This is a genomic window from Mesorhizobium sp. CCNWLY176 (assembly GCF_037153935.1).
Lineage (GTDB): Bacteria > Pseudomonadota > Alphaproteobacteria > Rhizobiales > Rhizobiaceae > Mesorhizobium_M > Mesorhizobium_M zhangyense.
The window spans coordinates 169368-283957 of sequence record NZ_JBBBDZ010000006.1 but is presented as its reverse complement, the minus strand read 5'-3'; the positions used below and the strand labels follow the sequence as shown (position 1 = coordinate 283957).

At 61.0% G+C, this 114590-nt stretch carries 106 protein-coding genes (2 of these 106 cut by a window edge); 58 read left to right on the top strand and 48 right to left on the bottom strand.

The window, feature by feature from the left end:
• Window positions 1–3659: the 5' portion of a DUF4082 domain-containing protein gene (locus tag WBQ96_RS13050; protein WP_336550636.1), read on the bottom strand. The gene continues 1237 nt to the left of window position 1, outside the view; only the first 3659 of its 4896 coding nucleotides appear in the window; the start codon lies at window positions 3657–3659; its stop codon lies beyond the left edge, outside the window.
• Window positions 3660–3735: 76 nt separating this feature from the next.
• On the opposite strand from WBQ96_RS13050, the gene WBQ96_RS13045 reads away from it, so the two are divergent.
• The gene (locus tag WBQ96_RS13045; RefSeq protein ID WP_336550350.1) at window positions 3736–3984 is read left to right on the top strand and encodes a hypothetical protein; all 249 of its coding nucleotides are present in this window, start codon (window positions 3736–3738) and stop codon (window positions 3982–3984) included.
• 592 nt (window positions 3985–4576) lie between these two features.
• On the opposite strand, the gene WBQ96_RS13040 is transcribed toward WBQ96_RS13045, so the two are convergent.
• Window positions 4577–5464 (bottom strand): DMT family transporter, encoded by an 888-nt coding sequence (locus tag WBQ96_RS13040; protein WP_336550352.1) that lies wholly within the window; start codon window positions 5462–5464, stop codon window positions 4577–4579.
• Window positions 5465–5546: 82 nt separating this feature from the next.
• On the opposite strand from WBQ96_RS13040, the gene WBQ96_RS13035 reads away from it, so the two are divergent.
• Complete coding sequence (locus tag WBQ96_RS13035) at window positions 5547–6473, top strand: LysR substrate-binding domain-containing protein (protein ID WP_205826811.1); 927 nt, start codon at window positions 5547–5549, stop codon at window positions 6471–6473.
• 111 nt (window positions 6474–6584) lie between these two features.
• On the opposite strand, the gene WBQ96_RS13030 is transcribed toward WBQ96_RS13035, so the two are convergent.
• The 4 genes from WBQ96_RS13030 to WBQ96_RS13015 all read right to left on the bottom strand — a co-directional run bounded on the left by WBQ96_RS13030 (window position 6585) and on the right by WBQ96_RS13015 (window position 11026).
• Window positions 6585–7307 (bottom strand): response regulator transcription factor, encoded by a 723-nt coding sequence (locus WBQ96_RS13030; RefSeq protein ID WP_336550637.1) that lies wholly within the window; start codon window positions 7305–7307, stop codon window positions 6585–6587.
• Window positions 7308–7844: 537 nt separating this feature from the next.
• A complete protein-coding gene (locus tag WBQ96_RS13025) occupies window positions 7845–8573 on the bottom strand; it encodes a Crp/Fnr family transcriptional regulator (RefSeq protein WP_165120249.1) in 729 nt (242 codons plus the stop codon).
• Window positions 8574–8973: 400 nt separating this feature from the next.
• Window positions 8974–9657, bottom strand: a complete 684-nt coding sequence (locus tag WBQ96_RS13020; protein ID WP_336550355.1) for a sugar transferase — start codon at window positions 9655–9657, stop codon at window positions 8974–8976.
• Window positions 9658–10102: 445 nt separating this feature from the next.
• Window positions 10103–11026: a glycosyltransferase gene (locus tag WBQ96_RS13015; RefSeq protein ID WP_336550357.1), complete on the bottom strand. Its 924-nt coding sequence runs from the start codon at window positions 11024–11026 to the stop codon at window positions 10103–10105.
• 147 nt (window positions 11027–11173) lie between these two features.
• Between WBQ96_RS13015 and WBQ96_RS13010 the strand changes: the two genes are divergently transcribed.
• The 5 genes from WBQ96_RS13010 (at window position 11174) to wecB (ending at window position 17901) form a co-directional block, all read left to right on the top strand.
• On the top strand, window positions 11174–12907 hold the full coding sequence (locus WBQ96_RS13010) for a GMC family oxidoreductase (RefSeq protein ID WP_336550359.1): 1734 nt from the start codon (window positions 11174–11176) through the stop codon (window positions 12905–12907).
• A 405-nt stretch (window positions 12908–13312) separates the two neighbouring features.
• A complete protein-coding gene (locus WBQ96_RS13005; RefSeq protein WP_336550362.1) occupies window positions 13313–14878 on the top strand; it encodes a GumC family protein in 1566 nt (521 codons plus the stop codon).
• 58 nt (window positions 14879–14936) lie between these two features.
• Complete coding sequence (locus WBQ96_RS13000) at window positions 14937–15737, top strand: CpsD/CapB family tyrosine-protein kinase (RefSeq protein ID WP_165120244.1); 801 nt, start codon at window positions 14937–14939, stop codon at window positions 15735–15737.
• A gap of 25 nt (window positions 15738–15762) precedes the next feature.
• Window positions 15763–16647, top strand: coding sequence for an ExeA family protein (locus WBQ96_RS12995; RefSeq protein ID WP_336550364.1), 885 nt, complete (start codon window positions 15763–15765; stop codon window positions 16645–16647).
• Window positions 16648–16698: 51 nt separating this feature from the next.
• On the top strand, window positions 16699–17901 hold the full coding sequence (gene wecB, locus WBQ96_RS12990) for a non-hydrolyzing UDP-N-acetylglucosamine 2-epimerase (protein WP_336550367.1): 1203 nt from the start codon (window positions 16699–16701) through the stop codon (window positions 17899–17901).
• Between the two features lie 190 nt (window positions 17902–18091).
• Here the strand turns inward: wecB and wecC are convergent, their stop codons facing one another.
• The 3 genes from wecC to WBQ96_RS12975 are packed head-to-tail and all read right to left on the bottom strand — an operon-like array spanning window position 18092 to window position 21414.
• A complete protein-coding gene (wecC, locus tag WBQ96_RS12985) occupies window positions 18092–19348 on the bottom strand; it encodes a UDP-N-acetyl-D-mannosamine dehydrogenase (RefSeq protein ID WP_336550369.1) in 1257 nt (418 codons plus the stop codon).
• A gap of 24 nt (window positions 19349–19372) precedes the next feature.
• On the bottom strand, window positions 19373–20182 hold the full coding sequence (locus WBQ96_RS12980; RefSeq protein WP_336550371.1) for a WecB/TagA/CpsF family glycosyltransferase: 810 nt from the start codon (window positions 20180–20182) through the stop codon (window positions 19373–19375).
• A 20-nt stretch (window positions 20183–20202) separates the two neighbouring features.
• The gene (locus WBQ96_RS12975; RefSeq protein WP_336550373.1) at window positions 20203–21414 is read right to left on the bottom strand and encodes a hypothetical protein; all 1212 of its coding nucleotides are present in this window, start codon (window positions 21412–21414) and stop codon (window positions 20203–20205) included.
• Between the two features lie 418 nt (window positions 21415–21832).
• Here WBQ96_RS12975 and WBQ96_RS12970 point away from each other — a divergent pair, with 418 nt between their 5' ends.
• Window positions 21833–22756 (top strand): glycosyltransferase family 2 protein, encoded by a 924-nt coding sequence (locus tag WBQ96_RS12970; RefSeq protein WP_336550375.1) that lies wholly within the window; start codon window positions 21833–21835, stop codon window positions 22754–22756.
• Window positions 22757–22779: 23 nt separating this feature from the next.
• Here the strand turns inward: WBQ96_RS12970 and WBQ96_RS12965 are convergent, their stop codons facing one another.
• From WBQ96_RS12965 to WBQ96_RS12955, 3 genes are all read right to left on the bottom strand, one after another.
• Entirely contained in the window at window positions 22780–24051 is a 1272-nt protein-coding gene (locus WBQ96_RS12965) for a glycosyltransferase family 4 protein (RefSeq protein WP_337035896.1), read from the bottom strand.
• Window positions 24000–25205 carry a GNAT family N-acetyltransferase gene (locus WBQ96_RS12960; protein WP_336550379.1) on the bottom strand — a complete coding sequence of 402 codons (1206 nt, stop codon included), beginning with the start codon at window positions 25203–25205 and terminating at the stop codon, window positions 24000–24002. Before WBQ96_RS12960 ends, WBQ96_RS12965 begins: the two co-directional genes overlap by 52 nt.
• A 130-nt stretch (window positions 25206–25335) precedes the next feature.
• Window positions 25336–26784, bottom strand: a complete 1449-nt coding sequence (locus WBQ96_RS12955) for an O-antigen ligase family protein (protein ID WP_336550381.1) — start codon at window positions 26782–26784, stop codon at window positions 25336–25338.
• A 262-nt stretch (window positions 26785–27046) separates the two neighbouring features.
• Here WBQ96_RS12955 and WBQ96_RS12950 point away from each other — a divergent pair, with 262 nt between their 5' ends.
• Window positions 27047–28132 carry a glycosyltransferase gene (locus WBQ96_RS12950; RefSeq protein ID WP_336550382.1) on the top strand — a complete coding sequence of 362 codons (1086 nt, stop codon included), beginning with the start codon at window positions 27047–27049 and terminating at the stop codon, window positions 28130–28132.
• 50 nt (window positions 28133–28182) lie between these two features.
• On the opposite strand, the gene WBQ96_RS12945 is transcribed toward WBQ96_RS12950, so the two are convergent.
• Window positions 28183–29220, bottom strand: coding sequence for a glycosyltransferase family 2 protein (locus WBQ96_RS12945; RefSeq protein WP_336550383.1), 1038 nt, complete (start codon window positions 29218–29220; stop codon window positions 28183–28185).
• The gene (locus WBQ96_RS12940; protein WP_336550385.1) at window positions 29217–30434 is read right to left on the bottom strand and encodes a glycosyltransferase family 4 protein; all 1218 of its coding nucleotides are present in this window, start codon (window positions 30432–30434) and stop codon (window positions 29217–29219) included. The genes WBQ96_RS12945 and WBQ96_RS12940 overlap by 4 nt, the downstream gene beginning before the upstream one ends.
• A gap of 556 nt (window positions 30435–30990) precedes the next feature.
• On the opposite strand from WBQ96_RS12940, the gene WBQ96_RS12935 reads away from it, so the two are divergent.
• The 6 genes from WBQ96_RS12935 to WBQ96_RS12910 are packed head-to-tail and all read left to right on the top strand — an operon-like array spanning window position 30991 to window position 36484.
• A complete protein-coding gene (locus tag WBQ96_RS12935) occupies window positions 30991–31491 on the top strand; it encodes an acyltransferase (RefSeq protein ID WP_336550387.1) in 501 nt (166 codons plus the stop codon).
• 1 nt (window position 31492) lies between these two features.
• Window positions 31493–32530: a Gfo/Idh/MocA family protein gene (locus WBQ96_RS12930; RefSeq protein WP_165120235.1), complete on the top strand. Its 1038-nt coding sequence runs from the start codon at window positions 31493–31495 to the stop codon at window positions 32528–32530.
• On the top strand, window positions 32527–33633 hold the full coding sequence (locus tag WBQ96_RS12925) for a DegT/DnrJ/EryC1/StrS family aminotransferase (protein ID WP_336550393.1): 1107 nt from the start codon (window positions 32527–32529) through the stop codon (window positions 33631–33633). The genes WBQ96_RS12930 and WBQ96_RS12925 overlap by 4 nt, the downstream gene beginning before the upstream one ends.
• Entirely contained in the window at window positions 33623–34354 is a 732-nt protein-coding gene (locus WBQ96_RS12920; protein WP_336550394.1) for an acyltransferase, read from the top strand. The genes WBQ96_RS12925 and WBQ96_RS12920 overlap by 11 nt, the downstream gene beginning before the upstream one ends.
• Complete coding sequence (locus WBQ96_RS12915) at window positions 34344–35318, top strand: NAD-dependent epimerase/dehydratase family protein (RefSeq protein ID WP_336550396.1); 975 nt, start codon at window positions 34344–34346, stop codon at window positions 35316–35318. The genes WBQ96_RS12920 and WBQ96_RS12915 overlap by 11 nt, the downstream gene beginning before the upstream one ends.
• Entirely contained in the window at window positions 35315–36484 is a 1170-nt protein-coding gene (locus WBQ96_RS12910; RefSeq protein WP_336550398.1) for a DegT/DnrJ/EryC1/StrS family aminotransferase, read from the top strand. The genes WBQ96_RS12915 and WBQ96_RS12910 overlap by 4 nt, the downstream gene beginning before the upstream one ends.
• Window positions 36485–36547: 63 nt before the next feature.
• Here WBQ96_RS12910 and WBQ96_RS12905 read toward each other — a convergent pair whose 3' ends face one another.
• From WBQ96_RS12905 to WBQ96_RS12880, 6 genes are all read right to left on the bottom strand, one after another.
• Window positions 36548–38056, bottom strand: a complete 1509-nt coding sequence (locus WBQ96_RS12905) for an O-antigen translocase (protein WP_336550399.1) — start codon at window positions 38054–38056, stop codon at window positions 36548–36550.
• A gap of 9 nt (window positions 38057–38065) precedes the next feature.
• Window positions 38066–38983 (bottom strand): dTDP-4-dehydrorhamnose reductase, encoded by a 918-nt coding sequence (rfbD, locus tag WBQ96_RS12900; protein WP_336550400.1) that lies wholly within the window; start codon window positions 38981–38983, stop codon window positions 38066–38068.
• On the bottom strand, window positions 38980–40047 hold the full coding sequence (gene rfbB / locus WBQ96_RS12895; RefSeq protein ID WP_336550402.1) for a dTDP-glucose 4,6-dehydratase: 1068 nt from the start codon (window positions 40045–40047) through the stop codon (window positions 38980–38982). The genes rfbD and rfbB overlap by 4 nt, the downstream gene beginning before the upstream one ends.
• Before the next feature lie 19 nt (window positions 40048–40066).
• Entirely contained in the window at window positions 40067–40624 is a 558-nt protein-coding gene (rfbC, locus tag WBQ96_RS12890; RefSeq protein WP_336550404.1) for a dTDP-4-dehydrorhamnose 3,5-epimerase, read from the bottom strand.
• Entirely contained in the window at window positions 40621–41520 is a 900-nt protein-coding gene (rfbA, locus tag WBQ96_RS12885; protein WP_336550406.1) for a glucose-1-phosphate thymidylyltransferase RfbA, read from the bottom strand. Before rfbA ends, rfbC begins: the two co-directional genes overlap by 4 nt.
• 61 nt (window positions 41521–41581) lie before the next feature.
• On the bottom strand, window positions 41582–42907 hold the full coding sequence (locus WBQ96_RS12880; protein ID WP_336550408.1) for a polysaccharide biosynthesis/export family protein: 1326 nt from the start codon (window positions 42905–42907) through the stop codon (window positions 41582–41584).
• An 841-nt stretch (window positions 42908–43748) separates the two neighbouring features.
• Between WBQ96_RS12880 and WBQ96_RS12875 the strand changes: the two genes are divergently transcribed.
• From WBQ96_RS12875 to holA, 7 genes are all read left to right on the top strand, one after another.
• Window positions 43749–44525 carry a helix-turn-helix domain-containing protein gene (locus WBQ96_RS12875; protein WP_336550410.1) on the top strand — a complete coding sequence of 259 codons (777 nt, stop codon included), beginning with the start codon at window positions 43749–43751 and terminating at the stop codon, window positions 44523–44525.
• A 227-nt stretch (window positions 44526–44752) separates the two neighbouring features.
• The gene (locus tag WBQ96_RS12870) at window positions 44753–46363 is read left to right on the top strand and encodes an ABC transporter substrate-binding protein (RefSeq protein ID WP_336550412.1); all 1611 of its coding nucleotides are present in this window, start codon (window positions 44753–44755) and stop codon (window positions 46361–46363) included.
• Window positions 46364–46403: 40 nt separating this feature from the next.
• The gene (locus WBQ96_RS12865; protein ID WP_336550415.1) at window positions 46404–47390 is read left to right on the top strand and encodes an ABC transporter permease; all 987 of its coding nucleotides are present in this window, start codon (window positions 46404–46406) and stop codon (window positions 47388–47390) included.
• Window positions 47387–48217: an ABC transporter permease gene (locus WBQ96_RS12860; RefSeq protein WP_336550418.1), complete on the top strand. Its 831-nt coding sequence runs from the start codon at window positions 47387–47389 to the stop codon at window positions 48215–48217. The genes WBQ96_RS12865 and WBQ96_RS12860 overlap by 4 nt, the downstream gene beginning before the upstream one ends.
• The gene (locus tag WBQ96_RS12855) at window positions 48214–49017 is read left to right on the top strand and encodes an ABC transporter ATP-binding protein (RefSeq protein ID WP_336550420.1); all 804 of its coding nucleotides are present in this window, start codon (window positions 48214–48216) and stop codon (window positions 49015–49017) included. Before WBQ96_RS12860 ends, WBQ96_RS12855 begins: the two co-directional genes overlap by 4 nt.
• Window positions 49014–49793, top strand: a complete 780-nt coding sequence (locus tag WBQ96_RS12850; protein ID WP_336550422.1) for an ATP-binding cassette domain-containing protein — start codon at window positions 49014–49016, stop codon at window positions 49791–49793. The genes WBQ96_RS12855 and WBQ96_RS12850 overlap by 4 nt, the downstream gene beginning before the upstream one ends.
• 74 nt (window positions 49794–49867) lie before the next feature.
• On the top strand, window positions 49868–50926 hold the full coding sequence (gene holA, locus WBQ96_RS12845) for a DNA polymerase III subunit delta (protein ID WP_336550424.1): 1059 nt from the start codon (window positions 49868–49870) through the stop codon (window positions 50924–50926).
• Window positions 50927–50956: 30 nt separating this feature from the next.
• Here holA and WBQ96_RS12840 read toward each other — a convergent pair whose 3' ends face one another.
• The 5 genes from WBQ96_RS12840 to mnmE form a co-directional block, all read right to left on the bottom strand.
• Window positions 50957–51832 (bottom strand): ParB/RepB/Spo0J family partition protein, encoded by an 876-nt coding sequence (locus WBQ96_RS12840; RefSeq protein ID WP_336550426.1) that lies wholly within the window; start codon window positions 51830–51832, stop codon window positions 50957–50959.
• Window positions 51833–51865: 33 nt separating this feature from the next.
• Entirely contained in the window at window positions 51866–52663 is a 798-nt protein-coding gene (locus WBQ96_RS12835) for a ParA family protein (protein ID WP_165120217.1), read from the bottom strand.
• Between the two features lie 36 nt (window positions 52664–52699).
• Window positions 52700–53332: a 16S rRNA (guanine(527)-N(7))-methyltransferase RsmG gene (gene rsmG, locus WBQ96_RS12830; protein ID WP_336550428.1), complete on the bottom strand. Its 633-nt coding sequence runs from the start codon at window positions 53330–53332 to the stop codon at window positions 52700–52702.
• Window positions 53329–55206, bottom strand: a complete 1878-nt coding sequence (gene mnmG / locus WBQ96_RS12825) for a tRNA uridine-5-carboxymethylaminomethyl(34) synthesis enzyme MnmG (protein WP_336550430.1) — start codon at window positions 55204–55206, stop codon at window positions 53329–53331. The genes rsmG and mnmG overlap by 4 nt, the downstream gene beginning before the upstream one ends.
• Before the next feature lie 152 nt (window positions 55207–55358).
• Window positions 55359–56681 (bottom strand): tRNA uridine-5-carboxymethylaminomethyl(34) synthesis GTPase MnmE, encoded by a 1323-nt coding sequence (gene mnmE, locus WBQ96_RS12820; protein ID WP_336550431.1) that lies wholly within the window; start codon window positions 56679–56681, stop codon window positions 55359–55361.
• A gap of 61 nt (window positions 56682–56742) precedes the next feature.
• Between mnmE and WBQ96_RS12815 the strand changes: the two genes are divergently transcribed.
• On the top strand, window positions 56743–58767 hold the full coding sequence (locus WBQ96_RS12815; RefSeq protein ID WP_336550433.1) for a thioredoxin domain-containing protein: 2025 nt from the start codon (window positions 56743–56745) through the stop codon (window positions 58765–58767).
• Between the two features lie 6 nt (window positions 58768–58773).
• Here the strand turns inward: WBQ96_RS12815 and rho are convergent, their stop codons facing one another.
• The 3 genes from rho to hemE form a co-directional block, all read right to left on the bottom strand.
• Window positions 58774–60039, bottom strand: coding sequence for a transcription termination factor Rho (gene rho, locus WBQ96_RS12810; protein ID WP_205826809.1), 1266 nt, complete (start codon window positions 60037–60039; stop codon window positions 58774–58776).
• Between the two features lie 163 nt (window positions 60040–60202).
• A complete protein-coding gene (gene hemJ, locus WBQ96_RS12805) occupies window positions 60203–60745 on the bottom strand; it encodes a protoporphyrinogen oxidase HemJ (RefSeq protein WP_336550436.1) in 543 nt (180 codons plus the stop codon).
• A complete protein-coding gene (hemE, locus tag WBQ96_RS12800; RefSeq protein WP_336550439.1) occupies window positions 60742–61776 on the bottom strand; it encodes a uroporphyrinogen decarboxylase in 1035 nt (344 codons plus the stop codon). Before hemE ends, hemJ begins: the two co-directional genes overlap by 4 nt.
• Before the next feature lie 397 nt (window positions 61777–62173).
• On the opposite strand from hemE, the gene WBQ96_RS12795 reads away from it, so the two are divergent.
• The 5 genes from WBQ96_RS12795 to dnaQ are packed head-to-tail and all read left to right on the top strand — an operon-like array spanning window position 62174 to window position 65821.
• Window positions 62174–62995 (top strand): pyruvate, water dikinase regulatory protein, encoded by an 822-nt coding sequence (locus tag WBQ96_RS12795; RefSeq protein WP_336550440.1) that lies wholly within the window; start codon window positions 62174–62176, stop codon window positions 62993–62995.
• Between the two features lie 34 nt (window positions 62996–63029).
• On the top strand, window positions 63030–63629 hold the full coding sequence (locus tag WBQ96_RS12790; protein WP_336550442.1) for a Maf-like protein: 600 nt from the start codon (window positions 63030–63032) through the stop codon (window positions 63627–63629).
• Window positions 63622–64461 carry a shikimate dehydrogenase gene (locus WBQ96_RS12785; RefSeq protein ID WP_336550444.1) on the top strand — a complete coding sequence of 280 codons (840 nt, stop codon included), beginning with the start codon at window positions 63622–63624 and terminating at the stop codon, window positions 64459–64461. Before WBQ96_RS12790 ends, WBQ96_RS12785 begins: the two co-directional genes overlap by 8 nt.
• Window positions 64458–65063, top strand: coding sequence for a dephospho-CoA kinase (coaE, locus tag WBQ96_RS12780; RefSeq protein WP_336550446.1), 606 nt, complete (start codon window positions 64458–64460; stop codon window positions 65061–65063). Before WBQ96_RS12785 ends, coaE begins: the two co-directional genes overlap by 4 nt.
• A gap of 53 nt (window positions 65064–65116) precedes the next feature.
• Window positions 65117–65821, top strand: a complete 705-nt coding sequence (gene dnaQ / locus WBQ96_RS12775) for a DNA polymerase III subunit epsilon (RefSeq protein WP_336550448.1) — start codon at window positions 65117–65119, stop codon at window positions 65819–65821.
• Between the two features lie 67 nt (window positions 65822–65888).
• Here the strand turns inward: dnaQ and secB are convergent, their stop codons facing one another.
• Together secB and WBQ96_RS12765 are read right to left on the bottom strand one after the other, a co-directional pair.
• On the bottom strand, window positions 65889–66395 hold the full coding sequence (gene secB, locus WBQ96_RS12770; RefSeq protein WP_165120205.1) for a protein-export chaperone SecB: 507 nt from the start codon (window positions 66393–66395) through the stop codon (window positions 65889–65891).
• Window positions 66396–66509: 114 nt separating this feature from the next.
• Window positions 66510–66998 (bottom strand): FxsA family protein, encoded by a 489-nt coding sequence (locus tag WBQ96_RS12765; RefSeq protein WP_336550451.1) that lies wholly within the window; start codon window positions 66996–66998, stop codon window positions 66510–66512.
• A 188-nt stretch (window positions 66999–67186) separates the two neighbouring features.
• On the opposite strand from WBQ96_RS12765, the gene WBQ96_RS12760 reads away from it, so the two are divergent.
• The 4 genes from WBQ96_RS12760 to WBQ96_RS12745 are packed head-to-tail and all read left to right on the top strand — an operon-like array spanning window position 67187 to window position 69918.
• Window positions 67187–67894, top strand: a complete 708-nt coding sequence (locus WBQ96_RS12760; RefSeq protein ID WP_336550453.1) for a Tim44/TimA family putative adaptor protein — start codon at window positions 67187–67189, stop codon at window positions 67892–67894.
• Between the two features lie 22 nt (window positions 67895–67916).
• A complete protein-coding gene (gene mltA / locus WBQ96_RS12755; RefSeq protein WP_336550454.1) occupies window positions 67917–69014 on the top strand; it encodes a murein transglycosylase A in 1098 nt (365 codons plus the stop codon).
• Window positions 69011–69553 (top strand): Smr/MutS family protein, encoded by a 543-nt coding sequence (locus WBQ96_RS12750; protein WP_336550456.1) that lies wholly within the window; start codon window positions 69011–69013, stop codon window positions 69551–69553. The genes mltA and WBQ96_RS12750 overlap by 4 nt, the downstream gene beginning before the upstream one ends.
• Window positions 69550–69918, top strand: coding sequence for a helix-turn-helix domain-containing protein (locus tag WBQ96_RS12745; protein WP_336550458.1), 369 nt, complete (start codon window positions 69550–69552; stop codon window positions 69916–69918). Before WBQ96_RS12750 ends, WBQ96_RS12745 begins: the two co-directional genes overlap by 4 nt.
• A gap of 18 nt (window positions 69919–69936) precedes the next feature.
• Here WBQ96_RS12745 and WBQ96_RS12740 read toward each other — a convergent pair whose 3' ends face one another.
• From WBQ96_RS12740 to hslV, 6 genes are all read right to left on the bottom strand, one after another.
• Window positions 69937–70893, bottom strand: coding sequence for a DUF1402 family protein (locus WBQ96_RS12740; protein ID WP_336550459.1), 957 nt, complete (start codon window positions 70891–70893; stop codon window positions 69937–69939).
• Between the two features lie 100 nt (window positions 70894–70993).
• Window positions 70994–72304 carry an ATP-dependent protease ATPase subunit HslU gene (gene hslU, locus WBQ96_RS12735; RefSeq protein WP_091915697.1) on the bottom strand — a complete coding sequence of 437 codons (1311 nt, stop codon included), beginning with the start codon at window positions 72302–72304 and terminating at the stop codon, window positions 70994–70996.
• A 25-nt stretch (window positions 72305–72329) separates the two neighbouring features.
• Window positions 72330–73397: a hypothetical protein gene (locus WBQ96_RS12730; protein WP_336550460.1), complete on the bottom strand. Its 1068-nt coding sequence runs from the start codon at window positions 73395–73397 to the stop codon at window positions 72330–72332.
• A gap of 4 nt (window positions 73398–73401) precedes the next feature.
• The gene (locus tag WBQ96_RS12725) at window positions 73402–74001 is read right to left on the bottom strand and encodes a DUF2585 domain-containing protein (RefSeq protein ID WP_336550461.1); all 600 of its coding nucleotides are present in this window, start codon (window positions 73999–74001) and stop codon (window positions 73402–73404) included.
• Window positions 73998–74519 (bottom strand): GNAT family N-acetyltransferase, encoded by a 522-nt coding sequence (locus tag WBQ96_RS12720; protein ID WP_336550462.1) that lies wholly within the window; start codon window positions 74517–74519, stop codon window positions 73998–74000. Before WBQ96_RS12720 ends, WBQ96_RS12725 begins: the two co-directional genes overlap by 4 nt.
• A complete protein-coding gene (hslV, locus tag WBQ96_RS12715; protein WP_336550463.1) occupies window positions 74509–75057 on the bottom strand; it encodes an ATP-dependent protease subunit HslV in 549 nt (182 codons plus the stop codon). Before hslV ends, WBQ96_RS12720 begins: the two co-directional genes overlap by 11 nt.
• A gap of 194 nt (window positions 75058–75251) precedes the next feature.
• Between hslV and hisB the strand changes: the two genes are divergently transcribed.
• The 7 genes from hisB (at window position 75252) to coaA (ending at window position 79910) form a co-directional block, all read left to right on the top strand.
• Window positions 75252–75851, top strand: a complete 600-nt coding sequence (hisB, locus tag WBQ96_RS12710) for an imidazoleglycerol-phosphate dehydratase HisB (RefSeq protein WP_336550464.1) — start codon at window positions 75252–75254, stop codon at window positions 75849–75851.
• Between the two features lie 5 nt (window positions 75852–75856).
• Window positions 75857–76279 carry a DUF2628 domain-containing protein gene (locus tag WBQ96_RS12705; RefSeq protein WP_336550465.1) on the top strand — a complete coding sequence of 141 codons (423 nt, stop codon included), beginning with the start codon at window positions 75857–75859 and terminating at the stop codon, window positions 76277–76279.
• Between the two features lie 64 nt (window positions 76280–76343).
• A complete protein-coding gene (hisH, locus tag WBQ96_RS12700) occupies window positions 76344–76994 on the top strand; it encodes an imidazole glycerol phosphate synthase subunit HisH (protein WP_336550466.1) in 651 nt (216 codons plus the stop codon).
• Window positions 76991–77755 (top strand): 1-(5-phosphoribosyl)-5-[(5-phosphoribosylamino)methylideneamino]imidazole-4-carboxamide isomerase, encoded by a 765-nt coding sequence (gene hisA, locus WBQ96_RS12695; protein WP_336550467.1) that lies wholly within the window; start codon window positions 76991–76993, stop codon window positions 77753–77755. The genes hisH and hisA overlap by 4 nt, the downstream gene beginning before the upstream one ends.
• Complete coding sequence (gene hisF, locus WBQ96_RS12690; protein ID WP_336550468.1) at window positions 77752–78537, top strand: imidazole glycerol phosphate synthase subunit HisF; 786 nt, start codon at window positions 77752–77754, stop codon at window positions 78535–78537. Before hisA ends, hisF begins: the two co-directional genes overlap by 4 nt.
• A 20-nt stretch (window positions 78538–78557) precedes the next feature.
• The gene (locus WBQ96_RS12685) at window positions 78558–78875 is read left to right on the top strand and encodes a phosphoribosyl-ATP diphosphatase (protein WP_336550469.1); all 318 of its coding nucleotides are present in this window, start codon (window positions 78558–78560) and stop codon (window positions 78873–78875) included.
• A 75-nt stretch (window positions 78876–78950) separates the two neighbouring features.
• Window positions 78951–79910: a type I pantothenate kinase gene (gene coaA, locus WBQ96_RS12680; RefSeq protein ID WP_336550470.1), complete on the top strand. Its 960-nt coding sequence runs from the start codon at window positions 78951–78953 to the stop codon at window positions 79908–79910.
• An 81-nt stretch (window positions 79911–79991) separates the two neighbouring features.
• Here the strand turns inward: coaA and lysM are convergent, their stop codons facing one another.
• The 3 genes from lysM to WBQ96_RS12665 form a co-directional block, all read right to left on the bottom strand.
• Window positions 79992–80513 carry a peptidoglycan-binding protein LysM gene (lysM, locus tag WBQ96_RS12675; protein WP_165120189.1) on the bottom strand — a complete coding sequence of 174 codons (522 nt, stop codon included), beginning with the start codon at window positions 80511–80513 and terminating at the stop codon, window positions 79992–79994.
• Window positions 80514–80619: 106 nt separating this feature from the next.
• Complete coding sequence (gene arfB, locus WBQ96_RS12670) at window positions 80620–81057, bottom strand: alternative ribosome rescue aminoacyl-tRNA hydrolase ArfB (RefSeq protein ID WP_336550471.1); 438 nt, start codon at window positions 81055–81057, stop codon at window positions 80620–80622.
• Window positions 81058–81135: 78 nt separating this feature from the next.
• Window positions 81136–82746, bottom strand: coding sequence for a phosphoenolpyruvate carboxykinase (locus WBQ96_RS12665; RefSeq protein WP_336550472.1), 1611 nt, complete (start codon window positions 82744–82746; stop codon window positions 81136–81138).
• 368 nt (window positions 82747–83114) lie between these two features.
• On the opposite strand from WBQ96_RS12665, the gene WBQ96_RS12660 reads away from it, so the two are divergent.
• The 13 genes from WBQ96_RS12660 (at window position 83115) to WBQ96_RS12600 (ending at window position 101076) form a co-directional block, all read left to right on the top strand.
• Window positions 83115–83816: a response regulator transcription factor gene (locus tag WBQ96_RS12660; RefSeq protein ID WP_091915669.1), complete on the top strand. Its 702-nt coding sequence runs from the start codon at window positions 83115–83117 to the stop codon at window positions 83814–83816.
• 129 nt (window positions 83817–83945) lie between these two features.
• On the top strand, window positions 83946–85730 hold the full coding sequence (locus WBQ96_RS12655) for a sensor histidine kinase (protein WP_336550473.1): 1785 nt from the start codon (window positions 83946–83948) through the stop codon (window positions 85728–85730).
• A 2-nt stretch (window positions 85731–85732) separates the two neighbouring features.
• Window positions 85733–86179, top strand: coding sequence for an HPr kinase/phosphorylase (locus tag WBQ96_RS12650; RefSeq protein ID WP_336550474.1), 447 nt, complete (start codon window positions 85733–85735; stop codon window positions 86177–86179).
• A 172-nt stretch (window positions 86180–86351) separates the two neighbouring features.
• On the top strand, window positions 86352–86753 hold the full coding sequence (locus WBQ96_RS12645) for a PTS sugar transporter subunit IIA (RefSeq protein ID WP_091915663.1): 402 nt from the start codon (window positions 86352–86354) through the stop codon (window positions 86751–86753).
• The gene (locus WBQ96_RS12640) at window positions 86750–87052 is read left to right on the top strand and encodes an HPr family phosphocarrier protein (protein ID WP_336550475.1); all 303 of its coding nucleotides are present in this window, start codon (window positions 86750–86752) and stop codon (window positions 87050–87052) included. The genes WBQ96_RS12645 and WBQ96_RS12640 overlap by 4 nt, the downstream gene beginning before the upstream one ends.
• A 152-nt stretch (window positions 87053–87204) precedes the next feature.
• Window positions 87205–88605 carry an adenosylhomocysteinase gene (ahcY, locus tag WBQ96_RS12635; RefSeq protein ID WP_336550476.1) on the top strand — a complete coding sequence of 467 codons (1401 nt, stop codon included), beginning with the start codon at window positions 87205–87207 and terminating at the stop codon, window positions 88603–88605.
• Window positions 88606–88804: 199 nt separating this feature from the next.
• Window positions 88805–91372 (top strand): sensor histidine kinase, encoded by a 2568-nt coding sequence (locus WBQ96_RS12630; RefSeq protein WP_336550477.1) that lies wholly within the window; start codon window positions 88805–88807, stop codon window positions 91370–91372.
• Between the two features lie 8 nt (window positions 91373–91380).
• Window positions 91381–92886, top strand: a complete 1506-nt coding sequence (gene tsaE, locus WBQ96_RS12625) for a tRNA (adenosine(37)-N6)-threonylcarbamoyltransferase complex ATPase subunit type 1 TsaE (RefSeq protein WP_442920821.1) — start codon at window positions 91381–91383, stop codon at window positions 92884–92886.
• Window positions 92887–92903: 17 nt separating this feature from the next.
• A complete protein-coding gene (locus WBQ96_RS12620) occupies window positions 92904–93608 on the top strand; it encodes a nucleotidyltransferase family protein (protein ID WP_442920828.1) in 705 nt (234 codons plus the stop codon).
• Window positions 93605–96736, top strand: a complete 3132-nt coding sequence (gene addB, locus WBQ96_RS12615; protein WP_336550479.1) for a double-strand break repair protein AddB — start codon at window positions 93605–93607, stop codon at window positions 96734–96736. The genes WBQ96_RS12620 and addB overlap by 4 nt, the downstream gene beginning before the upstream one ends.
• A complete protein-coding gene (gene addA / locus WBQ96_RS12610) occupies window positions 96733–100257 on the top strand; it encodes a double-strand break repair helicase AddA (RefSeq protein WP_336550480.1) in 3525 nt (1174 codons plus the stop codon). Before addB ends, addA begins: the two co-directional genes overlap by 4 nt.
• A 74-nt stretch (window positions 100258–100331) precedes the next feature.
• Complete coding sequence (gene trxA / locus WBQ96_RS12605; RefSeq protein WP_091915651.1) at window positions 100332–100655, top strand: thioredoxin; 324 nt, start codon at window positions 100332–100334, stop codon at window positions 100653–100655.
• 139 nt (window positions 100656–100794) lie between these two features.
• Complete coding sequence (locus tag WBQ96_RS12600; protein WP_165120180.1) at window positions 100795–101076, top strand: cupin domain-containing protein; 282 nt, start codon at window positions 100795–100797, stop codon at window positions 101074–101076.
• A gap of 1090 nt (window positions 101077–102166) precedes the next feature.
• Here WBQ96_RS12600 and WBQ96_RS12595 read toward each other — a convergent pair.
• The 5 genes from WBQ96_RS12595 to WBQ96_RS12575 all read right to left on the bottom strand — a co-directional run bounded on the left by WBQ96_RS12595 (window position 102167) and on the right by WBQ96_RS12575 (window position 107391).
• On the bottom strand, window positions 102167–103498 hold the full coding sequence (locus WBQ96_RS12595) for a bifunctional folylpolyglutamate synthase/dihydrofolate synthase (RefSeq protein ID WP_336550482.1): 1332 nt from the start codon (window positions 103496–103498) through the stop codon (window positions 102167–102169).
• A gap of 63 nt (window positions 103499–103561) precedes the next feature.
• Window positions 103562–104488 (bottom strand): acetyl-CoA carboxylase, carboxyltransferase subunit beta, encoded by a 927-nt coding sequence (gene accD, locus WBQ96_RS12590; protein ID WP_336550483.1) that lies wholly within the window; start codon window positions 104486–104488, stop codon window positions 103562–103564.
• Between the two features lie 36 nt (window positions 104489–104524).
• Window positions 104525–105364, bottom strand: a complete 840-nt coding sequence (gene trpA / locus WBQ96_RS12585) for a tryptophan synthase subunit alpha (RefSeq protein WP_336550484.1) — start codon at window positions 105362–105364, stop codon at window positions 104525–104527.
• A 2-nt stretch (window positions 105365–105366) separates the two neighbouring features.
• Window positions 105367–106617 (bottom strand): tryptophan synthase subunit beta, encoded by a 1251-nt coding sequence (gene trpB, locus WBQ96_RS12580; protein ID WP_336550485.1) that lies wholly within the window; start codon window positions 106615–106617, stop codon window positions 105367–105369.
• A 114-nt stretch (window positions 106618–106731) separates the two neighbouring features.
• Window positions 106732–107391: a phosphoribosylanthranilate isomerase gene (locus WBQ96_RS12575; protein ID WP_336550639.1), complete on the bottom strand. Its 660-nt coding sequence runs from the start codon at window positions 107389–107391 to the stop codon at window positions 106732–106734.
• Between the two features lie 302 nt (window positions 107392–107693).
• Between WBQ96_RS12575 and WBQ96_RS12570 the strand changes: the two genes are divergently transcribed.
• Window positions 107694–108602 (top strand): LysR family transcriptional regulator, encoded by a 909-nt coding sequence (locus WBQ96_RS12570; protein WP_336550486.1) that lies wholly within the window; start codon window positions 107694–107696, stop codon window positions 108600–108602.
• A 31-nt stretch (window positions 108603–108633) separates the two neighbouring features.
• On the opposite strand, the gene WBQ96_RS12565 is transcribed toward WBQ96_RS12570, so the two are convergent.
• From WBQ96_RS12565 to WBQ96_RS12550, 4 genes are all read right to left on the bottom strand, one after another.
• Complete coding sequence (locus WBQ96_RS12565) at window positions 108634–109392, bottom strand: M48 family metallopeptidase (RefSeq protein ID WP_336550487.1); 759 nt, start codon at window positions 109390–109392, stop codon at window positions 108634–108636.
• 152 nt (window positions 109393–109544) lie between these two features.
• Window positions 109545–110006, bottom strand: coding sequence for a DUF2852 domain-containing protein (locus WBQ96_RS12560; protein ID WP_091915635.1), 462 nt, complete (start codon window positions 110004–110006; stop codon window positions 109545–109547).
• 220 nt (window positions 110007–110226) lie between these two features.
• A complete protein-coding gene (locus tag WBQ96_RS12555) occupies window positions 110227–111369 on the bottom strand; it encodes a benzoate/H(+) symporter BenE family transporter (RefSeq protein ID WP_336550488.1) in 1143 nt (380 codons plus the stop codon).
• Window positions 111369–112142: an alpha/beta hydrolase gene (locus WBQ96_RS12550; protein WP_336550489.1), complete on the bottom strand. Its 774-nt coding sequence runs from the start codon at window positions 112140–112142 to the stop codon at window positions 111369–111371. Before WBQ96_RS12550 ends, WBQ96_RS12555 begins: the two co-directional genes overlap by 1 nt.
• A 205-nt stretch (window positions 112143–112347) precedes the next feature.
• Between WBQ96_RS12550 and infC the strand changes: the two genes are divergently transcribed.
• The 5 genes from infC to pheS form a co-directional block, all read left to right on the top strand.
• Window positions 112348–112884: a translation initiation factor IF-3 gene (infC, locus tag WBQ96_RS12545; RefSeq protein WP_165120274.1), complete on the top strand. Its 537-nt coding sequence runs from the start codon at window positions 112348–112350 to the stop codon at window positions 112882–112884.
• A 123-nt stretch (window positions 112885–113007) separates the two neighbouring features.
• Window positions 113008–113628 carry a methyltransferase family protein gene (locus WBQ96_RS12540; RefSeq protein ID WP_336550490.1) on the top strand — a complete coding sequence of 207 codons (621 nt, stop codon included), beginning with the start codon at window positions 113008–113010 and terminating at the stop codon, window positions 113626–113628.
• Between the two features lie 174 nt (window positions 113629–113802).
• Window positions 113803–114006, top strand: coding sequence for a 50S ribosomal protein L35 (gene rpmI, locus WBQ96_RS12535; protein ID WP_091915627.1), 204 nt, complete (start codon window positions 113803–113805; stop codon window positions 114004–114006).
• Window positions 114007–114038: 32 nt separating this feature from the next.
• A complete protein-coding gene (gene rplT / locus WBQ96_RS12530) occupies window positions 114039–114440 on the top strand; it encodes a 50S ribosomal protein L20 (RefSeq protein ID WP_336550491.1) in 402 nt (133 codons plus the stop codon).
• Between the two features lie 145 nt (window positions 114441–114585).
• On the top strand, window positions 114586–114590 hold the 5' end (the start) of the coding sequence (pheS, locus tag WBQ96_RS12525) for a phenylalanine--tRNA ligase subunit alpha (RefSeq protein WP_337035895.1). Its footprint extends 1093 nt past the window's final position; the window shows 5 of its 1098 coding nt (coding positions 1–5); it begins with the start codon at window positions 114586–114588; the stop codon falls past the right edge of the window.

The following is a 114590-nucleotide window of genomic DNA, read 5'->3' as shown; positions in this document are numbered from 1 at the left end:
GGAATGGCCGGCGTGTCGGAGGTCGAGAACAGGCTCTTGCTCGTATCGAGCGGACGCACTGTCAGGTTGACCGTTGCCGAGGCGGTTCCGCCGCGGCCGTCCGATATGCCGTAGGAGAAGCTTGCCGGCCCGCTGTAACCGGCGGTCGGCGTGAAGGTGATAGCGCCAGTCTGGCTGTTGAACGAAACCGTGCCGTTCGTGGCATTGTTGGCGCCCGTTATCGTAAGCGCATCGCCGTCCGGGTCGGTATCGTTTGCGAGCAGCGAGGCCGACGTGATGGCAAGCGGCGTGTCATATGTGACGCTGAAGCCATTGTCGTTGTTGGCAACCGGCGCAGTATTCACCGTCGACTGGTTGAAGACGACATCGACCCAATAGTTCGTCGCCTGATAGCTCGATGTCGGCGCAACGCCGCCCGAACCGTAGGTGTACACGCCATTGCCGCCGCTCGTCGTCGACGACGGCGCAGTCAGCGGGCCGTTGGTAACCGCGGTGGTGAAGTAGTTCGACGTCGCGACATAACTTCCGGTCGTGTGATAGGAAGCGGTATAGGTCGTGCCGGCGGTGAGCTGGATCGGGCTTGAGAATTTCGCCGTCTGCCAGCCGCTCAGGGACTCGTTGGTGAAGGTCACAGTGCCGAGAAGCGCACCGGTGGCGCTCCATATGGAGCCGGTGTGCGTACCGGTGGCACCGGCCGCCTTGTAGTAGCGAATGCCGGTTATGGTACCGCTGGCCGATGCAGTAAACTTCATGCCGAGCTCAAGTCCGACACCTTCGTTGGTGGCCCCACCCGTCGGGCCGTCGCTTGGCTGGAACAGCGAAACGCCTGCTGGTCCATCTTCGACGGTCAGGCTGACGCCGCCCTGATCCGTTCCGCCCCGGCCATCGGAAAGCGTGTAGCTGAAGGTCGCCGGACCGGCATAACCGGCGGTTGGCGTGAAGATCACATTGCCGGTCAGCGTGTCCAGCGTCACCGTGCCGTTCACGGCGTTGCCGACAGCGGTAATCGTCAGCGCATCGCCGTTAGGATCGGTGTCGTTGGCGACCAGCGCCGCGATGGAAATCGTCAGTGTGCCGTTCTTGGTGACCGTAAAGCCGCTGTCGTCGGTTGCCACAGGTGATGAGTTGGGACCTGCGTCAAAGACCACATCCACCCAGTAATTGCTTCCGTTGAAGGTGTTGCCGGGGAATGTGCTGGGTGTATCGCCATATGCGAATACGCCGCCGCCCGGCTGAACCTTGATCGCTCCATTGGCATAGGTGGAATTGAAATAGCCGTCGCTGATCGAGTAGTATCCGCCCGTATGATACGAGGCCACATAGGTCGTGCCCGCTGCGATCTGCACCGGGCTCGAGAAGCTTACGGTCTGCCAGCCGGACAGCGATTCACCGGTGGAAATCCCGGTCGCCAGAAGAGTGCCGTCTGCCTTCCACAGGCTGACGACATGTTCGCCGACATTGTAGAAACCCTTGTAGAAGCGGATGCCGTTCACGAAACCGCCGGTGGTGGTCTCGAATTTGACGCCAAGCTCGATACCATCGCGGTCGAGCGCGGTCTCGACGTCAGGCTTGGTGCCCAGCGTCCAAAGGCTCGAGGTCGACGGCAGATTGACGGTCACCTGCTTGCCCGTGCCGGGCGTTTCGAGATTCAGGCTGTCGTCGACGGCACGCGACATGATGTTGTAGGTGCCGCTCGCCTGGACGACCCAGTTGAAGCTCCAGTTTTCGCGGCCCGTGGCCTTGAACCAGCGCAGGCCTCCGTCCAGCGAAACCTCGATGCCGGCGATGACGCCGCCGCCAAGGTCCTGTGCGGTGCCGGTAATGGTGACGTGCTGGCCTTCGACGAAGCTTGCGCCAAGGGTCGGAGACGTTATCGTTGAGATCGGCTTTGTGTGATCGGTAGATTGCGTCGCCAGGATCAGGCTTGCGTCCAGCGTCGTCGGCTGGATACCCATATCCGCGAACATATTGACCATTGCCTGCTGGACATTGCGGTCCGTGGCCGTTTCCGGGCCTTCGTGATTGTCGCTGAGGCCCCACGACCAGAACACCGTGCCCGCACCGAACACCAGCGCACCGCTTTCAGCCCGGTACATGGTCAGGCTGTGCGTTGCATCCGCAGCGCCAACGCTCGTGCCATAGTCGCGCAGATAGGTATTCACCGAAACGGTGGAGAGCGACATGTTGATAAGGCCGGCCGGCCTGAAGCCGTTGTCTACGTCCGAATCCCACTCATAACCGAGAAGATTCGGCGAAAGCTCAAGCGTCTGTCCAGGCTGGAGATTGGCGACGTCCGTGTTTCGCCAGAAGCGGAGATTGCCGTAATCGGACGGAATGGTGATCGTGTCCTGCCGATAGCCGTCGACAGAAAACATCGTGCCGGTCAGCGAGTTTTCGGGCTCCTGCCCGGGATCGGCAAAGCGCGGATCGCGCCACGTGCCGGTGCCTACAGCACTTGGATCGCTGCTGGTGCCCCACGTTTCCTTGTAACAGACCATGGTGCGGTAAGGCGTGCCGTTACCGTCGATGCTGGTTTCCCAGCGAACCTTCCAGTAGACTTCGTTGCCGCTCCAGAAGGCGAGATTGACGCCGGCATCGCGCGCAGCCTCGACATTGGCGCGTTGCTCGGCCGACCAGTATTCATCATGCCCAACGGACAGAAACGCCTGGTGGTTCAGCAACTGGCTGCCGTTGCGGGTCGCGTCTACGCCTGAAATGTAGGAGACGTCATAGCCGTTCTGCTCGAGCCAGCTTACGGCCGAGCTTTCCACGCCGAAGATGAAATCGTGCGTGCCGCCGACCGGACTGGTGTTGGTGATGATTGGGCGATTGTAGCTGACCGCGGAGGCACGGCCGATGGCGTTGATACCGCAGCTGCAATTGGGCGGCATATAGCCGATCATATCGGCTGGATCGACCGGCACTTCGCCATAATAGAGGCTGGCGCCACCCCAGGCATTATAGGCCTGCCAGGTCGTGTCGGACGTCTGGAAGACGATATCGCTGGCCGAGGCGTCGTCGCGCACGACGAAAGGAATGATGCTCTCACCCTCGGTGCCGTCGAGCCGGACGAGCTTCGCGAAGTAGATACCGGAAACGGCATCTTCAGGGATCGCCCAGTTTGCCGAAACCGACCAGTTGCCGCAATCGATCAGGCCGAGCGACATGTCGACGATCGGATGCGGCTGGATCTGCGCTGTGGTCAGCGATTTGTCGATCGAGTCGACCTTACGGGCACCATCGCCGCCGTAATAGCCCATCCGGTAGATGTCTATTCGGTAGTGGGTTGAGTCGGTGGCAATCTTGAAATTGACGGTCTGGCCGATATTGGTGCTGATTTCAGTCGCAAAACCCTGGATGTTGCCGTCGCCGTCGCCGGTGATGCCCCATTCGCTTTGCGGATTGCCCTGCTTCGCGTTTTCGATGGCGATCTTGTTCGGCGTTGCTGCCAAAGCTGCCGCTGGTGCTGCCGCAGCGGGATCTCCCGCAGTGGCCGCCGCAACGAAGGCACTGAAACTCTCCACATTGGGAGTGCCGGTAGCGGTGGGATCTGAAGTGGTGGCTGTGGTTGGCGCGACAAGGCTGGATGTCGAAGGCTCGGCCGGTGTTTCGGCGCCAACCGATGAAGGCCCCACAGGAGGCGTGGCGCCCCCGTCCATGTCCGTATCGGTCGCCGCCGGCGCTATGCCGGAGACATCGACAGTCGGTAGGAGCGCACCTGTCACGGCAGGCAGTATGCTTGTCACCGGTGCGGTGGACGTTACGGGATTGGTGGTGCCCCCGGCTGAGCCCGAAGAAATGGCATCGGTGATCGACGCAACCGGCGCGGTCGGCGACAAGGCATCGACGACACCGGACCCGGCGTCGCTCGACACCCGCGAGACGGTGCTTGGTGACAGGCCGGCGGACAGGGCAGATGTCGTGCCAATGGTCCAGGATGGGAAAGGGGCAAGCGCGGCAGGCGCTCCGGAAGATCCCGACTGAGCGATGACGACGGACTTATCCAGCGAAAATCCGATGCTCCTCGGTTCCGCGTCGCCACCAGCCGAAAACACGCGCGCAGACGCTCCCACGCCAGACAAGGCGGAAGAATGACCGCCCTCGCCAAGCATGGCCGTCAGCACTTTTCCACCGCCGCCGCCGGACGCATCCGGAAGCGAACAGGCTACACGCTTTCTGCCCCCAGATTCTGACTCTTCAGCCTCGGCTGTGATACCCGTCGATGGCCCAGCGTTTGCATTTGCGGAAATGTCCTCGCTCGCTGCGGTATAGACCCGTGTCGAACCGCCGGAAGCGCTCAAATAATCATGATTCCTGAAATGGATTTTGAGCATGTGCATCGCCCTGATTGCCGCCTGACCCGAACGTCTGGATCAGACATTCAAGAATGTTGATCCTGCCAGCTTTTACGTGTCAGTGAACGGCATCAATCGGTGTGCACCACCCTTCTAAAGTGGATGAGTGGCCGGGGATCGCCATCCACCGATGTGATTATCGCGGTAGGCGCAGATGCCCTTCCGGCGGTGACATATCGCGACGGCGGTGAATTTCGATGGAGATTGGAGCCGGATGGCTATCAGCGGCGCAGGTTGACGATGACCACGCCGCCAAGCGCCAGAACACCGCCCAGAATGCCTAGAAACGTCGGCACTTCGCCAAGCCAGACGAAGCCGATCAAGGTGGCCACTGGCGGTATGCAATAGAGGAAATTCGAAGCTCGGGAAGCAGGCAGGCGCGACAAGGCAACCGCCCAGCTTCCATAGGCGATGAGGCTTGGCACGATCCCGAGATAGACGACTGCAGCAAGCCCCTGATGATCGGCAACCGCCATCTGTGCGATTCCATTCGGCAGCCCCGGCAGCAGGCAGACGGCGCCGATGACCATGTTCCAGGCCGACACGGTCAGCGCCTTGTGACGAGCAAAGAGCGGCTTCTGCACGACCGAGTTGAGCCCGGTGCACAATGCTGCTCCGAGGATCAGCAAGGCCCCGTTGTCGAAGTGGAGGCCCTGCCCTTCGCCCAGGGCAATGATTCCGATGCCGGCAAATGACAGGAAGGTGCCGAGCCATGCCAGACCCGTAAAGCGCTCGCCAAGCATTGCCATGGCAAAGACAGCAGTCAGGATCGGGCTGGCGTTGATGATGAAGCTTGCAGCGCCCGCAGAGACCGTCAGCTCGCCAAAGTTCAGGAGAACGGTGTAGAGCGCGACGAAGACCACGCCGCCAAAGCCAAAGCGCCACATCTCGCCAAGCCTCGGCAAGGCCGGTCTCGTTACCGCCAGGAAGATCGCCGCGGGCACGGCGGCAATGCCAAAGCGAAGCGCTCCAAGTTCCAGCGGTCCGAATGAGGCAAGACCGGCCCGGATTGCCGGGAAAGAGGACGCCCAGGCCAGGATCGTAACGATGACGGCAGCGGCGGTAACTGTGTTTGCCGAGCGATAAGACGATGCTGCGGTTGCGTTCATGACGGCCTCCTCTGGGGTCGTCGATAAAAAGCGCCGCTGAGAGCTGATTGACAAACGAATAAATCGAGGTTCTGCTGTGATCATGGATCACAGCTCGGAACCCATCCTGCCGCTTGAGACACTCCGCGCCTTCGAGGCCTCGGCCCGTCTTGGCAGCTTTTCCTCGGCAGCTGAAAAGCTGAATTTGACGCATGGGGCGATCAGCCGTCAGGTCGCAAAGCTGGAAGCGTGGCTTGGCCTGAAAGTCTTTGATCGCGGCGCACGCGGCGTATCCCTCACGCTGGAAGGCCAGCGTCTGTTTCTGCGGACCACCGAAGCCTTCGCGTTGATCGCTAATACCACCGAGCGATGGAGCGAGCCGCGCGGAACTGCGGTCGTGCGCCTGACCTCCATCCCCTCCATCTGCGGACTCTGGCTGATGCCGCGCCTCTCCGCGCTGGAAAACGGCCCGACAAAGCTGCGCATCGTGCTCGATATCGACATACGACAGGCCGACCTGGACGATGAAGGCATCGATGTCTCCATTCGCTGCGGGCGCGGACGCATTCCCGGCAGAATATCCGTGCAGCTTTTCGAAGAGAGGTGTTTTCCGATCGCCTCGCCGGCATTGGCCGAAGAAATCGGCGCCGGCGCACCGGAGCGATTGCTGCGCTATCCGCTCATTCACGATTCCGATGCCTCGGCATGGCGTGCCTGGTTCGGTGAACATGGCATGGACTACCGGCCCCGGCCGCAGGATCGCCGTTTCGAAGATTACAATCTGGTGCTGGATGCGGCGGCGCACAATCTGGGCATTGCGCTGGCGCGGCCGCCTCTGACGCAGGACCAATTGCAATCAGGCCGCATCGTGGCGGTGGACAAGCGCCGGGTGCTCAATCCGGTTTCCTACTGGATGGACCGGCCGATGGGTCGACCACGGCCTGCGGCGGCTGAGCTCATACGTCGAATCGGCTCGAAAGCCGGGCTCGACGCAAAGGTGATCGAGAATTTTCTTTCCGCCGATCGCTGAAACGCCGCGCAACCCGGAGGTTACGCGGCGTTTCTTATTTTGTCAGACGTCTCCGGCGTCGTGTCTTTGCATTTTACGCCGAAGATGCAGTGTTACCCTCTGTCAGCCTTCTTACGCGGCGTTCATTTCGCCCGGGAACAGATCGTTGATCTTGTAGGCGACCTCGGTCCTGTTCGTGGCCTTCAGCTTCTTCATGATGTTGCGGATGTGAACCTTCACCGTGCTTTCGCGCAGATTCAGTTCATAGGCGATGATCTTGTTCGCCTTGCCACGCCGCAGCGCCTGGGCGACTTCAGCCTGGCGCGAGGTGAACAGCCCTGCCATCGGCCGAGCGGCTTCGCCACCGGAGGCGATGGTCTGGCGCATTGCCAGAACACTGCTTGCAGGCACGAAGATGCCGCCGGCAAGCGCCAAGCCGATAGCCTCGACACAGACGTCGATGCCGACTGACGATGGAATGTAGCCGCGTGCGCCATATTCGAGCGCCTTCAGTATTTGCGTCAGATCATCCGTGTCGGCCAGCACCACGACCGGCGTGGTCCGAAATTCTGACGTCAGTTTTTTGATTTCGTCGGCAACGAGGGCATCGGTGATTTTGCATCCGCCAACGTTCAGCAATATAGCCGACAGCGGCGGATGAAGATCTTTCTCAGCCTTCCAGTCTTCGATCGTCCCGAATGCCAATACTTCCATCCCGATCCTGTGGGACGTAAGGCTTTGCGCGAAGCACTCACGGTCGAGCGCTCGATTATCCAGGACAACCAGAGAGCGATTTGCGCTTCTCGTTCCGTGAAAGTTGACCACGCTTTCGACAGGCCCCTGTCCTCCGAGCATGGATGTCTGAAGCAATTCGATTGGCACGTTATGTTCAGAAGCATGGCTTCCGTTGGTTCCACTCGTGGTACTCATAAGTTTACGCTCCGTTTGACAACTGTATTTGCCCAGATGACCGTTCAGGCGACGGTCATCCTCCCAATAGTACTGTTGCATGTGGTAACGTCACTTTGCGGTGCTGTTTCGCACCTTCAAACGTCACAAGAAAGGATGTGATTGATACCCAGCCCGTTTCACCCCACCGCAAGCAGTGCTACAACCAAAGGTACATCACGACGGGAGAAAGGCGCTAATTTAAGTTAGCAAAAAATGAATATTTTTGGTTAAATTTCCGTTGGTGTAAATCTTGTGATGATGATCGCATATATTAAACATATCTATCTACACATATAAATACTTTTAGTAATAATTTGTTGATGCCACATAGTCTTCGATGAATTTTCCTAAGAAAGTATTCCATATTTATAAAAACCGATCAGAAACTCTTTCAATAACATGGCAGTACGTTTAGAATTACTGCCATACGTAACTATATAATTATATTCTTTCAAGTAAAAGATAGGAAGGATTAAAGCCTGCAAACTTTTTCGTTGCCGGAAGGTTTATAAAATCCACCGTTCTGTGCCGAAACGAGAGAAGGTCCAGTTCCCGCAAATCTTTGAGTATCCGATTGATATGAATCGCCGTCATTCCGAGCGCATCGGCTAGATCATATTGTGTAAGGGGGCATTCATAGTGGCTTGCCAGGCGCTGGCCATCACCGCCTAGCCTGGTTCCGATTTCAAGCAGCAGGTGGGCGGCACGCGCAGCACCGCGCCTTCGCCCGACATTGGTGAGATGCTCGACGAGTATTGCTCTCTGGCGAGCTGCGACCGACAGGAAAGTTCCTGCCAGCCGGGGCGAGTGTTCTACCGCCGCGGTAAGCGCCTTTGCCGGAACTTCGAATACAATCAACTTGGTAATCGACGTGAGGGAGATGTAGCTGGGGCTCTGGTAAGCTCGCAGGCCGATGATGTCGCCGCTGAAGGGAAAGTCGATGATCTGTCGCTCGCCGTCCGGAAGATCGGTGTGGACGCAGCTCCAGCCGGAGTGAATGATGAACGCCCTGCCCTCATCGTCGCCTTGCCGCATGATCGTTTCATGCGGAGCATAACGGCGCAGCGTCGCTCCCAGGCCTGCGAGGAACGCCCTATCTGCCTCACTGAGCGGAATGCGGAATGGAGGCGTATCCTGGATCTTCGGATTGCTCTCCGGGGCAAGCGTCATTCTTACATCGCCTCCTGTCGTCCTCGATCGAATCTCACTAATAGATACACCAGGATCATAATCCCTTCAGTACAACTTTCGGGTATACATCCAGCTAAAAACTAATAACTCGTTTCTACATCCTATCTTCTAATGCCGATCATGGTCTATTTGAGATGATATATTGATCATCTCAAAAAGCGCTCAGCCGACTTGAAGCGCGTCCGGCGCGACTCAAAAGACGCTGATCGATACCTTCAAGCTTAGCCAAGTTCTTGCACGATGTCTCCGAAAGAGCCCCGCGGCGCGGTGCGTCCGCGAGAGACTTCTTGCGACCATGCCACACAAAGCAGTTGGCCACCGCTTTCGCAGTAGCCAACAAACCACAAGACCGGGGAATGATTTTGAGACCGGCGAAAGCCTACAGGCCCGTGCCTCTGAGAACCACGACCGCCGTCATCATCAGGATCCAGATATCGGTGCCGAACGACATCTTCATCGCGTAGCGCGTATCATGCGTGGCGCGTTCGGCGAAGGTGCACCCATTCCGCTCGCTTATCTGCCAAAGCCCAGTCATTCCGGGGCGCATGCTAAAGTAGGCGGTACCGGGATAAAGCGGGCGCTGTTCGGGAAACATCGGGCGAGGGCCGACGAGGCTCATGTCGCCAACAAGCACATTCCACAACTGCGGCAGCTCGTCGGCGGAGTATTTGCGAATGTAATAGCCGAGCCTGGTAATGCGCGGATCATATTTCAGCTTCTGCGTCCCGTCCCACTCCCGGCGCGCGGCAGGATTGTCCTGCAGATATTCCTCCAACCGCAGCGCGGCATCGGGAACCATCGACCGCAGCTTCCAGAGCGTGAAGATCTTGCCGTCTCTTCCCAGGCGCTTCTGGCCGTAGAAGGCCTTGCCGCCGTCCCGATGGACGAGAAACGCCAGTATGCCGACGATGGTAAGGGCGAGAGGCGCGATGAGCAGTATGACCCCGATGTCGAGGATACGCTTCACACCGAGATAAAACGCGCCTGATCGAATTTCCTGCCTTGAAGGGGCGGCATCGACTGGCAGATCGCCAAGATGCGATCTGGGATAACTTTCGAGCATACAGAATCTCCCCGCCACGAACAAAGATAAAATCTTCTTCGTCAGCTGTCCTAAGATCAAAAGGAAGCGTATCTGACCGTTGCTTGGATTATTTCTTCTGACTTGTTCTTTTTATAAAAGAAGAGAATCACACAGCTACGCTTTTGCCAAAAGTTAATCGCCTGTTCACTCTGATATCAATAAATCCTCTTTAAACAATTCGGGCTAGACAACCCGGATGCTGTCCGGTTCGTCCGAATTGACGAATCAGATACCCCTGACGGCTCGACATTTGGCTGTGTCGCGGTGGCAATGAATCGAGCGTGATCAACGTCGATCCTGCGCTCGAATGAGCCCGGCAGACGGGGGAGGTAGAATGGATGAGCGGTCAGCAGCCACCGCAGCAGGGCAGACGCTGGCTGCGCCGGGTAAAGCCCGGGATCGGTTCAGAGGAAAACGGATACGCTCAGGAGTTTTCGCGATTCCACGACCCGACCATCAAGGCGGTGTTGTCATGGAAAGCCAATCCGAGCATGCGCCTGGCCCGGTATAGGCGCACCCGCGTCAGGCAGGCCAGGGCAAGGCATTTGTCGCGAAGGCCGGAGACGCGATCGGAGCGCAGGATGCGTACGACCTCGCCACCGGGCGAGGCGGCAATGATGCCGCTGGTCACCACCCATTTTACCAGGCTCATTCCGCCGCGTTTGATCTGCCGGAACTCGTGCGCGATATGCCGATCCCAGCGGCGCGTGAGCTCAGAAAATGATTTGCAGGATGCGGTCCGTACCGTTGCATCACCCACATAGGCGATCTTGTACCCTTTCGCCGTAGCCTTCTGGCCCCATTCGGTATCTTCCATGGAGGATATGCCGCCAAAGGGCCCGACCGCGCGAAAGACCTCGGCGCGAACCGCCATGTTGCCGGTCGCGGCGAAGCCGTGCTGTTCGACATAACGCTGGGCACGATAGCTGTAGATGCTCTCATAGGCTTCGATCGCGGTCATGCGCTCCGGGTCCGAGAGCAGGATCCGTATGTCGCCGCCGACGAAATCGACGCCAGGGTTCTGATCCATGAATTCCACGATCGAGCGAATCCAGCCCGGCTCGGCTATGCAGTCTGCGTCGATGAAAGCCAGCAACTCCGCCTGAGCCACCGACGCGCCGCGATTGCGCGCGGGGCCGGGTCCCGGAATAGCCTCGCTCTCGAGGCGGACACCGGGAACAGCGGCACAAACCGCTGCGGGAAGCTCGGCCGATCCATTGTCGACGACGATGATTTCAAACGGAATTCCGTCGACCCGCTGCGCGGCGAGCGCACGCAGACAACGTCGCAGATCCCCCGGTTCGTTCAGATGGGGGATGACGACGCTTACTCGTGGCGACAATCGCATCAGCGTTTCCTGTAGCGAAGCAATTTCCGCTTTTCCCGGAATGCCTATCGGTTGGCCGGAACCCGGCCAGGGCCGAGCCTGGCACCGATCTGTAGCACCTATTCGAACTTAAAATAATTCACCAATTTTCCAAAGGATATCAACCTTTTGGATAGCATCGACAAACCGATACGCGTGTGCGTACATAGAGAAATGTCAATATACAACCTCTCCGAACTGGAAAATAACTGTTCACGATCTACCGCTCCACTTTGCGTGATTGGAGCCGGCATCGCCGGTCTTCTATTCGCAAGAAGAGTAGCCAAGAAAGGCCAGCGGGTTATTGTAGTGGAAAGCGGATACGCTTCCTTTGACCCGGCTATACACGCGCTCAACGAGATCGAGGATCCGGCTGAACGATATTCCAGGGCCTTGACCGGACGATACCGGGGGCTTGGCGGGACTTCAAGCCGCTGGGGCGGGCGCATGATCCCGATAGGGAAGCATGAAACCGAGGCACGACCCTATTTGCAGCAACCGCGCTGGCCTATTGCGGTAGACCCTCTCGAATCCTACCACGACGAAATCGAGAAGATATTCAAGGTTGGCGACGGCCCATTTCGCGGAAACGTCATCTCCGATGAGATTACCTCAAAGTATTTCCCGGTAGAAGACAAATCTCTTCTTAATAGATGGGCGAAAGTACCGAGCTTCAAGAATTGCAACGTCTTCACGGTTTTGAAGGACGAGCTGAAAGATCTGGAGAACATAGAAATCTGGCTCGGCGCCACGGTATGCGAATTCAAGATCGATCGCGCCGGGGGCAGACTGAGCGGAATTGTCGCCCGCAACTTTAGCGGTAAGCAGTTGGAGGTGTCGGCCGACCGATTCGTGATCGCCGCCGGCACAATTGAGACGACCAGATTACTGCTTTTGATGAATGCGGCATCCGACGACAACGCCTTTCGTTCGTGCCGGGTGCTCGGCCGTTACTTCCAGGATCATCTGAAATCGGAAGTCGCGACGATAAATCGGCGGAACCCGTCCCTCACCAATCGCATTTTCGGCTATCGATTCCTCAATGCGACGCGGCGTGACCTGCATCTCGAACTCACGGAAACCGCGCAGCGCGGGGACGCAGTGGCAAGCGCATTCGCCTATGTCGCGATGGACCTTACCGAAAGCCCCCTCGGCTATATCAAGAAGCTCGCGCATGGCATTCAGAAGCGTCAGGTCGATCCGAACGATCTGTGGCAGGCGTCAAAGAATATGGGCCTGGTGGCCCGGTCCGCCTACTGGCGCTATCTGCGCAAGCAGCTCTTCGTCCCGGCAAGCGTCGACCTGCATCTGATGGTCTGCGCCGAACAACTGCCGCAGTGGAACAATCATATCCGGTTGGCTGACAAGCGCGACAGGTTCGGCGTACCGAAGGCGCAACTCGAATGGGCTCCGACCCAGACCGACGAGCGGACCTTCCGCTCAGCAATTGCCCATATTGACGACTACTGGAAACGTTCCGGCATGGACCGCGTCTGCCCGCTCGAATGGTCGCCGGCAAGCAGCGATCCGGCACTTCCGATCATCGACAATGCAGAGGCCTGCGCGCACCCCTCCGGTTCGACCAGAATGGGTACGGACCCCGCCGAGTCGGTCGTAGGCCCAGACCTGCGCTGCCACGCCATGCCGAACGTCTCCGTGGTCAGCGCTTCCGTATTCCCCACGGCAGGCAGCGCCAACCCGACTTTCACGATTATGAAACTGGCCCTCTGGCTGGCGGACTCGCATCTTCAGCGTGCGCCACGGCGGGAACATGCCTTTGTGCCGTCCGATATTGGGAGCGACGTCGTTAGCTCGCATGAGGTACCGGCACCCGTCGCACGCGACCAATTCGGCGCGGCTTGAACAGCCATTCCTTCATTCGGCCGATTCCGGTTGAGTTCGCGAGTTTCCGCATCGTCCCTACCCACAAGACCGACCTTCACGCCTTGGTGACCAGCCAGATGCGCACCGGTTCGCGCCCGATTGCATGGGCCGTGCCGGGAAAGCACCCATTCCAGCCAGGCACCTGCGTGGTTCTCAATTGCGATGCCGAAACGTCGCCTCACAGGCAGAGCTGCGCAACGCCAGATTGCCGAGCGGTCCCTGTCACTTAAGACGTAAGGGGAAACGGGCCACCACCCATAGGGATTAGATCAACGGTCTAGCCGCGCGCCGCGCACCCACTATCGATGATCTATCAAGCAATCCATCCGCGTTTGTAAATGAGCACTCGGCATATTCCGATGTTCAGGCTTGGGGCACTGCGCAATGGGCGATTTAGACCTGCGCTTCTATCTATCGATCTTCCTTCGAAGATTGCCGTACTTTCTGGTGGTCGCCACATTCGTGACGACCGCGGCGGTAGCCCTTGCGCTCTATTTGCCGCCGATATTCCAGGCAAGTGCCAAGATCCTGGTGGAATCGCCACAGATCCCCGCTGACCTTGCCCGTTCGACTGTTCCCATCAATGCGGTGGAACAGCTGCAGATCATCGAACAGCAGATCATGACGCGCGAAAACGTGCTCGCACTCGCCGAGAAGCTGAAAATCTATGGCGACAAGGCGTCCGAAATTCCGCAAGCCGATATCATCGAGGACATGCGCGGCCGCACGAAATTCGAGCTGCTGCAGAAGGACGGCCCAAGCGGCAGCCTGGGCGCAAAGGTGTTCAGTGTGTCCTTCATTGCCGGCGATGCCGATCTGGCCGCGAAGGTCGTCAACGAGTTTACCAAGCTCATTCTTCAGATGAATGTTCGCCTGCGCACCGACAGGGCCGGCGAAACCATGCAGTTCTTCAACCAGGAAGTTGCCCGGCTCGGTGGCGAACTCAGCCGGCTCGAGGCCGAAATCCTAAAATTCAAGAATGCCAACAAGGACGCTCTTCCAGACGGCCTGGATTTCAGGCGCAACCAGCAGAACAACCAGCAGGAACGGCTTCAGTCGCTCGAGCGCGAGGAAGCCGCCCTGCGCAGCCGGCGCAACAATCTGGTCGAGTTGTTCGAGAGCACCGGCCGCATCGTCAGCGCCGGCCCGGTCACCCTGGAACAACAGATGCTGCAGGACCTGCAGCGCACCCTGGCCGAGCAGCTCGCTTTGTTTTCCGAGAACAGCCCGAACATCGTCGCGTTACGCGCCCGCATCAAGACCCTGGAAAACGGCATGCAGGCAAAACAGGCCAGCGACGCCGACACGAGCAAGGGCAAGCGCGGCACCTCCGAGCTTGATCTCCAGTTGTCCGACATAGACGACCGGCTGAAATACATTACGCAGGAAAAGGCCTCCATAACGGAAAATCTCGCCGAGCTGACCAAATCGATCACGGCAACTCCGCGCAACGAAACGATCCTGAATTCGCTGGAGCGCAACCGCGAGAACATCCAGGCGCAATACAACATCGCGACCGCGAGATCGGCCGAAGCTTCTACCGGCGAGCAGATCGAGGTAAGCGCCAAGGGCGAGCGGTTTACCGTTGTCGAGCCCGCCGTTGCTCCGCAGAAACCGACAAGCCCCAATCGCCGGCGCATTGCCGGCGCCGGTTTCGCCGGCGGCATCGGACTTGGGCTCGGCCTGATCGTGCTGCTCGAGCTGCTCAACAAAAGCATACGCCGTCCAACCGAACTCGTGCGGACGCTCCAGATCCAGCCGCTCGCCACGATCTCCTACATTCCGGTCAAACGCGAAAAGAAGACGGCAAAGCTGGCGCAGGCCGCGGGGTTCGCCGCGTTCGTCGCGACGACGGCCACCAGCGCGATCCCTATCGACCGGCAGGACCGTCCAGCCGGACTTTCGACCGAACCGCTCGTCTCCGGGTTTGACGGCGGCAGGGTGATCTAGCGTGACAGGCAAACAAGGGACTGCAGAGCCATCTGCAAGAGGTGCGGGAACACAGACGATGGAGCATATTCACGCAGCCTTGCAGAAGGCCAAGCAACAGCGGGGTTCCGACCCGGCGAATGATCAGACGGCCACGGCAGTCGCAAAAATGGGAAGCGACATGCTCTGGGCGAGCCTGCCGTCGCTCAAGCCGGACCCCAAGCATCTCGCCAAGACCCGTCTCGTCACAATCAACCGGTCGGACCTGGCGCACACGCAGTTCGACATGCTGCGGACGAAGGTTCTGCAGTATCTGCGCCAGAATAACTGGACCTCTGTCGCGATCACGTCTCCCACGCCTGCCTGCGGCAAGACGGTGGTGGGGCTGAACCTCGCCTTCAGCATGGCCCATCACAAGGAATGCCGAACGGTTCTGATCGATCTCGATCTGCGCCGCCCGCAGGTCAGCAAGGTTTTGGGGATCAAGGAACCGCCTTCGATCGAAAGCTTCCTGCGCGGCCGAAGCGAGGTCGAGGATGTCTTCATCCGGTATGGCGACAACATCGCCATCGGCGCCAATGGCCGGCCCGTCCGCTTTGCCGCTGAACTGCTGCAAAGCCCGGAGGCGGCGCAGGCGCTGAAAAGCCTCAAGCAGAAACTCAAGCCCGACGTCCTGATCTTCGATCTTCCGCCGATGCTCGCCAATGACGACGTCATGGCTTTCCTGCCCAATGTCGATTGCGTGATCCTGGTTGCGGCCGCGGAGGCAAGCACCTTCAGCGAAGTGGACATCTGCGAGCGGGATCTTTCGGAGAAATCCAAGGTGCTCGGCGTGGTGCTGAACAAGTGCCGCTACGCACCCGAGAAATACGGTTACTGACACAGGCAGTGTTCGCAGGATCGCGATGTCGAGTACCTTTCTGATCTATTCCGAACACTTCGGCCTGACCGGACGGCCATTCAGCCTGCGGCCTGACACCGATTTCCTGTTCTGGTCGGCAAATCACACCCGCGCTTACGCGATGCTCGAATATGGGCTGGCAACCTTCGCCCCCATCACCGTCATCACCGGGGAGGTGGGTGCAGGCAAGACCACGCTCATCTGGCACCTGCTGCGCTCGGCGCCTTCCGACCTCAAGATGGGATTGATCTCGAATGCCCATGGCGAGCGGGGCAAGCTGCTCCACTGGATATTGTCGTCGCTTGGGCAGCCAATCACCGGGCGGATGTCCTATGTCCAGATGTTCTCCCGATTCGAGGCTTTCCTGAAGGAGCAGCACGCAGCCGGGCGTCACACCATTCTCATCTTCGACGAGGCACAGAACCTTTCGGAGAAGATGCTGGAGGAGCTGAGGGGCTTCTCCAACATGAACGGCGAAAGAGACGAGCTGCTGCAGATCGTTCTGGTCGGGCAACCAGAGCTGAGACAGATCATCAGCCGCGCGAAAATGGTGCAGTTCGCCCAGCGCGTGGCCGCAGATTTTCATCTCTTCGGCATGTCTGCCGAGGCCGTGCAGGACTACATCGCGCATCGCCTCAAGGTCGCAGGCGCCGACCACGAGATCTTCACGCCGGGGGCTTGCGAAATCGTGTTCCAGGCAAGCCGCGGCTTGCCGCGTGTGATCAACCAGATCTGCGACTACGCGCTGGTCTACGCTTTCGCCGAAGACATTTCCGTCGTTGACGAGGAGGTCGTCCGACAGGTCGTCGCCGATCGCAAGATGCAGTTTCTCGACATGGCCGCGACGACTGCGGTCGAGACACCAGGCAAGCAGGGTTTCGCAGACTAGTCCAAACAGCCCGGCCATTCGCATGAGGGCCGGCAGAAGAAGGATTTCGATATGCGCAAGGTCTTGATCGTCTACGGTACGCGTCCCGAAGCCATAAAGATGGCGCCGCTGGTTGACGCGTTGAGCCGCTCCCGTCACTGCAAACCGGTTGTGGCGGTGACTGGCCAGCACCGGGCGATGCTCGACCAGGTCAACGATCTGTTCGGCATCCGGCCGAGCCACGACCTGAACATCATAACCGAGCGGCAGCGGCTGGAGGACATCACCAGCCGCGTACTCGACGGCGTCTCGAAGGTCATCACGGCCGAAGAACCGGATGCCGTTCTCGTCCAGGGAGACACCACAACCTGTTTTGCCGCGGCACTCGCCGCCTTCTATCGCAAGGTTCCGGTCGTCCACCTCGAGGCAGGCTTGAGAACAGGCGACCCCTACAATCCATTTCCGGAAGAAGCCAACCGCCGTCTCACGACACAGCTGGCAGCGGTTCATCTGGCGCCGACAAGCACATCGCGGGAAAACCTGCTGCACGACGGGATTCACGAGAGCAATATCGTCGTCACCGGCAACACCGTCATCGACGCCCTGCTTGATGTTGTCTCCCGGGATCTGCCGGCCGAAAACCCGGACCTTGGCAAGATCAACGGCCGGCGCAGCGTGCTGATCACCGCGCACAGGCGCGAATCCTGGGGCGAGCCCATGGCCCGCACCGCCCGCGCCATCGCCCGCCTCGCCAGAACCTTTCCCGACATAGCCTTCCTGCTGCCGGCCCATCTCAACCCGGCCGTCCGCGAGGTGCTGCTTCCCCCTCTGGCCGGGCTCGACAATGTGCTGATCACCGCGCCGCTCGGTTACAGCGACTTCGTGCGCGCCATGTGTCACTGCAGTGTCGTGCTCACCGACAGCGGGGGCGTTCAAGAAGAAGCTCCGTCACTGGGCAAGCCGGTGCTGGTCATGCGGGATTCGACGGAGCGCCCGGAGGCCGTGTCCGCCGGCACGGTGCGGCTGGTCGGCACCGATGAGGACCTTATCGTCGACGAGGTCTCGACCTTGCTGACCAGCAAGGTCGCCTACCAGAAGATGGCACACGCCGTGAACCCCTACGGCGACGGGCACGCTGCCCAACGTTCCGTTCGCGCGATCGAGCATTTCTTCGGTATCGGTGATCTTCCGGTCGAATTCGATCCGACGATCCGGATCGAGGAAAGCGCATCTCCACGCCGCGCCGCGCAGGTCGTCAGCGGTTTTGCCGCCTGATCCCAATCAGGCGTAAACACCCAGCCCATCCGATGATATCGGATGGGCTGGGTCGGCACTCGTGCTTCATTCAACAACAAGGGTGGACGGGGAGAGTGGCAGTTCGACCCTGCCATCGAAGGATAGGGATATCCTTAGCCGAGACTGCAGCGAAGCTGGCCGGTTCTTGTGAGGGAATTGGGGCCTGGCTTCAGCGCCAGGCACCGCGCGTATCGTAGACGACCTTGCCGCCCAGCCGCGTGTTGCGGATCGCCTTGAAGGGTTCGTGCTCGACCAGGAGCACGACGATGTCGGCGCGCTCCACGGCCTGATAGGCGCCTTCCATGCGCAGGTTCGAGTAACCCGAGAGCATCGACGGCAAGGAGTCCACATAGGGATCTGCAAGCAATATGTCGACATTGGGAAGTGCTTCGGCAATCAGACCGACGACTTCGATGGCCGGGCTCTCCCTGACATCATCGACATTGGCTTTGAACGTCAGTCCAAGGCACGCAATGGTCGGCTCGCGGAAGCGCTTTGCTTTTTCGGCGACCTGCTCGGCGACATGGTGCGGGCGCCGGTCATTGACCTCGCGTGCGGTACGGATCAGCGGTGACAGTTTGGGCGCTGCCGCAACGATGAACCACGGGTCCACCGGAATGCAATGCCCGCCGACGCCGGGACCGGGGCTCAGTATGTTGACGCGCGGATGCCTGTTGGCCAGGCGGATGACTTCCCAGACGTCGATATGCAGCGATTCCGTGATGAGCGAAATCTCGTTGGCGAAAGCGATATTCACATCGCGATAGGCGTTTTCGACGAGCTTGGCCATCTCGGCGCTGGCGGCATCCGTGAGCAGGATTTCGCCCTGCGCAAACACCCGGTAGATCGATGCGGCGCGTTCGGCGCAGCGCTTCGTCAGCCCGCCGACGACGCGATCATTGGTGATCATCTCGATCATGATGCGGCCCGGAAGAACCCGCTCCGGGCAATGGGCGACGAAAATATCGGCACCCGTTTCGCCATCATGCGGCATTTTCAGATCGGGCCGCAACGCGCCGATCCATTCGGCGATCTTCTCGGTCGTTCCGGGTGGTGAAGTCGATTCCAGCACGACGATGTTGCTCGACCTCAACTTAGGTGCGATCTGCTCGGCGGCAGCCTGAACATAGGAAAGATTGGCGGTGCGGTCGCCGTTGAACGGCGTCGGCACGGCAATGATGAAGGCGTCCGCCTCGGGCATCTCGCTGGTGGCCGAAAGTCGGCCCATGGCGACCGCGCCGCTGACGGCGACAGCCAGATCCGGCTCCACGAAGGGAACCTCGCCGCGCGATACAGCAGCAACCGTTGCGGGATTGATGTCGACGCCGATGACGTCGATGCCGCGCGTCGCCAGAACGACGGCGGTGGGCAGGCCAATGTAACCCATCCCGACTATGGCCAATCGACCGGAAAAAACTTCGTTCATCAAAGGAGCCCCACGCCCGCCTCGTTACTGATTTTGACGGCTGGCAGCCAAAGCGCCGCCGCCGGTGATCGACCTTGTCGGCCGGAAAGCGCGAGCGGGATGAACCAGTTCGCGGGCAGTAAGCAGAAGGAAGGCGGTGTTCGTCTTCAGATACCGCCACCACAGGCGGCGCGGCTCCTGCAGTAGCCGGTAGGCCCATTCCATCCCGGCGCGTTGCCACATGACCGGCGCACGCCGGGTGATGCCTGCAAGTATGTCGAACGAGCCGCCGACGCCGTGAAGTATCGGAACATTCAGCGTCGCCCCGTAGGAGCCCAGGAATATCTCCTTCTTAGGGGAAGCCATGCCAAGGAACAGCATGTCGGCTCCCGAGGCCCGTATCTCGGCTGCTATGAAGGGAGCCTCGTTGGCTTTGAAATAACCGTCATGCCTTCCGGCCACTTTCAGGCCGGGAAACCGCTCCAGCAGACGCGTCTCGAGCGTCCGCAAGACATCGGGCTGGGCACCAAGAAGATAGACGGAGCGGCCTTCGCGGTGCGCGAGCCCCAGCAGCTGTTCGAAGATGTCGATGCCCGTAATCCGCTCGGGCAGGGGACGCCCCAGCAACCTGCTCGCCCAGACGATGGACTGTCCGTCTGCCAGCAGCATATTGCATTCCAGCAGCGAGTCCCGCAAAAGCGCGTCGCTGCGCAGATTGACGACCTTGGCCGCATTGAGCACGCCGAGCAGCAGCTTGCTCCTCGTCACGAGAGCCGTGTGGCAGCGCTGGATCACCTCTTCCATCCGCAGCGGCTCGAGGTAGAGCCCGAATAACAATTGCTGTTCGGTCGGCATGTCGAATGCTCCCTGGTCTGTCACCTGCCGCCACGGACTGCACCGTTGCGCAGCCTCTCGACGACGCCGCCGGACAGCCACGCATAGAGCAGCCAGCCGAGTTCATAGGGACGGCACTCGTAATCGACGCGGCTGGGCGGAAACATGATGTCGAGCCCTGGCAGATGGAAACCGCGCTTGAGCCCCGTGGTGAGTGCCGAAATTGCCCTGACGGCCTTTTTCGGTTCGCGGCGCGCGACCTTTCTCCAGATCACGCCGTCCTCTTCGGACACCATTGGAACATCGACCTCGGGGTGTTCGTCCAGCCAGCGCAATCCCTTGGCCACCGACTTCATATGATCGGTGCCGCCGGCCTCGCGCAGGTCGAGCAGGGCCATCGGTCCCATCGCATGCTGATGGACGCTGTAGACGGGGTAACCCTCGACGACGCTGCCGTCGCGCGTGTCATAGTGCCACCACCATTGACCCGCTGGACCCTGGAGGTGAGCGATGCGCCCGCCCGATGCTTCGGCTGCGGCCAGCGCTGTCGGATCGTTCTTCGCGACCGACAGGCGGGCAAGCCCCTGCGTCGAGTAAACCTGATCGGCAAAGCATCCGATATGGGCACGCAGCCGGCCATTGGAAACGGCGGGCAGCATGTGCGGGAAAAGTCCGGTCGCGCCTTGCCCACCCATCAGGCGATTGGCCGCAAGCGTGCTCAGATGCTCGGTGTCGCCAAGATGGCGCGCCGCAAGGGCGGCAATCAGCGTCCAGGAACAATCCACCGTGGCAATCGTCTCTTCGGATTCGAGCAGGGCAGTCAAGCGCTTCAACAGCGGCGTGGCATAGACGTCGGCCACTTCTGCCGCGGCCCAGGCGCAAAGTGCAACCGCGCCGGGATCCTTTGATTTCTCCGCGCGCCGCGCGCAGTTCAAGGCCAGATCCGCAGCGGTTGCGCCTTCGAGAATGTGCCGCTGAACGTCCTCGTCCACGAAGGCCAGTCCCGACGCGACATTTGCCGCATAACGCAGGCTGTCGCCCTCGGCACGGACACTCCGGCCTGATGCGGTCTTGAGCTCACGAACGGTGTGAACGAATGCCCCATGCGCAAACATCTGCGGCAGGCCTTTCTTGGCCAGCTCGATGAGTTGCTCTGTCCGCGCCCGGGTTGCGCGGGATTCGGCGTCGAGCGCCTGAAGGCGGTCAATGGGGAAAACTTCGACGGGTCCGGTAAGATTTGGCTGCGGGTTCATGCGGCTTGCCGACGGCCTCTCGATCTTGCGTGCGTCGACCTTTCGGCCACTGCACGAGGGTTTCTCCATGTGCCCGGAGGCACTGGCGGTTACAGTTGAAAGGCACGGCGATGAACTGACGCTTCACAGTCCCGCCACGCCGAGACACAGATCGATGCTAGAAAATCTGAAGAAATATTCTATCGCCCTGAAAGACTTACGGAGCCGTTTTCCGGACCTGTACTGGAGCGTTCGACCTACTCCGATAGGACTATGGTTAGTATCATCGGAGTCAGCTCCATGGCTGAAAGAGCTTGTTGGTGTACCTCTAAGTTCACCACCTCATGTAGACTTTCATTGTGCTGATATTCCTGCAAACTATCCGGCAGAATTTCCCTGTATTTCGGCATCTCGAAGCCAAGAGTCTGGGTGAATGCAAATGGATGGACCGACGGAACCTGCATCAATCCTTGCGCCTGCCGCCGCTAGTGACACGGCCGGCGTTGCCGTGGTGGTCGTCACCTATAACAGCGCCAAAGTCCTGCCCGGTCTGCTCGACTCGATCCCTGAAGGATTGGCCGGCATCAGCCGTCATGAGATCATCATCGTCGACAATGATTCTCACGACGCGTCGGTCGACATCGCGCTCGCCCATCCGACCCATCCAAGGGTGATCAGGATGGGACGCAACGCCGGCTATGCTGCCGGCATCAACGCCGCGACGGCAATAATCAGATCCGGCGTGGACGTCCTCATCCTCAATCCCGATGTTCGGCTTTTGCCGGGTTCCGTGCGCCAGCTCAGCAAAAGATTGTCAGACCCCACGGCGGGCATAGTCGTACCGCAAATCCTCCATGAAGACGGCACAACGGCTTTGTCCCTTCGGCGCGAACCGTCGATGACGACGGCCTGGTCGGACGCCCTGCTGGGAACGACGCTCGCCGCACGGATAGGTGCCGGCGAGATCGTTGATGATCCGGCGATCTACGGTCGTGGAGGCGTCGTCGAATGGGCGACGGGCGCCGCCCTGCTTGTCGGAGCTCGAGCCCGTCGGGTCGTCGGGGAATGGGACGAGTCATTCTTCCTGTACAGCGAGGAAGTCGATTACCTGGAGCGGGTTCGCCGAAGCGGCCTGTCGGTGGTGTATCATCCACAGGCGCAGGTCGTTCATATCGGCGGCGAATATCACGACAACCCGTTTCTTTCGGCACTGATGACGAAAAACCGAATTCGCTATTACCGCCGCCATCATGGGCGTCTTTCCACGGCCCTGTTCCGGCTGAGCATAGTCGTCGGTGAAACCATGCGGTTCACATTCGGGCCGGGGCATCGCGCAGCACTCCGTGCCGCACTTACCTTATAAAGAGAGTACGGGCGGGCAGGTGATCACGCGCCCTTGCGACCGGCGCTGATGAGTTGCGCATAGATGCTGTCAACACGATCGAGCTTGGCGCTCCACAAGGCGCTTTTCTTGACATGCTCATGGGCGGCCTCACCCATCCTGCGCCGCAGAGCCGGATTGGTCGCCAGCCTTCGGATCGCCGCAGCTATGTCGATCGCGAGCGCTTCCGGCGTGGTGACCGAAAGCTTTATGGCGCAGGCGTCCGTTGTCGCACTTCCCGGTCCGCCGCGATCAACGACGATAAGCGGCAACGAATAACCCATCGCCTCCAGCGCCACGTTGCCACCGGGTTCGCGATAGCTCGGAAAAACGAAGACATCCGCCTGCTTGTAGAATTCCGCGACCTCGGCCTTGGAGCGCCAGCCATGAAGCGCGACGCGGTCGCCAAGATCAAGCCGTGCGATGAGCGCTTCGCACTCCGCGCGCTCCGGCCCTTCGCCGACGATGTCGAGCCGGACCGAAACATCTCGCAGCATGCCCATGGCGCGTATGATGTCGCGAGCGCCTTTCGTCCGCACGAGGCGTCCGACGTAAAGCAGTCGGATAGTCCCGGATCGTTCGCTGCGATCTATGGGTGCCGGAATTTCGTCCAGACCTGTTTCGCTCAGGACCTCGAACCGGCGCAGCGGGATTGCGGCAAGCTGTTCCCTGACATAGCCGGCTATCCCGAACACGCAGTCTGCAGTCCTGTAGGTCTTGCGTAAAAGCGGGTCCCACTGTTGCCGGTACCGATCGAGCCCTCGCAGCGCCATGAACCACGGCGCGGAGCCTTCATCGCCGGCAAAGCCATCTGGAGACGACAGACCGCCACCCACGGGCCCTATGACGAACGGAATGCCGAGGCCGACCGCCGGCGAAGGATAGCGCATGGCGACCGGCACGGGCTGGTGCACGAGATCGAAACGCTGCCCCTCGGCAATTGCCTGTCGTATCCATTTTCTGGCGCGGAAATAGAACGGAACGTAGCCGGGCTTCAGCATGCTGTTCAGCCGTTCGGCGCGGCCAAACAGCGGCGGCTCGGTCCATTCCACGACCTTCATGCCCGGAAGCTGCTGCGCTGCAGGCCTGGCCCCTCGCTTGTGATAGGTCAGCAAGGTCACATCATGCCGCTCGCCGAGGCGTCTTGCCCACTGATAGGCGACCCACGCCTCACCGACATCCTCGCCGTTGCAGGTCGGTGCTACGAGCAGAAGCCTGGCCATGGTTACCTGCTGGCCATGCGACGGCGCCATCCCGCCTTCAAGCGGCGGCCCCATTCGGAATTCTCGACAAGCCGGCGAACCAGATTGTTGGCAAAGGACAGTGACGATACGGCAAGCATCACCAGCGTCGGCCATGGCCGCGACGCGGCAAGCATCACCTCGCTTTCGGAGCGAACAGCCCGCCCGAAGGAGGATTTGTAATCGGCTTCGCCGTGACCGAAATCGAGTTCCGAAATAGCGGGGTCATCGCACAGATCCTCGAGCATTCGCAGCATCGTGAAGCGCCCGATGGAGAGTTTGCTCATATCGGGATCGAAGCCGGGCGTGCCGATCTGGAAAGTGCCGCCATAGCCAAAGCCGCTCCAGAAGGCGACGGGGCGCTCGTCGATCTCGAGCATCCAGGTCCGGTACCAGCCACGTTCGAGCCCGAGCTTGATAAGCGCGCACTGCATCGGCGTGCCGGAAAACCCCACCCCGAGACCGCGCTGATAGGTTTTCGCGGCGACGGCTTCCATGTCGCGATACAGATCGGCCGCATCTTCCGGACGATCCAGATGCCGAAGCTCCAACCGGCCTGCGAATTCCATTCGGAGTTGATTGTCGTGCCGGCGCAGATTGCCTCGCGTCTTGGCCGAACGCGTCTCGAGGAAACGCGTCATCGAATCCGGTATCACGGCCATCCAGCGGCGGGAAACGGGCTGCGCATGTGCCCGCTGCGCCCAGCCCGTCGCTGCAAGGGCGGTCGCGTAGAGCGTGCTGTCCACGTCGACATTGCGCATCAGGATGAGATCCGCGACGCCCTTGTCGAGGTCCTTCATCAGGTGCCGCAGGACGACTTCCTCTTCGTATTTGTTCCTCGCACCCAATATGCCGCCAAAGGTCACCACGATTGCACGCAAGGTGGCGGAACCGAGCCGCCGGTATCCGAACCGGAAAGGCACGGGCAGGTTTTCAAGCCGGGCAACCGCGAGCAGGTCGGCTCCCCCGTCCTGGCGGATATGAACCACATGCGGCCGGATGACCTGATCGGCATGGCGCACCACGGTCATGTAGTAGTCGATGTCGGAATCGATGTCGTCGACGTGAAGCGAATTCCAGACGTCGCGAAGCGCTTCGACCTCTTCCAGCGTGGTCGCAGTCGTCACCTTCTCTTCGACGACCGCGCTGTGGTCGGCGACGAACCTGCGGGATTCCATAATGGCAGTCATGAACCGCACCCCCGAGGATTGGCTGAACGAACTCTTCATCGATTGCGGAGTCTCCGCTACGAAGTTACCTGAGGCATACACGAGCGGCCAGAAAGTAGGCTGGCATCTATAGATTTAAACCGGTCGGCAATTAGACGTATGGCCGTTTCCGGCCTTCCGCGACCGGCGGCTTGCCACGTTCCGCCATATGCCCATTTCGACGATCATTGGCGGCCGTCTCACCGCGCGATCTGTCGCGTGGGGTCGCCGCTGCGGCGTTTGTCTCCACGTCGAGTACCCATACGCCGCTGCCGATCAGGAAGATGAAGATGACGTAGGTCGCGTTCCAGAAGTAGACAGTCCACCCGACCAGGAAGAAACCAGTCATCGCGATCACGAATGCGGTCTTGTAGGCCTGCGTTCTCTCGTCGAGCCCGGATTTGAACGCCACGGGCAGATAGACCGCAAAGAAGCCCAGCGCCATGAACAGTTCCGCCGGCAGCCCATGGCGGACCCCGTCGATGATCCAGAACATGTCGATGCTGGGGCTCATCCATGACGGCCGCTCCCAATAGCCAAAGCCAACACCGAAAAGCGGGTGGTTCATGATCGATGCGGATCCGTATCGGTATATTTCGGCGCGGACATAGGCCGACGATTCATCGAACGAAAAATACGACATGAACACGACAGGCACGGAACGGTTGGACAGAAGCTCTATCGACATCGCCGCCAGGAAGCCGAAGGCGCACAGGATCTTCCAGCGCGCCTCTATGCTTCTGAACGCCCAGTTCCAGCCGAGCAGCATGCCCTGGCTGGCCAGCGCCGTCATCGGGCCGGCGGATAGCGAAAAGAACGTCGCAGCTATGACAATGCCCGTGCCGCGCCAGCGGCCCGTAAAGCTCTTCCCGTAGCCAAGCACCATATGGGTGAAAGCCAGCGCGCTGGCACAGACCACGCCGTACAATATCGGATGCTCGAAGACGCTCTGGACGCGCCGCATGCCCCAGCGGGGATCGACGAAATTGTCGGGAAATGTCGGATAGACCGCAGAGAAAGCCGCCAGCAGGATATTGCGCCCGGTGATCGCCTCAAAGACTGCGAAAGGCAGGAGCAGGGTCACGAGCCGCAGCAGCATGCGCACCATGTTGTAGAAATCATCGGCGTCACGGATGAAGCATCGGGCCAGCATGTAAGCACCGACGGTCTCGATGAAGATCATGCCGGATGGCTGAAACGCATAGTCGAAGCCGTGGATCATCCCGATCGCGAGAAAGCACCAGAAGCAATACAGGATGAACGAAATGTCGGCGATCCTGATGCGCCCCGCTCTGCCGCTTATCCAGCCGATCAGGCAAGGCAGGAGAAAGGCAAGAAGAATGAAGCGATAGAGCGACATCCGGATCGGACCGATGGTGATGATCCAGGGAATGAGCAATCCCACCATGAAGAGGAAGACGGGCCATGGCAGGCCGCGATGCGTGGACTTTTCACGCCCGGACTGTTCGGCCCGGGCCGAAAGCCTGCCCGCTCCGGATTGCCGGCCTTGCCTGACTTCGCCGGCGTGGTCGGACACCGCGCCGAAGGTTCCATCCACCATTTTGGTTGCCTTGGTTGCCCGGTTCACCCGCGTTCCAAATGTCAGCCGCTCGCAGATAATCTTTGAGGCAGACCCGAATTTACGCTCCTGCAACTTGGGTAGCAGTAAATATCCGGGTCAGGTGAGTAGTTACTTTGATGTATAAAAGGTGGAATTGCTTTGCACCTTGCATCGTGGAACTCTTTCCCAAGGGTCGGGGATACTCCAAGCTTAGGCCATCACGAGGCTCCGGCAGCATGACCAGCAAGCGGCGAGCTGAAGAATGACCTTGGTGTCTGCGGAAAACCTGGCGCGATCCCTGTTTCGAAGGATGAGCGAGGCGAAGGATCGCCGGCGCAGGCGCCGCTTGGAGATCCAGGTCAGCAACGAGAAGAGCTCGACGCCGACAGTCTATTTCCTGACACCGGACCATCCCGAACCTTCGGGCGGCATACGCGTCATATACCGGCACGTCGACATTCTGAACGCAGCCGGGATCAGCGCCTTTGTCCTCCACCATCGTCCCGGCTTCCGCTGCGAGTGGTTCGAGCACGAGACCAGGGTGACGGACATCGCCAGCGCTACCATGCGCGGCGGTGACCTGCTCGTTGTTCCCGAAGTCGACATCGATCTTCTGCTTCAGCTACCGCGGGGCACGCGCCACGTCATCTTCAACCAGAACAGCCATCTGACCTGGAAGCGTCCGGTCCATCAGGTCGCACGTCTCTACGCGGCCAATCCGGGCCTTGCAGGCATCATCACCGTCTCACGGCACAATCAGGAGATGCTCGGCTGGGCGTTCGGCGAAACGCTCATACGGCGCGTTCATCTGGGCATCGATCCGGCCTTGTTCCATCCGGGCAGCGAACCATCCGGACAGCGCATAGCCTATATGCCGAGGCGCGGGCGCGAAGATGCGCGGCAGGTTCTGGAGATGCTGCAGGCGCGGGGCATCCTCGACGGCTGGGAGATCGTGCCGCTGGACAGGCTGACACACTCCCAGGTCGCGGACCGCCTGCGAGCCACACGCATCTTCCTCGCCTTTACCCATCAGGAAGGGTTCGGCCTGCCTCCGGCGGAAGCGATGGCATGCGGGAACTACGTCATCGGCAATCATGGTTTTGCCGGCCGGGAATTCTTTCGTCCTGAATTCAGCGCGCCGATCGAGTCCGGCGACATACTTGGTTTCGCCAGCGCGGTGGAGAAAGCCATTCTCGCGGAGCGCCAAGAGCCCGGCTGGTGCCGCGATCGGGGGCTTGAAGCGTCACGCTTCGTCCTGTCCGAATATTCGCCGGCGCGCGAGCGCGAAGACGTGACTAGCATCTATTCCGAGCTTTTGCTCAAGGATGCGGCGGTGGAACGCGTTTAACGCTGCGCGCCCAAAAGCCTGCTGCCTGCGTTAGCGGTTTGGCAACTCGATCAATACAGCCCCGTTTGCCACCAGCGACGCCACGCATATTTGTCGGCGATCTCGCGCAGTTGCGCGTGACCGCGCGCCATCACGGTCGAGATCGCGCCATCGACGCCATTGCGCCTGCGCTCCAGGCTTTGCCACTGCCTGGTGTTCGCTGCCGCCGGATAGAGATCGAGTGCAAATTCGCGGTAGAGGTCGACCGGCTCATTCTCCGCTCTACCGGAATCGATGATCTGGCAGGCATAGCGAAGCGCAGTCAGCGCAAGCGTCCGCCGCGCAGTGTCCTGCATCGCAGCCGCATCCGGCAAGGCTCCGGCCTCGTTTTCGAAAGCCGACAGAATGGCATCGCGGCGCGCCCGCAGATCATAGAGGAAGCCGGCATGTACCGTCCGATGCATGTTTGCGTTGTGAACGCGGTAATAGGCCTGGTCGGCGCCATTGATGCGGCCGATATCCGAGATGGCGGCTGCGCGCAGCCACATTTCCATGTCTGCCGAATGGGGAAGCGATGCCTTGTATCCGCCCAGCCGATGCTGGATGCTCGAGCGTATCACCACCTCAGGACAGCAGATGAAGTTCTTTCCCGCCCGGCACATCCGCTCGATCCAGTCGCCGCCGCCCCAGATCGTCCAGCCGGTATCCTCAGTTCTCGCCGGCGGAAGCGTCGCGTCGTAGACGGGTATGGGATAGCCGTAGGTCAGCCCGACCGAAGGATGATAGTTCATCAGGGCCGTCGCCCGCGACAGGCAGCCCGGGGTCAGCAGATCGTCCGCCGACAAGAGAACGAGATAGTCGCTCTCGGCAAGTGCCAGACCCTCATTATAGGTCGCGATATGGCCCTTGTTCACCGCGTGGTGGATATAGTCCACGCGGTGATCTTCGGAGGCCAGCTGCTTGCACATATCCAACGTATCGTCGGATGAACAATCATCGATGATCAGAACCTTCACATCGACATTTTCCTGCGACAACGCACTGTTTACGCATGCACGCAGGTAGCGGCCGTAATTGTAGCACGGCACTATGATCTGGACGGTGGTCATGAGGCCAGCGCGTCCTGTCGCTTCAGGCTGCTCATGCGCGTGACGTCCATGACCAGTTCGCCGAGACGGCGCGTCTGCTTGGCGGCGTCGTGGCAGGCCACGGCGCGCTCCCGCCCGACGGCCCCGAGCTGCTTACGCAGCACCGGGTCTGATGCAAGCCGCTGCATAGCAGCGATCATGCCGTCGATGTCGCCCTCCGAAACCAGATAGCCGTTCTGCCCGGTGGCGATCTGGTCGGTAATACCGCCGATCGTCGTTGCGACCACGGGCAGGGCGCAGGACATGGCCTCGACGATAGATACAGGCGAACCTTCCTTGATGCGCGAATGCTGGATGAAGATGTCGTGCAGGGGCAGTTTCTTCGCCAGGCTCAGCTCGTCGATGAAGCCATGGAAAGTCACCTTCTCGACCAGTCCGAGCCTCTTGACGAGTTCCCCGAGATTCTCGCGCTCGACCCCGTCACCGAAAATGCTGAGCCGGACCTTCGGGTTCAGCTTGGCGACCTCGGAAAACGCCCTTATCGAAACATCGCAGCCTTTTTCCTCGGACAGCCGCGAAACCATGACGAACCGCACCAGATCGTCGCTGCGCTCGGGCACCGGCCGGAACACATCGGTCGGCCCGCCGCAGGGGATGTAATGGATCTTGTCTTCCGGCGCGCCGTGTTCGCGCAACCATTGCCGCTCCGCATCCGTCACCACGACGATCGCCGCGAAATCATGCAGGCAGCGATAGAGGCTCCAGCGGTACCACCTGTTGCGGATGAAGGAAAAATCGCCGTGGAAATAGGCGATCAGCGGAATGCCGGCCTCGCGCGCCGTCGGCAGCAGGCGCATGGCGATGTCGCCGAAATTGCAAAGGATCACATCCGGCCTATCCTTGTCGAACAGCTCTTTCAGGCGCGTGCGTTCCTCGCCGATCGCCGCATAGAAACTGCCATTGAAGATCGCCCGGGACCGGTAGAGCCAACGCCCGTCATTGTGGTAGGGCGCAAGCTTGCCCGGCAGCACGTGCTCGCGAACGTCGGTCGTCGGTTGGGTGCCGGCGTTCTGCCGTTCCCAGCAGAGCAGTTCCTTGCGGAAGCCCTGAAACCCGACCACCTGCCGCCACATCCAGGGCTGGCCGCTGGCGCCGAACACCCGCGTGGCGATCATCAGCTTCGGCCTTGCGTCCGGTTCCTGTATCTGTTCGAAAATCCGTTCCCCGACTTGCACCCTGTCTACCTCCGCGCTTGATCAGCGGCCACGCGCCCGGCATGGACTCACTGGCGAGTTTGGCAAAACTATAGAGGTTTTCGTCAGCTCCGAACTTTAGGCTTACGAGTAGGTCCCGTTTCTATCCCTGATTTCTCCGGTGGATAGCTCGGTCACTCCATAAGCCCTAAGGATTAGGCCGGGTACTATTCCCCGCACCTTCCAGTGCTCGAATGGCTTACTATCGCTTAGCTGATGCGCATCGCCCGGAGCCTGATGCCGCGCAAGCCCGCAAATCCAGTCTGCTGCGCAAATAGCGGGTAACAAGACCCTGCCACTCGGTCTATGCCACCTAAGCCTTTCGGACGGGAATGTACTGCGTTTTCTTTCCTTTACTCCGATCCTGAAAAGAAATCTGGTTATCGGACGGATTTACTTTCAGCGCTTCTTCAAAACTCTGGCAAGTGAACGGCGGGGATCGGCATGACGGGCACGGATTGCTCCTCTGTTTCCATATCCAGCCGGCGCATCGCGCAGTGTGCGGGGCAGCGGCTCAGGAAACAGGGAAACTGACGGAATGATTTCTTCCGATGTCACTCTGGACGAAGGTGTGGTCATCCATCACCCGGATCTGGTCAATCTATATGGCTGCCATGTCGGCGCGGGTTCGCGCATCGGCACATTCGTCGAAATCCAGCGCAATGCCACGATCGGCCAGAACTGCAAGATTTCGAGCCACACTTTCATCTGCGAAGGGGTGACGCTGGAAGATGGCGTCTTCGTCGGCCACGGCGTCATGTTCACCAACGACCTTCATCCGCGCGCCGTAACCATGGATGGCGGCCTGCAGACCGACGAAGACTGGACCGTCATTCCCACGCTGGTCAGGCAACATGCCTCGATCGGAAGCAACGCCACCATCCTCGCAGGCGTGATCATCGGCAGGGGCGCGCTCATCGGCGCCGGCTCCGTCGTTACCAAGGACGTTCCGGACTACGCGATCGTCGCCGGCGTTCCGGCGCGGATCGTCGGCAGGGCCAAGGACGCTCCGGTCCGCCGCATCGTTTCGGGAGAGTGACATGATCGGCGTTGCTGTAGTTGGTTACGGTTACTGGGGTCCCAATCTCGTTCGCAATTTTGCCGAGACGCCGGGTGCGCGGCTGATCAGCGTCTGCGATCTCAAGAAGGAGCGTCTGGTCAGCGTCCAGGCGCGGTACCCAGCCGTCGAGATCACGGACGACTTCGATGAGGTCCTGCGCGATCCGCGCGTCGATGCAATTGCGATAGCCACTCCCGTTTCCGCGCATTTCCGGCTGGCGATGAGCGCCCTGATGGCCGGCAAGCATGTATTTGTCGAAAAGCCGATGGCAGCGACCGCTGACGAGGCACGCCGGCTGGTGGACGAGGCTTCGCGGCGCAAACTCGTGCTCGCCGTGGACCACACCTTCGTTCACACCGGAGCGGTCCGGAAGATGCGCGAGCTTGTCGAAAGCGGGCTCGGCGACATCTATTACTACGACTCGGTCCGCGTGAATCTCGGCTTGTTCCAGCACGATGTCAGCGTCGTCTGGGACCTCGCCGTCCACGATCTCTCGATCATGGACTATGTCCTGCCGGCAAAGCCGGTGGCGGTCTCGGCGACCGGCATGAGCCACGTCGTCGGCGAGCCGGAGAACATCGCCTATCTCAACCTGTTCTTCGACAACAGCATGATTGCTCATATCCACGTGAACTGGCTGGCCCCGGTCAAGGTGCGCCGCACGCTGATCGGCGGCAGCAGCAAAATGATCGTCTATGACGATCTCGAACCGAGCGAGAAGATCAAGGTCTACGACAAGGGCATCACGCTCAACGGCAACCCGCAGAAGAACGGCGAAAAGGTCTATCAGATGCTGGTCGGCTACCGCACCGGCGACATGTGGGCGCCGCAGCTCGACTCGACGGAAGCCCTCGGCGTCGAGCTTCGCGAGTTCGTTAACTGCATCGAGCAGGGCGCTGTGCCGACCGCCGACGGCCATGCCGGCCTGCGCGTCGTGCGCATCCTTGAAGCCGCCACCCAGTCGCTTGCCCAGCGCGGGCGTGTCATCGAACTCGAGCGCGCGAGGCGCATAGCATGATCCCGTTTCTCGATCTGAAAGCCCAGTATGCGAGTATCAAGGGCGAAGTGGATGCAGCCGTCCTGAGCGTGCTGGCTTCCGCGCAATATGTTCTCGGCGACGAGGTTGCAGCTTTCGAGCGCGAATTCGCCGCCTATTGCGACGCCAAACACGCAATCGCCGTCAACACCGGAACGAGCGCATTGCATCTGTCATTGCTCGCCGCTGGCGTCGGCCCCGGCGACGAAGTCATCACCGTGCCGTTCACCTTCGTCGCCTCCGTTTCGGCCGTCTGCTACACGGGGGCCCTGCCGGTCTTCGTCGACATCGATCCGACCACCTTCACGATGGATCCCGCCAAGCTCGAAGCCGCTATCACCGCGCGCACCAAGGCGATCATCCCGGTTCATCTCTACGGCCAGATGGCCGACATGGCACCGATCATGGCGATCGCCGAACGCTATGGAATTCCGGTCATCGAAGATGCCTGCCAGGCCCATGGTGCTGAATACAGGAAGAGGCGCGCCGGAAGCATCGGTACGTCGGGCTGTTTCAGCTTCTATCCCGGCAAGAATCTGGGTGCCTGCGGCGAGGGCGGCATCGTCGTCACCAATGACGACGAGCATGCCAAGACGATCCGCATGCTGCGCGACTGGGGCCAGGAGCAGCGCTATCATCACACTCTGAAGGGTTTTAATTATCGAATGGACGGCATCCAGGGCGCGATCCTGCGGGTCAAGCTTCGGCATCTCGAGGATTGGACCGAGGCGCGGCGAGACCATGGGCGGCACTATTCCGCTCTTCTTTCCAGATCGAGGCAGGTGACTGCCCCCACCGAGCTCGCGGACCGCCGCCACGTCTATCACATCTATGCAGTACGGACGCGCGACCGCGACGGGCTGCAGCGCGCCTTGCAGGCCGAAGGCGTACAGACGGGTCTGCATTACCCCATCCCCGTCCATCTGCAGAAGGCGCATGCAGACCTTGGCTACAAGGCCGGCGCTTTTCCGGAATCGGAGGCTGCTGCCCGCGAAGTTCTCTCGCTGCCTATCTATCCCGAGATGACTTCGAGGCAGGTGGAGCAGGTGGTGGTGGCGGTGGAGCAGGAAGCCTATGTCTCTTGATCCGACCCACGCCGCCCGCATCGTCAAGGCGGTTCATGGACGGCAGGAAATCCTTGCCGACCCCGCCTATGAGCTCGAACTGGCCGAAACCCTGAAGACGTCCTATGGCGCTTCGGGGCTGGTCGAGCTCTACGGCCGGTTTTCGTTCGGTGACGGCTTCGTCGACGCGCTGATGCGCCGTTCCATCTTGCGCGCGCTTTCGCGCAGCTGCGGCGCCCGCCTGCAGGTCGGCAGCGGCACGGTGTTCAAGCATCCCGAAACATTCGAGTTCGGCAATGGCGTCTTCATCGGCGCGCAGGCCAACATACAGGGTCGCTATGACGGCACCTGCTTCATCGGCAACAATGTCTGGATCGGCCCGCAGGCCTTTCTCGACGCACGCAATCTGGTGATGGAAGAATATGTCGGCTTCGGCCCCGGCGCCAAGGTGCTCGGCTCCGCCCATACCGGCATGCCGGCGGATGTGCCCATCGTTCGAACCGACCTCGAAATCAAGCCAGTACGCATTGAAGCCTGGGCCGACATCGGCACCAACGCCACTATCCTTCCCGGTGTCACCATCGGCAAGGGCGCGATCGTCGGAGCAGGGGCCGTCGTGGTGTCCGACGTCGAACCATTCTCGGTCGTCGCCGGCGTGCCGGCAAAATTCCTGCATTGGCGGACAGATTCGGATCTGACGCGAACGGCGTCGCAAAACAACGGGGCAATCCATGAAAGATAAGCGCGTTCTCATCACCGGCGGGGCAGGGCTCATCGGATCCCACATCGCCGATCTGGTCGCAAAGGAACAGCCCCGCGAGATCATCATTCTCGACAACTTCGTCCGTGGCCGCAGGGAGAATCTGCAGGCCGCGATGGATGCCTTTCCGCTCACCATCGTCGAGGGCGATATCCGCGACCAGGCTTTGCTGGCAAAGCTGTTCGACGGCGTCGATATCGTCTTCCATCAGGCGGCGATCCGCATCACGCAATGTGCCGAGGAACCGCGACTGGCCTTCGACGTTCTCGCCGGCGGCACGTTTGACGTGCTTGAGGCAGCAGTCAATGCGAAGGTGTCCAAGGTCGTCGCGGCATCGTCTGCCTCCGTGCTTGGATTGGCGGAAAGCTTTCCCACGACAGAGGCGCATCACCCTTACAACAACCGCACGATCTACGGCGCGGCCAAGGCCTTCAATGAAGGGCTGCTGCGCAGCTTCGCCGATATGTACGGCCTGAACTATGTCGCGCTGCGCTACTTCAACGTCTACGGCCCGCGCATGGACGTCTATGGCGTCTATACCGAAGTGCTGATCCGCTGGATGGAGCGCCTGGCGGCCGGCCAGCCGCCGCTTATCTTCGGCGACGGCTCGCAGACGATGGATTTCGTCCATGTCGCAGACATCGCGCGCGCCAACATCCTCGCGGCAAAGTCCGACGTCACCGACGAGGTGTTCAACGTCGCAAGCGGCGAGGAGACCAGCCTGCTGGAACTGGCGCAGATGCTGACCCGCATCATGGGCTCGTCTATCGAGCCGACGCATGCGCCCGCGCGCAAGGTCAATGCCGTGCCGCGCCGTCTCGCCGATATCACCAAGGCGCGGGATATGATCGGATTCGAAGCCAAGATCGCGCTCGATGACGGTCTTCGCGGTCTTGTCGCCTGGTGGCAGGCCGAAAGTGCTGCGACCCGGGAGGCAGCGGAATGATACCGGTTGCCAAGCCCATTCTCGACGAACGGGAAGTCGAAGCGGTTCGTCGGGTAATTCTGTCCGGCTGGGTGACGCAAGGACCTGAAGTCGCGGCATTCGAGCGTGAATTTGCCGAGCTTGTCGGCGCGCCTCATGCCTGCGCACTATCGAACTGCACCACAGCACTTCACCTGGCGTTGCGGGCCGTGGATATCGGCCCCGGCGACGAGGTCATCACCGTCAGCCATTCCTTCATCGCCACCGCCAACGCCATCCGCTATTGCGGCGGCGTTCCGGTTTTCGTCGACATCGAGGCCGATGGCTTCAACATCGACCCGGACCTGATTGAAGGCACGATCACCCGGCGCACCAAGGCGATCCTGTGCGTGCATCAGCTCGGCATGCCCTGCGACCTGCGCCAGATCATCGAGATCGGCAAGCGCTATTCCATACCGGTCATCGAAGACGCCGCCTGCGCGACAGGCAGCGAAATCCTTTGGAACGGCCAATGGGAAAAGATTGGCAAGCCGCATGGCGACATCGCCTGCTTTTCCTTCCATCCCCGCAAGGTGGTGACGACCGGCGACGGCGGCATGTTGACCACAGCCAATCCGGAATACGACCGGAAATTCAAGCTGTGGCGCCAGCACGGCATGAGCGTGCCCGATACGGTCCGCCACGGTTCCAGTCAGGTCATCTACGAAAGCTATCCCGAGATCGGCTACAATTACCGCATGACGGACATGCAGGCTGCCGTGGGGCGTCAACAGCTCAAGCGGCTTCCCGAGATCGTGGCCCGGCGCAGACAGCTTGCTGCTGCTTACACCAGGCTTCTCAAGGATATACCCGGCGTCGAAACGCCATCGGAGCCGAGCTGGGCGCGCAGCAACTGGCAAAGCTACTGCATCAGGCTGCCCCACTGGATCGGCCAGCGCTCAGTCATGCAGGCGTTGCTCGACAGCGGCGTCTCGACAAGGCGCGGGGTGATGAACATTCACCTCGAGGAGGCCTATGCCAACCCCGAAACACACCACCTTGGTACAAGCCTCCAGCATAGCGTCGCCGCACAAAACGGAACCATTATTCTACCGCTCTACGCGCAGATGATGGACGCCGAGCTCCTGGCCGTGGTGGACACGCTTCGTGAATGCCTCGGTGCAAGCAGCATCCAGGCAGCGGAATAGGCCCAACGTATCGAGAACGATCCAAGCAAAAAGCCGCCGGCAATCGCCGGCGGCTTTTTCAGTTCAGCCCGATTTGGGCAGCCACGGCCTGAGCGCTGCCGGAAACGAGTCCGGCGGCATGAGACGCAAAAGCATCCGCAGCGAATAAAGGCCGCTGACGAGCACGATCGCAGCACCGAGAGCGGTTGCCTGCCAAAGCGGAAGCAGCTGGAAAGCACCGAATACCACCGCAGACGATGGCAGGAAAATCAGGCTCAGCTTGATATTTTCGCGCGACCAGCGAAAATCGGTTAGCCGGCGAACGATCAGGTAGATGAGGATATTGTGCCAGACGTAGAGCCCGAAAAACGCCATACCGGCCCCGATGAAGCCGAGCCTTGTGACCAGCAGCCAGGCAAGTCCGACATGCACGATTGCCGCAGCAACCTCCGTCCAGAAATAGATCTTCTGCGCGCCCTTCGCCAGCACGATGAACCCCATCGGCCACGCCACCAGACGCAGCATCATGCCGAGGCAGATCCAGCGCAGCAGGTCGACGGCCGGATAGAACTCAGGTGAGTAAAGCAGCCGCATGACGAGCGGCGCGAGCGTGAGCGTGGCCACAACGCCGGGGCCAGCGAGCAGCATGCTGATCTGCGCCTGCTCATTGACGAGACGGTTGCATTCGGCGTGATCGCCGGCAACCGCCGTCAGGCGCGGATAGAAATCGGTGCCCATGGCCTGCAGAATGAATCCGGCATAAAGGCCGCCGAGAGCCCATGCCGCCTGATACAGCCCCGCAGCCGCAACGCCATCTTCCCGCAGCACGATGATGCGGATCGCGTAGGCAGCGCCCACGGTCAGAAACCCGCTGACCATGAAGACGAAACCAAGCTTCAGAAGTGCGGCTGTTTCCTGGCTCATCTGCGGCAGCGACATGGTCTGCGCGTTGATGTGGATTTTTCTTGCATACCACCAGGATGTAAGAATCGTGATGCCGGCAGTGGCAACCAGCGACGGCACGATGCCCTGCTCGCCGAAGAAATAGACCATCGGTATGCTGATGACCGTGCTGCACAACGCCGCAAACATGTTGATGCGGGCAAGGTTTGCGATCTGCCGCATGCCCTGTATCAGGGCGATCTGTCCAGCCGACACGAGCCGGAAGAAGATCGCCACAGACAAGAGCAGGACGCCTGCGGTGTGCTGGCTGTCGCCAAAGGTGAACTCGGCGATAGGCAGGGAGAGGGCTGCAAGAAGTGCCGCACCGGCAAGGCCCAGAACGATGGATATCCGCCGCAGCACGATGGCTGTACGAGCGATCCTGTCGGCTTCACCGGACCCTACCGATTCGGCGATCTGGCGAACGCCGCTGGCCTGGATGCCGAGGCCGGCCAGATTCTGCGCAAGGTCGGCTATGGAATTGTAGAGTCCCATCAATCCCACGCCGCCGGGGCCGAGAAGCACCGCCATCGCCTTGTTGCGGATTATCGCAAACAGGATGTTCACGACGGACGAGCCGCCGATCAGGGCCGTCGACTTCAGGATCTGGGTGTAGGATTGCCCGGACCCGGATGCAGCAGTTAAAGCCATCGAGTTGCTTCAGCCCCCGGTTCCGTGACGCATGGGTTTGAATTCGTCATGCCGCCCTGCCGGGATCAGGCGCTTTACGACCATATCGACGCTGTCCTGCCACGCCGGCGCACGCCAGCCGAAGGTCTTTTCGAACTTGTCGGTCGAAAGGCGCGAGTTCAGCGGACGCTTGGCCTTTGTCGGATAATCGGCGCTCGAAATCTCACGCACCGACGCGCACGGTCCGCCGGCGATGCCGCTCGTGCGTAAAATGTGGCTGGCAAAGCCCGACCAGTTGATCTCCCCCGTCCCCGCGAGATGATACACACCGTAGTTCCCCCTGACGCAGAGTGGAGCAATTCGCAGGATCGCATCGGCGATATCCAGTGCGGATGTCGGGTTTCCCCACTGATCCGAAACCACGGACACCGTGTCCCTCTCGCCGGCGAGCCTGAGCATCGTCTTGACGAAATTCGCACCGAACGGGCTGTAGACCCAACTGGTCCGCAGGATGATATGCTGCGCGGTAACGCTCGCGATCGCGTGTTCGCTCTCGAGTTTGGTGTAGCCGTAGATGGTCTTCGGGATAGCGGCGTCATCCTCCCGGTAGGGCCGGTCGCGGTCGCCTGAAAACACATAGTCCGTCGACAGATGGATGATCGGAACGCCTATCCTCACTGCCGCCTCGGCAACGCTTGCCGCCCCGATTGCATTGATCACATAGGCGAGTTCCGGCTCGTCCTCGGCCCGATCAACCGCGGTATAAGCGGCGGCCGACACGATCAGATCAGGCTTTGCGGCAGCGATCGCGCGTCTCACCGACAGGGGCTTTGCCAAATCGAGCTCGGGGCGGCCGACCGTGATCAGTTCCACGTCCGGCATCTGCGCCGCTCTTTCGACGAGGCTGCAAACCACTTGCCCCTGGGTGCCGGTGACCAGAATTCTCATTGCGCTGCCACCAGACGGCCGAGACGCTCGCCGGCATAGCTGCCGTCGCGGATCGGCTTCCACCACCAGGCATTTTCGAGATACCAGTCGATCGTGCGCGCCAAGCCCGCATCGAAGCTTTCCTGCGGGCTCCAGCCCAGTTCGCGCTCTATTTTAGCCGCGTCCATTGCATAGCGGCGATCATGGCCGGGCCGGTCCGACACGAATTTTATAAGGCTTCGATAAGAGGCTCCGTTGCGGCGCGGGCGCTTCCTGTCGAGCAGATCGCAGATCGTCTCGACGACGCTGAGATTGGTACGCTCGGCCCTGCCGCCGATATTGTAGTTCTCGCCGACCTTGCCCTTCGTTGCGACCAAGGCGAGCGCCCTGGCATGGTCCTCGACGTGAAGCCAATCCCGGACGTTGCCGCCATTGCCATAAACCGGCAGGGGCTTTTCCTCGAGCGCATTCAGGATCACCAGCGGAATGAGTTTTTCGGGGAAATGGAACGGCCCGTAATTGTTCGAGCAGTTGGTGACGACGATCGGCAGGCCAAAGGTATGATACCAGGCGCGGACCAGATGATCGGAGGCGGCTTTTGATGCCGAGTAGGGTGATGACGGCGCGTAGGGCGTCTCCTCGGTGAACAGGCTCGTGTCGAATGGCAGGTCGCCGAACACTTCATCTGTCGAAACGTGGTGGAAACGAAAATCCGCAACCGCATTTGCCGGCAGCTCACGCCAATAGGCCAGCGACGCCTGAAGCAGCCGGAAGGTGCCTACGATATTCGTCTCCACGAACGCGTCAGGACCGTCGATCGAGCGATCGACATGCGTCTCGGCGGCGAGATGGATGATGCGGTCGATATTCTCAGTGCGCAGGATTTCGGCCACGACCGCGTCATTGCAGATATCGGTCTGGATGAAGCGATAGTTCGGAAAGTTCTCGATCTGCCGAAGCGAGGCGAGATTGCCGGCATAGGTGAGCTTGTCGATATTGACGACGCGATTTCGCAGATCCGCCACGAGATGGCGGCAGAGGGCCGAGCCGATGAATCCGGCGCCGCCGGTCACGAGAATATTCATGGTCACTCGCCTCGTTTCACTACGCGAAAACCTCCGCATGCCTCAGCATTGGCGCCTTGCGGTCCTTGTCGGACAGTTGAAGTTCGGATGCGGCCAAGGGCCATTCGATGCCGATCTCGGCATCGTCGAACCGGATCGAACGGTCATGTTCGGCCGAGTAATGGCTGGTCACCTTGTAGATGACCTCGGTGTCCGGCTCGAGCGTCAGAAAGCCGTGGGCAAAGCCCTTCGGCACAAGAATCTGGTTCCACTCCCGTGCGGAGATCTCGATGGCAACCCATTTCGCGAAGCTCGGCGAGCCCTTGCGGATATCCACGGCGACATCGAGGATCGCGCCCTTCACCACGCGCACCAGCTTGTCCTGTGCATAGGGCGGCATCTGGTAATGCAGCCCGCGCAGCACGCCCTTGGCCGCCGAATACGAATGATTGTCCTGGACGAAATTCAGCTGCACGCCGTGCTCACCGAGCCGCTCGGCATTCCACGTCTCGGAAAAGAAACCGCGATCGTCGCCGATCCGGCGCGGCAGGATTTCCAGCACGCCGTCGAGCCCCAGCGGTCTGACCTCGAGGTTCATGCGGCGTTATCCTCGACCAAGCCGGTGTCGTCTTCCACCAGACGCCGCAGGTAAGAAGCATAAGACGTCTTTCCGAGCTGATATGCGCGCTTCAGCACCGCCTCCCGGCTCAGCCATCCCATATCCAGCGCGATTTCCTCGGGGCAGGCGATCTGCACGCCCTGGCGGCGCTCGACGGTACGCACGAAGGACGAGGCGTCGTGCAGGCTGTCGTAGGTGCCGGTGTCGAGCCAGGCATAGCCGCGGCCAAGCTGGCAGACGTTCAGGTCTCCACGCTGGAGATAGATGTTGTTGACGGTGGTGATCTCGAGTTCGCCGCGCTCCGAAGGCTTGATCGATGCGGCGATGTTGACCACGTCGTTGTCGTAGAAATAGAGGCCGGTAACCGCCCAGTTGGATCGCGGATTGACCGGCTTCTCCTCGATCGTGAGCGCCTTGCCTGTCGATTTTTCGAAACTGACGACGCCGTAGCGTTCAGGATCATCGACGTGATAGGCAAAAACCGAGGCACCTTTTTCTCTCGCCGCGGCCTGCTGGCAAATGCGCGGCAGACCGTGGCCGAAGAAGATGTTGTCGCCGAGGATCATCGCGACATTGCCATCGCCGATGAAATCGCGTCCGATGATGAAGGCTTCCGCCAGCCCGTTGGGATGCGCCTGCTCGGCATAGGAAAGTTTGAGCCCGAAATCCGAACCATCGCCTAGCAACGCCTGGAAACAGGGCAGGTCGCGCGGCGTCGAGATGATCAGAATCTCGCGGATGCCCGTCAGCATCAGCACGCTCAACGGGTAATAGATCATCGGCTTGTCGTAGATCGGCAGTATCTGCTTCGACACCGCAATGGTGAGGGGGTAGAGCCGCGTGCCGCTGCCTCCCGCCAGGATTATCCCCTTCATCTCGCCCCCATCTGAACGTTCCCGTCTCTGTGACGTTTCGTCGGCCAATGATCCGCCCGGATCATTGGCTTCTTGCCTGTTCCGATTTTGTATCGTTTACCGAAGGTGCATTCAGGCTGGCCGCAGCCGGCTCGGAAGATCCCGGCGCCTGTTTGTTGTATGTCACCTTGAGCACATCGCCCGGCAGGAGAGTGGTCGCCTCCGACACTTCGATCTGCTTCGGCTCTCCATTGCCGTCCTGTCTCGTCACCGAGAACTCGATAAGGGTCGGTTCGCCGGGGCGGGGTGCATTCGAAGCCGAGGCAAGTGTGTCGAGCAGGAGCCTCTGGGCCACGTCCCGCTTCAGCCTGAGCTGGTCGAGATTGGCCTGCTCCTTCTGCAGCTCGGTGGCCACGTCGGTCTGCTGCTGGTCGCGAAGACCTTCCAGGCTGCGCGTCGCCTCCGTGATGCCCTGACGGGCCCGCATGATCGCGGTCACCTGGTCGAGACGGTCCGCGCGGAACCCGGCCAGCGCACGCTCGAGATCCGATCGCCGCGAGACGATCGCCACGCCCTTGTCGACGAGCACCTTGACGCCGACGAGTTCGTCCTCGGCGCTCTTGATGTTGAGATCGGCGCCCTTGATCTTTTCCTGGAGGACATTGATTTCGGCGTCCAGGAGATCGCGCAGTTCCGACAATGATTTCGTCTGCCGGTCAAGCGCATTGGCGCGCGCCGAAAAGATGATCTTTTCCTGACCGAAAATCTCTGCAGCAGCCCTGCTCTCGCTGTTTCCGAGCGGTGGCTGCGGGAACTTTATTTCCGTTGTCCCGGACATCTCCGCTTCCAGTCGGGCAATGCGCGCCATGCAGCGCAAGATGTCATCGTCCACGCCCTTCAGCTCCCCGACGAGCTTGATCTCATCCTGGGAATGCGCGTCCGAGCGCAGTTCGCCGCCGCTCAGGGCCAGCGCCTGCAGCACCGTCATTCCGAGCCTGAACTGATACTGGCCGGGCTTCGTGACATCGCCGACCACATAGACCGGCGGATATTCGACAATTTCGACCGTCGTATCGGGCTTGTTCACCAGGCCGATCTTCGACTGAAGCCGCGTGGCGATTTCCTCGGCCAGGCCGCTTGTGTCGAGATTTCCCACCGGGATCGAGCCTATTACCGGAAGAAGAACCGTACCGGCCTGCGAGACGATGAACTCTCCACCCAGCGCACCCCATTGCTGGTATTCGCCCTTGGTCGGCATCCACTGCACCACCGTGAGACGCAGTTTTGTCTGAGGCGCCAGTTCGCCGTTTTCGGCGCCGGCCAGATTTGTCAGGCCCACCACAGCAGCAACGCCGAGCGCAAGCACCCGGCGGAAGCGCCTCAATTGAATCTTGCAGTGCACAGCCATTAATGACTCCAACCCGCTGGCTGAAACTTGATCTCTGGTTTCCGCTCAACGACCGGCCTCGCCAGATCGACGAGGCTTGTTCAGCAGGGTTCAATGTGCGGAGTTCTCGCGAAGTTGAGAAGAGGAAGCCTCGGTGGCCGGCCTCATACATCTTGATACATCACGTCGAGAAAGGGGGAGGCCTGGAGCGTCTGCTATCGATCCTAAGTATTTTCCCGCAGCACAGCCTAGCCAGTTTGGTCTGAATGAGAGGTACCGGATAAGACGATTGGTGGAGGCGCTTCGGATAGTGCCGGCGCTCACTACCCCGTTTGAGCTAGTCAGGGCGATAGAGGTCGCCGGAAGCCCTTTTGCGGCGCTCGAAACGCCTCGATTGCTGTCCCTGCTTGCCGGGAGTCTCGAACAGTCAGGATTTGCCGGCCGATACCGTAGTCCGCGACGGCGTAGCGACCGTTGAGAGTATGACCATGACGAAACAGATGGCAGTGACCGTATTGGCTAGTTCATTGGGATAGCCTCTGGCTGCCATCTACACATGACAGCCCCACCAACCGAGGGAGTGATGGCTATCCCGCGCAATTTCCCCCGAACACAGCCAAGCGCCGGTTTCAGATGCCAAATTGATTAGAAGAGTAGACGTCCATCGGTTTTGGGTATTTCCAGATACCGCTTTAGCACTATCGGTTAAAGCCAAATTTCAGCACAAAAACAACGATGTCTGTCCTAGTCCGTCCGGTCTATATTTCTTAGATTACCGTTTCGCTATACGGTTTGATCAGTCACCTGAACGGAAACTTACTTAGAGGCTCAGGATGCGCTGGTGTTACTGCAGATGTCTCAAATGACCCAACTGTTGAAAATGGACACAGAAGACGGTTCCATAGTTACTAGCGTCGCACGCGTCGAGGCTGAGCAAGGATTGCGTCGTACCCTTCTCTTCGTAACGATACCCGGATCGGTGGCCGATTGCCTGCTCTATGCCATTGAGCGGGAATTGCCCTGGCTCGTAATAGAACGGGTCGAGCATATACAAGCAGCGTGCGCCAAGTTTGCGCATCCGGTGTCGCTTATCCTGATTGATCCTGAGCACGTGAAGGCGGCTGAGGATGCAGCCACGGACATCTCCCGGCTCCATCCATTGGCCCTGACCGCCGTGATGGAGATCGACAGTCACAACCCTTCATCCACCTTTCCCGAGATTTTTGAGTCGAAGCTCATTCGCGGCGTCCTGCCGATGGATCTGAAGCTCGATGTGTGGCTGTCCGTCATCAGGTTGATGCTTCGCGGCGGTGAATATTTCCCGACCGGCCTGTTCCATTCCTATGCCGACAAGTTCGTGCGGAACTCGACCGCTCGCCCAGTAAACAGCTCGGTATCATCAGCTGCAAGAAACACCTCGGAAGATGACTTGTCAGATCTGACAAGCCGCGAGATCGAGATATTGGAGATGGTCTCGCGCGGCCTGCAGAACAAGGCGATCGCCGCAGCGCTCGGGCTGTCGGAGCATACGGTGAAGATTCATCTTCACAACATCATCAGGAAGCTCGGCGCTCACAACAGGACTGAAGCGGCCGCGCGTTTTCACGACTTCCGAAAGCCAGTTTCGCGGCCGCGCTGACCGAAACCCTGCACAACCTGGACAACGATGCCACCTGCCCTTGATTTCCGGATGGAAATTCCGGGATCAAGGCTGGCCGTGGCAATTCCGTGTCTGGCTTAATGCGTCTCCATATCGATAATCGGAATACTCGACTAATCTTGTTGTTGGCGGACATCGAAGGCCAGGTGTTTTCGAACCTGGGTAGATGATCCGGTTATCCGCTGTTGAAAAGAACGGAGAACGCCATGTCAGATTTCACGATTTCCCGGCGCGGCGTACTTGCCGGCTCGGCTTTCCTGCTTGCCTCTACTGCACTGCCCGTCGTTCTTCGGGCGCAGGAAGCGAAGAAAGGCGGACGGCTGATCGTCGCCGCAGATTCTGAGCCGCGCAATCTCAATCCCGCGATTGTCGCCTCCAACGGCGTGTTCTTCGTCGCCAGCAAAGTTGTCGAGCCGCTGGCCGAAGCCTCCTTCGACGGCAAGGACGGGCTTGATCCACGCCTCGCCATCAGTTGGGAGGGCTCAAGCGACGGCCTGACAGTAACCTTCAAGCTCCGCGAAAACGTCACCTGGCATGACGGCAAGCCGTTCACCTCCGCTGATGTCGCCTTCTCGGCCCTGCAGATCTGGAAACCGCTGCAGAACCTTGGCCGCGTCGTCTTCAAGGATCTGGAAGCCGTCGACACGCCAGACGAACACACAGCCGTCTTCCGCTTCGCCAAGCCGACGCCGTTCCAGCTCATCCGCAACGCGCTTCCGGCTCTGACCAGCGTCGTGCCGAAGCATGTCTATGAGAAAGGCGAGATCGCCGACAATCCGGCCAACACCGCATTGATCGGCACCGGCCCCTTCAAATTCGCCGAGCACAAACCGGGCGAATATTACCGGCTTGAGCGCAATGACAAATATTGGGGCGAGGGCGAGCCGCATCTCGACGAGATCGTCTATCGCGTCCTGCCCGACCGCGCCGCTGCTGCCGGCGCATTGGAGGCCGAGGAAATCCATCTCGCCGCCTTCTCCGCCGTGCCGCTTGCCGATCTGGAGCGGATCTCGAAGGTGCCGGGCATCGAGGTGATCTCCAAAGGCTATGAAGCCCTGACCTATCAGCTCGTCGTCGAGATCAACCATCGCCGCAAGGAACTCGCGGACGTGAAGGTAAGGCAGGCGATTGCCCATGCCATAGACAAGGATTTCGTCGTCAAGACGATCTTCCTCGGCTACGCCAAGGCCGCCACCGGGCCGGTGCCGCAGAACGATCCGCAGTTCTACACCAAGGATGTGCCGACCTACGCTTTCGACGTCGCAAAGGCCAACGCGCTGCTCGACGAGGCCGGCTACAAACGCGGCACAGACGGCACGCGGTTCGCACTGAAGCTGCTGCCGGCTCCCTACTTCAATGAGACAAAACAGTTCGGCGACTATCTGCGCCAGGCGCTCGCCGAAATCGGCATCAATGCCGAGTTGGTCAACAACGACGCAGCAGCGCACCAGAAGGCCGTCTATACCGACCATACATTCGACCTTGCCGTCGCGCCGCCGGTCTTCCGCGGCGATCCTGCGATTTCCACCACCATCCTCGTCCAAAGCGGCATTCCCGACGGCGTGCCGTTCTCCAACCAGGGCGGATATGCCAATGCCGATCTGGACGCGCTGATCTCAAAAGCTTCAGAAACACTCGACCCTGAGGCCCGCATAGCGCTCTATCGTGAGTTCCAGAAGAAGGTCGCGGAAGACTTGCCGCTGATCAACGTGGCCGAATGGGGCTTCATCACGGTCGCCCGAAACACGGTCAAGAATGTCTCGAACAATCCGCGCTGGGCGGTGTCGAACTGGGCGGACACTGTTCTCGAAACGTGACATCATCGGACGTTCTCTATTCGAAGGTCCGTGACAGAGCGTGAGACGTGCATTCATCCTGCTGCGAAGGCGGTTGATCGGCAGCATTCCGGTGCTGCTGGTCGTCATTGTCGGCACCTTCCTGCTTCTTGAAGCGGCCCCAGGCGATGCGGTTGATGCCTATATCGGCACGACCGGCGGTGACGCCGGTCTTATTGAGAGCCTGCGTCAAAGCTGGGGCCTCGATCAGTCCGCAGGCACGCGGCTTGCCGCCTATCTCTGGTCGCTCGCCCATCTCGACCTCGGCTACTCCGTCACCTTCTCACGCCCCATTCGCGATGTGATCTTTGAGCGGCTGCCCAACACGCTGCTTCTGATGGGCAGCGCCACAGCACTTTCCTTCGGGCTTGGTTCCGCGCTTGGCATCGTTGCAGGTGCCCGGCCGGGCAGCTTTCGCGACCGCTTCCTGTCGATCGGTTCCCTCGCGCTCTATGCAGTCCCGGGCTTCTGGCTCGGCCTGGTGCTAACCGTGATCTTTTCGGTGCAACTGCGCTGGTTTCCAAGCAGCGGCATCGAGACCATCGCGTCGGGCAAGACCGGATTTGCCCGAACGCTCGACATCGCACAGCATCTTGCTTTGCCCGTTGCGGCGCTCGGCGTCATCTATCTTGCGCTCTATCTGCGCATCATGCGCGCCGGCATGGCCGAGGTCTGGCGCATGGATTTTGTGCTCGCCGCCCGCGCCAAGGGCCTCAGCCGCCGCCGCATCGTTCTTCGTCATGTTGCTCGCAACGCGCTTCTGCCGCTCGTCACCATGCTCGGGCTGCAATCGGCGGCGATGCTCGGCGGCAGTGTCGTCATCGAAAGCGTCTTTTCCGTTCCGGGTTTGGGCAGGCTGGCGCAGGAAGCGGTCAGCTCGCGGGATACGCCGCTGCTGCTCGGTATCATTCTCGTCTGCGCGGTCCTGGTCATCGTCATCAATCTTGCCGTCGACATTTTCTATGCCGTGCTCGATCCCCGTGTCGGCGCGAGCGAGGAGGCCGCGTGAACTCTTTTCGCCGGCTCCTGCGTTCACCCGAGGCCGTGATTGGCACTGTGATCCTGGGCGTGCTCGTCGTCATGGCGCTCATTGCACCACTGCTCTTTCCACGCGACCCGCTCTCGATCGCCGGACCGGCGCTGCTGCGTCCATTTCTGGACTGGTCGCTGCCGCTTGGCACCGACCGGCTTGGCCGCGACGTGCTCTCCGGTCTCTTTCACGGTGCGCGAACTTCGCTCGCCGTCGGGCTTGCCTCGGCAGCTACGGCAATCATCGTGGGAATGATCGTCGGAACCTTGGCTGGCTTCGCTGGTGGCTTGGTCGATGAGATTTTGATGCGCATCACCGATGCCTTCCAGACCGTACCCGGCTTTCTGCTGGCGCTGGCGTTCGTCAGCGTGGTTGGCCCCTCACTTTTCGTCGTCGTGCTGGCCATCGCGCTCGGCACCTGGACGGGCCCCGCGCGCATTGCCCGGGCCGAAGTGCTTTCGATCCGCGAACGCGACTATGTCGCGAGTGCCAGGGTTATCGGCATGCATCCACTCGAGATCGCCTTTCGCGAAATCCTGCCCAACGCGCTTCCGCCGGTTCTGGCATTGTCGTCGGTCATTGTCGCAGCTGCAATCCTGACGGAGGCAGCGCTTTCCTTTCTCGGCCTCGGCGACCCCAACCGCGTCACCTGGGGTGGCATGATCGCCGAGGGGCGCACCGTGCTGCGCTCGGCACCCTTCCTGTCGATCATACCCGGCATCGCTCTGGTGCTGACCGTTTTAGGCGTCTATCTCGCAGGCGAGGGCGCGGTGGAAACCACTGCCGTTCGGCGAGGCCGTTCATGACGCCGCGCGTGTTCCTGCAAGAGCTCGGGGTAAGCTACCGCAGTAATGGGACCGAGGTCGAAGCGCTGCGCGACATCTCACTGGAAATCCGTACTGGTGAGAGGCTGGCGATTATCGGCGAAAGTGGCTCGGGCAAGAGCACACTGGCGCTCGCCATCGCGGGGTTGCTTCCAGCATCAGCAAAGATTGCAGGGCGCATCGACTGGCCCGGACTTGGACGGCAGCCGCAAAACGGGCGCGATATCGGTTTTGTCTTCCAGGACCCGGCCTCCAGTCTCAATCCGGTGCTGACCATCGGCGAGCAGATCGCCGAGGTCGCTTATACCCATCTCTGCTTGAGCTGGCGTCAATCATACAAGCATGCGGAAGAACTTCTCCACCGTGTGCACCTGCCCGATCCTGCTTCCGCTCTGTCCGCCTTTCCGCATCAGCTCTCCGGCGGACAAAGACAGCGCGTGGCGATCGCCGAAGCAATAGCCGCCAGACCTGCTTTGCTGATCGCCGACGAGTCAACCAGCGCGCTCGACACCATCGTTCAGGCGGAGATCGTCAAACTGATCCAAGAGCTTGTTACACAAGACGGCATGTCGCTGCTCTTCATCAGCCACGACATCGCGCTCGCGTCGGAAATCGCCGATCGCATCGCAGTCTTTCGCTATGGGCGCCTGGTCGAAATAGGTGGCACCGACAGGATCGTCACGGCACCGGCGGAGGCATACACGCGCCAGCTTCTGGACGCTCATATGGGCCTCAATGCTGAACCGTTGTGGAGAAAAGCCGAAGCGGGAAAGCTTTCATGACGGCGCCGCTCCTCGTCGCCTCTGGTTTGCACAAGCGCTTCAGCCGCGGTGGCAAGACTGTCGTCGCGCTGGACAATGTAAGCTTTGAAATCGGGCAGGGCGAGACACTGGCGCTGGTCGGCCCGTCCGGCAGCGGCAAGTCGACGGTGGCCCGCACCATTTTGAGGCTGATCGAACCCGATGCCGGCAACATCCATTTCGAAGGCGAGGATTTTCTTGCCCAGCACGGCGCTCGGCTTCGTGCCAGACGGGCAAAGCTGCAGATGGTCTTCCAGGACCCGCTTGCCGCCTTCAATCCACGCGCGACGGTCACGCGGGTGCTGGACGACCCATTGCGCATTCATGATCTCGTCGGCCGCACCGACCGTCCCAAGATCGTCGCCTCACTGCTCGAACGCGTTGGACTAAGCCCGAACCTGCGCGACCGTGCCATCCACGAAATCTCCGGCGGACAGCGTCAGCGCGTGGCGATCGCACGGGCGCTGGCGACCAAGCCGACCTTGATTGTTCTCGACGAGGCCGTGTCCGCGCTCGATGTCTCTGTTCGCGGACAAATTCTCGAACTGCTCCTCGACCTGCAACGAGCGGAAAACATCGCCTACCTCTTCATCTCGCATGATCTGGGCGTCGTCCGCTCGATCGCCCATCGCGTGGCCATCATGGATGCTGGCAGGATCATCGAGACCGGGCCTGCCGCCGAAGTCGTGGCCAATCCGAAGTCGGTAATCGGCAAGGCTCTGGTCGCGGCGACGCCAAAACTCCTGCGCCGCGGCTGAAACCGGAGCCGCACGGTCAGGCTCAACTCGGATTCCCAGTTCATCAGCGGCCGCCAACGTGATAACCGGACAGGATGGCACAGAAGAAAGCACACGAAGTCGATTCCTGGCTGGCGCGGCCCAATCCGCAGACGGCCATCGTCCTGCTTTACGGTCCCGATCGCGGGCTCGTCGCGGAACGTGCGCGTGCCTATGCCGCGCGAACCGAACTACCGCTCGACGATCCGTTTTCCGTGGTCCGCCTCGACGGATCGGAAGTAGACAAGGATGAGGGACGCCTGCTCGATGAAGCACTCACCGTGCCGATGTTCTCGTCGCGGCGGCTCTTGTGGGTGCGCAACGCCACCGGCCAGAAGGGCCTGGCGGACGATGTGAAGGCATTGTGCGCCGAGCCGCCGCGCGATGCCATCATCCTGATCGAGGCCGGCGAGCTGAAGAAGAATGCGGCCCTGCGCACGACTGTCGAGGCCTGCGAATGGGCCATGGCGCTGCCCTGCTATGCCGACGAAGCCAAGGGCATCGACGCCGTTATCGACGAGGAAATGCAGAAGGCAGGGCTGTCCCTGACCCTCGAGGCCCGGCAGGCCCTCCGCCGAAATCTCGGCGGCGACAGGCTCGCTTCGCGTGGCGAGGTCCAGAAGCTCGCTCTCTATGCCATGGGCCGCAAGCAGATCGAGCTGGAGGACGTCAAGGCCATGATCGGCGACGTCTCCGGCCTGTCCTTCGACGACGCCGTCGATGCCATCCTCGAAGGCAAGATCGAGGAGTTCGATGCCGTCTTCACGCGCCATGCCCTGACCGGCAGCCAGTCGTTCCTGCTTCTGGCTGCTGCCATGCGGCAGTTTCAGGCAATCCATCTGATGCGCGGAGCAATGAGCAACGGCGCGCGCAACGCGGCAGCGATCGTCGCCAATGCTCGCCCGCCGATCTTCTTTTCCCGGCGCAAGATCGTAGAGAATGCTGTGGAACGCTGGAGCGGCGAAGCGCTTTCGCGCGCGCTTGCCCGGCTACAGGAGGCGGTCTTGCAGACCCGCCGCCGGCCCGATCTTTCTACTGCCATTGCGCGTCAGGCGCTGCTGGGCATCGCAGTTGAAAGCGCACGCCTTTCCCAGCGTACGAGAACTCGTGGTTAGCCGGCTAATATATAACAAAAACCAATAAGATCAGTGTTTTAGCCTGCGACAAAGATCGTCGAGCTGCTCGAGCGTCCGATACGCAATCCGCACCTCGCCGCCCTTGTTCTTGTGCTGAATGCCGACCTTCATGCCCGTCACGTCGGAAAGAAGCTTTTCCAGCGCAAGCGTATCGGCATCCTTCTCGACTGGGATAGAAGCCTTCGCCTCATGCAGGGTTTCAGCCGGCAACTGTGCCAGAGCCTCAGCCTGGCGAACCGACAGCCCTTCCTCGACAATCCGCTTGGCAAGACCGGCAGGATCGGCAGCGCTCACCAGGGCGCGGGCATGGCCCGCCGACAAGGCGCCGTCAACCAGCATGTCGCGGATCACATCCGGCAGCTTCAGCAGCCGCAGCGTATTGGCGACATGGCTGCGGCTCTTGCCTATGACCTGGCCGAGATCAGCCTGCGTGTAGCTGTGGTCGTCGATCAGCTGCTGATAGCCAAGCGCTTCCTCGACCGGGTTGAGATCGGTGCGCTGCACGTTCTCGATGATCGCCAGCTCAAGCGCCGTGCGGTCGTTGACATCGCGCACGATCACCGGAATTTCGGTCAGCCCGGCCCGCTGCGCTGCGCGCCAGCGGCGTTCGCCGGCAATGATCTCATAGCGGCCCTGCTGGCCAACGGCTGGTCGCACGACCACCGGCTGGACGACGCCATGTTCGCGAATGGACTGCGCAAGATCCGTGAGTTCGGCTTCACCGAAATGACGCCGTGGGTTCTTCGGATTTGGCGTCACGAATTCGATCGGCACGTGCCTGTCCGAAAATACCGGCTGCTGCGCCGGCGTCGCGGGCTTGTCGATTTCGCCTATGAGGGCAGCCAGTCCGCGTCCAAGCCGTTTCTTCGAAAGATCTTCACTCATCACTTTTCCAGATTATTTCGATATCGAATCGTTTCACGCCGCACGCAATTTGCGTTCCTGGCGAATGACTTCGGAAGCGAGTTGCAGATAGGCCTGACTGCCGGAGCATTTCAGGTCGTAGAGAATTGCCGGCTTGCCATGCGACGGCGCCTCCGAAACGCGAACATTGCGGGGAATAACCGTCTCATAGACTTTCTCACCCATATGCGCGCGCACATCCTCAACCACCTGATTGGCGAGATTGTTGCGGCCGTCATACATCGTCAGCACAATACCCTGGATCGTCAGCGAGGGGTTGATCGACTGACGGACCTGCTCGACCGTTTCCAGCAGCTGGCTGAGACCCTCCAGCGCAAAGAACTCGCATTGCAGCGGCACAAGTACCGAATCGGCCGCTGCCATCGAGTTCAGCGTCAGCAGGTTCAGCGACGGCGGGCAGTCGATCAGGACATAGGAGAATTTGTTTGTGCGCTCTGCAGAAGCGCGAACCGCATTGCGCAAGCGCAACACGCGGTCCGGCGCACCGGCGATTTCCATTTCCACACCGAGAAGGTCCAGTGTCGAGGGAACGATCGATAACCCAGGCACCGCAGTCTGGACCGCAGCCTCGTCCAGCGTCATCGCGCCTGTCAGCACATCATAGGACGATACGCTTCGTTCGCGGCGATCGATACCCAACCCGGTGCTGGCATTACCCTGAGGGTCGAGGTCTACAATGAGAACCTGCTCGCCGATCGCGGCAAGCGCGGTCGCCAGATTGATTGCGGTGGTCGTCTTGCCGACGCCGCCTTTCTGGTTTGCTATCGTGATTATGCGGGGTCCGGTCATCATGATCATTTCTGGAATGAACCTATCGCCCAATTTCATTTAAACCCGGCGCAGATTCCGTATTTCAAGAACGACGCTCTGCGGATCGACTACACTTTGATGTTCTATCAGGTCGAACACCCACAGTTTAGCGCTTTCTTCGATCTCCGTGCGGTAATCCCGCCCTTTGTGAAAAAGCGCCTTTGCACCGTTTGCAAGCCAAGGCTCTGCGAAACCCAGAAGCACATGCAAAGGGGCAAGCGCCCTGGCTGTGACCACCTCGACATCGCGAATCTTATCATAAGTGTCTTCGATTCGCTTGGCATGGATACGCGCCGGCAGGCCGAATTCACCGACAATTGCCTGCAGGAACGAGGTTTTCTTGCGGTTGCTTTCCACGAGATCGATGCTGGCACCGTCTCTGTCCATAAGCAAAAATCCCATAACAAGGCCTGGAAAGCCGCCTCCAGACCCCAGATCAACCCAGTTTTTCGCATCCGAATCAAGACGTGCAAGTTGCGCGCTGTCCAAAACATGCCTGTTCCAGACATCATTCAGCGTGGACGGCGCCACCAGATTTATTCGCTGCGCCCATCTCCGGAACTGCGTCTCGAAGGACAACAAGCGCTGAGAGGTTTCACGTGAAACAGGGCCTGCCACGCGAAGAAGTTCTTCAAATGCTCCAGAATTCACGCGGCACCCTTCTTTAGCGCGCTGCTTTCCGCGTGGCGAATGTGAGAAACGATTATAGCCAGCGCTGCGGGAGTCATTCCATCAATGCGTTGGGCGTCCGCGACAGAGCGCGGACGCCGTTCGCGCAGTTTCTGCTTAAGCTCGTTCGAAAGGCCGGGCACGCTATCGAATCCGAGATCGGAAGGAATCAACCGTTCCTCTTCGCGGCGGATTTGTATTGCGTCGCTACACTGGCGATCCAGATAAACTGCATATCGCGCTTCTATCTCAAGCGCCTCGGCTGCGCCGGAGTCGACTTCCCTGAGCTCCGGCCAAACCTCCGCCAGGCGATCAAGCGTCATGTCGGGGTATGAAAGAAGATCATAGGCCGACCTGCGGACACCGTCCATGTTGACAGCCAGACCATGCCGGCGTGCCTCGTTTGGCGTAATCTCGATGGATTGCGCAAGATTACGTGCTCGGGAGAGAGCATCAGAGACGACTCCGAAACGTTGAGCCCTACCGTCACTGACAATCCCCAATTGCAAACCTTTTGGCGTCAGGCGCTCATCGGCATTGTCAGCACGCAGCGAAAGCCTGAACTCCGCCCGCGACGTAAACATTCGGTAGGGTTCGCTGATACCGCGACTAGTGAGATCGTCGATCATCACGCCAATATAGGCCTCGGTACGGCTGAATATGACCTCGCCGTCGCCCGCGGCTCTGCGTGCGGCATTCAATCCCGCAACCAAACCCTGGGCCGCAGCTTCTTCATAGCCTGTGGTACCGTTGATCTGACCAGCCAGAAACAGACAACGTACACGCTTTGTCTCAAGCGTCTGTTCCAGCTCGCGCGGGTCGACATGGTCATACTCGATGGCATAGCCAGGCTGAAGCATCACAGCCTCTTCAAGACCCGGGATTGTCTTCAGCAACTCCAGCTGCACATCCTCAGGCAAAGAGGTCGAAATGCCATTGGGATAAATGGTATCGTCGTCCAGGCCTTCCGGCTCTAGAAATATCTGATGGCCCTCGCGATCGCCAAACTTGACGATCTTATCCTCGATGGATGGGCAGTAACGCGGACCGATCCCTTCTATGGATCCCGAATACATTGCGGATCGACCGAGATTCTTTCGAATGACGTCATGAGACTGTGCTGTCGTGCGCGTAATCCCGCAATCGATCTGGCGATTGACGATCTTGTCCGTCATCAGGGAGAACGGCACCGGCTGGTCATCCGCAGCCTGCATGTCGAGGCCAGACCAATCGATCGTCCGTCCATCCAGCCGGGGAGGAGTACCAGTTTTCAGTCGCCCCAGGCGGAAACCTGCCCGGGTCATGGTTGCCGACAAGCCAACCGACGCCTGCTCATTCATGCGACCGGCAGGAAACTTTCGCTCACCGATATGGATTAAGCCGCGCAAGAATGTGCCTGTCGTGAGTACGACTGCGCTGCAGCGAAGCTTACGGCCATCCGCCAACTGCACGGCTTTAATGCCGCCATCATCCATATCAAAGTCAAAAACCTCGCCTTCGATAACCGAAAGATTGGGCTGCTCCTGAATCGCCGACTGCATGGCCAGCCGATAAAGTTTGCGATCAGCCTGCGTCCTGGGGCCGCGAACCGCCGGACCTTTCTTTCGGTTGAGAAGCCTGAATTGGATACCGGCCGCATCGGCCACGCGTCCCATCAGCCCATCGAGCGCATCAATTTCCCGAACCAGATGCCCCTTGCCAAGACCACCAATCGCCGGATTGCAGGACATGACGCCGATGGTGTCAGCGCAAAGCGTGACCAATGCTGTCTTCGCACCGGCGCGCGCCGATGCGCTCGCGGCTTCACAGCCGGCGTGTCCACCGCCAACAACGATCACGTCGTAGCTATTGTCCATTGCACTGCTCCAGAATGCGGAAACCCATGTTTGCATTCGACCAATCTGTCAAGGGAAAGACGCAGGCGCGCAATAATGTTTCACGTGAAACAGGGTTCGTCTACCGAGGCGTGTTTCACGTGAGTCACGCAGCGGCATATGTTTCACGTGAGTCACTTCCCTATACAGAATTGCGAGAATATCACATCCAGCAGATCCTCGGGATCCACAGCGCCTGAAATTCTGCCCAGGCGATCTGACGCCAAACGGAGGTACTCAGAGCGAAGTTCCAGATCTGCGGCTGGCAGGCTGCTGCAGCTTCGCAGGAAATCCGCCGTGGCGCGCAACAATTCCACATGCCTTTGCCTGGATGGCAGTATATCGCCGGCGGGGCCAATCTCGACGACTGCGCGATCGGAAAGAAGCGCAAGCAACGCGACGATCCCTTCACCAGTCTCGGTCGAGACGAGAATGTCGTACGCATTTCCTTCAATATGATCCTTCGAGAGATCCGCCTTCGTACCAATACGAATCGAGCCGGGGGGTATCTCATCAGCCCCAAGCCGCTTGGGATCACCAAGATCCTCCAGATAAAGCACGGCGTCTGCAGCGGATATCTTTTGCCGAGCCTTCTCAATGCCAATCAACTCGACTTTTCCGGACGTCTCGCGAATACCGGCCGTGTCGGTAAGCCGGACTTTAACGCCGTCCAGTTCGAGCGCGACCTCCACAAGGTCGCGCGTCGTCCCGGGTTCATCGGTGACGATCGCCACGTCCCGTCGCGCCAAAGCATTAAGAAGGCTTGATTTTCCAGCGTTCGGTGCCCCGACTATGACCACGTCATAGCCATCCCTGATGATTTCGGCCTTCCGAAAACCCTGCAGATGTAGCTCGATCTCTTCGATCATCAAATCGATATCGGCCCAAACGGCCGACGAAACCGAGCCCGGTACGTCGCTTTCGTCGGAGAAATCCATCTCCGCTTCGATCATCGCTCGATCATGGATCAAGCGCGTGCGCCAGGCCTGATAGAGTTCGCTCTGGCGTCCCTCGCTGTTCAGTACCGCAAATCGCCGTTGCGCTTCAGTCTCTGCGGAGACCAGATCGGCCAGGGCTTCTGCCTCGACAAGATCGACTTTACCGTTGAGAAAGGCGCGCCGCGTGAATTCGCCCGGCTCCGCCTGTCGAAATCCGTCGAGTTCTCCTATCGCTTGCATCATGGCCGAGACCACTGCGCGTCCGCCGTGGACGTGAAATTCGGCAGAATCCTCGCCTGTGAAGCTCTTCGGCCCGGGAAAGAAAAGGGAAATCCCGCTGTCGAGTACCGATCCATCCCGCGACCGGAATTTTCCATAATGCGCAAAGCGCGGTTTCGGCACGCTTCCGTTGATCGTTTCGAGGGCGAATCGAGTCTTTGGGCCGGTAATTCGGATAATGGCTATTCCCGACGGCAGATGGCCACTGGAAAGCGCAACGATCGAGTCCTGGAATATCATTGCCTGCCTTCCTTATGCGCCGTAGGCTTCAAAAAATCCTCTCGCATCGAATTGTGGTTCCGTGAATCTTCCTGCTGAAAACCTGTTATCGAACGAAACCAGCCCGTACCTTTGTCAGCACAGCGGCAATCCCGTACATTGGCGGGCCTGGTCGCCACAATCCTTGGACGAAGCCAAACGATTGCAGAGGCCTATCCTGCTTTCGGTCGGCTACGCCGCCTGTCACTGGTGTCACGTGATGGCGCACGAGAGCTTCGAAAGCGAAGATGTCGCCGCCGTCATGAACCGGCTGTTCGTCAATATCAAGGTTGATCGCGAGGAACGGCCCGACATCGACCAGATCTATATGGCGGCTCTTACCGCTATGGGCGAGCAGGGCGGCTGGCCGCTCACCATCTTCCTGACGCCAGACGCCAAGCCGTTCTGGGGCGGCACATACTTCCCGAAGGAGCCGCGCTATGGCCGGCCTGGTTTCATCCAGGTTCTTGAGGCCGTGGACAAGGCCTGGCGCGAGAAACAGCAAAGCCTTACCGAAAGCGCCAACAAACTGACGGATCACGTCGAGGCGAGGCTTGCAGCCAACCACGCATCCTCCTCAATCGACGGCACTCCCCTGACAACGCTCGCCGACGGCATCTACGGCATGATCGACCATCAAGCCGGTGGGCTACGCGGCGCGCCGAAGTTTCCCAATGCGCCCTTCATACAGACGCTATGGCTAAGCTGGCTGCGGAACGGAAATGAAATGCACCGCGACGCGGTTGTCTCCAGCCTGGAACACATGCTGCGTGGCGGCATCTACGATCATGTCGGCGGCGGGCTGGCGCGCTATTCGACAGACGGCGACTGGCTGGTGCCGCATTTCGAGAAGATGCTCTACGACAATGCTCAATTGCTGCGCATGGCCAACTGGGCCTTTGCCGAAACCGGAAATGAATTGTTCCGGATACGAATCGAAGAAACCGTTGCCTGGCTCCTGCGCGAAATGACCGTCGAGGGCGGTGGTTTTGCGTCGAGCCTGGATGCGGATAGCGAAGGTGAGGAAGGGCTTTTCTACACCTGGGACAGAACCGAGATCGAAAGCACGCTCAGAAACGATTCATCTTTGTTTTTCAATAACTTCACTCTTGCCTCCCCGTCAAACTGGGAAGGCAAGCCGATCATCTGTCAAACCCCGGCGCAAAGCCACGATGCCATTGCACACCGCGCGGAAGTCGATGCGATCAAACTCGGGCTTTTGACTTCACGGGAACGACGCATTCGTCCCGGCCGTGACAACAAGGTGCTGGCCGATTGGAACGGCCTTGCCATTACAGGGCTTGCCGAGGCGGGCCGCGCTTTGTCTCGCCCGGACTGGATCGCGGCAGCTGCGAGAGCCTTCGGGTTCATAGCAGGGCACGCGGACGCTGATGGCCGACTGCCACATTCCATACTTGGCGAACGCAAACTCTATCCTGCGCTGTCGAGCGACTATGCCGCCATGGCCAATGCAGCGGTTTCGCTGTTTGAGGCAACCGGTGAGGTCGCTTACATCGAACGGGCAAGGTCTTTTCTCGATCAGCTGGACCGATGGTATGCCGACAGCGCCGGCAACGGCTATTACCTGACGGCATCGGACAGCACCGATGTCCCGATCAGAATCCGCGGTGACATCGACGAGGCAATCCCCTCGGCAACCGGCCAGATCATCGAGGCGATGATCAGGGTGGCGGATGCCGGCGGTGACGTACAACTCCAGGAAAAGGCCTGGCGCGCTGCAGAACATGCAGCCGGCCGCGCTTCACGCCAGCAATATGGCCAGGCCGGAATCGTCAATGCCTGCGCGCTGGTGATCAGCCCGATCAAGCTCGTCATCATCGATGATCTGACTGATCCGAAATTTATTCCGGTGGCGAATCGATGGCCGGATCCCAGGCGCGTCGACCTCGTCATTCCCGTCGGCGCCGAAGACAGCCTGCCAAGCCTGCCTGGCGGTGCCTATCCGCCAACGACAAAGGCCGGCGCATTTCTATGCACCGGCCCCGTCTGTCTTCCGATTATTACCGACCCTGATGAACTAGCGCGGGCCTTGCGTCCGAAACGATGAAGCCGATCAGGTATTCATCGAGTCGAAGAAATCGGTGTTCGTCTTGGTCTGCTTGAGCTTGTCGATGAGGAATTCGATCGCGTCGGTCGTTCCCATCGGCGCCAGAATGCGGCGCAGGACGAATATCTTCTGGAGATCCTGCTTGGCGACCAGCAGGTCTTCCTTGCGCGTACCGGACTTGAGGATATCCATCGCCGGGTAGATGCGCTTGTCGGCGACCTTGCGGTCGAGCACGATTTCCGAGTTGCCCGTACCTTTGAACTCTTCGAAGATGACTTCGTCCATGCGGCTGCCGGTATCGATCAGCGCGGTTGCGATAATCGTCAGCGAGCCGCCTTCCTCGATGTTACGCGCAGCACCGAAGAAGCGCTTGGGGCGCTGCAGGGCGTTGGCGTCGACACCGCCGGTCAGAACCTTGCCGGATGACGGCACGACGGTGTTGTAGGCGCGGCCAAGGCGCGTGATCGAATCGAGAAGGATGACCACGTCGCGGCCATGCTCGACCAGGCGCTTTGCCTTTTCGATGACCATTTCGGCGACCTGAACGTGACGCACCGCCGGCTCGTCGAATGTCGAGGAAACGACCTCGCCCTTCACCGAACGCTGCATGTCGGTCACTTCTTCCGGCCGCTCGTCGATCAGGAGAACGATCAGATAGCATTCCGGATGATTGGTGGTGATGGAGTGGGCGATGTTCTGAAGCAGCACGGTCTTACCGGTGCGCGGCTGCGCGACGATCAGGGCGCGCTGGCCCTTGCCGAGCGGCGCCACGAGATCGATGACGCGCGGCGAGATATCCTTGGTGGTCGGGTTCTCGACTTCCATCTTCAGGCGCGCCGTCGGGTAGAGCGGCGTCAGATTGTCGAAATGAATCTTGTGCCGGATCTTTTCCGGATCGTCGAAATTGATCGTGTTGACCTTGAGAAGCGCGAAATAGCGTTCGCCTTCCTTGGGGCTGCGGATCGGACCCTCGACCGTATCGCCGGTCTTCAGCGAAAACCGCCGGATCTGCGAAGGTGAGATGTAGATATCGTCCGGGCCCGGCAGATAGTTGGCATTTGCGGAGCGAAGGAAACCAAAACCGTCCTGCAGCACTTCCACGACGCCGTCACCGATGATCTCGATGTCCTGCGCCGCGAGCTTCTTAAGAATGGCGAACATCAGCTCCTGCTTGCGCATGACGCTGGCGTTCTCGACCTCGAGCGTTTCGGCGAACGCAATGAGATCGGTCGGTTTCTTGTTCTTGAACTCCTGGAGTTTCATTTCCTGCATAGACGGACTCTGAATTGGATAAAGGGGAAAAATATCGGCGAATGCGATGGGCGCCGGGCGCGGTCAAGGTGAAAGTGGGGACGGCGCATGGCGGGAAGGAAGACCTGTCTTTTATCCGGCTGTCCGGCAAAGAGCAAGGTACGATTTCATGGGATCGAAGCGGTCAGAATGGCTTCACGATGACGAGAATGACGATAATTATCATCAAGACCGTCGGAATCTCGTTGATCATCCGCCAATGGCGCGCCGGTTTGGTGTTTCGGTCCTCGGCGAAACGGCGAACCGCACCAGCGAGATAGCCATGCACGCCCGACAGGGCGACAACCGCAGCGATCTTGGCATGCAGCCAGCCACCCGAGAAGCCAAAGCCTTTCCAGGCAAGCCACAGGCCGAATACCCAGGTAATGATCATCGCCGGATTGATGATCGCGCGCAGCAGACGCCGCTCCATTACCTTGAAGGTTTCCGACTGGACGGAACCAGGTTCGGCGTCGACGTGATAGACGAACAGCCGCGGCAGGTAGAGCATCCCGGCCATCCACGAGATGACGGCAATCACGTGCACGGCCTTGGCCCAGAGATAGAGATTTTCCGGGGCGAAATAGAACAGCAATCCCGTCAGAACGGCGAAGATGCCGATCGCTATCCCCGCCCGCTTCATCACCTGCCCACCGCTCGGCGAAACTTTTTCGCTTTCAGCACTCATTGCCCTGAAAAGCTCCTGACTTGCCGGATCATTGCCTCGACATGTTCGATAGGCGTTTCCGGCGTAATACCATGGCCAAGGTTGAAGATCAGCGGCCCAGTGCCCAATGCCTTCAGGATAGCGTCCACGCCCTCGGAGAGGGCCCGCCCGCCGGCTACGAGCCGCAATGGATCGAGGTTGCCCTGCACAGCCCCACCGGCCTGTAGGGACTGCGCCTGGGACAGCGGAACCGTCCAATCCAGTCCGAGACCTGTGACGCCCGTCTTTTCGCGGTATGTGGAATAGCGGTGGCCGGCACCCTTCGGGAATCCGATGATCGGAACATCGGGATAGACCGCGCGTACCTTCTCCACGATTTCCGCAACCGGCCTGATGCAGAACGCTTCGAAACAGGCTTCATCGAGAACGCCTGACCAACTGTCGAATATCTGGACGACGTCCACGCCGGCTTCGATCTGTTTGATGAGGTACCTGGCCGAATAGTCCGAGAGGATCGACAGCAAGCGTGTCATTGCCTCCGGCTCTCGATAGGCGAAAAGCCGGCTCGGTGCCTGATCGGGTGTTCCATGGCCGGCGATCATATAGGTCGCAAGCGTCCACGGCGCGCCGCAAAAGCCGATCAATGTGGTTTGTTCAGGGAGTTCGGTGCGAAGATGTTTTACCGTCTCGTAGACCGGCTTCAGATGGTCATGGAAATTCGATCCGTCAAGGTTTGCGATCTCGGATGCCGTGATCGGCGTCATCAGCGGTCCTCGTCCTTCCTCGAAGCGAAGGTCGCGGCCAAGCGCATGAGGCACGACGAGGATGTCGGAGAACAGGATCGACGCATCAAAGCCAAAACGGCGGATCGGCTGCAATGTCACTTCCACTGCGAAGTCCGGATTGTAGCAGAGATCGAGGAAGCTTCCGGCCTTCTTCCTGAGCTCCCTGTACTCGGGAAGATATCGGCCAGCCTGCCGCATCATCCAGAGCGGAGGCGGAGAAGCTGTCTCGCCTTTCAGGACGTCCAGCATGACGCGTTGCGCAGGCATAGAGCGTTATCCTCCCAGCTCTTTCTATAAATATAAATTCTATGAAAAGAGTCTTCTGATTCTTAGACTCTGTTGGAATCGGGAATTGCGACTTATCCCCGAACGGGCCTCCGCAACCAGAAAGCATATTGTCGCGCCAATTTCGATGTAAATTGGAAAACTCTGGGGACGAATAGATTTCAGCTAGGAATTACAAAGCCTTGATAGGCTGAAAATTTCAGGGCACCGACAATCCTTTGAGGCTTGTTCGACTTATCCCCATAACCCTCCTTGCCGCGAAAACGAAACAGACAGCAGGGCGAATTGTGGACAAGCTGGCTTCTGATACAGTCCGCTCTGGCCGAGAGGGGCAAACGCCCTGCTTATCCACATTTGACCACAGAACCGGGCGCGCCTTGTGAATAAACCCCAGAGCTTCTTCCATCTCCACCTGATTTCGGACGCTACCGGCGAGACGCTGCTGGCAGCGGGGCGCGCGGCGTCGGCGCAATACAAGGACGCAAGGGCGATCGAGCACATCTACCCGCTCATCCGCACCGACAAGCAACTGATGAAGGTGTTCGAGGATATCGAGGAGGAGCCCGGCATCGTGCTCTACACGCTTGTCGACCAGAACCTTGCCGGCCAGATCGATGCGCGCTGCGCCGAAATGGGCCTGCCTTGCGTTTCCGTGCTGGAGCCGGTGCTTGCCGTTTTCCAATCCTATCTTGGCACGCCGGCCGGCCGGCGCGTCGGCGCGCAGCATGTGCTGGACGCCGAATATTTCCGCCGCATCGATGCGCTCAATTTCACCATGGAACATGATGACGGCCAGCTGCCCGGCGACGTCGATGAGGCTGACGTCGTCCTTATAGGCATATCGCGGACGTCCAAAACGCCGACCAGCATCTATCTGGCCAATCGCGGCATAAAGACTGCCAACATTCCGATTGTTCTCGGCGTGCCGCTGCCGGAGAACCTGGCTGAAGCCAAGAAACCGCTCATCGTCGGCCTGGTTGCCACTGCCGAGAGGGTCTCGCAGGTCCGTCAGAATCGGGTGCTCGGCACGACCACCGGCTACGATTCGCAAGACTATGTCGATCGGGCGTCAATTACCGAAGAACTCGCCTATGCACGGCAGATCTGCACGCGCCACAACTGGCCGATGATCGATGTCAGCCGCCGTTCCATCGAGGAAACGGCGGCCGCAATCGTTGCCCTGCGCGGCAAGACGCGCTAGTCGAAGCGCGACCTTCACTTCGACCGAGGTTTGCATGGCAGCGAAAATCATACTGGCTTCGGCAAGCCCGTTCCGGAAGGCGCTTCTGGCCAATGCCGGCATCGAATTCACCGCAATTCCGGCCGATGTCGACGAGAGGGCGCTTGAGGCGCCGCTCGAAGGAACAGGTGCGACGCCCGAAGACGTCGCGTCGATCCTGGCAGAAGCCAAGGCGATCAATGTCAGCGAAAGCCACCCCGGGGCACTCGTGATCGGCTGTGACCAGACGCTTTCGCTGGGCGACCGTGTTTTCCATAAACCCCGCGACAAGGAAGACGCGCGCCGCCATCTGCTCGATCTTTCCGGCAAGACGCATCAGCTCAACAGCGCCGTCGTGCTGGTGCGCGATGGCGAAACGCTATGGCGTGACGTCAGCATCGCGCGGCTGACCATGCGCAAGCTCGATCCCGCCTTTATCGGCCGCCACCTGGCGAGCGTCGGCGACAAGGCGCTGGCAAGCGTCGGTGCCTATCAGATCGAAGGCGAAGGCATCCAGCTCTTCGAAAAGATCGACGGCGACTATTTCACCATTGTCGGCCTGCCGCTGCTGCCGCTTCTGGCGAAGCTTCGCGAACTCGGAGCGATCGATGGCTGATCGCACTGTTAAAGCGTTCGTGTGCGGTCATCCGATCGCCCATTCGCGTTCGCCAAAAATCCATGGCTATTGGCTTAGGCAATACGGGATCGCCGGTTCCTACGATGCTATCGACGTGTCCTCGCAGAAATTCGAAAGCTTCTTGGGCGAACTGAAAGAAAGCGGCTTTGCCGGCGGCAATGTCACCATCCCGCACAAGGAAGCAGCGTTTCGCCTTGTCGGCCGGCGAGACAACGCCGCGGAAGAGATCGGAGCGGTCAACACGCTGTGGTTCGAGGACGGTCTGCTTTGCGGTACCAATACGGATGCGCATGGCTTTGCCGCCAATCTCGATGACTATGCGCCAGGTTGGGCGAAAGCCGGAACCGCAGTGGTGCTGGGCGCCGGCGGAGCATCCCGCGCGGTCATTCACGCGCTGAAGCAAAGCGGAATTCGCGATATCCGCGTCGTCAATCGAACGGTCGAACGCGCGGTCGAACTGGCAGATCATTTCGGCAAGGCCGTCTCGGCCCACCCCTTTGCGGCGGTCGATGAACTGCTCGCCGATGCCGGGCTTCTGGTCAACACGACAGCGCTCGGCATGCATGGCAATGCCGAAATCCCGGTCGATCCGTCCCGGCTGCCGGACCATGCCATAGTCACCGACATCGTCTATGTGCCTCTGGAAACGCCCTTGCTTGCTGCCGCGCGGGCTCGCGGACTGAAAACCGTCGACGGCCTCGGCATGTTGCTGCATCAGGCGGTTCCGGGTTTTGAGCGCTGGTTCGGCGTCAGGCCAACGGTCACGCCGGAACTGCGCGGCCTCATCGTTTCGGATCTGGGTGCCAAATGATCGTGCTGGGATTGACCGGGTCGATCGGCATGGGCAAGTCGACCACCGCAAGGATGTTCGCCGATGCCGGCGTTCCGGTGCATGACTCCGACGAAACCGTCCATCGCCTTTATGCCGGAAAGGCCGCACCCCTGGTAGAGGCGGCGTTTCCCGGAACGGTAAAGGACGGCGTTGTCGACCGCACGCTGCTCGCGCGTCAGGTTCTGGGTGACGCGGAAGCGCTGAAGAAGATCGAGACGATCATCCATCCACTGGTGCGCGCCGATGCCGACGCCTTTCTGGCTAGGCACCGCGCGGCCGGAGTGCCGCTGGCGGTGCTCGATATTCCACTGCTGTTCGAGACCGGCGGCCGCAATCGTGTCGACAAGGTAGCGGTGGTGACCGCACCGCCGGATATACAGCGGCAACGCGTGCTTGCCCGGCCCGGCATGACCGAGGAAAAATTCGCCAGCATTCTGGCAAAACAGGTGCCGGATGCCGAGAAACGCAGCTTGGCCGATTTCATCATCGACACAGGCCAGGGCCTGGAAGTCGCGAAAAAATCGGTCGAAGAAATTATCGCCACGCTAACCAAGGAAATGCCGGGACAGCCAGCAGCCTGACCTTGCCGGGATTTTCGGTCGGGGCCATGCTTGGTCAAGGAGTGGTGATTCGAATGCGCGAGATCATTTTCGATACGGAAACCACGGGCCTCGATTCCCGCGAGGACCGCATCATTGAAATCGGCGGTGTCGAGCTCATCAACCGCTTCCCGACCGGCAAGACCTTTCACGTCTTCATCAATCCGCAAGGACGCGCCGTTCACGCCGAGGCGCTGGCTGTCCACGGCATCAGTAATGAAAGATTGGCCAACGAGCCGGCTTTTCCGGAAATTGCTGAAAAGTTCATGGAATTTATCGAAGGCGCCAAGCTGGTCGCCCACAACGCCAATTTCGACATGGGCTTCATCAATGCCGAGTTTGCCCGCCTCGGCCAACCGGCGATCGGTTCGGACCGTGTCATCGACTCGCTGGCATTGGCGCGGCGCAAGCACCCGATGGGACCGAATTCGCTCGACGCACTCTGCCGGCGCTACGGCATCAACAACAGCCACCGCACGTTTCACGGCGCCTTGCTCGATTCGCAGCTTCTGGCTGAAGTCTATATCGAGCTCATCGGCGGCAAGCAGACAGCCCTTGTTCTGGACGCGGGCATGGAAACAAGGTCGGACGCCACGACCGAAATTCAGATCGAGATTTCTATCGCGCCGCGTCCCGAACCTTTGCCGCCCCGCCTGACGGACGCCGAACGTGCCGCGCATATGCGGCTGATCGCCGATCTCGGCGAAAAAGCCATCTGGCAAAATTTCCAAGAGAATTGAAAAACAGAGCTGAAAACGAAAAAACCCGGCGCAAGGCCGGGTTTTTCAATTGGTTTCGCTGAAGAAATCAGCTGACCTGGACTTTGGCGGCAGCCTGGTCCTCGGCCATCTTCTGCTGGAACATCTGCGCGAAATCGATCGGGTCGAGCATCAGCGGCGGGAAGCCGCCATTGCGCGTTGCGTCGGCGATGATCTGGCGGGCAAACGGGAACAGCAGGCGCGGGCATTCGATGAACAGGAGCGGCAGCATGTGCTCCTGCGGGAAACCTTCGATCTTGAAGACGCCGCCATAGACGAGCTCGACATTGAACAGCACGTCCTTGTCGAAGGCAGCCTTGGCCGTCAGCGACAGGTTGACGTCGAATTCCTTGTCCGAAAGCGGATTGGCGTTGACGTTGACATTGATGGCGATGCCGGGAGCCTTGTCGCGGCCGCGCAGCGAATTCGGCGCGCCGGGGCTTTCGAAGGAAAGGTCCTTCACATACTGGGCAAGCACGTTCAGCGAAGGCTGCACGCCGTTGTTGCCGTTTCCGTTGCTCACAGCGCCCGCGGCGTCATTGTCGTTCTTGGCCATGAGCCATGATCCTCTTTGCTTCAGCCGCCCGGCGGCCCGGATTGAAATCGTGCGTTGGCTAGCATGGTGTTCTTGCCAACACAAGTTTTTGCCGGTTTCAGGCTGTTTGGCGGATCAATCGTCGCCGATCTGCCGCCACGGCGAGCGTGGATCGGGGCCTTTGGTGTAATCGTCTTCGTCGAGATCGATGGTCTTCTCGCGCCTGCCGTCCCGAGGGAAACCACCCATTCTGCCGAAATCCGTCGAAAAATTAACCCGACGATTGAGAAAGCGCCAGCCGAGGTCACGGATCGGCGGAACAAACAGCAATATACCGACGATATCCGTCACGAAGCCCGGAATGAGCAGCAGAAGGCCGGCAACCAGGATCATCACGCCATGGGCGAGGGTACGGCTGGGGTCGCGCCCGGCCTCGATTTCGGCGCGAATACGCGCCAGAACGCTGAAACCCTGATAGCGCATCAGCATGCCGCCGGCGATTCCGGTGGCGATGGTAAGCCCCAGAGTGGGCAGAACGCCGATCTGGCGCCCGACGACCACGAAACCGGCGATTTCGATCAGGGGGAGCAGAAGAAGAAACAAAGGAATGAGGGAAACCCGCACGTGCCCGCCAATATTAAGGTTGCATCAAAATGCCCAGCACCGGATGCTGGCACATTATACGATAGATAGGTATGCATGCCTTTGATTTGAATGATGGCGACATGCGTTCTATATGCATGGATTGAAGCGCGGAATGCGGCGAAACGGCGGTGTTGCCGGCCGAAGACAAAGGACTAGTGGCGAAAGACATGGAATTTTTCGATTTCGGCACGATATTTTTTCTGATCGCGGCTGTCGTGATCTTCTTTCAGCTGCGCAATGTGCTCGGCCGCCGCACAGGCAATGAGCGTCCGCCCTTCGACCCCTATACGGCCGGGCGGACCCGCAGCGACAAGGACGCCTCGGCGAAACCTGAAAATGTCGTTTCCCTGCCGCGCAAACGGGTTTCCGCAGACAATGACGAAGCCTATGTGGCAATCGACGCCTTCGCCAAGCCCGGCACGGACCTGAACAAGGGCTTGCGCGCGATCAAGGACGGCGACCAGACCTTTGAGCCGAAAACCTTCGTCGATGGCGCCAAGATGGCCTATGAGATGATCGTGATGGCCTATGCCGATGGCGACCGCAAGACGTTGAAAAACCTGCTTTCGCGCGAAGTCTATGATGGCTTTGTCGCCGCGATTTCCGACCGCGAAGGGCGCTCGGAAAAGATCCAGTCGTCCTTCGTCGGCATCGACAAGGCCGATATCGTCTCGGCCGAGATGAAGAATGGCGAGGCGCATATCACGCTACGCATCGTCAGCGAGCTGATTTCGGCCACGCGCGACAAGGCCGGCGAGGTGATCGACGGCGATCCCGAGACTGTGGCCGAGGTCAAGGACGTCTGGACCTTCGCCCGTGACACCCGCTCGCGTGACCCGAACTGGAAGCTCGTCGCCACCGAAGAAGAAGACTGAGCCTTTTGCGGGAGCCGGGCCGGTGCCTTTGTCGCCTGTTTTCCGCATCGTCTCCTTCGACGAGCTGCCCGGCTGGGCAGATGACACTCAGGCGGACGCTTACACCGCCTTTCGCCGCTCGGCATTCCACGTCCTGAAAAAACCCTATCGAACGGGTTCGTTGGGCATCGACTTTTCGGCCTTCGAAGATGCCTATGCCGCAGCCCGAGCCGAAAGCTCTGGAAATGCCAGGGCTTTTTTCGAGCATCATTTCGTTCCGGCCCTGATCGTGCCGGATGACTCGGAAGCCGGTTTCGTCACCGGCTTCTACGAACCGGAAGTGGAAGCGTCTGCTAGCCGAACCGAAAAATTCAAGGTTTCGCTGCTGGCCCGGCCCGACGATCTTGTCGATATCGACGACGAAAACCGGCCCGCTGGCATGGACCCTCATCTCGCCTTCGGCCGTGAGACGCCAACGGGCCTTGTCGAATATTTCGATCGTCCCGCAATCGAGCAAGGTGCGCTGGCAGGCCGCGGGCTGGAAATCGCCTGGGTTGCCGACCCGGTCGACGCCTTCTTTATCCACGTCCAGGGTGCCGCCCGGCTTAACATGACCAACGGAGCGCTGCGCCGGGTCACCTACGCGGCAAAATCCGGTCAGAGATTTTCGGGACCGGGGAAAAAACTGGCCGATCTCGGCGAAATCCCGCTCGAACAGGTCACCATGCAGTCGATCCGGGCGTGGCTGGCCGCCAACCCGCACCGGGTCAGCGAAATCCTCTGGCAGAACCGGTCCTACATCTTCTTCCGCGACGCACCAGTTGATGAGCCGGAGCTCGGTCCGATAGCCGCGGCAAAAGTGCCGCTGACGCCGGGCCGCTCCGTTGCCGTCGACCGGCTGCTCCACACATTCGGCACGCCGTTCTTCATCAATGCACCGACGCTGACGGCCTTTGAAAAAAAACCCTTCTGCCGGCTGATGATCGCCCAGGACACCGGTTCGGCCATCGTCGGTGCGGCGCGTGGCGATCTCTTCGCCGGCTCGGGCTTCGATGCGGGTGAAATCGCCGGCGTGGTGCGCAACCGTGCTGATTTCTTCGCCCTCATCCCACGCGGTTTGATTGATGGGGCAGCATCTTGAGCGGGCGCGGCAAAAAACTCAGCGACGAGGACCGCGTCCTCTGGAACCTGGTCGCGCGCTCGGCCAAGCCGCTGAAGGGCAAAGTGGGCGTGCAAGAACCGTCACCGGAGCCGATGACCATGGAACAGGCGATGGCCATGGACAAACCGGTCGCCACGCCGGTGGCTCCAGCCCCCTCCAAGCCGCGCCAGACGGTCACACATTCCTTCGATGCTCCGACCCACGACAAGATCGCCAAGGGCCGTCTGCCAATCGAAGGCAGGGTCGATCTACACGGCCTGACGCAGGATCAGGCCTATTCGCTGCTGCTTTCCTTCCTGACCCGCGCCTATGCCGGCGGCGTGCGCTACGTTCTGGTCATCACCGGCAAGGGTTCGTCTTCCGGGGGCGAGGGCGTGCTACGCCGCGCCGTACCGGCCTGGCTGATGACACCGCCTTTTCGTATGTTCGTCAGCAGTCACGACCATGCCGCCCGCAACCACGGCGGCTCGGGCGCGCTCTACATAAGGCTGCGCCGCCATGCGGTGCCGAAATCATGACGCCGCTTGGTGAAAGGCTGCGTGCGCTGCGCGACGAAAGAGGCGTCAGCCAGAAGGAAATGGCCGCAGCCCTCGGCGTGAGTGCCGCCTATCTCTCCGCACTCGAGCATGGCAGGCGCGGAACCCCGACCTGGGCTCTGATCCAGAAGATCATCGGCTATTTCAACATCATCTGGGATGACGCCGAGGATCTGCAGCGTCTGGCCGAAACGTCGCATCCGCGCGTGGTGATCGATACGTCAGGGCTTTCCCCGGCTGCGACCGAACTCGCCAACCTGCTGGCCCGCTCCATAAACCGGATCGGCGAAGAGGATATCCTGAACCTCACCGCGCAACTGAAGGCCGCTCGCGGGCGGCGCCGCTGACACCGGGGTCAGTTAGGCTCAGAAAAGCGCCTGCAATTCCGGCAGCTTGTCGTTGACCAGCCAGCCGTAATAATTTTCTTCTGGAAACTTGGCTTCCTGGCCTTCGCTCTGGCGCTTCTGGTTTTCCGCTTTCAGCGCATAGGCGCGCGCTTCCGGGTTGCCGATATTGTACAAGGTCGCGGTTATTCCCGGATTCTTCGAAATGTCGAAGCCGGCAATATTGCGATAGGCGTCGATCGACGTTTTCACGACGGCGGCGACGTAAGGCAAAGTCAAATCCGGGTCCATGATCGTTTCATAGACCTGGCTCGGCCGCGCGGCATCGAGCTTCGGTAGCCCGGAGACACGGTGGACGAGATCGCTCACCTGAAGTGCGGTCAGCGGATTGAGTTGGCCGAGACCAAAAGTCTGGCCGGCATAGAATGGCTGGAAGAAGGTGGCGCTGAAACGGTCGTTGGGATAGCTCTTGCCACCCACCGTCTTGCCGCGGAACTGGCGGTTCCAGACGTTCTCGCGGCATTCCCACAGATCGTAGCTGTCGGTCTTGCTGGCGCAGCCGGCAAATTCGGGCCGCTGGATAAAGTCGGTGACGTCTTCGCCCTTGTAGGTGAAGCTGATGCCGTTGTTGAGATAGGCCGCCGCCTTCACATAATAGGTCTGCAGGCGGTCATAGGCGTCGACATTGTAGGTATGCTCGCCGACCAAGGCACCGACGATGTGCATCGGGTCGATCCTGTAGGCGGATGCGACCTCGCGGATCTTCGCGCGAAGTGCTGCGTCATTCTTGAACAGCGCATAGACCTTGCGGTACTTGGCGTCGAAGCTGGTCTTGCCGGCCTTGGTGCGCTTGGACGAGGCGCCCGGCACCGTCGGCTGTTCGGCGTTGCGGTTTCCCGGCGGCACAAGCGTTTGCGCTTGGGCTGGCAAGGCTAGGCAGGCCAGAACCGGAAACGCTAGAATAGACGAGATTTTCATGCGTTTCCGCAACCTTCGATAGCCATCAGTCCGGCAAATTAGAAAAAGCGCTCGACCGAGTCGAGCGCTTTTCCATTGTGTGGGACCTTTGGACCGATCCTTAAAGGATGAATCGCGACAAATCCGTGTTCCGCGACAGATCGCCGACATGCTTCTCGACATAGGCGGCGTCGATCTTCACCGAGGTGCCCGACTGATCGGGAGCGGTGTAGGAGATTTCGTCCAGCACGCGCTCCATCACGGTCTGCAGGCGCCGCGCGCCGATATTCTCGACGCTGGCGTTGAGGTCGACCGCAATTCCGGCCAGCGCATCAATCGCATCGTCGGTGAATTCGAGCGTCACGCCTTCGGTGCCCATCAGCGCGATATACTGCTTGATCAGGCTGGCCTCCGTCTCGGTCAGGATGCGCCGGAAATCATCCTTTTCCAGCGCCCGCAGCTCGACACGGATCGGCAGGCGGCCCTGAAGCTCCGGCAGGAGGTCGGATGGCTTGGAAACATGGAACGCGCCCGACGCGATGAACAGGATATGGTCGGTCTTCACCGGCCCATATTTGGTCGAAACCGTCGTGCCCTCGACAAGCGGCAGCAGGTCGCGCTGCACGCCTTCGCGGGACGGACCGCCGGAAATGTCGCTCCTGGCCGCGATCTTGTCGATCTCGTCGAGGAAGACGATGCCGTCATTCTCGGCCGATTCCAGCGCCTTGCGCACGACCTCGTCCTGGTCGAGCAGCTTGTCGGACTCATCGGCGATCAGCAGCTCGTAGGACTCCTTGACCGTGGTCTTGCGCGTCTTGGTCCGCGTCTGACCCATGGCCTTGGACAGCATGTCGTTGATGTTCATCACGCCGATATTGGCGCCGGGCATGCCCGGAATCTCGAAGCCCGGCATGCCGCCGGTTCCGGTGTCGGCAACCTCGACTTCGATCTCCTTGTCGTCGAGCTCGCCGTCGCGCAGCTTCTTGCGGAAGCTGTCGCGGGTGGCCGGGCTGGCCGTCTTGCCGACCAGCGCCTCAAGCACGCGCTCCTCGGCATTGAGATGCGCGCGGGCCTTGACGTCTTCGCGCATCTTTTCACGCACGATGCCGATCGCGGTCTCGACGAGGTCACGGATGATCTGCTCGACATCGCGGCCGACATAGCCGACTTCGGTGAACTTGGTTGCCTCGACCTTGATGAAGGGCGCGCCGGCCAGCCTTGCGAGACGGCGCGAAATCTCGGTCTTGCCGACGCCGGTCGGCCCGATCATCAAGATGTTCTTGGGCATCACCTCTTCACGCATGTTGCCTTCGAGCTGCTGGCGGCGCCAGCGATTGCGCAATGCGATGGCCACGGCGCGCTTGGCGTCCTTCTGGCCGATGATGAAACGATCGAGTTCGGAAACGATCTCGCGGGGGGAAAAATTTGACATATTGGATACTCGGTTTTGTTTTTGCTTATGTATGAGCCGGAAGCCGGCCCGCAAGGGCGTCCGGCAGCCGGGACAGAAGAGTGCGGCGCAGCGTATGCCAACCGGCGCTTAGCAGGAGCACCAGCGCACCGAGCACCAGCATGGTCAGTGGCACGACGCTGTCCGACAGTCCCGCCTTGACGACCAGCGAACCGAAGGCAAAGCCGGCATAGGACAGGCCCGAGACGAGAATGGCGCGCCTGTCGACCAGCACGGCGACGAATGCGAGGCCGATGAAGATCGCAAGGATGCTCCAGGCCGAAATGGCCTCGGGACCGCCTTGGCCGACCAGGCCGCTGACGAGCGGATGGACGATCAGCGGTGCTGCCAGCATATGCAGCCAGAAGGCGATGTCAGTGCGCCGGGTCTGGCGTTGCGGATCGCTCAGGTCGAAGCGCATGGCGAGCGCGAACACCGCAAGCCCGCAGACGAGCAGCAACGGCTTGGCGATCTGTGCAATGAGATCGGGAGCAGCGATGAAAACAAGCCCGACAGCGGCGGCAACCAGAGCCGCGACCCCGGCTGCCACGGTGATCGGCACACGAAAACGCCAGTAGTGCAGCGCAGTGGCGCCGGCAGTGACGAGCCCGGCCACGACGATTGGCCAGCCGGTATCGTCGGCAAACGCTGAACCGAAGCCCAGCCTCGGATCCAGGGCCAAGGCGACGGCCCCAAACACCGCTGCCGCGAAAGCCAGAAGCAGCACTATGCTCGGCAGCGCCATGCGCCGCTTGCGGGTGAAATATTCTGCGAGCAGCCAGTTCGCCACCGCGATGACGACGCACATGCCGACGCCGCCGATGAATTCGATGGAGAAGTAGCCCAGAGCGCCGAGGAACAGGCCGAGGCCGATCGTCACGAAGATATCGCTGAACCCGCTGATGAAACGGAACTTTTCGTCATCCTGCGGCTCGACGTCGAGGGCGGCGGTTCTGGTCTTTTCCAGATCGCGCAGCCCTTGCGCCTGTTCGGCCGTCACAAGGCCGCGTTCTATCGCCGCGAGCAGCGCTGCGTTCGAGATGAAAATGTCCGGCGATTTGGAAAGCGTGTTCATAGGTCTAGATGGCCCCCGCCTGCCACTGCTTGATCACCTCGAAAGGATGGACCAGCATGATTACGTTGAGTGTCAGATTGTCCCGGATGAGATAACCGACCCCGATTTCGAAGATCAGCGCCAGAACCACGATGCTCCATACGGGCAGGCGCCGCGCCATGACAAAGCCCAGCACCATCGCCAGCGTATCCGATACTGAATTGATGATGCTGTCGCCGTAATAGTCGAGCGAGATCGTGCCTTCCCGGTAGCGGTTGATGATGAAGTCGCTGTTTTCCAGGAGCTCCCAGGCGCCTTCCACGACAATGGCCAGCGCCAGCCTTATCCAGATCGAGCGTCCGGGCAGCACCAGCCAGGCAAGCGCATAAAACAGGAAGCCGTGGATGATGTGAGAGAAGGTGTACCAGTCGCTGATATGCTGCGAATTCTCGGAACTCTGCACGACACCGTGCCAGAGTTTCACATAGCCGCATTCGCAGATCGGCACGCGGCCCATCATATAGAGGATCACCGCCTGAGCGATGATCAGCGCTGCTGCGATCGTGACGCCAGCCTGCCAGGACAGGTGAAAAGCGTCTTTTTTCTGCCCTGCCGAAGCGGTCATGCGTCCTCGTTCCAGTCATCGGCGTCGATCGCCATCATCAGGGCCGGACCATAGATCGAGGTCCGTGTGTCGAAGGCGCGAAAACCTGCCTTCTCATAGGCGCGGATCGCTCTTGTGTTGGCCGGGTCAGGGTCGATGATCACGCGCGGCGTGCCTTCCTCGAACAGCTCTTCCACGAACTGCCGCAAAAGTGCCGAGCCATGACCCATGCCGACGAGCTCCGGCCTGCCGATCGAAAGATCGAGCCCAAGCGTGCCGAATGGCTGGTCCTGATAGGGATGGTCGTCCTCGAGATGCGGATCGTAGCTTTGCAGATAGCCGATCGGCTTGCCGTTCAGCTCAACAATCAGCGGTTCGACCGATATGCTGTCGATGTGCTCGCGGATCGAGGCGATCTCGTCTTCAGCATCGTCCCACCACTCGGCGACATGCGGTTGCCGCAGCCAGCCGGCGATCATCGGCAGATCTGCCTCGACCACCGGCCGGAAGCTGTAGCGGCGCTGCGCCTCAGGCGGCATCGAGCGTTTCGATGACGAAGCTGTGGTTGGTGTAGACGCAGATGTCGGCGGCGATCTCCATCGCCTTGCAGGCGATCTCCTCGGCGTCCTTGTCGGTGTCCATCAGCGCGCGGGCCGCGGCCAGCGCGTAATTGCCGCCCGAGCCGATCGCCATCACGCCGTGTTCCGGCTCCAGCACGTCGCCGGTTCCGGTCAGCGCCAGCGAGACATTCTTGTCGGCAACCAGCATCATCGCCTCCAGCCGGCGCAGATAGCGGTCGGTGCGCCAGTCCTTGGCGAGCTCAACGCAGGCGCGCGTCAGCTGGTCGGGATATTGTTCGAGCTTGGCTTCGAGGCGTTCGAGCAGGGTGAAGGCGTCAGCCGTGGCGCCGGCGAAACCGGCAATGACATTGCCTTTGCCGAGCCGGCGCACCTTCTTGGCATTGCCCTTCATGATGGTCTGGCCGAGGCTCACCTGGCCGTCGCCGGCGATCACCACCTTGCCGCCCTTGCGCACGGTCACGATCGTGGTGGCGTGCATCGTCAATTCATTCGACATAGTCAGCTCCGATTGCGCGCCATCCCTTTAAGGCAATCGGCGCGGTACGAGGTTTGTTTCGCCATATGTATGCATAGGCCGCATGATTGCAAATCCCCACGACACGCGCCGCAACACCCGCGTCGTGCCAACTGGAAATCGCGGCAGCATGCTGTTAGAAGGCTCACGTTTTCTTAAATGCAAGGAACCGCTCCATGAGCAAGCGCGCCGCTGAAGTCAGCCGCAACACCCGCGAAACGGAGATTGCCGTTTCCCTCGATATCGACGGCACCGGCCGTTCCGATATGTCGACGGGCGTCGGCTTCTTCGACCATATGCTCGACCAGCTTTCGCGCCATTCGCTGATCGACATGACGGTGAAGGCCAAGGGCGACCTGCACATCGACGACCACCACACCGTGGAAGACACCGGCATCGTCATCGGCCAGGCGCTGACGAAGGCGCTCGGCGAGCGTCGCGGCATCATGCGTTACGCGTCGATCGACCTTGCCATGGACGAGACGCTGACGCGGGCTGCTATCGACGTCTCCGGCCGGCCGTTTTTGGTCTGGGACGTGAAGTTCTCGGCACCCAAGATCGGCACTTTCGACACCGAACTGGTGCGCGAGTTCTTCCAGGCCCTGTCCCAGAATGCCGGCATCACGCTGCACGTCACCAACCATTACGGTGCCAACAACCACCACATCGCCGAAACCTGCTTCAAGGCGGTGGCGCGTGCACTGCGGACGGCTCTGGAGCGCGACCCGCGCCAGCCGGACGCGGTTCCCTCCACCAAAGGTTCGCTGAAAGGCTGACGCCGATGAGCACTTATGTCGTCATGGAGCCGCCGATTAAGGGGCGCGGCGAGGCATCGGACAAGGCCGTCTTCGTCCGCGACAGGTTTGCGGTTTTTGCCTTTCTCGTGCCCCCGCTCTGGCTGCTCTGGCACCGTCTCTGGATCGAAGCCGCATTCGCCTTTGCCGCCGCTCTGGCGTTGGCGGCCCTTGGCGAAGTCGCAGGCTTCGGCGTGACCGGCTCGCTGCTGTCGCTGCTCGTTTCCATCTATGTCGGCCTGGAAGGAGCGGCGCTGCGCATAGCCGCCCTTCGCCGCCGCGGCTGGCGCGAATGGGGTGTGGTCGAGGCGGATGATATATCTGACGCCGAGATACGCTATCTCACACAGGCTGTGGGCACCGAGGCCGCCGAGGCCGAGGAGATTGTCCGGCCCGTCGCCGTTGCCTAACCCCACGCCCTCGCTCGGCCCGCACCGTCGCTCGGCCTTGTTCAATACCCCGGAAAAGCCTGACATGCGTGTAGCCATCATCGATTACGGGTCGGGCAATCTCCGCTCGGCCACCAAGGCTTTCGAACGCGCCGCGCGCGAGGCGGGCATTGCTGCCGAGATCGACCTGACGGCCGATGCCGAACGCGTCCGTACCGCCGACCGTATCGTGCTGCCGGGCGTCGGCGCCTATGCCGATTGCCGCGCTGGGCTCGATGCGGTGCCGGGCATGGCCGATGCCATCGACGAGGTCGCGATCAAACAGGGGAGGCCATTCCTCGGCATCTGCGTCGGCATGCAGCTGATGTCCGAGCGGGGTCTTGAAAAGACGATCACCCACGGCTTCGGCTGGATTGCCGGCGATGTGAAGGAAATCACCCCGTCCGACCCGGCTTTGAAGATTCCGCAGATCGGCTGGAACACGATTCACGTGAAACATTCGCATCCGCTGTTCGACGGAATTCGCACGGGAGAGGGCGGTCTGCACGCCTATTTCGTCCATTCCTACCATCTCAATGCGAGCAAGCCGGACCAGGTGCTGGCTGTTGCCGACTATGGCGGCCCGGTGACCGCTGCGGTCGTGCGCGACAATCTCGCCGGCACGCAATTCCATCCCGAAAAGAGCCAGGCGCTCGGCCTCGCTTTGATCACCAATTTTCTGAAATGGAAGCCATGATCCTTTTTCCCGCCATCGACCTGAAAGACGGCCAGTGCGTTCGCCTGAAGCTCGGCGACATGGACCAAGCCACCGTCTACAACGCCGATCCCGCCGCCCAGGCAAAAGCCTTCGAGGATCAGGGTTTTGAGTGGCTGCATGTCGTCGACCTCAATGGCGCATTCGCCGGCGAGAGCGTCAATGGCGCAGCCGTCGAGGCGATCCTGAAGGCGACGAAAAATCCGGTCCAACTCGGCGGCGGCATCCGCACGCTCGATCATATCGAGAGCTGGCTTTCCAAGGGGCTTGCCCGCGTCATCCTCGGCACAGTCGCGGTGCGCGATCCCGGCCTGGTCATCGAAGCCTGCAGGAAATTTCCAGGCAAGATCGCCGTCGGCATCGACGCCAAGGGCGGCAAGGTCGCGGTCGAGGGCTGGGCAGAGGCTTCGACGCTGGGCGTCGTTGAGCTGGCAAAAAAGTTCGAAGGCGCCGGCGTGTCAGCCGTCATCTACACCGACATCGACCGCGATGGCATTCTCACCGGCATCAATTGGGATGCGACCATAGACCTTGCCGAGGCGGTCTCCATACCGGTCATAGCTTCGGGCGGCCTCGCCTCGATTGCCGACATCGTGCGCATGACCATGCCCGACGCAAAAAAACTCGAAGGCGCGATTTCCGGCCGCGCGCTCTACGATGGCCGCATCGACCCGGCGGAAGCGCTGGCGATTTTGCGCGGCGAACTGAAGCCGGAACCGGGATTGTTCGAGGAACAGATATGACTCTGAAGGCCCGCGTCATCCCCTGTCTCGACGTCAAGGACGGCCGCGTCGTCAAGGGCGTCAACTTCGTCGACCTGATCGACGCCGGCGATCCGGTCGAGGCGGCCAAGGCCTATGATGCGGCAGGTGCCGACGAGCTTTGTTTTCTCGACATCACGGCGTCGTCGGACAACCGCGAAACCATCTTCGACGTCATTGCCCGCACGGCGGAGCAATGCTTCATGCCACTAACGGTCGGCGGCGGCGTGCGCCAGGTGGCTGATATACGAAAGCTGCTGCTGGCCGGCGCCGACAAGGTGTCGATCAACACGGCAGCCGTGAAGAACCCGGATTTCGTCGCCGAAGCCGCCGACAAGTTTGGCAACCAGTGCATCGTCGTTGCCATCGATGCAAAGAAGGTCTCGCAGCCGGGCGAGAACGACCGCTGGGAAATCTTCACCCATGGCGGCCGCGAGAAGACCGGCATCGACGCAATCGAGTTCGCACGAAAGGTCGTCGATCTCGGCGCCGGCGAAATTCTGCTGACCTCCATGGATCGCGACGGCACCAAGGCCGGCTACGATATCTCGCTTACGCGCGCGGTGGCCGATGCGGTGCGCGCGCCGGTGATCGCCTCGGGCGGCGTCGGCACGCTCGAGCACATGGTTGCAGGCATTCGCGATGGCCATGCCACTGCCGTTCTGGCAGCTTCCATTTTCCATTTTGGCACCTACACCATTGCGCAGGCCAAGGACTACATGGCAAAAGCAGGCCTGCCGATGCGGCTGGATGCTGCCGCGTGACCTCTCTCGCCGAGATGCGAATGACCGGTTTTTCCCTGGATGATCTCGAACGCATCGTCGCTGAACGCGCCCGTTCCGGCGATCCGTCTTCATGGACCGCCAAGCTCTTTAGCCAGGGCATGGAGCGCGCCGCCAAGAAGCTTGGCGAGGAAGCCGTTGAAACGGTCATTGCCGCCGTGAAGGGCGATAAAAAGGACCTCGTTTCCGAAAGCGCCGATCTTCTCTATCATTGGCTGGTCGTGCTGGCGGTTGCCGGCGTGCCGCTGTCGGACGTGCTTGCGGAGCTCGAAAAAAGGACCGGCCAGTCCGGGATTGCCGAGAAGGCATCACGCAGCTAGAGCAATTCCCGGAAAACGTGCAGCGGTTTTCCGCCGGGAAATGCGTAAAAACAAGTGCTTGGCCTGAGGTAAGCGATGGATCAACTCGCTCCGACCGTAAAATATTCCCCGTACCGGTTTTTTTCGGCCGAGCGATGGGCCGAGTTTCGTGCCGACACGCCGATGACCCTGACGGCGGACGAGGTCAAGCGGCTGGGCTCGCTTTACGATCCGATCGATCTCGACGAGGTCCGCCGCATCTATCTGTCGATGTCGCGGCTGCTCTACGCCCATGTCGAGGCGAGCCAGCTTCTGTTTCGCCAGCGCCAGGCGTTTTTCAGCGGCGATCAGGTCGCCAAGACGCCCTTCATCATCGGCATGGCCGGGTCGGTCGCGGTCGGCAAGTCCACTACGGCCCGTATCCTGAAGGAGCTTCTCGGTCGCTGGCCGTCGAGCCCGAAGGTCGATCTGGTGACCACCGACGGCTTTCTTCTCCCCAACGAGGTGCTGCGCCGCGAGAACCTGATGGAGCGCAAGGGCTTTCCTGACAGCTATGATGTCGGCGCGCTGTTGCGTTTCCTCTCGGCGATCAAGTCGGGCCAGCGCGACGTTCGCGCGCCGCTCTACTCGCACCTGACCTATGACGTGATGCCGGGTGCGTTCGTCACCATCGATCGGCCTGATATATTAATCTTCGAAGGGCTGAATGTGCTGCAGCCGCGCGAGCTGCCCAAGGACGGCAACTTCGTCCCCTTCGTCTCGGATTTCTTTGATTTTTCGATCTATATCGATGCCGAGGAAGAGCTGATCCACAGCTGGTATATCAAGCGTTTCATGCGGCTGAGGGAAACGGCCTTCCGCAATCCCGAATCCTTCTTTCATCGCTATTCGCAACTGTCCGAGGATGCCGCCAAGGCGATCGCCGAGGGCTTGTGGGGTAATATCAACCTGAAGAACCTCAGGGAAAACATCCTCCCGACCCGTCCCCGCGCCGACCTGATCCTGCGCAAGGGCGAGGATCATCTGGTCGAGGAAGTGGCGCTGAGGAAGCTGTAAGCGGCGCTGGCGACAAGCCTTCTGGAAAATGGAAACGGCGGCACAAGGCCGCCGTTCGAATTTCGAGTGTCGGAGATGCCGTCAGGCCTTCGCGATCTCGGGAATGCGCAGCACCTGGCCGGGATAGATCTTGTCGGGGTGGGTCAGCATCGGCTTGTTGGCTTCGAAGATCAGCGTGTTCTTCGCGCCCTTACCCTTGCCGTACTGGGATTCGGCGATCTTCCAGAGATTGTCGCCCTTTTTCACGGTGTAGAAAACGGGCTCCTTGGCTGGCGTCGCAGCCGCCACCACGGCGTTCATGTCGACATTGCCGTCGAGCTTCAGCCCGCTCTCGGGCGCGACGACCTTCAGTTCCCCGGCCTCGACCTTGGAAACGCCGAGCGTGTTGCCAACCGCAATGATGGCCTTCTCGAAGATCGATTGATCCGCGACGACACCCTTGAGAACGGCCTTGTCGCCCTGGATTTCGACCTGAACCTTGTCGGTGCCGAGCTTGTGGGAATCGAGTTCCTTTTTCAGCTCCTCAGCCGTCGCCACCTTCTCGTCGTCGCCGCCAAACCCCAGTTTCTTGCCGACATTCTTCACAAAATCGAACATACCCATGGTCAGTATCTCCTTGCTTCCGCATTGATCCGCCACGCGAATTTTGCATCTGCCGCCAGAAATTGAAAGCGGTGATTGAAATTCGCACCTGTCGGCGTTGGCTATACTAGTCGTTATCGACCCTGCCGCGCAGCTTCTTGACGGTGGAGCGGCCGGCCTTGGTTTTCAGCCGTCTTTCAACCGCACCCTTCGTAGGCTTTGTTTTTCTGCGCGGCTTTGGCGGCGGCTCGGCCGCCTTGGCGACGAGTTCCGTCAGCCGCGCGCGAGCATCCATCCGGTTCTGCTCCTGTGTGCGGAAACGGCCGGCTTCGATGACGATGACGCCGTCCTTGGTCGCGCGCTGGCCGGCCAGTTTTATCGTGCGTTCACGCACGCGCTCGCTCAGCCCCAGCGCGTTCCTCGCGTCGAAGCGCAGTTGCACGGCGGTTGCCACCTTGTTGACGTTCTGGCCGCCGGGACCGGAGGAGCGAATAAAATTCTCCTCGAGGTCATCGGGGTGGATGACGGCTTCTTCGGTGATGATGATCTTCTCGTCCGCGCTCATGACGCTACTGATGACGTGCGCCGCGCAAAAAGAAAAGGCCCGGCAGAGCCGGGCCTTTTGCGTTCATATTAGGCAAGCCTATTCGGCGGCGTCCAATATACGCGGCGCGGCTCCCAGAACGCTGGCATCGACATGGGTTTCGAACTTGCCGAAATTGTCGATGAACATGTTGACCAGCTTCTTCGCCTGCTGGTCGTAAGCCTGCTTGTCGGCCCAGGTCGAGCGCGGATCGAGGATCGCGCTGTCGACGCCTGGAACCGTCACGGGAACCTCGAAGCCGAAATTCGCGTCGGTGCGGAATTCCGCGCCGTTCAGCGAGCCGTCGAGGGCCGCGGCCAGCAGCGCGCGCGTCGCCTTGATCGGCATGCGCTTGCCGGTGCCATAGGCGCCGCCGGTCCAGCCGGTATTGACCAGCCAGCAGTCGACGCCGTGCGCGGCGATCAGTTCACGCAGCAGATTGCCGTATTCCGAAGGATGGCGCGGCATGAAGGGAGCGCCGAAGCAGGTCGAGAAGGTCGCTTCTGGCTCGGTCACGCCCTTTTCGGTGCCCGCGACCTTTGCCGTGTAGCCGGACAGGAAGTGGTACATGGCCTGCGCCGGCGTCAGCTTGGCGATGGGCGGCATGACGCCGAAGGCATCGGCGGTCAGCATGATGATGTTCTTGGGATGGCCGGCGCGGCCGCTGGCGCTGGCATTGGGAATGAAATCCAGCGGATAGGCGCAGCGCGTGTTTTCGGTCAGCCGCCCGTCGTCGAAATCGGGAACGCGAGCCTCGTCGAGAATCACATTCTCCAGCACGGTGCCGAAGCGCTGCGTCGTCGCAAAAATCTCGGGCTCGGCTTCCGCCGAAAGCCGGATCGTCTTGGCGTAGCAGCCGCCTTCGAAATTGAAGATGCCTTCCGGTCCCCAGCCATGCTCGTCGTCGCCGACCAGCGTGCGCGCGGGATCGGCCGAAAGCGTCGTCTTGCCGGTGCCGGACAGGCCGAAGAAGACGGCTGCGTCACCGTCAGGCCCTTCATTGGCCGAGCAATGCATCGGCATGACACCCTTGACCGGGAGGTGATAATTCAGCGCCGTGAAGACCGACTTCTTCATCTCGCCGGCATAGGAGGTGCCGCCGATCAGCACGATCATGCGCGTCAGGTCGACCGCGATCACGGTTTCCGTGCGGCAGCCGTACCGTGCCGGATCGGCGCGGAAGGACGGCAGGTCGATGATCGTCATCTTCGGCGTGAACGCGTCGAGTTCGCTCGCTGCCGGGCGGATCAGTAGGTTGCGGATGAACAGCGAATGCCAGGCATATTCGGTGACGACCCGCGTCGGCAGTTTCTGCGTCGCGTCAGCGCCGCCGATCAGGTCCTGCACGAACAGATCCTTGTCAGCCGCATGGGCAATGAAATCCGACAGCAGCAGCTCGAAATGCTCGGGCGACATCGGCTTGTTATTGTCCCACCAGATATGCGGTTCGGTGGCTGCGTCGCGCACCACGAACTTGTCCTTGGCCGAGCGTCCGGTGTGCTGGCCGGTTTCCGCCACGAGGGCTCCATGCGCGGTCAACTTGGCTTCGCCGCGCCGAATCGATTCCTCATAAAGCGCTGCGGCACCGAAATTATAATGCACGGTGCCCGAAGTTTTCAGGCCGGATTTGTCGATCCCGTAATTCGGGTTTCGTTTGCCGGTCTCGCTCATGCGCAGCTCTCCATCCATAACAAGGGCGCCAATGTTCGGGCACATGACCCGCCGTCATATTCCTCCTCTCATGGAGGGCAATTGTGGTCAGAAACAGAAAAGGTAAGTAATTTCAAATCTTTAATCGATTTAAAAATTTTGAAAATATTTTAAATCGTTTATATCCAACGAAAGATGCTAGGGTTGCACAATAAGCATGCAATTTTTAATCTGGCATTCAGGCGAAGCCGGGTCGCCAAGAGGGAGTATGCGGTCAGGGTCCATGCGACAAGGAGCGGCGACGGTGCCACATTTTGTACCCAATTTGTCCGCCAATAGCCCCTTCCGACGCAAGAAGGGACACTCCGCACATGAGGGAGCCGCTTGATATGGCAACAATCGCGCTTGTCGATGACGACCGCAACATTCTGACTTCGGTTTCGATCGCGCTGGAATCCGAGGGATATCGCGTCGAGACCTACACCGATGGCGCATCAGCGCTCGAAGGGCTCGCCGCACGTCCACCCAATCTTGCCATCCTCGACATCAAGATGCCGCGCATGGATGGCATGGAGCTTCTGCGCCGCTTGCGCCAGAAAACCGATCTTCCGGTCATCTTCCTCACGTCGAAGGACGACGAGATCGACGAATTGTTCGGCCTCAAGATGGGCGCCGACGATTTCATCCGCAAACCGTTTTCGCAGCGTCTGCTGGTCGAACGCGTCAAGGCGGTGCTGCGCCGCGCCAGCGCCCGGGATGCGGCCGCCAAGACGCCGAGCCAGCAGGCCCGTTCGCTCGAGCGCGGCCAGCTCGTCATGGACCAGGAGCGCCACACCTGCACCTGGAAGGGCGAGCCGGTAACGCTCACCGTCACCGAATTCCTCATCCTGCATTCGCTGGCGCAGCGCCCCGGCGTGGTGAAAAGCCGTGATGCCTTGATGGATTCGGCCTATGATGAGCAGGTTTATGTTGACGACCGCACCATCGATAGCCACATCAAGCGCCTTCGCAAGAAGTTCAAGGCTGTCGATGACGATTTCGAAATGATCGAAACCTTGTACGGCGTCGGCTACCGGTTCCGCGAGGCATAACAGCCCGCGAACCGTCGGGCCATGATCCGGGAAGGCGGGAACCGGGTTCGGATCAGGCTCGCAGTGTGGAGCGCCCCGTCCCGGTTCGTGAGAACCGGTAAGGCTCCATGATCTGGGATTTGTGACTGCATGGCCATTGAGGTCGAACTCAAGAAACCGGCAACGGCCACACGCGGGCCGGGCAAGATGGCGTCCTCGCTGTTGCGGCGTGTGACTGTGCCGCTGCGCCGCTTTCTCGGCCATCATGTCTTTTCCAGCCTTACGCGACGCATCCTTTTCCTCAATCTTGCCGGTCTGGCGGTCCTCGTCATCGGCATCATGTATCTCAACACCTTTCGCGACGGACTGATCGACGCCCGCGTCGAAAGCCTGATGACACAGGGCGAGATCATCGCAGGCGCGATTGCCTCCTCCGCAACGATCGAAACGGACACGATCAGGATCGACCCGGAAAAGCTGCTCGAGCTTCAGGCCGGCGAAAGCCTCGGGCCGGGGTCGGACCAGCTCGACAGCCTGGATTTCCCGATCAACCCGGAGCGCGTGGCGCCGGTTCTCAGGCGGCTGATTTCGCCGACCCGGACGCGCGCGCGCATCTACGACCGCGATGCCAATCTTCTGCTCGACTCCCGGCATCTCTATTCGCGCGGGCAGATCCTGCGCTACGACCTTCCGCCGGTGCAGGAAGAGGAGCCGGATTTCCTCGAACGCGTGCAGAAGTTCGTCTTCGACCTGTTCCGCAACGGCGACCTGCCGGTCTATCGCGAGCAGCCCGGCGGCAATGGCGCGTCTTTCCCCGAAGTGATGAGCGCCCTGACCGGCAGCCCGTCGACCATCGTCAGGGTCAGCGAGCAGGGCGAGCAGATCGTCTCAGTCGCGGTTCCCATCCAGCGCTTCCGCGCGGTCATGGGCGTTCTGATGCTGTCGACCGAAGGCGGCGACATCGACAAGATCGTTGCCGCCGAGCGCAAAGCCATCCTGCGCGTGTTTGGCATCGCTGCGCTGGTGACGGCGATCCTTTCGATGCTGCTTGCCTCGACGATCGCCAACCCGCTGCGCCGGCTTTCGGCGGCTGCCGTGCGTGTGCGCCGCGGCGTCAAGAATCGCGAGGAAATCCCTGATTTCTCCGACCGCCAGGACGAGATAGGCAATCTCTCCGTCGCGGTGCGCGACATGACCAACGCGCTCTACGCCCGCATCGAGGCGATCGAGAGCTTTGCCGCCGACGTGTCGCATGAACTGAAGAACCCGCTGACATCACTGCGCAGCGCCGTCGAAACCCTGCCGCTGGCCAAGAATGAGGCCTCGCGCGGCCGCCTCATGGAAGTCATCCAGCATGACGTGCGGCGTCTCGATCGGCTCATCACCGACATTTCGGATGCCTCGCGTCTCGACGCCGAACTGGTGCGCGAGGATTCAGCCAGGATCGACCTGAAGAAGTTCATTTCCGATCTCGTCGCTGTCTCCCAGGATGCCGGCCGTCACAAGCGCAAGGTCGGCATAGAATTCAGGCCGGCGAAGCTGCCGCAGGGCGTCAAAGGCTATTTCACGCTCGGCCACGACCTTCGCATCGGCCAGGTCATCACCAATCTGATCGAGAATGCCCGTTCCTTCGTTCCAGAGGAGACCGGCCAGATCATCATCTCGCTGGAGCGAGCCGGCAAGTTCAACATCGTCACGATCGACGACAACGGTCCCGGCATACGCGCCGACAATATCGACCGCATCTTCGAGCGGTTCTATACGGACCGTCCTTCGAGCGAGGCTTTTGGGCAGAACTCCGGGCTCGGCCTGTCGATCAGCCGGCAGATCGTCGAGGCGCATGGCGGCACATTGAGTGCGGAAAATATTCCCGGCTCGAAGCCGGGCGACACCATGGGCGCGCGCTTCGTGATGACGCTTCCGGTCGAAGGCTGATTGTGGTCGCTACCAACCTGCACGGTACGGCACTTGTCCTTGGCGATCGCGGCGTTCTGATCCTGGGCGCGTCAGGCTCGGGCAAGAGCACGCTGGCGCTCACGCTCATTGCGCAGTTTCAGGCAAGCAGCCGCTTGGCCCGGCTTGTCGGCGACGACCAGGTGCTGATCTCGGCGCGCGGCGGACACCTGTTGTGCAAGGCGCCACCGACGATCGGCGGGCTCGTCGAGGTTTTCGGGCAGGGTCCGAGGCCTGTCGGCTTCGAGGAATGCGCTGTCATCGATCTTCTGGTGCGGCTCGTTTCGCCTGCTGATACCGAGCGTCTTCCGGAAGACAGGTTCGAGGAAATCGCTGGCTGCCGGCTTCCTTGCCTGTTCCTGGCCGAACGCAACGCCACTGGTGCTGCTCTTGCGCTCTCCGCCCGGCTTTCCTTGCCGCCTTTTTTGTGACTTGAGTGCATGTTCGTGGTGCGATGCGGCAAAATGGCCCAATTCCGAGCGTTTTAGGACTTGTCAACGCCCGCCGCGTCGACAAGATAGCGCTCCGCCGTCCGGCCATGTCCGGATTAGCGGCCAGAATACAATGCGCTCGTGAACGGGCCATGACGGGAGCCTAAGCAGAATGATCGGACTCGTGCTCGTGACGCACGGTCAACTGGCCGAGGAGTTCCGCAACGCCGTCGAGCACGTCGTCGGGCCGCAGGAACATTTCGAGACGGTTGCCATCGGAGCCGATGACGACATGGAGCAGCGTCGCCGCGACATCGTCGATGCCGTTGCCCGGACCGATACCGGTTCCGGCGTCGTGGTGTTGACCGACATGTTTGGCGGAACGCCGTCCAATCTGGCCATTTCGGTGATGGAATCCGGCCGCGTCGAGATCATTGCCGGCATGAACCTGCCGATGCTGATCAAGCTCACCAGCGTGCGCAAGGGCGATAATATGGCGCTCGCCCTCGACGAGGCGCAGATGGCCGGCCGCAAATACATCAATGTCGCCAGCCAGTTGTTGAGCAGCAAATGAGCGGCCTGCCCTTTTCTGCCAAGGATGGCCTGATCAGCAGGGAATTCCAGATCGTCAACCAGCGCGGCCTGCATGCCCGCGCCTCGGCGAAGTTCGTGCAGGTGGCCGGTGGCTTCCAGGCCGATGTCCGCGTCGAAAAGGATGGCACTTCTGTCGGCGGCACCTCGATCATGGGCCTGATGATGCTTGCGGCCAGCCCCGGCTGTTCGATCCGCGTCACCGCCAGCGGCCCGGAGGCGCAGCAGGTGATGGATGCGCTCGAAGCGCTCATCTCGGGGCGTTTCGGTGAGGAAATCTGAACCGCATACTCCTTGAGAGACATGCACGAATAAAGATTTCTTTATATCCCATTGTCGATTTGACCGCGATCTGCTAGTCACGCCGCATAATTGCGCCCGTTGTGAATAAGTCTGCGGGTGCGCCTGCAAACCGTATTCACTGGAGCACTGCAATGTCTGGTAGCAAAGACTACATCGTTGCCGACCTTTCGCTTGCCGGCTGGGGCCGCAAGGAAATCGAGATCGCCGAAACCGAAATGCCGGGCCTGATGGCCTGCCGCGAGGAGTTCGGTGAAAAACAGCCGCTGAAGGGCGCGCGCATCACCGGTTCGCTGCACATGACGATCCAGACCGCAGTCCTGATCGAGACGCTGAAGGTGCTCGGCGCCGACATCCGCTGGGCTTCCTGCAACATCTTCTCGACGCAGGATCATGCCGCCGCCGCGATCGCCGAGGCCGGCATTCCGGTTTTCGCCATCAAGGGTGAGACGCTGGAGGAATACTGGCAGTACACCGACAAGATCTTCCAGTGGGCCGATGGCGGCACCTCCAACATGATCCTCGATGATGGCGGCGACGCCACCATGTACATCCTGATCGGCGCGCGCGCCGAGGCAGGCGAGGACGTGCTGTCGAACCCCGGCAGTGAAGAAGAAGAAATCCTGTTCGCCCAGATCAAGAAGCGCATGGCGCAGTCGCCCGGCTTCTTCACCAAGCAGCGCGAAGCGATCCGCGGCGTCACCGAAGAGACCACCACCGGCGTCAACCGGCTCTATCAGCTGCAGAAGAAGGGCCTGCTGCCCTTCCCGGCAATCAACGTCAATGACAGCGTCACCAAGTCGAAGTTCGACAACAAATATGGCTGCAAGGAATCGCTGGTCGACGGCATTCGCCGCGGCACCGACGTGATGATGGCCGGCAAGGTCGCGGTCGTCTGCGGCTATGGCGACGTCGGCAAGGGTTCGGCTGCATCGCTCAGCGGCGCCGGCGCCCGCGTCAAGGTCACCGAGGTCGACCCGATCTGCGCCCTGCAGGCCGCAATGGACGGATTCGAGGTTGTGACGCTTGAAGATGCGGCGCCCACCGCCGACATCGTCATCACCACCACCGGCAACAAGGACGTCATCACCCTCGACCATATGCGGGCGATGAAGGACATGGTCATCGTCGGCAATATCGGCCATTTCGACAACGAAATTCAGGTCGCGGCACTGCGCAATCTGAAGTGGACCAACGTCAAGCCGCAGGTCGACATGATCTCCTTCCCGGATGGCAAGCGCATGATCCTTCTGTCGGAAGGCCGCCTGCTCAACCTCGGCAACGCCACCGGCCATCCGAGCTTCGTCATGTCGGCGTCCTTCACCAACCAGGTTCTCGCCCAGATCGAGCTCTGGACGAAGCCCGGCACCTACCAGAACCAGGTCTATGTCCTGCCCAAGCATCTCGATGAAAAGGTAGCGCGCCTGCATCTCGACAAGCTTGGCGCGAAACTCACCGAGCTTAGCGGCGAACAGGCTGCCTATATCGGCGTGACCCAGCAAGGTCCGTTCAAGCCGGAACACTACCGGTACTGATTTGAATTAACCAAACTACTAGATGTTGAAGCCGGGCGATTGACTTTTCGCCCGGCTTTATTTTTGCCGCGCGAGCTTCTTCACGGCGATTCGCCCAGCTTGTATGTTGTTGTGATTCGCGACGTCTTGGGGCCCGGGGGCGGGGATCCGAGGGCGTATCAAGGCGGTCTTGCATTCAGGCGGCGGAGAGGAACAAGACATGCCGGGGGATAACCCGCTTCGCGCGGGACGGGCCGTTACCGGCGGCCACGAGGATTCGAGCAAGACTGCTTCAGTGGCAGGACTCTGGCCGGCTGGCGTGCGGCGGTGGCCGATGGCCCGTCGCTTTCTGGCTGCGACTTCCATGTTCGGACTGTCCTCGGTCGACGTTGCCCTGGCTCAGGCGGATGTGGTGGCGCGAAAGGCAGGTCTTTCGGTCAGCGCGGTCGAGGTCATGCAACTCGCCGTCTTTGCCGGCGTCATGGGTGCGGCCCTCGTATCGGCCATCGTCCTGATCCGCGAGCGTGCCCGGATATCGGCAGAAAATGTCGACCTGCGCGCCCGCGTTGCCGATCTGAACGCGTCGTTGCAGCGCTCCGACGCCTTGCTCAACCTGCGCGACCAGCGCGTCGTGGTGTGGGCGAGTGAGAAACAGAAACCCGAACTGGTCGGCTCATTGCCGGCGGAAGCCGGGGCGCCAGAAGAGCGCGCGGCGTTCCTGGCCTTCGGCCGCTGGCTGATGCCGCGCTCTGCCGCCGCTCTCGATCACGCGGTCGCCGCGTTGCGCGAAAAGGGCACTTCCTTCGACCTCGTCGTCGAATCGCAGACCTCCGCGCCGCTGGAAGTCCAGGGCCGCAAGAGCCCGTCGCATTTCCTCGTCCGGTTTGTCGCGCTTTCTGAATCGCAGCGGAACCAGGCACGCCTGAAGCTGGAAAACCAGCGCCTCGCCGCCGACTACGACAACATGCTCGGCCTCATCGACGCCTTGAAGATGCCGTTCTGGATTCGCGCCGCTGACGGTCGCCTGAAATGGGTCAACCGCGCCTATGCAGAAGCGGTCGAGGCGTTGAATGCCGAAGCCGCAACCCGCGAAGGCAAGGAATTCCTAGGAACGCCGGCGCGTGAATCGATCGTGCAGCAGCATCTTGCCCATCCGGTGTTCGAACAGACGCTTTCCACCGTCGTCCGGGGCGACCGCCGGGTCTTTTCGGTCACGGACTTTGCCGGCGGCGACGGCTCGGCCGGCATCGCGCTCGACATGAGCGGTGTCGAGACCATCCGCGAGGAATATGAGCGCACGGTTCGCAGCCATGCCGACACGCTCGACCAGCTCACCACGGCAGTGGCGATCTTCGACCCGCAGGAGAAGCTGCGCTTCTTCAACCAGGCCTTCCAGAAGCTCTGGGATCTGGACGTCGCGTTTCTCGAGAGCGCGCCCGACAATGCCCTCCTGCTCGACAGGCTGCGCAGCGACGGCAAGATCGCCGAGCAGCCGGAATGGCGGCGCTGGAAGGAAAACCTGCTTGGCGCCTATCGCTCCGTCGATTCACAGGAACACTGGTGGCATCTGCCGGACTCCCGCACCATCCGCGTCATTGCCAATCCGCAACCCAAGGGTGGGGTCACCTGGGTGTTCGAGAACCTGACCGAGCGCATGGACCTCGAAAGCCGCTACCACACCGCCGTGCGGGTGCAGGGCGAAACGCTGGACAATCTTGCCGAGGGCGTTGCGGTGTTCGGGCCTGACGGCCGCATACGCCTGTCCAATCCGGCTTTCGTCAACCTATGGGGCCTGCCTGCCGAAACCGTCGAGGCCAAGACCCATATCTCGGCGATCCGCGCGCAATGCGATGCGCTGGCGGAAAACAGTCCATGGCCGACCTTCGTAGCAGCCGTTACCGGTTTCGACGACGAGCGCCGCGACGGCAGCGGCCAGACGGAACTCAGGAACGGCACCGTCCTGCGCTATGCCGTCATTCATCTGCCGAACGGCCAGGTGATGATCACCTTTGTCGACGTCACCGACAGCGTCAATGTCGAGCGCGCTCTGAAGGACAAGAACGAGGCGCTGGAAAAGGCCGACCAGCTCAAGAACGATTTCGTCCAGCATGTTTCCTACGAGCTGCGTTCGCCGCTCACCAACATCATCGGCTTTGCCGAGCTGCTGTCGCTGCCGGCCACCGGCCCGCTGGCGCCGCGCCAGCGCGAATATCTCGGCCATATCGGCTCGTCCTCGTCGGTGCTTCTGACGATCGTCAACGACATCCTCGACCTTGCAACGGTCGATGCCGGCATCATGGAGCTGGAGATTGCCGAAGTGCGCGTCGACCAGACGATCGCCGCCGCCGCCGAGCTGGTCGCCGAGCGTCTCGACGAGCATGCGATCAAGCTGGAGATCGACGCCGCGCAGGCGCCAAAAAGCTTCCACGGCGACGAAACCCGCATCCGCCAGATACTCTACAACCTGCTCAGCAACGCCGCCAACTACGCGCCCGAGGCAAGCACCATTTCGCTCTCCTGCCGGCAGACGGCGAACGGCGTCGAGTTCGCCGTGCACGATGATGGTCCCGGCATGGCACCGGAGATTCTGGACACGGTATTCCGGCGCTTCGAGCCGAGGGTCAATGGCGGCCGGCGCCGCGGTGCCGGGCTCGGCCTTTCGATCGTAAAAAGCTTCGTCGAGCTTCACGGCGGCACGGTCCGGATCGACACCGGCAAGGATCGCGGCACCACCGTGATCTGCCTGTTCCCCACCACGCCCACCGGCGTCCGCGAAGCGGCGGAGTAGCGGTCTCCATGGCCATGGAGTTCGAGCGTTTTCTGCCGGACGAGCAGGCGACCGTCCGGCTGGGCGAAGACCTGGCGCTGACACTGCGCAAGGGCGATGTCCTTGCGCTGTACGGCGATCTCGGCGCAGGCAAGACGACGCTGGCGCGCAGCCTGATCCGCGCTCTTGCAGGCGACCCTGATCTTGAAGTGCCGAGCCCGACATTCACGCTCGTCCAGTCTTACGACACGCGCGTGCCGGTCCACCATTTCGACCTTTACCGGCTGTCATCCGCCGACGAGCTTGACGAACTCGGCTTTGAAGATGCGCTGGAACAGGGCGCGGCGTTGGTCGAATGGCCGGAAAAGGCCGGAGAGAGATTGCCGCCTTCCGCCGCCCGGGTTGAACTGGTTGAGGACGGCGAAGGCCGCACCGTTAGGATTTCAGCGTCCGGCGCGCTTGCCGAGCGCATCGGGCGCTCCTTTGCCACGCGCGATTTTTTGCACACCGCCGGTTGGGGCGAGGCTACCCGCAGCCATTTCGTCGGCGACGCCTCCGCGCGATCCTACGAAATCGTGACGCTTGGCGACGAGCCCGCGCGTGTGCTGATGAACTCGCCGCGGCTGGTGCTGGGGCCGCCGGTGCGCGACGGAAAGCCCTATGCCGAGATCGCCCACACGGCGCAGTCGGTCTCGGCTTTCGTAGCTATAGACCGCGCCTTGCGGGATGGCGGTGTCACAGTTCCGGAAATCCACGCACAGGATCTCGAAGCCGGTTTCCTGCTGATCGAACATCTCGGCGCGGAAGGATTTCTGGAGGCGGGCAAGCCGGTGGCCGGGCGCTATGCCGCCGCCGCCGAACTGCTCGCGATGATGCACGGCAAGAGTTGGTCCGATCGCATCGAGATCGAACCCGGCGTCATGCACACCGTGCCGCCCTTCGACCGCGGCGCGAAGATGATCGAGGTCGAACTGCTGCTCGACTGGTATTTTGCTGCGGTTGCCGGAAAGCAGCCCGACGATGCGCTCCGCGCCGGCTTCCGGCAGGTCTGGAACGATCTTTTCGATCGCGTCGACAAGGCGGAAAAGACGCTGATGCTGCGCGATTTCCATTCGCCCAACATCATCTGGCGCGGCGATCGAACCGGCCATGACCGGCTCGGCATCATCGATTTCCAGGACGCGCTGATCGGTCCCGCCGCATACGATGTCGCCTCGCTCGCCATGGATGCCCGCGTAACGGTGCCGGTCGATATCGAAGCAAGCACGCTCGAAGCCTATATCGCTGCGCGCTCGAAGGCAGGCGGTTTCGACGCCGATGCTTTTACGGAAGCCTATGCGATCATGGCCGCGCAGCGGAATTCAAAAATCCTCGGCATCTTCGTCCGCCTCGATCGCCGCGACGGCAAGCCGGACTATCTGAAGCATCTGCCGCGCATCCGCGACTATCTGCGCCGCGCGCTTGCGCATCCGGCACTTGCCGAACTGCGCGATTTCTATCACCGTCACGGCCTCACTGAGGACGCATCGATTTGACCGCTCCGAAAATTGCCATGGTGCTGGCCGCCGGCCTCGGCAAGCGCATGCTGCCGATCACCGAAACGCTGCCCAAGCCGTTGGTGCGCATTGCCGGAAAGACACTGCTCGACTGGGGCCTCGACAGTCTTGCAGCCGCCGGCGTGACCAAGGCGGTGGTCAATGTCCACTATCTGCCCGAGCAGATCGTCGCCCATGTCGCGGATCGCAAGGAGCCGGCGATCGTCATCTCGGACGAAAGCGAAAGCCTGCTCAACTCGGCCGGCGGCATCGTCAAGGCACTGCCGGAACTCGGGGAAAGACCCTTCTACATCCTGAACGCCGACACCTTCTGGATCGATCGCGACCAGCCAAACCTGAAACGGCTTGCCCTTGCCTGGGACGCATCGAGAATGGATATTCTCCTGATGCTTTCGGATCTCGACTCGGCGACGGGACACAGCGGCGGCACGGATTTCCTTGCCGCGCCCGACGGCACTTTGGCGCGCGCAGCAGGTGACCCCACGGGCATGATCTACGCCGGTGCTGCCATCGTGCATCCGCGCATTTTCGAGGGTGCTGCGCCGACGCCGCATTCGCTCAACCTCTATTTCGACCGCGCCATCTCGGACGGCCGCCTGTTCGGCATGAAAATGGAAGGCCAGTGGATCACGGTCGGCACGCCGGATGCCATTGCGCCGGCTGAAGCGGTCGTGGCCGCTGCGCTGGCGCAGGACGCATGAGCGCACGCTCGACGCCGCGGGTCTTGTCGATCCCGCCCGGTGCCGCCTTTCTGCCGACGCTCGCCGATGAGTTGCTTGCCGGCCGGCTGATCCCCGGTTTTCGTTTCGACGGCGACCCGCTGGCGCTTGCCGACGTCACGATCTACGTGCCGACGCGGCGTGCCGCGCGCGAGCTGCGCGGCGTTTTCGTCGACAGCTCCGGCGGCCGCGCGGCCATCCTGCCGACCATTCGCCCGCTTGGCGAATTCGACGAGGACGAGGCGTTGTTCAACCCGGAAGGCTCTGCCAGCCTCGATCTGGCACCGCCCATCGCGTCGATCGATCGCCTGCTGCTTCTTGCGCCCCTGGTCCGAAGCTGGAAGCGGCGCCTGCCCGCCCATGTCGCCAGCCTGTTCGAGGAGGAAATCGTCGTGCCGGCCTCGTCGGCAGACGCCGTCTGGCTGGCGCGCGATCTGGCCGGCCTGATGGACGAGATCGAAACCGAAGGCTCCGAATGGTCCCGGCTGCGCGATCTGGTTTCCGGCGACCTCGCCAACTGGTGGCAGGTGACGCTGGATTTCCTCGAAATCGTCATGACCAGCTGGCCGGCAGTGCTTGCGGAGCGCGACCTGTCGAACCCTGCCGCCCATCGCAGCGCGCTGATCCGGCTCGAGGCAGAGCGGTTGCGGCTCGATCCGCCGCAGGGGCCGATCATCGCCGCCGGCTCCACCGGCTCCATTCCGGCGACCGCCGAACTGCTGTCGGCAATCGCCCGCCTGCCGCGCGGAGCGGTCGTCCTGCCCGGTCTCGATAAGCGTATGGACGAACGCTCCTGGTCGGTGATTGCGGGCGATGCGCCGCAACCGTCCGTGCTCGGCCATCCGCAATACGGCCTCGCCAAGCTGCTGCGAAAACTTGCCGTTCTGCGTGCCGATGTCGACGAGATAGGCAGCGTCAAACCTGATCTTGCCCAGCGCGCTGAATTTGTCGGGCAAGCGCTGCTGCCGGCCGAGACCACCGACGATTGGGCGGACCATCGGCAAAGAATATCGGACGCGGAGCTGGCCGGCGCATTTGCCGATGTGACGCTGCTGGAAGCCGCCAGCGAGCGGGACGAAGCCGTCGCTATCGCCATTGCATTGCGCCGCGCGATCGAAGCGCCGGACAGCACCGCAGCGCTGGTGACCGGTGACCGCAACCTTGCGCGCCGCGTCTCGGCCGAGCTGTTGCGTTTCGGCATCCAGGCCGACGATTCCGGCGGTACGCCGCTTTCCAACACGCCGCCCGGGGCTTTCCTGCGTCTGGTGTTGCAGGCGGCGTTCAATCCCGGCGATCCGGTTGCGGTACTGTCGTTGCTCAAGCACCCGTTGCTCTCACTCGGCCTCGAGCGTGCCGCGGTGCGCCATGCTGCGGAGACGATCGAGCTGGTGGCGCTGCGCGGCGGTACCGGCCGGCCGGATGTCGCCAGCCTCGGCGCGCTTTTCGAAAAGCGGCTTGAAGCGCTGGCCGACGAGGGCCGCAAACCGTTCTGGTTCGCCCGCGTGACGGTCAGGCGCATCGATGAAGCGCGGGCGATGCTCGCGCGGCTTCACGACGCGCTTGTGCCTCTGGTTGCCTTCCGCAACGACCAGACGGTGGAGCTTGCCGCCATCATCCGCGTGACGGTCACGGCGATGGAAGCACTCGGGCGAAGCGCGGATGGCAGCCTCACCGAGCTTTACGCGGGTGACGCCGGTGAAAAGCTGGCCGAACTCCTGCGCGGGCTCGTCGCTGCAAGCGCGCCCTTCTCCTTCCCGGCCGAGGAATGGCCCGACATCATGGATGCACTGGTCGCGCCGGAGGTCGTCAAGCCGGCCTATGGCAGCGATAGCCGCGTCTCGATCTGGGGCGCTCTGGAAGCCCGCCTTCTGTCCGTCGACACGCTGGTGGTCGGGGGCCTCAACGAAGGCGTCTGGCCGCGCAAGGCCCAGGCCGACCGTTTCATGTCGCGCATCATGAAGACCGGCATCGACCTCGAACCGCCGGAGCGCCGGATCGGCCAGTCGGCGCATGATTTCGAAATGGCGATGGGTGCCGGCAAGGTCATTCTTGCCCGCTCCGCCCGATCGGGTGACGCACCGGCGGTTCCGTCGCGCTGGCTTCAGCGCATCCTGACCTTTGCCGGCGCTGAGCAGGCGCAGGCCATGCGCGCGCGGGGCAATGAACTGCTAGGCTGGGCGCGGGCGCTGGATGGCGGGCCGCAAATTCCCTTTGCCGAGCGCCCGCAGCCCAAGCCGCCGCTTGAGGCGCGGCCGCACCATTTCTCCGTCACCGAGATCGAAACGCTGCGCCGCGATCCCTATGCGATCTACGCCCGCCGCATCCTCGGCCTGATGCCGCTCGACCCGCTGGTGCGCGATCCCGGTGCGGCGGAGCGCGGCACGTTGTTCCATGCCATCATGCATCGCTTCTCGGCCTCGGGTGTCGATCCGCGCGATGGTTCCGCGCTCGACGTTCTTCTCGATGCCGGCCGCACCTGTTTCGCGGAGGCCGCCTTGCCGGCTGACGTTCATGCGATCTGGTGGCCGCGCTTCGAAAAACTCGCCGAACACATCATCGCCTGGGAGCGCACGCGCGCGCCGTCGGTAAACACCCGTCATGCCGAGGAGCGCGCCGAAAAGACCGTCGTCGGCGCTTCGGGCGTAACCCTTTCGGGCTATGCCGACCGCGTCGATGTGCTGCCCGCCGGCATGGCCGATATTCTCGACTACAAGACCGGCTCGTCGCCGTCCAAGGCGCAGGCCCACACGCTGCTTGCGCCCCAATTGGCTCTGGAAGGCGCGCTGTTGAAACGCGGCGCATTCCGCGAACTCGGTCAGCTGGAGCCATCGCAGCTCGCCTTCGTCCGCTTCAAGCCCAATGGCGAGGTATTCGAGGAATCGATCCTGGAATACAACCGCAAGCCACGCACGGCGGGCGATCTCTCCGAGGAAGCCTGGCACCGGCTCGAGGAACTGCTCAAGCATTATGGCAGGCTCGAAACGGGATATCTGTCGCGCGCGCTGCCCTTCCGCGAAGGCGAGACGGACGGCGACTACGACCATCTCGCCCGCGTCCTCGAATGGTCCGCCGGCGGTGACAGCGCCGACGATGGCGGCGACGACGCATGAAAAAGGTCTATCCCGTCCCCACTGAGACCTCCGACCGGCAGGCGCGAGCCTCCGACCCGCAGAATTCCGCCTGGGTGTCGGCCAATGCCGGCTCGGGCAAGACGCATGTGCTGTCCCAGCGCGTCATCCGCCTTCTGCTGGAAGGCACGGACCCATCCAAAATCCTCTGCCTGACCTATACGCGCGCCGCTGCCGCCAATATGTCGAACCGCGTCTTCGGCAATCTGTCGAAATGGACCATGCTCGGCGACGAAGAACTACGGACGGAGATCCAAAAGATCGACAACAAGGCGCCCAACGCGGAAAAGCTGCGCCGGGCGCGGCGGCTTTTCGCGCAGGCGCTGGAAACGCCGGGCGGCCTGAAGATCCAGACCATCCACGCCTTCTGCGAATCCGTGCTGCACCAGTTTCCGCTGGAAGCCAACATCGCAGCACACTTCCAGATGCTCGACCCGCTGATGGAAGAAACGCTGTTTGCCACCGCACGGCGCGAAATGGTGACGGGCGCGGTCGCATCCGACAATCCCGAACTCGGCGAAGCCTTCGCCATGGTGCTGGAGCGCGGTGGCGAGGCCGGGCTCGACGCGCTGCTCGGCGAAATCGTGCGCAAGCGCGACGGTTTGCGCGACTTCATCGATGCCGCCGCACACGACACCGTGCCCTATGCCATGCTGTTTGCCGAATTCGGCTTCTCCCCGGAGGACACGGCGGAAGACATCGCCGCCTCGATCTGGCCGCTGCCGGGCTTTTCAGCCGATTATTTTACCGAGTTCGCCAATCAGGCTGCCGCCGTCGATGCTCGCCGTGCGCTCGACAGCATCATCCCGGATGTGATCCTGGCTTTCGCAGAACCCGACCCGGTCGCCCGGCTGAAATTGCTGGCGAAAGGCTTTTTGAAGTCGGATGGCGATCCCTATGACCCGGTCAAGACATTCAAGAAAGCCCTGCACGATCGCATGCCGGACCTTGCCGAGCGCTATGCCGCCGCTGCAGCCGCGATCATCGAAATATCCGACCGCCTTGCCACCTTCCGCATGCTGGAAGGCACGCGCGCCGCACTCACCATCGCCGACTGGCTGATCGCCCGCTACGAGCGGCTGAAGACCGGGCGCGGCTTCCTCGATTTCAACGATCTCATCACCCGCACCGTGCGCCTGCTGGCCAGGCAGGATGCCGGCCCATGGGTGCAATACAAGCTCGACAAGGGCATCGACCACATATTGCTCGACGAGGCGCAGGACACCAGTCCCGACCAGTGGGAGGTGGTGAAGCGGCTGGCCGAGGAATTCTTTGCCGGCTTCGGCGCGCGCGACAATGTCCACCGCACCGTCTTTGCCGTCGGCGACGAAAAGCAGTCGATCTATTCGTTCCAGGGTGCGGCACCGGAGTCCTTCGCCCGCAGCGGCCAGGAATTTTCGCAGAAGATCCGCGCCGCCAACCGCAGTTTCGAGCCGGTCAAGCTGACGCTGTCCTTCCGCTCCACCGATGACGTGCTACAGGCGGTCGACAGGGTTTTTGCCAGCGACGAGGCGAAGCGCGGCATCACGCTCGATCCAGGCCCGGTCCAGCACAATGCCATCCGCGCCGGGGCGCCGGGCTATGTAGAGGTCTGGCCTTCGGTCGGCGCCGATGCGGCGGAAGAACCGGATGACTGGACGCAGGCCGTCGATCACGCCCACGCGCCTGCGGTGCGCGTTGCCGAAAATGTCGCCGCGACCATCCAGAACTGGATTCGCTCGGGCGAAATCATCGAAGGCACCGGGAAAAAACTCAGCGCCGGCGATGTCATCGTTCTGGTGCGCAAGCGCGACCGTTTCGTCCACGCGCTGGCCCGCAGCCTGAAGAATCGGGGCATCGCGGTTGCCGGTGCCGATCGCCTGAGCCTGCCCGGCCATATCGCGGTCAAGGACCTGATGGCGCTTGGCCGTTTCATGATCCAGCCGGAGGATGACCTGTCGCTGGCAGCGGTGCTGAAAAGCCCGATCTTCCAGCTCGGCGAAGACACGCTTTTCGATCTTGCCGCCGCCCGTGCCGGCGGGCTGTCTCTATACGCATCGCTCCGGCAACAGGCCGAAAATTCTCCGCCACTGGCCGAGACGGTAAAACGCCTGACCGAATGGTCGACGCAATCGGCCTTCCGGCCGGTATTCGAGTTCTATTCCGGCATTCTCGGCCGCGACGGCATGCGTAAGAAGATGGTCGCTCGCCTCGGCCAGGACGCCGGCGATATCCTCGATGAGTTCCTGAATTTTTGCCTCGCCGAGGAACGGACAGGCCTGCCCGGTCTCGAATCTTTCCTTGCGACGCTGGAAAGTGCGGGTCCCGAGATCAAGCGCGAGATGGACCAGACCCGCGACGAAGTCCGCATCATGACTGTCCACGCCGCGAAGGGGCTTGAAGCGCCGGTGGTGTTCCTGGTGGATGGCGGGGCGGCCCCCTTCAGCGACCAGCATCTGCCGCGGCTGATGCCGTTCCAGCCAAAGGGCGAGGAACTGCGGGAGACAAAAGCCTTTCTCTGGCGCTCGGGCAGCGATGTCGCCAACCTGTTTTCGCAGGCTGCGGGCGGCGAGGCGAAGGAGCGCGCCGACGACGAATATCGCCGGCTGCTCTATGTCGGCATGACGCGAGCCGAAGACCGCCTGATCGTCTGCGGCTATCACGGCAAGCGCGCGCAGAACGCCGCGACCTGGCACGCGCTTGTCACCCGGGCGCTGGTCGGCATCGAGCACAGCGAGGAACGCAAGCACCCGGTCGCCGACGATACAGTGCACCGTTTTCGCGTCACGCCATTCACGACCGCGCAGGCCGCCGCCGAGGCGCCCGAAACCCCGGCGCAGTCATCCGCGCCGATGCCGCAGCATCTGCTGAAGCCGCTGCCACCGGTGGAGCGGCTGCCGCGACCTCTGTCCCCGTCTGGTGCCTCGGCGCTGATCGAGGAAACGAAGGAACCGGTCGTGTCGGACCGCTCGCCGGTGCTCGATCCCGAGATCGAACCGGGTTTCGCCATTGCCCGTGGCCTGGCGCTGCACAAGCTGCTCCAGATGCTGCCGAATGTTCCCGAAACGGAAAGGAACGCCGCAGCATTGCGCTATCTCGAGCGCATCGCGGCAGGCTGGCCCGAGCGAGAACGCCACGCGGCACTCGCCTCGGTGGAAGCCATTCTGGCATCACCGGATTTCGCCCCCTTGTTCGGGGAAGGCTCACGCGCCGAAGTGTCGATCATGGGCAGCGTCACGGTTCGCGGCAGGCCGCGATCGGTCTCGGGCAAGATCGACCGGCTGGCGGTCACCGCCGACGAGGTCTTCATCGTCGACTACAAGACCAACCGGCCGGCCCCCGCCGCGTTTGGCGATGTTCCGCTGTCCTATGTCACGCAGCTCGCGCTCTACCGGGCGCTGCTCCAGCCGCTTTATCCGCGCCACAAGGTTTCGGCGGCCCTTCTGTTTACGGAGGCGCCCAACCTGATGCGGATTCCCGAAACCGCGCTGGACGATGCCCTTGTCCGACTCACACAGGCGTGACACAAGGTCTGCTTGAACGCCTGCAAGGCCGACACCACATATAGCGCGACATCGAACCCGGAAAGGATTTCATCATGGCCACAGTCAAGGTCGACAAGAGCAATTTTCAGTCTGACGTGCTGGACGCTTCGGGTCCCGTCGTCGTCGATTTCTGGGCGGAATGGTGCGGCCCCTGCAAGATGATCGGCCCGTCGCTCGAGGAAATTTCGACCGAACTCGCCGGCAAGGTGAAGATCACCAAGCTCAATATCGACGAGAATCCGGAAATCGCTGCCCAGTTCGGCGTGCGCTCCATCCCGACCCTGATGATCTTCAAGGGCGGTGAAGTGGCCGACATCAAGGTCGGCGCGCTGCCCAAGACCGCACTTTCGCACTGGATCGGCGGCAACGTCGCCTGATCGTCTGGAACCACGGAATTCGAGAAGCCCGGCCATCGTGCCGGGCTTTTTGTTGGCTGTCGGAATTTTCCAGCTGGCTCTTCTCGCAGGGCTCTTTTTCATCCCCTGATCGCTTCAGGCGAACAGAGGAGCAGAAAAAATGTCAGGATCCGCCAAGCCAACTGTCTTCGTCGACAATGAGCGCGTCATCGTCACCGAATGGCGCTTTGCGCCGGGCGCCAATACGGGCTGGCACCGCCATGGCCACGACTACGTCGTCGTGCCGCTGATGGACGGCAAGGTGAAACTGCTCACCAAGGATGGCGAATCCTTTGCCGAGATGAAACAGGGCGTCCCCTATTTCCGCTCCGAAGGCGTCGAGCACGACGTCATCAACGCCAATGACGGCGAATACGCCTTCATTGAGATCGAGCTGAAGTAGGCGTCAGACTGGTGATCTCCCGTCTGTTGGCTCCTGAAACTGGATCGGACCTTCGGCCCAACTTTCCGGCATCGTGTGCTTCACGCGAACCGCATCCTGCACGGTTTCTCATGCCGTCGATGCCGAGGCATGGATTCCCGACATTCTCCGCTCGTTCCTCGCTCACGAGGTCGAGAATGACGAGGGGAGGAGCGCCACCGCTAATCGCAAACGTTGTTTCAAAGCTTCAGATGTGGCTGTGGAACCAGCGTTGACGATTAGCGAAGGCCTAACCTGCAGTTCGTCATCCTCGGGGCCGGAGCCGAACGAAGTGAGGTGTAGGAACCCGGGGATCCATGCCGGAACCTCGATGAAATGTTCTGCGGTGCAGAACAGTCGAAGGTGAAACTGGCGGAAAGTGTGGAAAGATTCTTAGCCAATTTCCATCCATCCCATTGTTTTCATTCATACCACATATTTTTTCACACCCGATTTATCCCCATCCTTTCCGCCTCCCGCATAATTCCTCCATCGTCCTCAGCGGGAACACGGGTCATGAACCGGATGAGCGTGGAGGGCGGCGGTGTCCGGGCTGGTGGCGCGACGGTAGCGCTGCTGGGTGATGAGCCCCTAAGTCCGGGTCTTGGCGGCGGCTGGCCACGCGAATGTGGAGGCGACTGAGCGGGACAAGAGCACTGAACGGGCGGTCGAAGGACCGCAGATAAATACAATAAACGAGCGATCCAACGACCGCCCGTCTTCCCAGTTCTTTGACAATGGCCAGACGCGGAAATGCGGGCGTGGCGATGGAAAAGTGTGTGCTCTCTGGAGCACCCCCCTCTGGCCTGCCGGCCATCTCCCCCGCAAGGAGGGAGATTAGCTATCATCAGCCTGGCCGCCAGTTCTGCAACGTTGAGGATTGGCGAAAGCCAAGCGGCCGGCTGATCTCCCTCCTTGCGGGGGAGATGGCCGGCAGGCCAGAGGGGGGTGTTGGACGGAGTGCGGCGGTTGCGATCGCGCTCGGCGCAAAGAAACGTCGAGCGCTGCCGCAACGACCCCACCCGGCGGCTTCGCCGCCACCCTCACCTCAAGGGGGAGGGAAATGCAGGCTTCACACCGGCGGCGTGCCATTCTCTGCAAGAACAGCCCCCGCGAGATAAAGCGAGCCGCCGATCAGGATGCGTGGAGGTGCTTCCTTTTCGCCCCAGGTATCGCGCAGCAGCATCAGCGCGTTGGCAACGGAACTGACCGGCTCTGCTGAAAGTCCGGCCTCGTTGGCGCGCGCGGCGAGTTCGCCATTCGGCACGCCCGCTTCGCTGAGGCTGACCGGCACCGTGTAGACGTGACGGGCGATACCGTGGAAGGCGCGGAAATAGCCGGTCTGGTCCTTGGTGTTGATCATGCCGCAGATGAGAAACAGCGGCCGCGCAAGCTTTTCCTCCTGCTCGGCCAGCGCTTCGGCGATGACCACGCCGGCGCCCGGATTGTGACCGCCGTCGAGCCAGATATCCGCCCCGATGGGTGCCAGGTCGACAAGCGCGCCCTGCGTAAGGCGTTGCATGCGGCCGGGCCAGGACACGGTAGTCATCGCCTTGTTCGCCGCTGCTTCGCTGATCTCGAAACCGGCCGTCTTGACCGCTGCGATTGCGGCTGCCGCGTTGGCGTATTGATGGCGGCCGGGCAGGCGCGGCGGCGAAAGATCCATCAGGCCGGTCTGGTCCTGGTAGATCAAACGGCCATGCTCTTCGGCGGCCAGGAACTCCTGGCCATAGACCTGAACCGGACAGCCCAGGCGATCCGCCGTCTCCACGATCACGTCCTGCGCGGTCGCGTTCTCCTGCGCGCCGACGACCACCGGGCAGCCCGGCTTGATGATGCCGGCCTTTTCGGCAGCGATAAGTTCCACCCGGTCGCCGAGATAGGCTTCGTGATCGAGCGACACCGGCATGATCAGGGAGACGGCCGGTTTGCGTATGACATTCGTCGCGTCGAAGCGGCCGCCAAGGCCTACCTCGATGATCGCCGCATCGGCCGGATGTTCGGCAAACAGCAGGAACGTTACCGCCGTCAGGATTTCGAAGACGGTAATGGTCTCGCCGCGATTGGCCTCGGCAACGCGCGTGATGGTGTCGGCCAGCACATCGTCGGAAACGAATTTGCCGCCGCCATCTGCCGCCAGCCTATAGCGCTCGTGCCAGTTGACCAGATGCGGCGAGGTATGGACATGCACGCGGTAGCCCGCCGCCTCGAGCAAAGCGCGCGAGAAGGCGGCGGCCGAGCCCTTGCCGTTGGTGCCGGCGATATGGATCACCGGCGGCAGTCTGTCCTGAGGATTGCCGAGACGGCCGAGCAGGCGCGAGACCCGGTCCAGCGAAAGATCGAAACCTTTCGGGTGCAGCGTCATCAGGCGCTCGATTTCGCGATCGGCGAGCAGAGTGGACATGAAGGCTCCTCCGGGAGCAGAAGTCGTGGGCGGGAATTTTTTGGACCCCCGCCTTCGACTCTATCAGGCCTGAGGACGCGCCTCAGTCGTCACGACGACGGGTGCCGGCACGATTTCCGACTTTTCCGGTTTGGCAGCGTCCGGCGTCTTCATCAGGATTTTAAGCAGGCGGGCGATGGTCGATTTCAGCTCCAGCCGCGAGACGACCATGTCGACCATGCCGTGGTCCATCAGATATTCGGCGCGCTGGAAGCCGTCCGGCAGTTTTTCGCGGATGGTCTGCTCGATGACGCGCGGCCCGGCAAAGCCGATCAGCGCGCCCGGCTCGGCAATGTGGACATCGCCCAGCATCGCGTAGGAAGCGGTCACGCCGCCGGTCGTCGGATTGGTCAGGACGACGATATAGGGCAGGCCCGCCTCTTTGAGGCGGTCGAGCGCGACCGTCGTACGCGGCAGTTGCATCAGCGACAGGATGCCTTCCTGCATGCGCGCGCCGCCGGAGGCAGCAAACAGGATCATCGGGCGGCGCTTTTCGACCGCCGTCTCGAAAGCATGGATGATCGCGTCGCCGGCAGCCATGCCGAGCGAGCCGCCCATGAAGGCGAAATCCTGCACGGTAGCGACCACGGGTAGGCCCTCGATCGTGCCGAGCGCGTTCAGGATCGCGTCTTCCAGGCCGGTCTTGGCCTTGGCGTCCTTGAGCCGGTCTACATAGCGCTTCTCGTCGCGGAATTTCAGCGGGTCGGTCATCACCTTCGGGTTTTCAAGCGTCTCGAAGGCGCCATTGTCGAAGAAGAATTTCAGCCGCTCGCGCGCCGAAATCTTCATGTGATGGCCGGATGACGGGATGACGAACTGGTTGCTCTCGAGGTCCTTGTGAAAGACCATCTCGCCGCTCTCCGGATCCTTGATCCAGAGATTTTCCGGCATTTCGCGCCGGCCAAGCATCGAGTTGATCTTCGGGCGGACGTAATTGGTGATCCAGTTCATGGCATCCATTCCTGTGATGTCAAAGACATGGGTACTTTATTGGGCAGCAGCAAGGCGGGCGGAACGAACGCCTTGCGCCAGGCCGTTGACCAGCGTGGCAACCGCTTCAGCCGGGTTGGCCGTCATCTCGCCCTTCGGGCCGATGACATTGGCGACCGCGTTGACGATCGCCGTGCCGACAACGACGCCATCCGCAGACGCGCCGATGACTCGCGCCTGCTCGGCGGTCTTCACGCCGAAGCCGACACAGACCGGCAGGCTGGTATGGCCCTTGATGCGGGTGACTGCCTCGGCGACCTTGGACGTGTCGGCCAGCGCCGAGCCGGTGATGCCGGTCATCGACACGTAGTAGACGAAGCCGGAGGTGTTTTCCAAAACCTTGGGCAGGCGCTTGTCGTCGGTGGTCGGCGTTGCCAGCCGGATGAAGTTGATGCCGGCCTTGATCGCCGGCACGCACAGCTCTTCATCCATTTCCGGCGGCAGGTCGACCACGATCAGCCCGTCTATGCCGGCATCGATGGCATCGGCAAGGAAACGGTCGACACCGTGGATGTAGATCGGATTGTAATAGCCCATCAGCACGATCGGCGTTTCATTGTCGGTGGCGCGAAACTCGCGCGCCATCTGCAGCGTCTTGTTCAGCGTCTGGCCGGCCTTCAGGGCACGCAGGCCGGCGGCCTGGATCGCCGGGCCATCGGCCATCGGATCGGAAAACGGCATGCCAAGCTCGATCACGTCGCTGCCGGCCTTGGGCAGCGCCTTCATGATGGACAGCGACGTTTCGTAGTCCGGGTCGCCGCCCATGAAATAGGTGACGAGCGCGGGACGGCCTTCGGCCTTGAGTTTGTCGAAGCGGCGTTCGATGCGGGTGCTCATGGTCAGATCTCCATTCCGAGCATCTTGGCGACGGTGTGGACGTCCTTGTCGCCACGGCCCGAAAGATTGACGATCATGACCTGGTCCTTGCCCATCGTCGGCGCGACCTTCACCGCATGGGCAATCGCATGCGCAGATTCCAGCGCCGGGATGATGCCTTCGACGCGGGTGGTGAGCTGGAATGCCTCCAGCGCCTCGTTGTCGAGGATCGGCACATATTCGACGCGGCCGCTGTCGCGCAGCCAGCTATGCTCCGGCCCGACGCCGGGATAGTCGAGGCCGGCCGAGATCGAATGGCCGTCGAGTATCTGGCCGTCGTCGTTCTGCAGGAGATAGGTGCGGTTGCCATGCAGCACGCCCGGCCTGCCGGCATTCATCGAGGCGCAATGCTCGATGCCGTCAAGGCCGCGTCCACCGGCTTCGATGCCGACGATCTTGACGTTGCGGTCGTCGAGGAAAGGATGGAACAGGCCGATGGCGTTGGAGCCACCGCCGACGGCAGCGACGATCACGTCGGGCAGGCGGCCTTCCTGCTCGAGGATCTGGGCGCGGGCTTCCGTGCCGATCACCGACTGGAAATCGCGCACCAGTTCCGGATAGGGATGCGGGCCGGCTGCCGTGCCGATCAGGTAATAGGTGTCGTGGACATTGGTCACCCAGTCGCGCAGCGCCTCGTTCATGGCGTCCTTCAGCGTGCCATGGCCGGCGCTGACCGGCCGCACTTTGGCGCCGAGCAGCTTCATGCGGAACACGTTGGGGCTTTGGCGCTCGACGTCGGTGGCGCCCATGTAGACGATGCAGGGAAAGCCGAAACGTGCCGCCACGGTCGCGGAGGCAACACCGTGCTGGCCGGCGCCGGTCTCGGCGATGATGCGCGTCTTGCCCATGCGCTTGGCAAGCAGGATCTGGCCGAGGCAGTTGTTGATCTTGTGGCTGCCGGTGTGGTTCAGGTCTTCACGCTTGAAATAAATCTTTGCGCCGCCCCCGAGGCCCTTCGCCGAGGAAACGTCACGAAGATGCTTGGTCAGGCCTTCGGCGAAATAGAGTTTTGACGGCCGCCCGGCATAATGGGTCGAGAGGTTCTCAAGTTCAGCCTTGAAAGCGGGATCGTTCTTGGCCTCGTTCCAGTGCCGTTCCAGGTCGAGGATGAGCGGCATCAACGTCTCGGCGACGAAACGGCCACCGAAAATGCCGAACATGCCCTGTTCGTCGGGTCCGGTGCGGAAGGAATTGGGCTCTGCCGGCTTGTTCATTGCACTATCCTGTTGGTCCGGGCGACGGCAGGACAGCCTTTTTCCTGCCCTTGCGCGATCTTGCCGAGCCTTAAGCCTTTCGGGGGCTAAATGTAAACTGCTCTCTGCACATCGTCAGGCGGCGCGATTATCTGTCGCCGCCTGCACGGCCCGAAAGAAACCGTCGATCAGCGCCACATCCTTGACGCCGGGAGTGCTTTCCACGCCGGACGATATGTCGATGCCGGGCGGGTTCGTAAGACGCAGGGCCTCGCCGATATTGGCGGCGTTGAGGCCGCCGGAAAGCATGTAGTCGATCTGGCCCTCGAGGCCCGCAAGCAGGCGCCAGTCGAAGGAAACCCCGTTGCCGCCCGGCAGCTCCGATCCCACTGGGGGCTTGGCATCGAACAGGAAGCGGTCGGCAACGCTGACGTAAGGAGCAATTGCGTCGAGATCGGCTGCCTCGCGAATGGCAAAAGCCTTCATCACCGGCAGGCCATAGCGCGCCTTGACCTCGGCCACGCGCTCGACCGTCTCGTGGCCGTGAAGCTGCAGCATGTCGGGCGACATCGAAGCGACGATATGGTCGAGCGTCTCGTCGTCCGCATCGACGGTCACCGCGACCGCCTTGGCACGCCCGCGCGCGGTTTCACGCAGCCGTCCGGCTTCGATCGGATCGATGTTTCGCGGGCTCTTCTGGAAGAAAATAAAGCCGACATGGCTCGCGGCGCCGGCAAGGGCGGCAGCAAGGGCCTCATCGGTCTTCAGGCCACAGATTTTGATGTCGAGCGCCATGGCCGGGGGAATTGCCACGAAAAGATCGAAGAGTCGAGAATAGCCTTTGAAATACTGACTTGGTCCAGCCGTAAACGACGCTCGGAAAAGCGTAGATGGCCTTGCGACGCTCTATCACGGCGATTGCTCGAATGTGGTCATAGTCGATTGCTGCCAACGGTTCCGGGCCGGGAGGTTGCAGTATTTCAGTATCGCGACGCATGGCGGTCTCCAGGGGAGAAGTCATGCAGTTCGGATATCATTTCCAGAACGCTAGATAATCAGTTACATAGTGACTTCACTCATGACTGGAAATCATGAATATGGCCGTATCAGACGATATGAATGCCTTCGTGCGCATCGTGGACCTCGGTTCCTTCGCCAAGGCGGCTGAGGATTTGCGCGTCACGCCATCAGCCCTATCGAAGTTGATCTCGCGTCTCGAAGACCGGCTCGGCGTGCGGCTCCTGACGCGCACGACGAGAAGGTTGGCTCCGACATCGGAAGGCTCGCTCTATCTTGAGCGGGCGCGCGAAATCCTCGAACTTATTGGCCGCACCGAGACTGATGTCTCCTCCGCCCGTAGCCAGCCGAAAGGTCGCTTGCGCATCAACTCCAGCACCGGTTTTGCCCGACAAACCTTGCTGCATGCAGTTCCGGCGTTCCTGCATCGCTATCCCGAGGTTTCGGTGGACCTCACTCTGACTGACCGCCTCATCGATCCTGTTGCCGAGCAGGTTGACATCGTCATTCGGGGCAGCCCGTCAGCGGGGTCCGATCTGGTCGTTCGCAAGTTGGCGGAAGGGCGTCGGCTTATTTGCGCCGCTCCATCCTATCTGGAAAGGGCAGGGACGCCGCTTTCGGCTGCCGACCTGGAGAAACATAACTGTATTGCGTTGTTGAGCCAGTCGCCCACGACCTGGCCGCTCGCGGCCGAAAGCGGCCTCGTGCGGTTCCAGCCAAAAGGAACCTTTTCCTGCGACAATGTCGGCATGCTGTTTGATATGGCTATTGCGGGCCAAGGTATCGTTCGCCTGGCCGATTTTGTGGTGGGACAGGCTGTCCGCGAGGGTCGGCTGCTTGAAATCCTGACTGACACAAATCGCTCGGATACGATCTCGCTCTGGGTGCTGATGCCGAAGGGCCGCTTTCACGCCCCGCGTGTTCAGGCGTTTCTCGATTTTATGGAAGAGTGGCTGAAGGCAGCGAACAACGCTGACGTAACGGCCTGACGGGCCGATCGCCCCTCATATTCGTATTCGCTCACTCGAACATGATCGCCTGAAGTGCGCCGCCATTGCGCTTCAGCCAGGCCTTGCAGCGCTCGGTATCGGGGCAAAGCTCCTCGCAGAGCTTCCAGAATTTCGGGCCGTGGTTCATCTCGCGCAGATGCGCCACTTCGTGCGCGACGAGATAGTTTATCACCGGCGCCGGCGCCATCATGATGCGCCATGAAAAGGAGAGTGTTCCGTCGGACGTGCAGGAGCCCCAGCGGCTCGACGTGTCGCGAAAGCGGATCGCCTTGGCCTTGCGGCCCGCCGCCGTCGCGTGCTTCGCCACCAATTGCTCGATGTCGCGCTTGGCCTCGCGCTTGAGGAAATCGGCGATGCGCCGCGGCAGATGAAGCCGGTCGCCATGCACGACCAGCGTCGGGCCGCTATCGTCATGCGAAACCACTACCGTGCCGCGCTTGCCCGGCTCATGCACGATCAGATGCGGCACGCCGCGGACGGGGATTTTTATACCCGGCCGCACCTGCGGGCGATCTGGCACTTTGGCCAGACGCTGTTCCAGCCAGCCCTGATGCCGGTGCAGGAAGCGGTCGACCTCGCCGCGTGCCAGGCCCGGCGGTACGGTGATGCGCAGGCCGCGGCCGCCTGAATCGATGCGCAGAGTCAGCCGCCGCGCGCGATCGTTCTCGACGATGCGTAGCGGCAGCGTGCGGCCGGCGACGACATGCTCCCGCTCAAGCACCGAAGCTACGGGGCGGGCCTGCAATTTTTTCAGGAAACCGAAGGGCATCAGGTGACGGTACGTGATTCGCGATGGAAGGAATTCTACCTGAAAAGCACAGGTCTTTCGGGCGGAATTTTGGTCGGGAGGAGCGGCAGAGGTATAAAGGAAAACGGCGCCGCGAATGCGACGCCGTTTGAACTTCTTGTCAGGAGAGAGCCTTACGCTTCGTCGAGCAGGCCGGACTTGCCGCCGCGCTTGGTGGTCGTCGGCGCGGTCGACTTGTTGCGGTTGGCCATGAAGCGGTCGAATTCTTCCTGGTCCTTGGCGCGGCGCAGTTCGCGGGCATAGTCGTCGAACTGGGCCAGCGTCTCGTCGAGCTTGCGGCGCTCTTCGGCAAGGCGCTCGAGTTCCTTCTCGCGCCAGTCGTCGAAGGCGACGTTGCCGGTGGGCGTGTAGGAGCCCTTGCCCCAGCGGGCAGCCTTGTCGGAGCCGCGGCGGCAGCCGGCGAAGATGCCGTCGGTTGCGCGGTTTACGTCGCGCTTGAAGCCTTCAAGCCGATCGCCCCAGATGATGTAGGCAAGCATGGCGAGGCCAAGCGGCCAGAACACCATGAAGCCGATCACCATCAACGCGATGGTCGCCGGCGTCCATGCCGGACGGATCAGTGCAGTCGTGTTCATGTTTCTCCGGTTCCTTCAGTTGGAGGCAGCCGATCCGGCTGCTTCAATTCGAAATGGGAACGGAAAAATGGCTATTCAAGACGGTTTTGTTGAAAACCGGACAAGCTTTTGGAAAAATTACAGCGCCGAAGGGGAGTTGAACGCCCAATGGATGCTGTAATACTTTGAATCTACGAATAATTCTTTCCGAGGAATTGATTCCGACTTTTTGGGTTATGCGTCAGCGTTTTTTGAGAAAATCGAGCGCGAGCACGATCATTCCGGCAACCAGACCCCAGAATGCGGCGCCGATGCCGAAAAGCGTCAGCCCTGAAGCGGTCACCGCAAAGGCGGTCGTTGCCGCCATCCGTTCGCCCTCATCCTTCAGCGCGATCGACAGCGCATTGGCAAGCGGCGCCATCAGTGCAAGACCGGCGACCAGCACGATCAGGCTCTGCGGCAGCACGGCGAAGATCGCCACCAGCGAAGCTCCGAAGATGGCGAAGACGAGATAGGCGAGCGCGTAGAACGGTCCGGTCTTCCAGCGCTCGGCCGGATCGGGATGAACGTCCGGCCCGGTGCAGATTGCTGCGGAGATTGCCGCCAGATTGGTGGTCAGCGCGCCGAAGGGGGCCGTCAGCAGCGAGAATAATCCTGTCACGGAAATCAGCGGCCCGGGGTTCGGATCGTAACCGGCAGCGCGCAGCACGGCGAGGCCGGAGAGGTTCTGCGAGGCCATCGTCACGAGATAGAGCGGTATCGCCAGCCCGACGATGACGGCTGGCGAGAAGGACGGGCTGATCAATGTCAGCGTTGAAAGCTCGGGCGTGGGCAGCCCGCCGACGCGGCCGGTCAAAAAGGCGATCGCACCGCCGCCAACCAGCACCGCCAGCACCGAAAGCGCCGGATTGAACACCCGGATGATGAAGAACGCCGCGATCAGCGGCAGGATGAGGATGGGGTCGACCGGAACCGTCTTCACCGCATTGATCGCGAAAGTGACGACAATGCCGCCGAGCATTCCCGAGGCGACCGAGGCGGGGATTTTCGCGATGAGCCGCGTCAGCGGCTTGAACAGGCCGGTGATGATCAGAAGAGCCGCCGTGACGATGAAAGCACCGACGGCATCATTCATGTTGAACCCGGAACTTGCAGCGATCAGCGCTGCCCCCGGCGTCGACCATGCCGAGATGACCGGCATTTTGGTTTGCCAGCTCAGCCAGGCTGTTTCGAACGCCATGGCCAGGCAGATCGCGGTGACCCAGCTTGCCGTCTGCTCGCGCGATGCGCCGACCGCATCGGCGGCAGCGATGATCAGCGCCAGCGTGCCGCCAAAACCGACGATTGCCGCGACGAAAGCCGATATCGGAATGGAAAGCCGCATCATCCCACCTGCGTGCTGATGGCTTCGACTGCGCGCAAAAGCATGTCGAGGTCCTGCGGTCGCGACAGGCGGTGGTCGCCCTCCGGTATGAGCGACAGCGTCACGTCGTCGGCAGGCAGGCACGAGACTAGCTTTAAAGCGTGGCTGTGCGGCACGTCCGGGTCGGCCAGGCCCTGCAGGATGTGGATCGGACAATGCGTGTCGATCGGCCCGGTCATTACCAGGTTTTTTCGCCCATCTTCGAACAGCGCCCGCGTGTAGACATTGGGTTCCGGCGAATATTCGGACGGCTCCTCGAAAAACCCTTTTTCCCTGAGATCGCGGCGTTGCGCCTCGCTGAGCTGCGGTTCCATCAGTTCGGAGACGAAGTCGGGCGCCGGCGCCAGCAGCACCAGCCCGCCAATGCGATCGCCTTCGCCTGCCTTGAGCAATTCCTCGACCATCCGCAGCGCGATCCACGCGCCCATGGACGACCCGACGAGGATTTGCCGGCCATGCGTAAACTTCCGGAACACGGCGAGGCTCTCGGCAAGCCATTTGGAGATCGTGCCGTCTGCGAAGGCGCCGCCGGACTCACCGTGGCCGGAGTAATCGTGCCGCAGGAAGGCGCGGCCGTGACCTTCGGCCCAGTCGCTCAGCGTCTCGGCCTTGGTGCCGAGCATGTCGGAGCGGAAGCCGCCCAGCCAGACGATTCCGGGCTCCTTGCCAGCGAGATGACGGAAGGCGATCGCGGTGCCGTCTACGTCAAGAAAGTCCGGTGGCGTTTCGGTCATGTCTTCTTTCCTGTCGGGTGACGCTCTTTTGACACAGGTCGAATCCGGCGGAAAGGCCCACAAAGCACAGTCGGTGCCGTGCTTGATGAGCCAATATCAAGTCAGGTGATTTATTCTGTTTGCTGTGCTATTGACTTGCTCCGCGCCGTACCGACATAGGCGCAACCCACGAAATGAACGTCAACGGTTCGAGGAGACAACGACCATTCGCAGACCCTTCAAAGCAGCGGCGCCCACCAAAGACGGCCCGCGCTCCAATCGCGACATCCGGGTGCCCCGGGTTCAGCTCATCGATGTAGATGGCAGCAATCGCGGTGACGTTTCAATCAACGATGCTCTGCTGGCCGCCGAAGAGGCAGGCCTCGATCTCGTCGAGATATCCCCCAACGCACAGCCGCCGGTCGTCAAGATTCTCGACCTCGGCAAACTGAAATACGCCAACCAGAAGAAGGCGGCCGAGGCGCGCAAGCATCAGAAGATCATCGAGATCAAGGAGATCAAGATGCGCCCCAACATCGACACCCACGATTACGAGGTGAAGATGCGGGCGGTTCGCCGTTTCTTCGAGGAAGGCGACAAGGTCAAGCTGACGCTGCGTTTCCGTGGCCGCGAAATGGCCCACATGGAACTCGGCATGCAGCTTCTGAACAAGGTTCGGGAAGAGGTCGCCACGATCGCCAAGGTCGAGGCCGAGCCGAAACTCGAAGGCCGCCAGATGATGATGGTTCTGGCGCCGCGCTGACCTTTCAAGCGCTGTCCGCCTGATGGCGGACAGCGCGCATCTTGAATTGGCCATGATCCGATTGGAAAGGGCACGGCGTCGTCTTTGCACGCCGCGCCCTTCTTTGCTTTTCCGAGAGCCGCCATGTCCCCGTCCGCCGAATTGAGCCGTTACCAGCAGCGCCGACGCATCGTCCTTGCGATACTCGTCGTGGTGATTTTTGCAGCTCTGTTGTTCGTCCAGTCGGCCATGGTGTCAGACGACGACCTGCACGAATATGTCGAGATGTTCGGCGGTGCCGCGATCCTGACGGCCATTCTCGGCCGCACCTGGTGCACGATGTATATCGGCGGGCGCAAAGGTTCGGAGATCGTCAGGGGCGGTCCTTACTCGGTCACCCGCAATCCGCTCTATGTCTTCAGCGCGATCGGCGCGGCGGGCATCGGCGCGATGACCGGCAGCATTACGGTGGCGGTCGCTTTCGCGGTCATCACCTACCTGGCGTTTCATTCGGTCACCCTCGTTGAAGAGGCTTACCTGAAGCAGGCCTTCGGCGAACCCTACGAGCGCTATATGCGCGAGGTGCCGCGCTTCTTCCCGCGCTTCAGCCTTTTCAAGGAAAGCGAACTGCTTTCGGTGCGACCACAGATCCTCTACCGCACTTTTACGGACGGCCTGTTATTTCTGGCTGCCTATCCGTTTTTCGAGTTCGTGGAATATCTCCAGAATGCCGGTTATTTGCCGGTCTTCCTGCGGCTTTATTGACCTTAAGCCACCGGCAGCGATTCACCGGTTGCGCTTTCGACCGCGCATCGCTATAAGGCCGCGTCCAAGAACCGTCCGGCAGGGCATGCCGTGGCGGTTTCTAATGCTTTTCGGGCATTGGTCTGCCCGAAGCGACATAAGGCGTGATTTTGCGCCAAAGAACGGAGTAGCAAAATGCCCAAGATGAAGACCAAATCAGCCGCCAAGAAGCGGTTCAAGATCACTGCGACCGGTAAAGTTCTGTCGGCTGCCGCCGGCAAGCGCCACGGCATGATCAAGCGCAGCAACAAGTTCATTCGCGATGCCCGCGGCACCATGGTTCTCGCTGAGCCAGATGCCAAGAAGGTCATCAAGAATTTTCTGCCGAACGGCCTTTGAGCCCGGCCAAGCGTTTTTAAGGAGATCATGACATGGCACGTGTAAAGAGAGGCGTCACCTCGCACGCCAAGCATAAGAAGGTCCTGAAAGCCGCCAAGGGTTTCTACGGCCGTCGCAAGAACACCATCCGCATCGCCAAGCAGGCAGTCGAGAAGTCGCTGCAGTATGCTTATCGCGACCGCAAGAACCGCAAGCGCAATTTCCGCGCCCTGTGGGTTCAGCGCATCAACGCTGCCGTTCGCGAGCACGGCCTGACCTATGGCCGCTTCATCGACGGTCTCAACAAGGCCGGCATCGAGATCGACCGCAAGGTCCTGTCCGACATGGCTATCCACGAGCCGCAGGCATTCGTCCTGCTCGTCGACAAGGCCAAGGTCGCGCTTGAATATCTGAAGAACACCACCCCGAACGCTTTTGAAAGCGCAGTCGCCTAAGGCCGCCGCGCTTCCCAAGCTTTCGATTTTATGATTTGGGAAACCCGCGCCGGCAGGGCTGGCGCGGGTTTTTCTTTGAGCCAAGATTCAACAAAAAGATGACTATTCGCCAAAATGGTGAATGTCCCTGCAAGCGAGTTTGACCGTGAG

Coding starts and splice junctions, on each gene's coding strand:
- WBQ96_RS12980 (WP_336550371.1), bottom strand. CDS start 20,182: ATGCCGACCGAACAGCAATTGTTATTCGGGCTCTACCTCGAGCCGCTG.
- WBQ96_RS12945 (WP_336550383.1), bottom strand. CDS start 29,220: ATGACCACCGTCCAGATCATAGTGCCGTGCTACAATTACGGCCGCTAC.
- trpA (WP_336550484.1), bottom strand. CDS start 105,364: ATGAGCACCCGCATCGAACGCCGCTTCGACAAACTCAAGGCCGAAGGC.
- WBQ96_RS12600 (WP_165120180.1), top strand. CDS start 100,795: ATGTCAGGATCCGCCAAGCCAACTGTCTTCGTCGACAATGAGCGCGTC.
- WBQ96_RS13030 (WP_336550637.1), bottom strand. CDS start 7,307: ATGCTCGGAGGACAGGGGCCTGTCGAAAGCGTGGTCAACTTTCACGGA.
- coaE (WP_336550446.1), top strand. CDS start 64,458: ATGATCGTGCTGGGATTGACCGGGTCGATCGGCATGGGCAAGTCGACC.
- hemJ (WP_336550436.1), bottom strand. CDS start 60,745: ATGAGTGCTGAAAGCGAAAAAGTTTCGCCGAGCGGTGGGCAGGTGATG.
- WBQ96_RS12745 (WP_336550458.1), top strand. CDS start 69,550: ATGACGCCGCTTGGTGAAAGGCTGCGTGCGCTGCGCGACGAAAGAGGC.
- accD (WP_336550483.1), bottom strand. CDS start 104,488: ATGAACTGGATCACCAATTACGTCCGCCCGAAGATCAACTCGATGCTT.
- WBQ96_RS12995 (WP_336550364.1), top strand. CDS start 15,763: ATGTCGAGTACCTTTCTGATCTATTCCGAACACTTCGGCCTGACCGGA.
- trxA (WP_091915651.1), top strand. CDS start 100,332: ATGGCCACAGTCAAGGTCGACAAGAGCAATTTTCAGTCTGACGTGCTG.
- wecC (WP_336550369.1), bottom strand. CDS start 19,348: ATGAACGAAGTTTTTTCCGGTCGATTGGCCATAGTCGGGATGGGTTAC.
- WBQ96_RS12970 (WP_336550375.1), top strand. CDS start 21,833: ATGGATGGACCGACGGAACCTGCATCAATCCTTGCGCCTGCCGCCGCT.
- WBQ96_RS12660 (WP_091915669.1), top strand. CDS start 83,115: ATGGCAACAATCGCGCTTGTCGATGACGACCGCAACATTCTGACTTCG.
- WBQ96_RS12905 (WP_336550399.1), bottom strand. CDS start 38,056: ATGGCTTTAACTGCTGCATCCGGGTCCGGGCAATCCTACACCCAGATC.
- WBQ96_RS12965 (WP_337035896.1), bottom strand. CDS start 24,051: ATGGGGCCGCCGCTTGAAGGCGGGATGGCGCCGTCGCATGGCCAGCAG.
- WBQ96_RS12540 (WP_336550490.1), top strand. CDS start 113,008: ATGTCCCCGTCCGCCGAATTGAGCCGTTACCAGCAGCGCCGACGCATC.
- rpmI (WP_091915627.1), top strand. CDS start 113,803: ATGCCCAAGATGAAGACCAAATCAGCCGCCAAGAAGCGGTTCAAGATC.
- WBQ96_RS12645 (WP_091915663.1), top strand. CDS start 86,352: ATGATCGGACTCGTGCTCGTGACGCACGGTCAACTGGCCGAGGAGTTC.
- WBQ96_RS12630 (WP_336550477.1), top strand. CDS start 88,805: ATGCCGGGGGATAACCCGCTTCGCGCGGGACGGGCCGTTACCGGCGGC.
- WBQ96_RS12915 (WP_336550396.1), top strand. CDS start 34,344: ATGAAAGATAAGCGCGTTCTCATCACCGGCGGGGCAGGGCTCATCGGA.
- WBQ96_RS12790 (WP_336550442.1), top strand. CDS start 63,030: ATGGCAGCGAAAATCATACTGGCTTCGGCAAGCCCGTTCCGGAAGGCG.
- WBQ96_RS12850 (WP_336550422.1), top strand. CDS start 49,014: ATGACGGCGCCGCTCCTCGTCGCCTCTGGTTTGCACAAGCGCTTCAGC.
- WBQ96_RS13035 (WP_205826811.1), top strand. CDS start 5,547: ATGGATCACAGCTCGGAACCCATCCTGCCGCTTGAGACACTCCGCGCC.
- WBQ96_RS12960 (WP_336550379.1), bottom strand. CDS start 25,205: ATGACTGCCATTATGGAATCCCGCAGGTTCGTCGCCGACCACAGCGCG.
- WBQ96_RS12565 (WP_336550487.1), bottom strand. CDS start 109,392: ATGCCCTTCGGTTTCCTGAAAAAATTGCAGGCCCGCCCCGTAGCTTCG.
- rho (WP_205826809.1), bottom strand. CDS start 60,039: ATGCAGGAAATGAAACTCCAGGAGTTCAAGAACAAGAAACCGACCGAT.
- WBQ96_RS12570 (WP_336550486.1), top strand. CDS start 107,694: ATGGCCGTATCAGACGATATGAATGCCTTCGTGCGCATCGTGGACCTC.
- WBQ96_RS12880 (WP_336550408.1), bottom strand. CDS start 42,907: ATGGCTGTGCACTGCAAGATTCAATTGAGGCGCTTCCGCCGGGTGCTT.
- lysM (WP_165120189.1), bottom strand. CDS start 80,513: ATGGGTATGTTCGATTTTGTGAAGAATGTCGGCAAGAAACTGGGGTTT.
- WBQ96_RS12875 (WP_336550410.1), top strand. CDS start 43,749: ATGACCCAACTGTTGAAAATGGACACAGAAGACGGTTCCATAGTTACT.
- WBQ96_RS12920 (WP_336550394.1), top strand. CDS start 33,623: ATGTCTCTTGATCCGACCCACGCCGCCCGCATCGTCAAGGCGGTTCAT.
- WBQ96_RS12925 (WP_336550393.1), top strand. CDS start 32,527: ATGATCCCGTTTCTCGATCTGAAAGCCCAGTATGCGAGTATCAAGGGC.
- addA (WP_336550480.1), top strand. CDS start 96,733: ATGAAAAAGGTCTATCCCGTCCCCACTGAGACCTCCGACCGGCAGGCG.
- trpB (WP_336550485.1), bottom strand. CDS start 106,617: ATGAACAAGCCGGCAGAGCCCAATTCCTTCCGCACCGGACCCGACGAA.
- hisB (WP_336550464.1), top strand. CDS start 75,252: ATGAGCAAGCGCGCCGCTGAAGTCAGCCGCAACACCCGCGAAACGGAG.
- WBQ96_RS12555 (WP_336550488.1), bottom strand. CDS start 111,369: ATGCGGCTTTCCATTCCGATATCGGCTTTCGTCGCGGCAATCGTCGGT.
- WBQ96_RS12955 (WP_336550381.1), bottom strand. CDS start 26,784: ATGGTGGATGGAACCTTCGGCGCGGTGTCCGACCACGCCGGCGAAGTC.
- WBQ96_RS12640 (WP_336550475.1), top strand. CDS start 86,750: ATGAGCGGCCTGCCCTTTTCTGCCAAGGATGGCCTGATCAGCAGGGAA.
- WBQ96_RS12730 (WP_336550460.1), bottom strand. CDS start 73,397: ATGAACACGCTTTCCAAATCGCCGGACATTTTCATCTCGAACGCAGCG.
- tsaE (WP_442920821.1), top strand. CDS start 91,381: ATGGCCATGGAGTTCGAGCGTTTTCTGCCGGACGAGCAGGCGACCGTC.
- holA (WP_336550424.1), top strand. CDS start 49,868: ATGGCACAGAAGAAAGCACACGAAGTCGATTCCTGGCTGGCGCGGCCC.
- WBQ96_RS12910 (WP_336550398.1), top strand. CDS start 35,315: ATGATACCGGTTGCCAAGCCCATTCTCGACGAACGGGAAGTCGAAGCG.
- WBQ96_RS12785 (WP_336550444.1), top strand. CDS start 63,622: ATGGCTGATCGCACTGTTAAAGCGTTCGTGTGCGGTCATCCGATCGCC.
- WBQ96_RS12760 (WP_336550453.1), top strand. CDS start 67,187: ATGGAATTTTTCGATTTCGGCACGATATTTTTTCTGATCGCGGCTGTC.
- WBQ96_RS13015 (WP_336550357.1), bottom strand. CDS start 11,026: ATGCGATTGTCGCCACGAGTAAGCGTCGTCATCCCCCATCTGAACGAA.
- WBQ96_RS12550 (WP_336550489.1), bottom strand. CDS start 112,142: ATGACCGAAACGCCACCGGACTTTCTTGACGTAGACGGCACCGCGATC.
- WBQ96_RS12725 (WP_336550461.1), bottom strand. CDS start 74,001: ATGACCGCTTCGGCAGGGCAGAAAAAAGACGCTTTTCACCTGTCCTGG.
- addB (WP_336550479.1), top strand. CDS start 93,605: ATGAGCGCACGCTCGACGCCGCGGGTCTTGTCGATCCCGCCCGGTGCC.
- hslV (WP_336550463.1), bottom strand. CDS start 75,057: ATGTCGAATGAATTGACGATGCACGCCACCACGATCGTGACCGTGCGC.
- hemE (WP_336550439.1), bottom strand. CDS start 61,776: ATGCCTGCGCAACGCGTCATGCTGGACGTCCTGAAAGGCGAGACAGCT.
- mnmE (WP_336550431.1), bottom strand. CDS start 56,681: ATGATATTCCAGGACTCGATCGTTGCGCTTTCCAGTGGCCATCTGCCG.
- wecB (WP_336550367.1), top strand. CDS start 16,699: ATGCGCAAGGTCTTGATCGTCTACGGTACGCGTCCCGAAGCCATAAAG.
- WBQ96_RS12930 (WP_165120235.1), top strand. CDS start 31,493: ATGATCGGCGTTGCTGTAGTTGGTTACGGTTACTGGGGTCCCAATCTC.
- WBQ96_RS12935 (WP_336550387.1), top strand. CDS start 30,991: ATGATTTCTTCCGATGTCACTCTGGACGAAGGTGTGGTCATCCATCAC.
- WBQ96_RS12870 (WP_336550412.1), top strand. CDS start 44,753: ATGTCAGATTTCACGATTTCCCGGCGCGGCGTACTTGCCGGCTCGGCT.
- WBQ96_RS12595 (WP_336550482.1), bottom strand. CDS start 103,498: ATGTCCACTCTGCTCGCCGATCGCGAAATCGAGCGCCTGATGACGCTG.
- rfbA (WP_336550406.1), bottom strand. CDS start 41,520: ATGAAGGGGATAATCCTGGCGGGAGGCAGCGGCACGCGGCTCTACCCC.
- WBQ96_RS12855 (WP_336550420.1), top strand. CDS start 48,214: ATGACGCCGCGCGTGTTCCTGCAAGAGCTCGGGGTAAGCTACCGCAGT.
- dnaQ (WP_336550448.1), top strand. CDS start 65,117: ATGCGCGAGATCATTTTCGATACGGAAACCACGGGCCTCGATTCCCGC.
- rfbB (WP_336550402.1), bottom strand. CDS start 40,047: ATGAATATTCTCGTGACCGGCGGCGCCGGATTCATCGGCTCGGCCCTC.
- rplT (WP_336550491.1), top strand. CDS start 114,039: ATGGCACGTGTAAAGAGAGGCGTCACCTCGCACGCCAAGCATAAGAAG.
- WBQ96_RS12720 (WP_336550462.1), bottom strand. CDS start 74,519: ATGCCGCCTGAGGCGCAGCGCCGCTACAGCTTCCGGCCGGTGGTCGAG.
- WBQ96_RS13040 (WP_336550352.1), bottom strand. CDS start 5,464: ATGAACGCAACCGCAGCATCGTCTTATCGCTCGGCAAACACAGTTACC.
- WBQ96_RS13000 (WP_165120244.1), top strand. CDS start 14,937: ATGGAGCATATTCACGCAGCCTTGCAGAAGGCCAAGCAACAGCGGGGT.
- WBQ96_RS12975 (WP_336550373.1), bottom strand. CDS start 21,414: ATGAACCCGCAGCCAAATCTTACCGGACCCGTCGAAGTTTTCCCCATT.
- WBQ96_RS12835 (WP_165120217.1), bottom strand. CDS start 52,663: ATGATGACCGGACCCCGCATAATCACGATAGCAAACCAGAAAGGCGGC.
- WBQ96_RS12685 (WP_336550469.1), top strand. CDS start 78,558: ATGACCGGTTTTTCCCTGGATGATCTCGAACGCATCGTCGCTGAACGC.
- WBQ96_RS12740 (WP_336550459.1), bottom strand. CDS start 70,893: ATGAAAATCTCGTCTATTCTAGCGTTTCCGGTTCTGGCCTGCCTAGCC.
- WBQ96_RS13020 (WP_336550355.1), bottom strand. CDS start 9,657: ATGCTCGAAAGTTATCCCAGATCGCATCTTGGCGATCTGCCAGTCGAT.
- rfbC (WP_336550404.1), bottom strand. CDS start 40,624: ATGAACCTCGAGGTCAGACCGCTGGGGCTCGACGGCGTGCTGGAAATC.
- WBQ96_RS12655 (WP_336550473.1), top strand. CDS start 83,946: ATGGCCATTGAGGTCGAACTCAAGAAACCGGCAACGGCCACACGCGGG.
- ahcY (WP_336550476.1), top strand. CDS start 87,205: ATGTCTGGTAGCAAAGACTACATCGTTGCCGACCTTTCGCTTGCCGGC.
- hisH (WP_336550466.1), top strand. CDS start 76,344: ATGCGTGTAGCCATCATCGATTACGGGTCGGGCAATCTCCGCTCGGCC.
- WBQ96_RS13005 (WP_336550362.1), top strand. CDS start 13,313: ATGGGCGATTTAGACCTGCGCTTCTATCTATCGATCTTCCTTCGAAGA.
- WBQ96_RS13025 (WP_165120249.1), bottom strand. CDS start 8,573: ATGACGCTTGCCCCGGAGAGCAATCCGAAGATCCAGGATACGCCTCCA.
- WBQ96_RS12840 (WP_336550426.1), bottom strand. CDS start 51,832: ATGAGTGAAGATCTTTCGAAGAAACGGCTTGGACGCGGACTGGCTGCC.
- WBQ96_RS12620 (WP_442920828.1), top strand. CDS start 92,904: ATGGTGCTGGCCGCCGGCCTCGGCAAGCGCATGCTGCCGATCACCGAA.
- rfbD (WP_336550400.1), bottom strand. CDS start 38,983: ATGAGAATTCTGGTCACCGGCACCCAGGGGCAAGTGGTTTGCAGCCTC.
- mnmG (WP_336550430.1), bottom strand. CDS start 55,206: ATGGACAATAGCTACGACGTGATCGTTGTTGGCGGTGGACACGCCGGC.
- coaA (WP_336550470.1), top strand. CDS start 78,951: ATGGATCAACTCGCTCCGACCGTAAAATATTCCCCGTACCGGTTTTTT.
- WBQ96_RS12575 (WP_336550639.1), bottom strand. CDS start 107,391: ATGGCGCTCGACATCAAAATCTGTGGCCTGAAGACCGATGAGGCCCTT.
- arfB (WP_336550471.1), bottom strand. CDS start 81,057: ATGAGCGCGGACGAGAAGATCATCATCACCGAAGAAGCCGTCATCCAC.
- hslU (WP_091915697.1), bottom strand. CDS start 72,304: ATGTCAAATTTTTCCCCCCGCGAGATCGTTTCCGAACTCGATCGTTTC.
- hisF (WP_336550468.1), top strand. CDS start 77,752: ATGACTCTGAAGGCCCGCGTCATCCCCTGTCTCGACGTCAAGGACGGC.
- secB (WP_165120205.1), bottom strand. CDS start 66,395: ATGGCCAAGAACGACAATGACGCCGCGGGCGCTGTGAGCAACGGAAAC.
- WBQ96_RS12705 (WP_336550465.1), top strand. CDS start 75,857: ATGAGCACTTATGTCGTCATGGAGCCGCCGATTAAGGGGCGCGGCGAG.
- WBQ96_RS13045 (WP_336550350.1), top strand. CDS start 3,736: ATGCTTGTCACCGGTGCGGTGGACGTTACGGGATTGGTGGTGCCCCCG.
- WBQ96_RS12560 (WP_091915635.1), bottom strand. CDS start 110,006: ATGAACACGACTGCACTGATCCGTCCGGCATGGACGCCGGCGACCATC.
- WBQ96_RS12950 (WP_336550382.1), top strand. CDS start 27,047: ATGACCTTGGTGTCTGCGGAAAACCTGGCGCGATCCCTGTTTCGAAGG.
- hisA (WP_336550467.1), top strand. CDS start 76,991: ATGATCCTTTTTCCCGCCATCGACCTGAAAGACGGCCAGTGCGTTCGC.
- WBQ96_RS12665 (WP_336550472.1), bottom strand. CDS start 82,746: ATGAGCGAGACCGGCAAACGAAACCCGAATTACGGGATCGACAAATCC.